Annotated in this window: 122 protein-coding genes and 2 tRNA genes (2 of these 124 running past the window's edge); 54 read left to right on the top strand and 70 right to left on the bottom strand. The window is 66.5% G+C overall.

Annotated elements, in window-relative coordinates; translation table 11 throughout:
- Both WFK61_RS07950 and WFK61_RS07945 read right to left on the bottom strand, forming a co-directional pair.
- On the bottom strand, nucleotides 1-72 hold the start of the coding sequence (locus WFK61_RS07950) for a class I SAM-dependent methyltransferase (protein ID WP_336810995.1). 816 nt of this gene lie to the left of the window's left edge; the window shows 72 of its 888 coding nt (coding positions 1-72); its start codon is at nucleotides 70-72; its stop codon lies off the left edge, out of view.
- 103 nt (nucleotides 73-175) lie between these two features.
- Nucleotides 176-1054, bottom strand: a complete 879-nt coding sequence (locus WFK61_RS07945) for a UTP--glucose-1-phosphate uridylyltransferase (RefSeq protein ID WP_336810994.1) — start codon at nucleotides 1052-1054, stop codon at nucleotides 176-178.
- 171 nt (nucleotides 1055-1225) lie between these two features.
- On the opposite strand from WFK61_RS07945, the gene galE reads away from it, so the two are divergent.
- Complete coding sequence (gene galE / locus WFK61_RS07940) at nucleotides 1226-2218, top strand: UDP-glucose 4-epimerase GalE (protein ID WP_336810993.1); 993 nt, start codon at nucleotides 1226-1228, stop codon at nucleotides 2216-2218.
- 15 nt (nucleotides 2219-2233) lie between these two features.
- Here galE and rnk read toward each other — a convergent pair whose 3' ends face one another.
- Nucleotides 2234-2644, bottom strand: coding sequence for a nucleoside diphosphate kinase regulator (rnk, locus tag WFK61_RS07935; RefSeq protein ID WP_336810992.1), 411 nt, complete (start codon nucleotides 2642-2644; stop codon nucleotides 2234-2236).
- 508 nt (nucleotides 2645-3152) lie between these two features.
- On the opposite strand from rnk, the gene WFK61_RS07930 reads away from it, so the two are divergent.
- A complete protein-coding gene (locus WFK61_RS07930) occupies nucleotides 3153-4388 on the top strand; it encodes a lytic murein transglycosylase (RefSeq protein ID WP_336810991.1) in 1236 nt (411 codons plus the stop codon).
- Between the two features lie 56 nt (nucleotides 4389-4444).
- Nucleotides 4445-5650, top strand: coding sequence for an SGNH/GDSL hydrolase family protein (locus tag WFK61_RS07925; RefSeq protein ID WP_336810990.1), 1206 nt, complete (start codon nucleotides 4445-4447; stop codon nucleotides 5648-5650).
- On the opposite strand, the gene WFK61_RS07920 is transcribed toward WFK61_RS07925, so the two are convergent.
- The 4 genes from WFK61_RS07920 to gltB form a co-directional block, all read right to left on the bottom strand.
- Nucleotides 5651-7165 carry an ABC-F family ATP-binding cassette domain-containing protein gene (locus tag WFK61_RS07920; RefSeq protein ID WP_336810989.1) on the bottom strand — a complete coding sequence of 505 codons (1515 nt, stop codon included), beginning with the start codon at nucleotides 7163-7165 and terminating at the stop codon, nucleotides 5651-5653. It abuts the gene before it with no gap.
- Nucleotides 7166-7395: 230 nt separating this feature from the next.
- On the bottom strand, nucleotides 7396-8418 hold the full coding sequence (locus WFK61_RS07915; RefSeq protein WP_336810988.1) for a helix-turn-helix domain-containing protein: 1023 nt from the start codon (nucleotides 8416-8418) through the stop codon (nucleotides 7396-7398).
- 158 nt (nucleotides 8419-8576) lie between these two features.
- On the bottom strand, nucleotides 8577-10001 hold the full coding sequence (locus WFK61_RS07910) for a glutamate synthase subunit beta (RefSeq protein ID WP_336810987.1): 1425 nt from the start codon (nucleotides 9999-10001) through the stop codon (nucleotides 8577-8579).
- Between the two features lie 99 nt (nucleotides 10002-10100).
- Nucleotides 10101-14789 (bottom strand): glutamate synthase large subunit, encoded by a 4689-nt coding sequence (gltB, locus tag WFK61_RS07905; RefSeq protein ID WP_336810986.1) that lies wholly within the window; start codon nucleotides 14787-14789, stop codon nucleotides 10101-10103.
- 715 nt (nucleotides 14790-15504) lie between these two features.
- On the opposite strand from gltB, the gene WFK61_RS07900 reads away from it, so the two are divergent.
- A complete protein-coding gene (locus WFK61_RS07900; protein ID WP_336810985.1) occupies nucleotides 15505-16608 on the top strand; it encodes a threonine aldolase family protein in 1104 nt (367 codons plus the stop codon).
- 93 nt (nucleotides 16609-16701) lie between these two features.
- Nucleotides 16702-17661, top strand: a complete 960-nt coding sequence (locus tag WFK61_RS07895) for a hypothetical protein (RefSeq protein ID WP_336810984.1) — start codon at nucleotides 16702-16704, stop codon at nucleotides 17659-17661.
- A gap of 63 nt (nucleotides 17662-17724) precedes the next feature.
- On the opposite strand, the gene WFK61_RS07890 is transcribed toward WFK61_RS07895, so the two are convergent.
- Nucleotides 17725-18195, bottom strand: coding sequence for an Hsp20 family protein (locus WFK61_RS07890; protein ID WP_336810983.1), 471 nt, complete (start codon nucleotides 18193-18195; stop codon nucleotides 17725-17727).
- Between the two features lie 266 nt (nucleotides 18196-18461).
- On the opposite strand from WFK61_RS07890, the gene WFK61_RS07885 reads away from it, so the two are divergent.
- The gene (locus WFK61_RS07885) at nucleotides 18462-19517 is read left to right on the top strand and encodes an alpha/beta hydrolase (RefSeq protein ID WP_336810982.1); all 1056 of its coding nucleotides are present in this window, start codon (nucleotides 18462-18464) and stop codon (nucleotides 19515-19517) included.
- On the opposite strand, the gene hisN is transcribed toward WFK61_RS07885, so the two are convergent.
- The gene (hisN, locus tag WFK61_RS07880) at nucleotides 19422-20204 is read right to left on the bottom strand and encodes a histidinol-phosphatase (RefSeq protein WP_336810981.1); all 783 of its coding nucleotides are present in this window, start codon (nucleotides 20202-20204) and stop codon (nucleotides 19422-19424) included. The genes WFK61_RS07885 and hisN overlap by 96 nt on opposite strands.
- A 315-nt stretch (nucleotides 20205-20519) precedes the next feature.
- Nucleotides 20520-21434 carry an N-formylglutamate amidohydrolase gene (locus WFK61_RS07875; protein ID WP_442896275.1) on the bottom strand — a complete coding sequence of 305 codons (915 nt, stop codon included), beginning with the start codon at nucleotides 21432-21434 and terminating at the stop codon, nucleotides 20520-20522.
- Between the two features lie 229 nt (nucleotides 21435-21663).
- Here WFK61_RS07875 and cpdR point away from each other — a divergent pair, with 229 nt between their 5' ends.
- The 5 genes from cpdR to WFK61_RS07850 all read left to right on the top strand — a co-directional run bounded on the left by cpdR (nucleotide 21664) and on the right by WFK61_RS07850 (nucleotide 26669).
- Nucleotides 21664-22023, top strand: coding sequence for a cell cycle two-component system response regulator CpdR (gene cpdR, locus WFK61_RS07870; protein WP_038363805.1), 360 nt, complete (start codon nucleotides 21664-21666; stop codon nucleotides 22021-22023).
- Between the two features lie 166 nt (nucleotides 22024-22189).
- Nucleotides 22190-22264 (top strand) — tRNA-Val (locus WFK61_RS07865).
- Nucleotides 22265-22772: 508 nt separating this feature from the next.
- Nucleotides 22773-24125, top strand: coding sequence for a hypothetical protein (locus tag WFK61_RS07860; protein ID WP_336810980.1), 1353 nt, complete (start codon nucleotides 22773-22775; stop codon nucleotides 24123-24125).
- Nucleotides 24126-24137: 12 nt separating this feature from the next.
- A complete protein-coding gene (locus WFK61_RS07855) occupies nucleotides 24138-24788 on the top strand; it encodes a hypothetical protein (RefSeq protein WP_336810979.1) in 651 nt (216 codons plus the stop codon).
- Nucleotides 24789-25034: 246 nt separating this feature from the next.
- Nucleotides 25035-26669 (top strand): c-type cytochrome, encoded by a 1635-nt coding sequence (locus WFK61_RS07850; protein ID WP_336810978.1) that lies wholly within the window; start codon nucleotides 25035-25037, stop codon nucleotides 26667-26669.
- On the opposite strand, the gene WFK61_RS07845 is transcribed toward WFK61_RS07850, so the two are convergent.
- Both WFK61_RS07845 and WFK61_RS07840 read right to left on the bottom strand, forming a co-directional pair.
- Entirely contained in the window at nucleotides 26656-27795 is a 1140-nt protein-coding gene (locus tag WFK61_RS07845) for a GNAT family N-acetyltransferase (protein ID WP_336810977.1), read from the bottom strand. The genes WFK61_RS07850 and WFK61_RS07845 overlap by 14 nt on opposite strands.
- A 217-nt stretch (nucleotides 27796-28012) precedes the next feature.
- Nucleotides 28013-28921, bottom strand: a complete 909-nt coding sequence (locus tag WFK61_RS07840; protein WP_336810976.1) for a LysR family transcriptional regulator — start codon at nucleotides 28919-28921, stop codon at nucleotides 28013-28015.
- A 219-nt stretch (nucleotides 28922-29140) separates the two neighbouring features.
- Between WFK61_RS07840 and WFK61_RS07835 the strand changes: the two genes are divergently transcribed.
- From WFK61_RS07835 to WFK61_RS07775, 13 genes are all read left to right on the top strand, one after another.
- The gene (locus WFK61_RS07835) at nucleotides 29141-30115 is read left to right on the top strand and encodes a dihydrodipicolinate synthase family protein (protein ID WP_336811196.1); all 975 of its coding nucleotides are present in this window, start codon (nucleotides 29141-29143) and stop codon (nucleotides 30113-30115) included.
- 33 nt (nucleotides 30116-30148) lie between these two features.
- Nucleotides 30149-30700 carry a 3-hydroxyanthranilate 3,4-dioxygenase gene (locus WFK61_RS07830; RefSeq protein WP_257735004.1) on the top strand — a complete coding sequence of 184 codons (552 nt, stop codon included), beginning with the start codon at nucleotides 30149-30151 and terminating at the stop codon, nucleotides 30698-30700.
- A gap of 182 nt (nucleotides 30701-30882) precedes the next feature.
- On the top strand, nucleotides 30883-32046 hold the full coding sequence (locus tag WFK61_RS07825; RefSeq protein ID WP_336811195.1) for an ABC transporter substrate-binding protein: 1164 nt from the start codon (nucleotides 30883-30885) through the stop codon (nucleotides 32044-32046).
- A gap of 214 nt (nucleotides 32047-32260) precedes the next feature.
- Complete coding sequence (locus tag WFK61_RS07820) at nucleotides 32261-33175, top strand: branched-chain amino acid ABC transporter permease (protein WP_336810975.1); 915 nt, start codon at nucleotides 32261-32263, stop codon at nucleotides 33173-33175.
- Nucleotides 33168-34190, top strand: coding sequence for a branched-chain amino acid ABC transporter permease (locus WFK61_RS07815; protein WP_336810974.1), 1023 nt, complete (start codon nucleotides 33168-33170; stop codon nucleotides 34188-34190). Before WFK61_RS07820 ends, WFK61_RS07815 begins: the two co-directional genes overlap by 8 nt.
- Entirely contained in the window at nucleotides 34187-34939 is a 753-nt protein-coding gene (locus WFK61_RS07810) for an ABC transporter ATP-binding protein (protein ID WP_336810973.1), read from the top strand. Before WFK61_RS07815 ends, WFK61_RS07810 begins: the two co-directional genes overlap by 4 nt.
- Entirely contained in the window at nucleotides 34939-35640 is a 702-nt protein-coding gene (locus WFK61_RS07805) for an ABC transporter ATP-binding protein (protein ID WP_336810972.1), read from the top strand. The genes WFK61_RS07810 and WFK61_RS07805 overlap by 1 nt, the downstream gene beginning before the upstream one ends.
- A complete protein-coding gene (locus WFK61_RS07800; protein WP_336810971.1) occupies nucleotides 35627-36751 on the top strand; it encodes an alpha/beta hydrolase in 1125 nt (374 codons plus the stop codon). The genes WFK61_RS07805 and WFK61_RS07800 overlap by 14 nt, the downstream gene beginning before the upstream one ends.
- A complete protein-coding gene (locus tag WFK61_RS07795; protein WP_336810970.1) occupies nucleotides 36748-37566 on the top strand; it encodes an aspartate dehydrogenase in 819 nt (272 codons plus the stop codon). The genes WFK61_RS07800 and WFK61_RS07795 overlap by 4 nt, the downstream gene beginning before the upstream one ends.
- Before the next feature lie 254 nt (nucleotides 37567-37820).
- Entirely contained in the window at nucleotides 37821-39254 is a 1434-nt protein-coding gene (locus WFK61_RS07790; protein WP_336810969.1) for an NAD-dependent succinate-semialdehyde dehydrogenase, read from the top strand.
- 122 nt (nucleotides 39255-39376) lie between these two features.
- The gene (locus WFK61_RS07785) at nucleotides 39377-40825 is read left to right on the top strand and encodes an efflux transporter outer membrane subunit (RefSeq protein WP_336810968.1); all 1449 of its coding nucleotides are present in this window, start codon (nucleotides 39377-39379) and stop codon (nucleotides 40823-40825) included.
- Nucleotides 40822-42027, top strand: coding sequence for an efflux RND transporter periplasmic adaptor subunit (locus WFK61_RS07780; protein WP_336810967.1), 1206 nt, complete (start codon nucleotides 40822-40824; stop codon nucleotides 42025-42027). Before WFK61_RS07785 ends, WFK61_RS07780 begins: the two co-directional genes overlap by 4 nt.
- A gap of 10 nt (nucleotides 42028-42037) precedes the next feature.
- On the top strand, nucleotides 42038-43990 hold the full coding sequence (locus WFK61_RS07775) for a MacB family efflux pump subunit (RefSeq protein ID WP_336810966.1): 1953 nt from the start codon (nucleotides 42038-42040) through the stop codon (nucleotides 43988-43990).
- On the opposite strand, the gene WFK61_RS07770 is transcribed toward WFK61_RS07775, so the two are convergent.
- Nucleotides 43987-44889 carry a LysR family transcriptional regulator gene (locus WFK61_RS07770; RefSeq protein WP_336810965.1) on the bottom strand — a complete coding sequence of 301 codons (903 nt, stop codon included), beginning with the start codon at nucleotides 44887-44889 and terminating at the stop codon, nucleotides 43987-43989. The genes WFK61_RS07775 and WFK61_RS07770 overlap by 4 nt on opposite strands.
- Nucleotides 44890-44977: 88 nt before the next feature.
- Here WFK61_RS07770 and WFK61_RS07765 point away from each other — a divergent pair, with 88 nt between their 5' ends.
- Both WFK61_RS07765 and WFK61_RS07760 read left to right on the top strand, forming a co-directional pair.
- Nucleotides 44978-45994 carry a bile acid:sodium symporter family protein gene (locus WFK61_RS07765; RefSeq protein ID WP_336810964.1) on the top strand — a complete coding sequence of 339 codons (1017 nt, stop codon included), beginning with the start codon at nucleotides 44978-44980 and terminating at the stop codon, nucleotides 45992-45994.
- Between the two features lie 124 nt (nucleotides 45995-46118).
- The gene (locus tag WFK61_RS07760; RefSeq protein WP_257735018.1) at nucleotides 46119-46331 is read left to right on the top strand and encodes a DUF2934 domain-containing protein; all 213 of its coding nucleotides are present in this window, start codon (nucleotides 46119-46121) and stop codon (nucleotides 46329-46331) included.
- Between the two features lie 27 nt (nucleotides 46332-46358).
- Here WFK61_RS07760 and WFK61_RS07755 read toward each other — a convergent pair whose 3' ends face one another.
- The 5 genes from WFK61_RS07755 to WFK61_RS07735 form a co-directional block, all read right to left on the bottom strand.
- Complete coding sequence (locus WFK61_RS07755; protein ID WP_336810963.1) at nucleotides 46359-46640, bottom strand: hypothetical protein; 282 nt, start codon at nucleotides 46638-46640, stop codon at nucleotides 46359-46361.
- A gap of 396 nt (nucleotides 46641-47036) precedes the next feature.
- Nucleotides 47037-47789, bottom strand: coding sequence for an SOS response-associated peptidase (locus tag WFK61_RS07750; RefSeq protein ID WP_336810962.1), 753 nt, complete (start codon nucleotides 47787-47789; stop codon nucleotides 47037-47039).
- Nucleotides 47790-47825: 36 nt separating this feature from the next.
- A complete protein-coding gene (locus tag WFK61_RS07745) occupies nucleotides 47826-48191 on the bottom strand; it encodes a hypothetical protein (RefSeq protein ID WP_336810961.1) in 366 nt (121 codons plus the stop codon).
- Nucleotides 48130-48504 (bottom strand): hypothetical protein, encoded by a 375-nt coding sequence (locus tag WFK61_RS07740; protein WP_336810960.1) that lies wholly within the window; start codon nucleotides 48502-48504, stop codon nucleotides 48130-48132. The genes WFK61_RS07745 and WFK61_RS07740 overlap by 62 nt, the downstream gene beginning before the upstream one ends.
- Before the next feature lie 3 nt (nucleotides 48505-48507).
- Nucleotides 48508-48735: a hypothetical protein gene (locus WFK61_RS07735; RefSeq protein WP_336810959.1), complete on the bottom strand. Its 228-nt coding sequence runs from the start codon at nucleotides 48733-48735 to the stop codon at nucleotides 48508-48510.
- Nucleotides 48736-48793: 58 nt separating this feature from the next.
- Here WFK61_RS07735 and WFK61_RS07730 point away from each other — a divergent pair, with 58 nt between their 5' ends.
- From WFK61_RS07730 to WFK61_RS07715, 4 genes are read left to right on the top strand one after another with little or no spacing between them, the layout of a single operon-like run.
- Nucleotides 48794-49048 carry a hypothetical protein gene (locus tag WFK61_RS07730; protein ID WP_336810958.1) on the top strand — a complete coding sequence of 85 codons (255 nt, stop codon included), beginning with the start codon at nucleotides 48794-48796 and terminating at the stop codon, nucleotides 49046-49048.
- Nucleotides 49045-49419: a hypothetical protein gene (locus WFK61_RS07725; RefSeq protein WP_336810957.1), complete on the top strand. Its 375-nt coding sequence runs from the start codon at nucleotides 49045-49047 to the stop codon at nucleotides 49417-49419. Before WFK61_RS07730 ends, WFK61_RS07725 begins: the two co-directional genes overlap by 4 nt.
- Nucleotides 49420-49454: 35 nt before the next feature.
- Nucleotides 49455-49670, top strand: a complete 216-nt coding sequence (locus WFK61_RS07720; protein WP_336810956.1) for a DUF7696 family protein — start codon at nucleotides 49455-49457, stop codon at nucleotides 49668-49670.
- Between the two features lie 11 nt (nucleotides 49671-49681).
- Nucleotides 49682-49879, top strand: coding sequence for a hypothetical protein (locus WFK61_RS07715; RefSeq protein ID WP_336810955.1), 198 nt, complete (start codon nucleotides 49682-49684; stop codon nucleotides 49877-49879).
- Nucleotides 49880-49926: 47 nt separating this feature from the next.
- Here WFK61_RS07715 and WFK61_RS07710 read toward each other — a convergent pair whose 3' ends face one another.
- The 10 genes from WFK61_RS07710 to WFK61_RS07665 form a co-directional block, all read right to left on the bottom strand.
- Nucleotides 49927-51078 (bottom strand): acyltransferase family protein, encoded by a 1152-nt coding sequence (locus tag WFK61_RS07710; protein WP_336810954.1) that lies wholly within the window; start codon nucleotides 51076-51078, stop codon nucleotides 49927-49929.
- 702 nt (nucleotides 51079-51780) lie between these two features.
- The gene (locus WFK61_RS07705) at nucleotides 51781-52503 is read right to left on the bottom strand and encodes a nucleoside/nucleotide kinase family protein (RefSeq protein WP_336810953.1); all 723 of its coding nucleotides are present in this window, start codon (nucleotides 52501-52503) and stop codon (nucleotides 51781-51783) included.
- Entirely contained in the window at nucleotides 52500-53861 is a 1362-nt protein-coding gene (locus tag WFK61_RS07700) for a hypothetical protein (protein WP_336810952.1), read from the bottom strand. Before WFK61_RS07700 ends, WFK61_RS07705 begins: the two co-directional genes overlap by 4 nt.
- A gap of 2 nt (nucleotides 53862-53863) precedes the next feature.
- Nucleotides 53864-54211 carry a hypothetical protein gene (locus tag WFK61_RS07695; protein WP_336810951.1) on the bottom strand — a complete coding sequence of 116 codons (348 nt, stop codon included), beginning with the start codon at nucleotides 54209-54211 and terminating at the stop codon, nucleotides 53864-53866.
- The gene (locus WFK61_RS07690; RefSeq protein WP_336810950.1) at nucleotides 54211-54405 is read right to left on the bottom strand and encodes a hypothetical protein; all 195 of its coding nucleotides are present in this window, start codon (nucleotides 54403-54405) and stop codon (nucleotides 54211-54213) included. The genes WFK61_RS07695 and WFK61_RS07690 overlap by 1 nt, the downstream gene beginning before the upstream one ends.
- Nucleotides 54406-54408: 3 nt before the next feature.
- The gene (locus tag WFK61_RS07685; protein WP_336810949.1) at nucleotides 54409-54777 is read right to left on the bottom strand and encodes a hypothetical protein; all 369 of its coding nucleotides are present in this window, start codon (nucleotides 54775-54777) and stop codon (nucleotides 54409-54411) included.
- A 45-nt stretch (nucleotides 54778-54822) separates the two neighbouring features.
- On the bottom strand, nucleotides 54823-55512 hold the full coding sequence (locus tag WFK61_RS07680) for a lysozyme family protein (RefSeq protein WP_336810948.1): 690 nt from the start codon (nucleotides 55510-55512) through the stop codon (nucleotides 54823-54825).
- A 66-nt stretch (nucleotides 55513-55578) separates the two neighbouring features.
- The gene (locus tag WFK61_RS07675; protein WP_336810947.1) at nucleotides 55579-56727 is read right to left on the bottom strand and encodes a phage late control D family protein; all 1149 of its coding nucleotides are present in this window, start codon (nucleotides 56725-56727) and stop codon (nucleotides 55579-55581) included.
- Between the two features lie 3 nt (nucleotides 56728-56730).
- Nucleotides 56731-56943 (bottom strand): tail protein X, encoded by a 213-nt coding sequence (locus tag WFK61_RS07670; protein ID WP_336810946.1) that lies wholly within the window; start codon nucleotides 56941-56943, stop codon nucleotides 56731-56733.
- 4 nt (nucleotides 56944-56947) lie between these two features.
- The gene (locus WFK61_RS07665) at nucleotides 56948-57394 is read right to left on the bottom strand and encodes a phage tail protein (protein WP_336810945.1); all 447 of its coding nucleotides are present in this window, start codon (nucleotides 57392-57394) and stop codon (nucleotides 56948-56950) included.
- On the opposite strand from WFK61_RS07665, the gene WFK61_RS07660 reads away from it, so the two are divergent.
- Nucleotides 57393-57833, top strand: a complete 441-nt coding sequence (locus tag WFK61_RS07660; protein ID WP_336810944.1) for a hypothetical protein — start codon at nucleotides 57393-57395, stop codon at nucleotides 57831-57833. The two genes, WFK61_RS07665 and WFK61_RS07660, sit on opposite strands and share 2 nt — an antisense overlap.
- Here the strand turns inward: WFK61_RS07660 and WFK61_RS07655 are convergent.
- From WFK61_RS07655 to WFK61_RS07480, 36 genes are all read right to left on the bottom strand, one after another.
- Nucleotides 57830-59929, bottom strand: coding sequence for a phage tail tape measure protein (locus WFK61_RS07655; protein ID WP_336811194.1), 2100 nt, complete (start codon nucleotides 59927-59929; stop codon nucleotides 57830-57832). The genes WFK61_RS07660 and WFK61_RS07655 overlap by 4 nt on opposite strands.
- Before the next feature lie 297 nt (nucleotides 59930-60226).
- Nucleotides 60227-60520 carry a phage tail assembly protein gene (locus tag WFK61_RS07650; RefSeq protein ID WP_336810943.1) on the bottom strand — a complete coding sequence of 98 codons (294 nt, stop codon included), beginning with the start codon at nucleotides 60518-60520 and terminating at the stop codon, nucleotides 60227-60229.
- A gap of 35 nt (nucleotides 60521-60555) precedes the next feature.
- Complete coding sequence (locus tag WFK61_RS07645) at nucleotides 60556-61062, bottom strand: phage major tail tube protein (RefSeq protein ID WP_336810942.1); 507 nt, start codon at nucleotides 61060-61062, stop codon at nucleotides 60556-60558.
- An 80-nt stretch (nucleotides 61063-61142) separates the two neighbouring features.
- Entirely contained in the window at nucleotides 61143-62612 is a 1470-nt protein-coding gene (locus tag WFK61_RS07640) for a phage tail sheath protein (RefSeq protein ID WP_336810941.1), read from the bottom strand.
- A 93-nt stretch (nucleotides 62613-62705) separates the two neighbouring features.
- Nucleotides 62706-63038: a hypothetical protein gene (locus tag WFK61_RS07635; protein ID WP_336810940.1), complete on the bottom strand. Its 333-nt coding sequence runs from the start codon at nucleotides 63036-63038 to the stop codon at nucleotides 62706-62708.
- Nucleotides 63035-64237, bottom strand: a complete 1203-nt coding sequence (locus WFK61_RS07630) for a hypothetical protein (RefSeq protein WP_336810939.1) — start codon at nucleotides 64235-64237, stop codon at nucleotides 63035-63037. Before WFK61_RS07630 ends, WFK61_RS07635 begins: the two co-directional genes overlap by 4 nt.
- Entirely contained in the window at nucleotides 64215-64415 is a 201-nt protein-coding gene (locus tag WFK61_RS07625) for a hypothetical protein (protein ID WP_336810938.1), read from the bottom strand. Before WFK61_RS07625 ends, WFK61_RS07630 begins: the two co-directional genes overlap by 23 nt.
- A 9-nt stretch (nucleotides 64416-64424) precedes the next feature.
- Nucleotides 64425-66701, bottom strand: coding sequence for a hypothetical protein (locus WFK61_RS07620; RefSeq protein WP_336810937.1), 2277 nt, complete (start codon nucleotides 66699-66701; stop codon nucleotides 64425-64427).
- An 8-nt stretch (nucleotides 66702-66709) separates the two neighbouring features.
- Nucleotides 66710-67339: a phage tail protein gene (locus tag WFK61_RS07615; protein ID WP_336810936.1), complete on the bottom strand. Its 630-nt coding sequence runs from the start codon at nucleotides 67337-67339 to the stop codon at nucleotides 66710-66712.
- Nucleotides 67339-68238, bottom strand: a complete 900-nt coding sequence (locus WFK61_RS07610; RefSeq protein WP_336810935.1) for a baseplate J/gp47 family protein — start codon at nucleotides 68236-68238, stop codon at nucleotides 67339-67341. Before WFK61_RS07610 ends, WFK61_RS07615 begins: the two co-directional genes overlap by 1 nt.
- Nucleotides 68235-68630, bottom strand: coding sequence for a GPW/gp25 family protein (locus WFK61_RS07605; RefSeq protein ID WP_336810934.1), 396 nt, complete (start codon nucleotides 68628-68630; stop codon nucleotides 68235-68237). Before WFK61_RS07605 ends, WFK61_RS07610 begins: the two co-directional genes overlap by 4 nt.
- Nucleotides 68630-68890, bottom strand: coding sequence for a PAAR domain-containing protein (locus WFK61_RS07600; RefSeq protein WP_336810933.1), 261 nt, complete (start codon nucleotides 68888-68890; stop codon nucleotides 68630-68632). The genes WFK61_RS07605 and WFK61_RS07600 overlap by 1 nt, the downstream gene beginning before the upstream one ends.
- Nucleotides 68887-69378 (bottom strand): phage baseplate assembly protein V, encoded by a 492-nt coding sequence (locus WFK61_RS07595; protein WP_336810932.1) that lies wholly within the window; start codon nucleotides 69376-69378, stop codon nucleotides 68887-68889. The genes WFK61_RS07600 and WFK61_RS07595 overlap by 4 nt, the downstream gene beginning before the upstream one ends.
- Nucleotides 69375-70142, bottom strand: coding sequence for a hypothetical protein (locus WFK61_RS07590; RefSeq protein ID WP_336810931.1), 768 nt, complete (start codon nucleotides 70140-70142; stop codon nucleotides 69375-69377). The genes WFK61_RS07595 and WFK61_RS07590 overlap by 4 nt, the downstream gene beginning before the upstream one ends.
- Nucleotides 70139-70528, bottom strand: coding sequence for a hypothetical protein (locus WFK61_RS07585; RefSeq protein ID WP_336810930.1), 390 nt, complete (start codon nucleotides 70526-70528; stop codon nucleotides 70139-70141). Before WFK61_RS07585 ends, WFK61_RS07590 begins: the two co-directional genes overlap by 4 nt.
- 2 nt (nucleotides 70529-70530) lie before the next feature.
- Entirely contained in the window at nucleotides 70531-71538 is a 1008-nt protein-coding gene (locus tag WFK61_RS07580; protein ID WP_336810929.1) for a major capsid protein, read from the bottom strand.
- 10 nt (nucleotides 71539-71548) lie between these two features.
- The gene (locus WFK61_RS07575) at nucleotides 71549-71932 is read right to left on the bottom strand and encodes a head decoration protein (RefSeq protein WP_336810928.1); all 384 of its coding nucleotides are present in this window, start codon (nucleotides 71930-71932) and stop codon (nucleotides 71549-71551) included.
- Between the two features lie 2 nt (nucleotides 71933-71934).
- Nucleotides 71935-72978, bottom strand: coding sequence for a head maturation protease, ClpP-related (locus WFK61_RS07570; protein WP_336810927.1), 1044 nt, complete (start codon nucleotides 72976-72978; stop codon nucleotides 71935-71937).
- 9 nt (nucleotides 72979-72987) lie between these two features.
- Nucleotides 72988-73230, bottom strand: coding sequence for a hypothetical protein (locus tag WFK61_RS07565; RefSeq protein WP_336810926.1), 243 nt, complete (start codon nucleotides 73228-73230; stop codon nucleotides 72988-72990).
- Nucleotides 73227-74825: a phage portal protein gene (locus WFK61_RS07560; RefSeq protein ID WP_336810925.1), complete on the bottom strand. Its 1599-nt coding sequence runs from the start codon at nucleotides 74823-74825 to the stop codon at nucleotides 73227-73229. Before WFK61_RS07560 ends, WFK61_RS07565 begins: the two co-directional genes overlap by 4 nt.
- On the bottom strand, nucleotides 74822-76921 hold the full coding sequence (locus WFK61_RS07555; RefSeq protein ID WP_336810924.1) for a terminase gpA endonuclease subunit: 2100 nt from the start codon (nucleotides 76919-76921) through the stop codon (nucleotides 74822-74824). Before WFK61_RS07555 ends, WFK61_RS07560 begins: the two co-directional genes overlap by 4 nt.
- Nucleotides 76918-77532, bottom strand: a complete 615-nt coding sequence (locus WFK61_RS07550; RefSeq protein ID WP_336810923.1) for a hypothetical protein — start codon at nucleotides 77530-77532, stop codon at nucleotides 76918-76920. Before WFK61_RS07550 ends, WFK61_RS07555 begins: the two co-directional genes overlap by 4 nt.
- A 171-nt stretch (nucleotides 77533-77703) precedes the next feature.
- Nucleotides 77704-78288, bottom strand: coding sequence for a hypothetical protein (locus WFK61_RS07545; RefSeq protein ID WP_336810922.1), 585 nt, complete (start codon nucleotides 78286-78288; stop codon nucleotides 77704-77706).
- 102 nt (nucleotides 78289-78390) lie between these two features.
- Nucleotides 78391-78870 (bottom strand): hypothetical protein, encoded by a 480-nt coding sequence (locus WFK61_RS07540; protein ID WP_336810921.1) that lies wholly within the window; start codon nucleotides 78868-78870, stop codon nucleotides 78391-78393.
- Nucleotides 78867-79679, bottom strand: coding sequence for a hypothetical protein (locus tag WFK61_RS07535; RefSeq protein ID WP_336810920.1), 813 nt, complete (start codon nucleotides 79677-79679; stop codon nucleotides 78867-78869). Before WFK61_RS07535 ends, WFK61_RS07540 begins: the two co-directional genes overlap by 4 nt.
- Nucleotides 79680-80060: 381 nt before the next feature.
- On the bottom strand, nucleotides 80061-81806 hold the full coding sequence (locus WFK61_RS07530; RefSeq protein WP_336810919.1) for a DNA primase family protein: 1746 nt from the start codon (nucleotides 81804-81806) through the stop codon (nucleotides 80061-80063).
- A 2-nt stretch (nucleotides 81807-81808) separates the two neighbouring features.
- A complete protein-coding gene (locus tag WFK61_RS07525; RefSeq protein WP_336810918.1) occupies nucleotides 81809-83857 on the bottom strand; it encodes a DNA cytosine methyltransferase in 2049 nt (682 codons plus the stop codon).
- Entirely contained in the window at nucleotides 83854-84912 is a 1059-nt protein-coding gene (locus WFK61_RS07520; RefSeq protein ID WP_336810917.1) for a bifunctional DNA primase/polymerase, read from the bottom strand. Before WFK61_RS07520 ends, WFK61_RS07525 begins: the two co-directional genes overlap by 4 nt.
- The gene (locus WFK61_RS07515) at nucleotides 84909-85112 is read right to left on the bottom strand and encodes a hypothetical protein (protein WP_336810916.1); all 204 of its coding nucleotides are present in this window, start codon (nucleotides 85110-85112) and stop codon (nucleotides 84909-84911) included. The genes WFK61_RS07520 and WFK61_RS07515 overlap by 4 nt, the downstream gene beginning before the upstream one ends.
- The gene (locus WFK61_RS07510; protein ID WP_336810915.1) at nucleotides 85109-87832 is read right to left on the bottom strand and encodes a DNA methyltransferase; all 2724 of its coding nucleotides are present in this window, start codon (nucleotides 87830-87832) and stop codon (nucleotides 85109-85111) included. The genes WFK61_RS07515 and WFK61_RS07510 overlap by 4 nt, the downstream gene beginning before the upstream one ends.
- Nucleotides 87829-88032: a hypothetical protein gene (locus WFK61_RS07505; protein WP_336810914.1), complete on the bottom strand. Its 204-nt coding sequence runs from the start codon at nucleotides 88030-88032 to the stop codon at nucleotides 87829-87831. Before WFK61_RS07505 ends, WFK61_RS07510 begins: the two co-directional genes overlap by 4 nt.
- Nucleotides 88029-88271, bottom strand: a complete 243-nt coding sequence (locus tag WFK61_RS07500) for a hypothetical protein (protein ID WP_336810913.1) — start codon at nucleotides 88269-88271, stop codon at nucleotides 88029-88031. Before WFK61_RS07500 ends, WFK61_RS07505 begins: the two co-directional genes overlap by 4 nt.
- Nucleotides 88271-88480 carry a hypothetical protein gene (locus WFK61_RS07495; RefSeq protein ID WP_336810912.1) on the bottom strand — a complete coding sequence of 70 codons (210 nt, stop codon included), beginning with the start codon at nucleotides 88478-88480 and terminating at the stop codon, nucleotides 88271-88273. The genes WFK61_RS07500 and WFK61_RS07495 overlap by 1 nt, the downstream gene beginning before the upstream one ends.
- The gene (locus WFK61_RS07490; RefSeq protein WP_336810911.1) at nucleotides 88477-88815 is read right to left on the bottom strand and encodes a hypothetical protein; all 339 of its coding nucleotides are present in this window, start codon (nucleotides 88813-88815) and stop codon (nucleotides 88477-88479) included. The genes WFK61_RS07495 and WFK61_RS07490 overlap by 4 nt, the downstream gene beginning before the upstream one ends.
- Nucleotides 88815-89066, bottom strand: a complete 252-nt coding sequence (locus WFK61_RS07485; RefSeq protein WP_336810910.1) for a hypothetical protein — start codon at nucleotides 89064-89066, stop codon at nucleotides 88815-88817. Before WFK61_RS07485 ends, WFK61_RS07490 begins: the two co-directional genes overlap by 1 nt.
- Nucleotides 89067-89069: 3 nt before the next feature.
- Entirely contained in the window at nucleotides 89070-89552 is a 483-nt protein-coding gene (locus WFK61_RS07480) for a hypothetical protein (RefSeq protein WP_336810909.1), read from the bottom strand.
- A 104-nt stretch (nucleotides 89553-89656) separates the two neighbouring features.
- On the opposite strand from WFK61_RS07480, the gene WFK61_RS07475 reads away from it, so the two are divergent.
- Nucleotides 89657-89842, top strand: coding sequence for a hypothetical protein (locus WFK61_RS07475; protein WP_336811203.1), 186 nt, complete (start codon nucleotides 89657-89659; stop codon nucleotides 89840-89842).
- Here the strand turns inward: WFK61_RS07475 and WFK61_RS07470 are convergent.
- Nucleotides 89758-89997 (bottom strand): Cro/CI family transcriptional regulator, encoded by a 240-nt coding sequence (locus WFK61_RS07470; RefSeq protein ID WP_336810908.1) that lies wholly within the window; start codon nucleotides 89995-89997, stop codon nucleotides 89758-89760. The genes WFK61_RS07475 and WFK61_RS07470 overlap by 85 nt on opposite strands.
- On the opposite strand from WFK61_RS07470, the gene WFK61_RS07465 reads away from it, so the two are divergent.
- The 18 genes from WFK61_RS07465 (at nucleotide 89932) to WFK61_RS07380 (ending at nucleotide 99349) form a co-directional block, all read left to right on the top strand.
- Entirely contained in the window at nucleotides 89932-90831 is a 900-nt protein-coding gene (locus WFK61_RS07465; protein WP_336810907.1) for an XRE family transcriptional regulator, read from the top strand. The two genes, WFK61_RS07470 and WFK61_RS07465, sit on opposite strands and share 66 nt — an antisense overlap.
- 418 nt (nucleotides 90832-91249) lie before the next feature.
- Entirely contained in the window at nucleotides 91250-91600 is a 351-nt protein-coding gene (locus WFK61_RS07460; RefSeq protein WP_336810906.1) for a hypothetical protein, read from the top strand.
- A gap of 73 nt (nucleotides 91601-91673) precedes the next feature.
- Entirely contained in the window at nucleotides 91674-92180 is a 507-nt protein-coding gene (locus WFK61_RS07455; RefSeq protein WP_336810905.1) for a hypothetical protein, read from the top strand.
- Entirely contained in the window at nucleotides 92177-92308 is a 132-nt protein-coding gene (locus WFK61_RS07450; protein ID WP_336810904.1) for a hypothetical protein, read from the top strand. The genes WFK61_RS07455 and WFK61_RS07450 overlap by 4 nt, the downstream gene beginning before the upstream one ends.
- On the top strand, nucleotides 92302-92562 hold the full coding sequence (locus tag WFK61_RS07445; RefSeq protein ID WP_336810903.1) for a hypothetical protein: 261 nt from the start codon (nucleotides 92302-92304) through the stop codon (nucleotides 92560-92562). The genes WFK61_RS07450 and WFK61_RS07445 overlap by 7 nt, the downstream gene beginning before the upstream one ends.
- Nucleotides 92559-93260, top strand: a complete 702-nt coding sequence (locus WFK61_RS07440; protein ID WP_336810902.1) for a hypothetical protein — start codon at nucleotides 92559-92561, stop codon at nucleotides 93258-93260. Before WFK61_RS07445 ends, WFK61_RS07440 begins: the two co-directional genes overlap by 4 nt.
- Nucleotides 93261-93263: 3 nt before the next feature.
- Nucleotides 93264-93506 carry a DUF2312 domain-containing protein gene (locus WFK61_RS07435; protein ID WP_336810901.1) on the top strand — a complete coding sequence of 81 codons (243 nt, stop codon included), beginning with the start codon at nucleotides 93264-93266 and terminating at the stop codon, nucleotides 93504-93506.
- A 119-nt stretch (nucleotides 93507-93625) separates the two neighbouring features.
- Nucleotides 93626-94051 carry a hypothetical protein gene (locus WFK61_RS07430; protein WP_336810900.1) on the top strand — a complete coding sequence of 142 codons (426 nt, stop codon included), beginning with the start codon at nucleotides 93626-93628 and terminating at the stop codon, nucleotides 94049-94051.
- Nucleotides 94048-95160, top strand: a complete 1113-nt coding sequence (dnaN, locus tag WFK61_RS07425; protein ID WP_336810899.1) for a DNA polymerase III subunit beta — start codon at nucleotides 94048-94050, stop codon at nucleotides 95158-95160. The genes WFK61_RS07430 and dnaN overlap by 4 nt, the downstream gene beginning before the upstream one ends.
- 40 nt (nucleotides 95161-95200) lie before the next feature.
- Complete coding sequence (locus WFK61_RS07420; RefSeq protein ID WP_336810898.1) at nucleotides 95201-95668, top strand: hypothetical protein; 468 nt, start codon at nucleotides 95201-95203, stop codon at nucleotides 95666-95668.
- The gene (locus tag WFK61_RS07415; RefSeq protein ID WP_336810897.1) at nucleotides 95665-96054 is read left to right on the top strand and encodes an ASCH domain-containing protein; all 390 of its coding nucleotides are present in this window, start codon (nucleotides 95665-95667) and stop codon (nucleotides 96052-96054) included. The genes WFK61_RS07420 and WFK61_RS07415 overlap by 4 nt, the downstream gene beginning before the upstream one ends.
- A 142-nt stretch (nucleotides 96055-96196) precedes the next feature.
- Nucleotides 96197-97090 carry a TAXI family TRAP transporter solute-binding subunit gene (locus WFK61_RS07410; protein WP_336810896.1) on the top strand — a complete coding sequence of 298 codons (894 nt, stop codon included), beginning with the start codon at nucleotides 96197-96199 and terminating at the stop codon, nucleotides 97088-97090.
- A 10-nt stretch (nucleotides 97091-97100) separates the two neighbouring features.
- The gene (locus tag WFK61_RS07405; protein WP_336810895.1) at nucleotides 97101-97454 is read left to right on the top strand and encodes a hypothetical protein; all 354 of its coding nucleotides are present in this window, start codon (nucleotides 97101-97103) and stop codon (nucleotides 97452-97454) included.
- Nucleotides 97451-97642, top strand: a complete 192-nt coding sequence (locus WFK61_RS07400; RefSeq protein WP_336810894.1) for a hypothetical protein — start codon at nucleotides 97451-97453, stop codon at nucleotides 97640-97642. Before WFK61_RS07405 ends, WFK61_RS07400 begins: the two co-directional genes overlap by 4 nt.
- Nucleotides 97639-98421 carry an exonuclease domain-containing protein gene (locus WFK61_RS07395; RefSeq protein ID WP_336810893.1) on the top strand — a complete coding sequence of 261 codons (783 nt, stop codon included), beginning with the start codon at nucleotides 97639-97641 and terminating at the stop codon, nucleotides 98419-98421. Before WFK61_RS07400 ends, WFK61_RS07395 begins: the two co-directional genes overlap by 4 nt.
- Before the next feature lie 2 nt (nucleotides 98422-98423).
- Nucleotides 98424-98924 carry a single-stranded DNA-binding protein gene (gene ssb, locus WFK61_RS07390; RefSeq protein WP_336810892.1) on the top strand — a complete coding sequence of 167 codons (501 nt, stop codon included), beginning with the start codon at nucleotides 98424-98426 and terminating at the stop codon, nucleotides 98922-98924.
- Between the two features lie 15 nt (nucleotides 98925-98939).
- Nucleotides 98940-99146 carry a hypothetical protein gene (locus WFK61_RS07385; RefSeq protein ID WP_336810891.1) on the top strand — a complete coding sequence of 69 codons (207 nt, stop codon included), beginning with the start codon at nucleotides 98940-98942 and terminating at the stop codon, nucleotides 99144-99146.
- Between the two features lie 2 nt (nucleotides 99147-99148).
- A complete protein-coding gene (locus tag WFK61_RS07380; RefSeq protein ID WP_336810890.1) occupies nucleotides 99149-99349 on the top strand; it encodes a hypothetical protein in 201 nt (66 codons plus the stop codon).
- Here the strand turns inward: WFK61_RS07380 and WFK61_RS07375 are convergent.
- On the bottom strand, nucleotides 99327-100658 hold the full coding sequence (locus tag WFK61_RS07375) for a tyrosine-type recombinase/integrase (RefSeq protein ID WP_336810889.1): 1332 nt from the start codon (nucleotides 100656-100658) through the stop codon (nucleotides 99327-99329). The two genes, WFK61_RS07380 and WFK61_RS07375, sit on opposite strands and share 23 nt — an antisense overlap.
- A 111-nt stretch (nucleotides 100659-100769) precedes the next feature.
- Nucleotides 100770-100859 (bottom strand) — tRNA-Ser (locus tag WFK61_RS07370).
- 293 nt (nucleotides 100860-101152) lie between these two features.
- Between WFK61_RS07370 and rplU the strand changes: the two genes are divergently transcribed.
- From rplU to WFK61_RS07350, 4 genes are all read left to right on the top strand, one after another.
- Nucleotides 101153-101641 carry a 50S ribosomal protein L21 gene (gene rplU, locus WFK61_RS07365; RefSeq protein WP_336810888.1) on the top strand — a complete coding sequence of 163 codons (489 nt, stop codon included), beginning with the start codon at nucleotides 101153-101155 and terminating at the stop codon, nucleotides 101639-101641.
- Between the two features lie 170 nt (nucleotides 101642-101811).
- Nucleotides 101812-102078: a 50S ribosomal protein L27 gene (rpmA, locus tag WFK61_RS07360; protein ID WP_199085184.1), complete on the top strand. Its 267-nt coding sequence runs from the start codon at nucleotides 101812-101814 to the stop codon at nucleotides 102076-102078.
- A gap of 155 nt (nucleotides 102079-102233) precedes the next feature.
- A complete protein-coding gene (locus WFK61_RS07355; RefSeq protein ID WP_336810887.1) occupies nucleotides 102234-102929 on the top strand; it encodes a GNAT family N-acetyltransferase in 696 nt (231 codons plus the stop codon).
- Nucleotides 102930-103098: 169 nt separating this feature from the next.
- Nucleotides 103099-104022, top strand: coding sequence for a GGDEF domain-containing protein (locus tag WFK61_RS07350; RefSeq protein ID WP_336810886.1), 924 nt, complete (start codon nucleotides 103099-103101; stop codon nucleotides 104020-104022).
- Nucleotides 104023-104080: 58 nt separating this feature from the next.
- Here WFK61_RS07350 and denD (WFK61_RS07345) read toward each other — a convergent pair whose 3' ends face one another.
- From denD (WFK61_RS07345) to WFK61_RS07335, 3 genes are all read right to left on the bottom strand, one after another.
- The gene (gene denD, locus WFK61_RS07345; protein ID WP_336810885.1) at nucleotides 104081-105061 is read right to left on the bottom strand and encodes a D-erythronate dehydrogenase; all 981 of its coding nucleotides are present in this window, start codon (nucleotides 105059-105061) and stop codon (nucleotides 104081-104083) included.
- A gap of 34 nt (nucleotides 105062-105095) precedes the next feature.
- Nucleotides 105096-106082 (bottom strand): D-erythronate dehydrogenase, encoded by a 987-nt coding sequence (gene denD, locus WFK61_RS07340; RefSeq protein WP_336810884.1) that lies wholly within the window; start codon nucleotides 106080-106082, stop codon nucleotides 105096-105098.
- A 98-nt stretch (nucleotides 106083-106180) separates the two neighbouring features.
- On the bottom strand, nucleotides 106181-106482 hold the end of the coding sequence (locus tag WFK61_RS07335) for an SDR family oxidoreductase (RefSeq protein ID WP_047573970.1). Its footprint extends 445 nt past the window's final position; 302 of the gene's 747 nt are visible here — the last part of the coding sequence; its start codon lies beyond the right edge, outside the window; it ends in the stop codon at nucleotides 106181-106183.

Genomic DNA, 106482 nt, shown 5'->3' with positions numbered 1-106482 from the left:
GTCGCCGGCAAGCGCGCGCTTCAGCCGGGAACGGCCGAGCGCCCGGTCGAAGACGAGGCTCTGGTCACTCAACTTTGCACCGTCAGCAAGACGCAAGCCCTCACCCGTGAAGGCGCCATTCCTAATCGGAATGACGCCGCAGGACGAGGGCTGAGTTGATCGGGCCGTGCGCGCCTCAGCGATCGAGCAGCTTTTCGATTTCCGCGCGCAATTGCGGGCCGAGATCGCTGCGGTCGAGCGCATAGGCGACGTTCGCCGCGAGGAAGCCGATCTTCGAGCCGGCGTCATAGATCTCGCCGTCGAAGCGCACCGCGAAGAACGGCTCCAGATGCGACAGGGCGATCATCGAATCGGTGAGCTGGATCTCGCCGCCCGCGCCCTTTTCCTGATTGGCGAGCAGGTTGAAGATCGTCGGCTGCAGAATGTAGCGACCGGAAATGTGCAGGTTCGACGGGGCCGTGCCTTTCGGCGGCTTCTCGACCATGCCGGTGATCTTCGAGACCTTGGCCTTGGCGTCCTCGACGCCGACGATACCGTATTGATGCGTCTGGTCGTCCGGCACGGGCGCGACGGCGATATGGTTGCCGCCGTGCTGGTCATAGGCATCGATCATCTCGGCAAGGCAGCCCTTGCCCGCGCTGTAGTGCAGCATGTCCGGCAGCAGCAGCGCGAAGGGCTCCTCGCCGACGAGCTCTCGCGCGCACCAGACGGCGTGGCCGAGGCCGAGCGGCGCCTGCTGGCGGGTGAAGCTCGTCGCGCCGGCGGCCGGTAGGTCATGCTTCAGCGCCTCCAGCTCCTTCACCTTGTTGCGCTTGGCCAGCGTGTCGTCGAGCTCGTAGGCCATGTCGAAATGGTCCTCGATCACCGCCTTGTTGCGGCCGGTGACGAAGATGAAATGCTCGATGCCGGCGGCACGCGCCTCGTCCACGACATGCTGCACGACCGGGCGGTCGACGATGGTGAGCATCTCCTTCGGCACCGCTTTCGTCGCGGGCAGGAAGCGGGTGCCGAGGCCGGCAACGGGAAGAACGGCCTTGCGGATGCGTTTCGTCATGAAAAATCCATTGGGCGCGATAGCCTTGCCGAAGCCAGGCGATGGTGGGAATGGCCGTACAACTGTCACGGTTGCCGGCCATCAGGCAGTATTAGCTGACAGGCCTTGAGAAGCCGTCAACGGTTTTTCGATAGGTCCGGTTCCTGACGAAGATGAGGCGAGAGAGAGACGATGGCGGTATTGGTTTCCGGCGGCGCCGGCTACATCGGCAGCCACATGGTGCTGGAATTGCTGGATCGCGGCGAGAAGGTCGTGGTTCTCGACAATCTTTCGACCGGTTTCTGGTGGGCGGTGCCGCCCGAGGTGACCTTCGTGCAGGGCGACATCGGCGACCAGCAGCTGGTCGAGGCGCTGATCGCCGAGCATGGCGTGACGGAGCTGGCGCATTTCGCGGCCCGGATCGTGGTGCCTGAATCGGTCAGCGATCCCCTGGGCTATTATCTCAACAATACCGTGAAGACGCGCGCGCTGATCGAGAGCGCCGTGCGCGCCGGCGTGAAGCACGTCATCTTCTCATCGACCGCGGCGGTCTATGGCGAGCCGCCGGTCTCGCCCGTGCCGGAGGAGATCGCCCTCAACCCGATCAACCCCTATGGCCGCTCCAAGCTGATGAGCGAATGGATGCTGCAGGACGCGGCCAAGGCCCATGGCTTCAGTTATATCGCGCTGCGCTACTTCAACGTTTCCGGCGCCGATCCGAAGGGCCGTTCCGGCCAGTCCTCGCCGAACGCCACCCATCTCATCAAGGTCGCGAGCCAGGCCGCGCTCGGCCAGCGCGACGGCCTGACCGTCTTCGGCACCGATTACGCGACGCCGGACGGCACCTGCGTGCGCGACTATATCCACGTCACCGATCTCGCCCGCGCGCATCTCGCCGCGCTCGACCACCTGCGTGGCGGCGGCGAGAGCCTGACGCTGAACTGCGGCTATGGCCGCGGCTATTCGGTGAAGGAGGTCGTCGAGGTCGTGAAGAAGGTCTCCGGCGTCGATTTCCCGGTGACGCTGGCGGAGCGCCGGGCCGGCGACCCGGCTTCGCTGATCGCCCGCGCCGACCGCATCCGCGCCGAGCTCGGCTGGCGGCCCGAGCATGACGATCTCGAGGAGATCGTTGGCCAGGCGCTTGCCTGGGAGGAGAAGCTCAGGACGAAGAACGCTTCGGCCTGAGCTTTCAGATCGTTGTCAGGGCGCAGCCGGCTCCTCGGCCGGCTCGCGCACTTCGAGCACCGTCAGGCGCTTCACGTCGCCCGAGCGCGTCGTCCAGTCGATCGAACGCTCGGCGGCCATGCCGATCAACGCGACGCCGATCGGCGTCATCACCGAGATGCGGTTCCGCTCGATATCGGCATGCTCAGGCCAGACCAGCGTGATGGTGCTTTCACGCTTGGTGGTTTCGTCGCGATAGACGATCTGGCTGCCGATCCGGACATGGTCGTGCGAGACCCGGCCTTCCGGCAGGATACGGGCCCGGTCGAGCTCATGGGTCAGCTCGGCGGCGAGCTCGGGCATGGTGTTGGCCGCGCCGGCCGCGATGCGGCTCAGCATGGCATGGTCCGCGGCCGTGACGGTGATGGCGGGACGCCTGGCAGTCATGGGAACAGTCTTTCGTGGAAAAGGCGAGCGCCCGCCGGCGGACAAAAACCGCGCGGCATCAAAAGGTCGAACTCGCAGGGAAATTGAGGAGATGAAGCGCCCCCGAACCGGTGGCGCGACGCGCGACAGGCCCGGGGCTAGAAGCCCGCGATGAGGTTGCCCGAGCGGTGCAGACCGCGGCGGAAAGGGGACGCGCTATTCATCGGCCGAGAATCTGACAATCCCCGAAGCTTGTCAAATCACGAACCTGTCTTGCGGAACGAGGGCGGCTCGGATTGCCACTACCGTCATTCCGGGCAAGCGAAGCGCAGACCCGGAATCCATCATAGGATGCCACGCTCTACGAAGGATCCCGGATCGGCGCCGCTTCACGGCTTGTCCGGGATGACGCGGCAAAAGAGCATCCGCCTCGCTCGAACGGACCTTCCCTCGCTTCCATTTTAACCCTTGGTTAATCTTGTTCGGGCGCTGTGAAGATGTTTCCATCCAGCATTCGCCGGGAGTGTCCATGCGCCTGTCCGTCATCGCAGCCTCAGTCCTGATCAGCCTGGCACCGGCGCTGGCCCAGACCACCGGCTCGATCAACGCGTCCGGCGCCCATGCCCGCAGTAATGCGCAGGCGACCCCGGCGAGCGCGTCCTTCGACGTCTTCGTGCAGCGGCTCTGGCCGCAGGCGCAGGCGCGTGGCATCTCCCGCGCAACCTTCGACCTCGCCTTCCGCGGCGTGACGCCGGATGCCTCGATCGTCGCCCTGACCAAGAAGCAGTCCGAGTTCAGCGCCCCGATCTGGAACTACCTGGAGAACGCCGTCGGCGGCTCCCGTATCCAGCGCGGGCGCGAGGCCGCGGCCGAGAACGCCTCCGTGCTCGCCCAGGTCGAGGCGCGCTACGGCGTGCCCAAGGAGGTCGTCCTCGGCGTCTGGGGCATGGAAACCAATTACGGCTCGTTCAAGGGCAGCAAGGACGTCATCCGCTCGCTGGCGACGCTGGCCTCGATCCGCTATCGCGGCGATTTCTTCCGCGACGAATTGCTGACCGCGCTGGAGCTGATCGAGAAGGGCCATGTCGAGCGCAGCGAGCTGAAGGGCTCCTGGGCCGGCGCCATGGGCCATACCCAGTTCATGCCGTCGAGCTACATGAAATACGCGGTCGACTGGACTGGCGACGGCCATGCCGACATCTGGACCTCGTCGAGCGACGCGATCGCCTCCACCGCCAATTACCTCAAGGGCTATGGCTGGGTGCCCGGCCTGCCCTGGGGCATGGAAGTGACGCTTCCGCAGGGCTTCGACCACCGCCTCGACAAGGCGAGCTTCTCCAGCTTCTCCTCCGCGGGCGTGCGCCGCGCCGACGGTGGCCGCCTGCCCTCCTCCGGCGAAGGCCGCCTGTTCTACCCGGCCGGCCATACCGGCCCGGTGATGCTGCTCACCGCCAATTTCGACGTTATCAAGAAATACAATTCGTCGGACGCCTATGCGATGGCCGTCGGCCATCTCGGCGACCGCATCGCCGGGCGCGCCGCCATCCAGGGCAACTGGCCGACCAAGGCGCCGCGCCTCGACATGGCCGCCACCCGCGACCTTCAGAACCGCCTGAAGGCGCTCGGCCTCTACAACCACGACGCCGATGGCCGCATCGGCACCGGCACGCGCGAGGCCGTCCGCCGCTACCAGATCAGCGCCGGCGAGATCGCCGACGGCTACCCGACCCCGGCGCTTCTGACCAAGCTGCGCGGCAAGCGCTGACTCCGGGCCCGCGAGGGCCTATACTGGAAGGCGAAGGGTAACCGCCGGATCGGCCGATGCGCCTGCGTTCGCTTGCCATGGTTCTGGGTGCCGCCTGCCTGCTCCTCCTGACGGGCGGGCCGGTATCCCTCGCCCAGCAGCAGCCGCAACAGCAGCGCAGCCTGTTCCAGATGTTCTGGCAGATACCGGCGCAGCCACGGACGGCGACGCCGCAGCCGCGCCAGCGCGTCGCGCCCGTTGCCCGCCGCCGCGATGCGCCCGTCGTCGTCCGCGACGATCCGGTCATTCCCAAGGTCGATGTCAGCAGCCATGTCCTCGTCATGGGGGATTCGCTCGCGAACCTCCTTGCGAACGGGCTGGACGACGCCCTCAACAACCGCCCGGATGTCGAGGTGATCCACCGGGCCAAGCCCGATTCCGGCCTGGTCCGCAGCGATTTCTACGATTGGCCGAAAGCCGCCTCCGAACTCCTCGCCAGCGATCAGAAGATCAGCATCGGCGTGATCCTGCTCGGCCTCAACGACCGCCAGCCACTGCGCGAGGGCGACACGGTCCATGAGCCCCTGAGCCCGCGCTGGCTCGAACTCTACCGCGACCGGGTCGACGCCATCGCCAATGCCTTTGCCGGCAAGCGCGTACCCTTGATCTGGGTCGGCGCGCCGCCGATGCAGAACGGGCGGCTCTCGGCCGACATGATCACCTTCAACGATCTCTATCGCCAGCGCGTCGAGAAGGCCGGCGGGCAATATGTCGATCTCTGGGGCGGCTTCGTCGATGCCGAGAACCGCTATGCCGCGACCGGCCCGGACGTCTCCGGCCAGCCGGTGCGCCTGCGCCTCGGCGACGGCATCCATTTTACTGCCGCCGGCGCCCGCAAGGCCGCGCATTTCGTCGATCTCGTCATCCGCCGCATGATCGAGGCGGCGCCGCAGAACAGCGTCATCGCGCTGCCCGTCTCGCCCGATACCGGAGCGCCGAGCGCCCTTGAGCTTCAGCCCGGCGGCGTCGAGCGCCTGATCGACCAGATGGTCGCCGGCGTGCCGACGATCGGGCTGCCGGCCGCCCTGCAGGCCCGCCCGCTCGCCGGGCCGATCCAACCCCTCACCGGACAGGCGGCGCTCTCCGAACAGCCCCTGCTCGCCTCGATCACCGAGGCGCGCGGGCGCGGCGACGCCGCCCTCCAGCTCGAACGCGTCTTCGGCCAGGGCATTGCGCCGGACCCGGTCTCGGGCCGGCTCGACGATTACCGCTGGCCGCGCTGATCACCCCGCCATCAGCCGGTCGAAGACCGGATCGGGATCGTCGACCTCGACCAGCTTCTTGGCCGTGATCACCCAGATTCGTGTCGCCACCGCCCGCACGAAGGCACGGTCATGGCTGACGAGCAGGCAGGCCGTTTCCTGCTTGATCAGCTCGGCCTCCAGCATGTCCTGCCCCTCGATATCGAGATGGTTGGTCGGCTCGTCCAGCAGGTAGAAATTCGGCTCGGCCAAACGCAGCAGCAGCATCGCGAGCCGGGCCCGCTGCCCGCCCGAGAGACGCGCTATCGGCGCGGTCTGCGCCTCGCTCGCAATCCCGGCGCCGGCCAGCACGGTGCGCGCGGTCTGGTCGCCGAGATCGCTGGAGCGCTTCACCGCGTCCCAGGGCGTGCGCCAGGCATCGAGCTGCGTGAGGCCCTGATCGGAATAGCCGGCCTTCAGGGTCGCCGCGCCGCGGATCTCCGGGTCGGAACCGTCCAGCGCCGCCCGCAGCCGCTTGACGAAGCGCGTCTTGCCGCTGCCATTGGCCCCGAGCAGCGCGATCCGGTCGCCCTTCTCGATCCAGAGAGGACCGGTCCGGAAGAGTTGGCGCCCGTCCGGCGTCGCTATCGTCGCTTCCTTGATCGAGACCAGCGCCTTGGCATGGGTGCCGCTGCTGACGAGCCGGATCGTCCCGGCCGAGCGCTCCTTGTGCCCGGGCTTGGCCCGCTCCTCCAGCTTGTCGGCGCGCTCGGAGAGCTGCTTGGTCTTGACCACCAGCAGGTCCGAGCCGGAATTGATGCCGATATTCTTCAGCTTCGCCGCCTGCTGCCGCAACGCCCGAACCTTGCGCATCTCGTTTTCGAACTGCCGGTCCCGCGCAGCGTCGCGCTCCTCCAGCGCCTGCAGCGCCCGCGAATAGGGCAAGGCGAAATCGGCGCTCTCCGCCGGGCGCAGGAACAGGGTGCGCGTGCTGACATCGTCGAGGAAGGCACGATCATGGCTCGCCGCAACCACGGCGCAGTCGCGCGGCAGACTGGCGAGGAAGCGCTCCAGCAGGCCGATCCGTTCGAGATCGAGATGGTTGGTCGGCTCGTCCAGCAGCAGCAGATCGGGCTCGATCACGACAGCCCGCGCCAACAGCATCGTGCGCTGCCAGCCGCCGGAGAGGCTGCCGACAGGCCGGCTGCGCAGACCCTCCTCGACCATGAGATCGTCGAGCAGCACATCGACGCGCCAGCTTTCGGTCTCGGCGGTCTCAGGATCGAGCGCATCGCGCACGGCGTCGTAGAGGCTCAGCGGCAGCAGGCGTTCGGGCGGGTCCTGCGGCGCGAAGGCGGTGATGAGGCCGCGCGACCGGGTCAACGCTCCCCCGCTCGCCTCCTCGCTGCCGGCCAGGATGCGAAGCAGCGAGGATTTGCCGCGCCCATTGGCGGCGACGAGGCCGAGGCGGTCGCCCTTGGCGATGGCGAGGTCGAGACCGGCGAAGAGCGGCGCGCTGCGCGCGAGCGAGAGGTCTTTCAGGGTGATCAGGGACATCGGAATCTCATGAAGTCAGGCATGCGCGCGGAAACGCGCCGAGTAAGGCTGACGATGAGACGACGATGCGTTCCCGGTCAGCCCCGCGAGATGAAGCGCGGGGCGCAGACAGGTCCGCGGGTGCGGCAATGGAAGCAGCGGCGCGGCGCCTGCTTCCCCTTCTGGTTCGATTCCATGGCGGCGATCATAGTCGAGCCGAAGCGATTGAACAGGGCTTTCGTCAGGAGGCTCTAGTCCCGCGCGATCTGCCGGAGAAGGTCATGCAGATTGGGCGTTTCGGAAACCAAGGCCTTTGCGAGGGCCGTCTCGACGGGCGCGCCCGACTGCCGGCTATACATCACGTCCCGGGGAGTCAGTCCGAACTCCCTTCGGAACGACCGGCTGAAGCTGGATGGATCCGGGAAACCGAGCTGCTCGGCAATCGCCGCGATGGAACGCCCGCCCGCATTCCGCGACAGTTCGGTAAAGCATCGCCTCAGGCGCCGCCGCTGAACGTAATGCGCCACGCCCCCTTCGTTCTCGAACAGACGATAGAGCTGCGAGCGCGACATGCCGGCCTCCCGGCACAGGAAATCCGGCCCCAGGGCAGGGTTGTTCAGATGGAGGTCGACCAACCGCCGAACAACCTCCCTGCGCGTCGCGGCAATGGGAGCGTCGGCCATGACGCTGTGATCGACCGATGGCGCGACACAGGCGAGCAGCATCCCGCGAACCGCGGTCTGCAGCTCTTCCGAGTCCATATTCGACAGGGCCGAGGCGGTGCGCGCCATCAGGGCGATGAACTCGCTCAGGAGCTGGCCCATCTGGCCGCCGAGAGGGCGCCCCTCTGCCGCCTCGAGAACAGCCGAGAGTTCGGGAAAGCCATCCCGTGGCAGATAGAGCTGCAAGCGCTCATCCGCCTCGCGCTCGCTGATCAGGGGGCGCCCGAAGGACGCCACGTAGGGCGTGTTGGCCGGCACATCGAGAGCGCCTCGCTTACCGGTTTCGCCTAAGGTCCGCTGATAGCCGAAGGCAACGCCCCAATGGTCGATGGGGTTGCGCCGGATGAGGCTCGCCGTCCGCAGCGCCCGCAGTTTCGGGGCACGGACACGGGTGAGCCCGAAGCCGCCGAAATCCCAGGTCTCGCTCGTTGCGGAAAAGCCCTGCCGGGGACCATCGACCTCAAGGTCAAAGATCGTATCGAACCAGCCGCGCCAGGCGTCGAGCTGCTGCGCTTTCGGTAGGCCCTCAGTGGAGAAGATAATCGGTGTCATGGAACCGAGCCGGACCAGGGACTGCAACCTGTCTTGCACCCCCATTCCACATGCCGGTCAAGTTAATTATTCGCACCCGCGAAGAACTGCCAAAAATCGAGGCAGCCCTGCCGCAGATGGAGGCCGGTTCAAGTTCAAACGTTCAGCCGGAAAGGTGCTCAGACCGGCAGGATCGTCGCGCCCATCAATTCCTTGTCGATAGCATGGGCCGCCTGTCGCCCCTCGCGGATCGCCCAGACGACCAGCGACTGGCCGCGGCGCATGTCGCCAGCGACGAAGACCTTGCCGACGCTGGTCTTGTAGTCGCGGTCGTTGGCGACGACGTTGGCGCGCTTGTCCACGGCAGCACCCGACTGCGCGATCATGCCCTCGATCACCGAGCCGGCGAAGCCGATGGCGAGGAAGCAGAGATCGGCCTGGAGCACGAACTCGGTGCCGGGGATGGGCTTGCGCTTCTCGTCGACGCGGGCGCATTTCACGCCGGTGAGCTTGCCGTTGCGGCCTTCGAGACCGAGCGTCGCCGCCTGGAACTCGCGCTCGGCGCCCTCGGCCTGCGAGGACGAGGTGCGGAACTTCGTCGGCCAGTACGGCCAGACGGTGAGCTTGTCCTCCAGCTCCGGCGCCATCGGCCGGATATCGAGCTGCGTTACGGACAGCGCACCCTGGCGGAAGGCCGTGCCGACGCAGTCCGAGGCCGTATCGCCGCCGCCGACCACGACGACATGCTTGCCGGCCGCGCTGATCGGCGCCTCGTTCGAGACATCCTCGCCGCCGACGCGCTTGTTTTGCTGGGTCAGGTACGGCATCGCGTAGTGGACGCCGGCGAGATTGGTATCCGGCAGGCCGGGGTCGCGCGGCGCTTCCGCCCCGCCGGTCATCAGCACCGCGTCATGCTCGGCCATCAGCGTGGCGAAGGGCAGGGTCACGCCGATATTGGCGTTGTAGTGGAAGGTCACGCCTTCCGCCTCCATCTGCTTCACCCGGCGGTCGATATGCTTCTTCTCCATCTTGAAGTCGGGGATGCCGTAGCGCAGCAGGCCACCGGCCTTGGCCTCGCGCTCATAGAGATGGACATCGTGCCCGACGCGGGCGAGCTGCTGCGCCGCGGCCATGCCGGCAGGACCGGAGCCCACGATGGCGATGCGCTTGCCGGTGCGCCTGGCCGGGATTTCCGGCGCGATCCAGCCCTCTTCCCAGCCCTTGTCGGCGATGGCCTGCTCGATCGTCTTGATCGTCACCGGCATGTTTTCGAGGTTGAGCGTGCAGGCTTCCTCGCAAGGCGCCGGGCAGATGCGGCCGGTGAATTCCGGGAAGTTGTTGGTGGAATGGAGGTTGCGCAGAGCATCCTCCCAGCCGCCGGAATAGACCAGCTCGTTCCAGTCCGGGATCTGGTTATGGACCGGGCAGCCGGTCGGCCCGTGGCAGAACGGGATGCCGCAATCCATGCAGCGCGCCGCCTGCTTCTTGACGTCGCGCTCCTCAAGCGGAAGCGTGAACTCGCGGAAATGCCGGATGCGGTCGCCGGCGAGCTGATATTTCTGCTCCTGCCGATCGAATTCGAGAAAGCCCGTGACCTTGCCCATGCCGTTTCTCTCGCCGTGTGCGCGGGGCGTCCCCGTGCGCGTGCCTTAACCTGATCGAGGTGCCGGGGCGCAAGCTGGCCCCGGCGGGGTGGCGTTCGCTTATTCCGCAGCCTGCAAGGTGCGGGCCTGTTCCATCTCGCGCAGCGCGCGGCGGTACTCGACCGGCATCACCTTGACGAATTTGGTGCGGTAATCCGCCCAGTTGTCGAGGATGGTGCGGGCGCGCTCCGAGCCGGTGTAGTCGACATGGTTCGTCAGCATCTGCATCAGGCGCTCTTCATCGTGGCCCGACATGTTGGTCATGTCGATCCGGCCCTTATGCTCGAGATCGCCACCGTGATGGTGCAGGCGCTCCATCAGGTCCTCTTCCTCCTCGACCGGTTCGAGATCGACCATCGAGAGGTTGCAGCGCGACTTGAAGGTGCCGTCCTCGTCCAGAACATAGGCGATGCCGCCCGACATGCCGGCCGCGAAATTGCGCCCGGTCTGGCCGATGACCGCGACGACGCCGCCGGTCATGTATTCGCAGCCATGGTCGCCCGTGCCTTCCACTACCGCGATGGCGCCGGAATTGCGCACCGCGAAGCGCTCGCCCGCCACGCCGCGGAAGTAAGCCTCGCCCGCGATCGCGCCGTAGAGCACGGTGTTGCCGACGATGATCGAGCGCTCGGCCACGGCCTTGGTCGCCGGGTCGGGCTTCACGATCACCTTGCCGCCGGACAGGCCCTTGGCGACATAGTCGTTGGCCTGGCCGGTGAGCTCGACCGTGACGCCGGCAGCGAGGAAGGCCGCGAAGCTCTGGCCGGAGGTGCCGGTGAGCTTCACCGTGATCGTGTCTTCCGGCAGGCCGGCATGGCCGTATTTCTTGGCGACGGCGCCGGACAGCATCGCGCCGGTGCTGCGGTCGACATTGCCGACCGGCTTCTCGATCACGACCGGCGTACCGGTCTCGATCGCGCCCGCCGCCTCGGCCAGGAGCTGGCGGTCGAGCACGGTGTCGATCGGGTGCTTCTGCAACTCGACATGGCGGATCGCCACGCCCGGCAGGTCGACCTTGTGGAAGAGCTTGGTGAAGTCGAGCCCGTTCGCCTTCCAGTGTTCGATCGCGTCGCGCTTGTCGAGCAGGTCCGAGCGGCCGACGATCTCCTCGATCTTCGTGAAGCCCATCTCCGCCATGATCCGACGGACATCCTCGGCGACGAAGAAGAAGTAGTTCACGACATGCTCGGGCAAGCCCTTGAAGCGCTTGCGCAGCACCGGGTCCTGCGTCGCGACGCCAACCGGGCAGGTGTTCAGATGGCACTTGCGCATCATGATGCAGCCGGCCGCGATCAGCGGCGCGGTCGAGAAGCCGAACTCGTCGGCGCCGAGCAGCGCGCCGATGATGACGTCCCGGCCCGTGCGCAGACCACCATCGACCTGGAGCGCGACGCGGCCGCGCAGATGGTTCAGCACCAGCGTCTGCTGCGTTTCGGCCAGCCCAATCTCCCAGGGCGAGCCCGCATGCTTCAGCGAGGTCAGGGGGCTTGCGCCCGTGCCGCCCTCGAAGCCGGAGATGGTGATGTGGTCGGCGCGCGACTTGGCGACGCCGGCCGCAACCGTGCCGACGCCGATCTCGGAGACGAGCTTCACCGAGACATCGGCCGAGGGATTGACGTTCTTCAGGTCGAAGATCAGCTGCGCCAGATCCTCGATCGAATAGATGTCATGGTGCGGCGGCGGCGAGATCAGGCCGACGCCCGGCGTCGAATGCCGGGTCCGGGCGATCTTGGCGTCGACCTTGTGGCCGGGCAGCTGGCCGCCCTCGCCGGGCTTGGCGCCCTGCGCGACCTTGATCTGCATCACGTCCGAATTGACGAGATATTCGGTGGTGACGCCGAAGCGGCCGGACGCGATCTGCTTGATCGCCGAACGCTTGGAGCGGCCATCCGGCATCGGCTTGAAGCGGATCGATTCCTCACCGCCCTCGCCGGTGTTCGACTTGCCGCCGATCTGGTTCATCGCGATGGCGAGCGTCTCGTGTGCCTCGCGCGAGATCGAGCCGAAGGACATCGCGCCGGTGGCGAAGCGCTTCACGATATCGGCGGCGGATTCGACGCTCTCCAGCGGCACCGGCGCGCGGCCGTTATCGGTGGCCATCTTGACCTTGAACAGGCCGCGGATGGTGCTGAGCCGCTGCGCGTCGTCGTTCACCTGCTGCGCGAATTCCTCGTAGCGATCCTGCGCGTTGAGGCGCACCGCATGTTGCAGCGAGGCGACGACGTCCGGCTTCCAGACATGATCCTCGCCGCGGACGCGGTACATGTACTCGCCGCCGATATCGAGGCTGTTGCGGTAGAGCGGCGAGTCGCCGAAGGCGTCGCGGTGGCGGCGCAGGCTCTCCTCGGCGATCTCCTCGAGGCCGACGCCCTCGATCGCCGTGCCGGTGCCGAAGAAGAACTTGTCGACGAAGGCGCTCTTCAGGCCGACGGCATCGAAGATCTGCGCGCCGCAATAGGACTGGTAGGTCGAGATGCCCATCTTGGACATCACCTTCAGCACGCCCTTGCCGACCGACTTGATGTAGCGCTTCACCACCTCGTCGGCATCGACCTCCTCGGGGAAGGCGCCCTGAGCGTGCTGGTCGAGCAGGGTGTCGAAGGCGAGATAGGGGTTGATAGCCTCGGCGCCATAGCCGGCGAGGCAGCAGAAATGATGGATCTCGCGCGGCTCGCCGGACTCGACGACGAGGCCGACCGAGGTGCGCAGGCCCTTGCGGATCAGGTGATGGTGCACAGCCGCCGTCGCCAAGAGCGCCGGGATCGGGATGCGGTCCGGCCCGACCTGCCGGTCGGACAGGATGATGATGTTGTAGCCGCCATGGACCGCAGCCTCGGCGCGTTCGCAGAGCCGCGCCACCGCGCCGTCCATGCCGCTCGCGCCCTCGCGCGCCGGATAGGTGAAGTCGATCGTCTTGGTGTCGAAGCGATCCTCGTAATGGCCGATGCAGCGGATCTTCTCGAGATCGTCATTGGTCAGGATCGGCGTGCGGACCTCCAGGCGTTTGCGGCGCGAGGTGCCCTCCAGATCGAGGATGTTGGGACGCGGCCCGATGAAGGAGAGCAGGCTCATCACCAGCTCCTCGCGGATCGGGTCGATCGGCGGGTTCGTCACCTGCGCGAAATTCTGCTTGAAATAGGTGTAGAGCAGCTTCGACTTGAGCGAGAGCGCCGAGATCGGCGTATCCGTGCCCATCGAGCCGACGGCTTCCTGCCCGGTCACCGCCATCGGCGCCATCAGCAGGCGGACATCTTCGGTGGTGTAGCCGAAGGATTGCTGGCGATCGAGCAGCGGCACGTCGGTGCGCGAAGCCCGCGCCTCCACCGGCGGCAGGTCCTCCAGCACGATCTGGGTACGCTTCAGCCAGTCCTTGTAGGGGTTGGCGAGGCAGAGCGAGGTCTTGATCTCGTCATCGCCGATGATGCGGCCCTGTTCGAGATCGATCAGCAGCATCTTGCCGGGCTGGAGACGCCACTTCTCGACGATCTTCTCCTCCGGGATCGGCAGCACGCCGAATTCCGAGGCGAGCACGACGAGCCCGTCGTCGGTCACGAGATAGCGCGCGGGGCGCAGGCCGTTGCGGTCCAGCGTCGCTCCGATCTGGCGCCCGTCGGTGAAGGCGATCGCAGCCGGCCCGTCCCAGGGCTCCATCAGCGCGGCATGATACTCGTAGAAGGCGCGCCGCTCGTCATCCATCAGCGGGTTGCCGGCCCAGGCCTCGGGCACCAGCATCATCATGGCATGGGCCAGCGAATAGCCGCCCTGCACCAGGAATTCGAGCGCGTTGTCGAAGCAGGCGGTGTCCGATTGCCCCTCGTAGGAGATCGGCCAGAGCTTCGAGATATCGGAGCCGAACAGGTCGGAATCGACGCTCGCCTGCCGCGCCGCCATCCAGTTGACGTTGCCGCGCAGCGTGTTGATCTCGCCGTTATGGGCGACCATCCGGTAGGGATGGGCGAGGCGCCAGGACGGGAAGGTGTTGGTGGCGAAACGCTGGTGGACCAGCGCCAGCGCGCTGACGAAGCGCTCGTCCTGCAGGTCCTTGAAGTAGGAACCGAGCTGGTTCACCAGCACCATGCCCTTGTAGACGATGGTGCGGCAGGACATCGAGACGGGGTAGTACTCCGCCGTCTTGCGCTCCTGATGCTTGTAGACCTTGTTCGAGACCGACTTGCGGAGGACATAGACCTGCCGCTCGAACTCGTCCTCGTCGGTGATGTCGTCGGGGCGGCCGACGAAGAGCTGGCGATGCACCGGCTCGGTCGCGAGCACGGCCTGACCGAGATCGCTGTTGTCGACCGGCACGTCGCGCCAGCCGAGGAAGACGAGCCCCTCCTCCGCCACGGTCTGCGAGATGATCTCCTCGCACATCGCCCGGGCAGCCGGATCGCGCGGCATGAAGAACTGGCCGATCGCGTAGTAGCCCAGCGCCGGCAGCGTGATGCCGAGCCGCGCGGTCTCCTCGCGGAAGAACTGGTCGGGGATCTGGACGAGGATGCCGCAGCCGTCGCCGAGCTTCGGATCGGCACCGACCGCGCCGCGATGGTCGATATTGTGCAGGATCTGCAGGCCTTGCTGCACGATCGCATGGCTCTTGCGGTTCTTCATGTCGGCGATGAAGCCGACGCCGCACGAGTCTTTCTCGTTATTGGGATCGTACAGGCCCTGATGCGTCGGCATCGCCGGATCGCGCACGGCCGGAAAACGCTCGAAAGCCTCTGCGCCGCTCGACTTGCTGGTCACGCTCATCGTCAAACCCCGCTTCCCAGAACCCCGCGGGCTTGCGCCGGCAGGGAGACCCGTCAGTCCATGATCCCGACCGCTGCGGCCCTCGGAGCCGACCTGAGGTCGGCAGCAAGGATGGGGCCAAGGCGGTCCGGCCGTCGTCGTTTTGGAGGCTTTGCTTGCGCTTTGTTTCCACCGCGCCCGCGTCCTCCGCAGGCGCCTCGGGCGTGCCTCGCCCGTTCGCGCCTGTCTTCAGGCCGTCGTTTTACGGACGGCGCGCGTGCGATTGGCTTTGGCGTTGGTAGCCCGGCCCTTCGTCATGCTCCGCTCCGTTGCAACGGCGCGACCTTGAGCTAGAGCAGCTTTTGGTCGGCGCGGTGAAAAATGGGACAGCAACACTGTCCTATTGAGATGAACTTGCCAGAATTCCAATCTACGCACAAGCGCCGATTTCGCGCTGCAGCGAAATTTTATTGCAAAATCGAATCCGCACCAGACATTTCCGGCATGAAAGCCTGACTCAGGCAGCCCGGTTCTTGTTTTTCGGCAGCTCAGTCACTTGAGTCGCTTTTTGTAGAACACGGGTCATCCCGGACGCAGCGCAGCGGAGATCCGGGATCCATTCCGGAACCCTGATCGGAGGCGTTCCGGAATGGATCCCGGGTCAAGCCCGGGATGACCTGCGGATTTGTCGGCAGATCTAGGAGCTCGCCCAGCACGGCGCGCAGGCCCCCTCTCCATGGCTGTCGCTTGGCAGGACAACGGTCTGCGCATAACCCTCAAGGCCATGGATTTCTTCAGCGACAATACCGCCGCCGCCAGCCCCCGCGTCATGGCCGCGCTCGCCGCCGCCAATGCCGGTGCCGCCTCCCCTTATGGCAAGGACGAGTGGACGCGCCGCGTCGAGGAGCGCTTCGCCGCGATCTTCGAGCGCGAGGTCGCGGTCTTCCTCGTGCTGACCGGGACCGCGGCGAACGCGCTGGCGCTTGCCAGCATCGTCAAGCCCTGGGGGGCGATCCTGACCCATGAGGAGGCGCATGTCGTCGAGGACGAGTGCGGCGCGCCCGAGTTCTTCACCAACGGCGCCAAGCTGGTCGACCTGCCCGGCACCGGCGCCAAATTGAAGCCGGAGACGGTGACGAAGGCGCTCTCCCATCTGCGCGCCGGCGATTTCCATCAGGTCCAGGCACAGGCACTGACGATCACGCAGGCGACCGAATGCGGCACGATCTATACGCCGGCGGAGGTGCGTGCCCTGAAGGAGGCCGTCACGCCGCGCGGCCTCAAGCTGCACATGGACGGCGCCCGCTTCGCCAATGCCCTGGTCACGCTCGGCTGCACGCCGGCCGAGATCACCTGGAAAGCCGGCGTCGACGTGCTCTCCTTCGGCGGCACCAAGAACGGCGCGCTCGCCGCCGAGGCCGTGATCTTCTTCGACCCGGCCGAGGCCCAGGAGATGAAATGGCGCCGCAAGCGCGCCGGCCAGACGCTCTCGAAGGGCCGCGTCCTCGGCGCCCAGTTCGAAGGACTGCTCGCCGACGATCACTGGCTCGACCTCGCCCGTCACGCCAACGCGCGCGCCAAGCGTCTCGCGGACTCGGTGGCGCAGAGCAGTGAAGCCCGCCTCGCCTGGCCCTGCCAGGCGAACGAGGTCTTCCTCGTCCTGCCGCCGGCCGTGCAGGAGCGCCTGAAGGCCGCGGGCATCGGCTATTACGACTGGTCGGCGCGCTCGCTGCCGCCGGAAGCGCCGCTCAAGGATGGCGAGGTCGTCGGCCGTTTCGTCATGTCCTTCGCGACCAAGCCTGAGGACGTTGAGAGCCTGATCGCTGCGATCGCGGATTAAATGGGCGCATTTGCGCCCCGCTTCCAGCCGCATACCTGCCGCAATCCCTAACAAGACTAAGTGCCGAGCAGTCAGTCGTTAAGGGAATGTGGCATGGCAGATCGTTCGACCGCACCGGGGCGCATCGCGCTGATGGGCCTGGTCGTGGCCGGCGCAATGGCCGGCATGGCGGGCGCCGCCAGCGCCCAATACTACTACTATGACGGGTACGATCCCTACCCAGCCTATGGCTACGGCTATGGCTATCGTTACGACTATGGCTATGCCCCGCGCCCGCCGGCCGTGGTGCCGCGCGCGCCGGCTGCCATCTCGCCTTATTCGGTTAGCGGCATCGCTGCCCGCCGCTACGGCCTCGTCCGGATCGAGCGTTCGATCCGCCGCGACGACACCTATATCGTCGATGGGGTCGCGCCGAATGGCCAGCGCCAGCGCCTCGTCCTCGACGCCTATGCCGGCGAATTGATCCGCCGCATTCCCCTGCGTGGACAGGCCGCTCCCAGTGTCGCCCGCGCCGATCCCCGCGAGGAGCATGCTGCGCCGCGCCAGCGTCTCGTGCCCCAGCCGCCGGAACGGCCAGCCGAGTTCAAGGGCCCGGCCGAGGCCAGCGCCCCGGCGACGAGCGTGCCGCCCTCTCCGGCTGCACCGCCCGCGCCCGAACCTGCCGCGCCGGTCGAGAAGCCGCCGGCCGAAGCAAACGCACCCGCGACGACGGTGCCGCCCTCGCCTGCCGCGCCGCCTGCGCCCGAACCGGTGAAGCCGGCGGAAACGGCACCGGCTCAGGCCAGTGCTCCGGCGACCACGGTCCCGCCGCAGCCCGCCCGGCCGGCGGAGCCATCGGCCGGCGCGACCAATCCGGAGACCGGTGCCGACAAGCCGAAGCTCGTCAACCCGAGCGACGTGCGCAACACCGAGGGCACCGAGCGCAAGCCGCCGCTCTCGACCGCCGCGCCGGCTGCCGAGGCCTCGTCGATCCCGCCGGTGCAGAACATCGACCCAACGCCGTCGGCGCCGAAGCCCGCGACGCCGATCGCGCCGGTCGCCCCGATGAACTGACGACCAACAAAAAAGGCTCCCGTTTCCGGGAGCCTTTCGCTTTCACGGAAAGCTTCGCCTGGGTTACGCGGCCTTGGCGACCTTGGCCTCGAGCACCTTGGCCGAACCGCCGTTGCCGATCGGAATCTGGCGCGGCTTCTTGGCCTCGGGGATCTCGCGCACGAGGTCGATATGGAGCAGGCCGTTCTCGAGGCTGGCGCCGGTCACCTGCACGTAATCGGCAAGCTGGAAGCGACGCTCGAAGGCGCGCGCAGCAATGCCCTGATGCAGGACCTCGCGCTTCTCGGCACCTTCGACGAGCTGCTTCTCGCCCTTGACGGTCAGCGCATTTTCCTTGGACTCGATGGAGAGGTCGCCCTCACCGAAACCCGCGACCGCGATGGTGATGCGGTAGGCGTTCTCGGCGGTCCGCTCGATATTGTAGGGCGGGTAGCTCGGGGCGGCTTCGTTGCTCGTCGCCTGATCGAGGAGATTGAACAGACGGTCGAAGCCGACAGTCGAGCGATAGAGCGGGGAAAGGTCGAAATGACGCATGATATGTCCTCCGAAGAAGCGACAATGATGTCGGTCCGCCTCGCCTGAGCGCGGACCTTGGTTGCTTTCGCGCAGCCGGTTCTGGCCTGCGCAAACCTGATCTGGGGAGGGCTTTCGGCTTTTCAAGAGCCGTTCTCGCAAGCCCGAAATCAGCGCCCGCGTTTTCTTTTTCGGCGCACAGACATGTTTTCGCAGGATATCCTGTGCAGAATATCGCTCTGATGGCAGCCACGGTCTGAAGGCGCGGTGGCGATGCGGAGCATTTGATGGCCGAGGCCGCCTTTTTCGCCGATCCGGCTTACCCCGTTCCGGGGCATGGCAAGACCTGGCTCGCCACGACGCGGGACGGCGCTGCCTTGCGCCTCGCCAGCTGGCGCCCGACGGTGAAGCCGGTGCGCGGCACCGTTGTCATCGTCCAGGGCCGGGCCGAGTTCATCGAGCGCTACAGCGAGACCGTCGCGGAACTGCGCCGCCGCGGCTTCCATGTGCTGGCTTTCGACTGGCGCGGGCAAGGCGGCTCGCAGCGCTTCGTCCGGCGCGTCCGCAAGGGCCATGTCGGGCGGCTCAGGCATTACGAGGCCGATCTCGCTCTCGCCATGGCCGAGATGCAGGCCAAGTTCCCGCCGCCCTATTTCGTCCTCGCCCATTCGATGGGTGCCGCGCTCTGTCTCGATGCCGCCCGCTCGAATGCGCTGCCGGTCGCGCGTATGGTCGCGCTGGCACCGATGCTGGGCATCGCGATGATCGCCAATCCCGGCCGGGCCAAGCTTCTGGCCAGCCTGCTCTACTGGCTCGGCTTCGGCCGCGCCTTCATTCCGGGCGGCGGCGACACCGCAATCGCGACCAAGCCTTTCGAGGGCAACCGGCTGACCAGCGATCCCGCCCGCTATGCCCGCAACGCCGCGCTCTCGGCGGCTGCGCGCGAGCTCAGCATCGGCGACCCCACCATAGCCTGGATCAGGACCGCCTTCCGGCTGATGGCGCGCCTCGGCACGCCTTCAGCCCCGCTGGAGGTGAAGGTGCCGACCCTGATCATCGCGGCAGGGCGCGACCCGGTCGTCTCAACGCCCGCGATCGAACGCTTCGCGGCGCGGCTCAAGACCGGCTCGGCGCTGGTCCTGCCAACCGCGCGCCACGAGATCCTGATGGAAAACGACGAGATCCGCGCCCAGTTCTGGGCCGCCTTCGACGCCTTCATCCCCGGCGAGGACCAGGCCCTGCCCGGTTCAGCCGGCGAGCCTGGCCATGGCGGCTTCATGCAGCGCCTTGCTGCCGGCCGCGAGGATGCGCCCGCCCCCGGCAGCGCTGCCACCGTCCCATGAAGTGACGATGCCGCCGGCGCCCTCGATGATCGGGATCAGCGCGACGATATCGTAGGGCTTGAGGCCGCTCTCGATGACGAGATCGACATGGCCGGCCGCGAGCATGCAATAGGCGTAGCAATCGCAGCCATAGCGCGAGAGCCGGACCTCGCTCTCGACGCGCGCGAAGGCCGCGGCCTCCTCGCCCTTGAACAGGGCCGGCGTCGTCGTCATCAGGGTCGCGGTGGCGAGATCGGTGGTCTGGCGCGTCCGCAGCTTCTTCGGGCCGCCCGGCCCCTCGTAACGCGCCTCGCGCCCATCGCCCGAGTAACGCTCGCCCGAGAACGGCTGGTGCATCATGCCGTAGACCGGCACGCCGTTGCGCGTCAGCCCGATCAGCGTGCCCCAGACCGGGATGCCGGAGATGAAGGCGCGCGTGCCGTCGATCGGATCGAGCACCCAGACATATTCCGCATCGGTGTTCTCGCTGCCGAATTCCTCGCCGAGCACGCCATGGGCCGGGAACTGCCGCTTGATCATGTGGCGCATCACCGACTCGCCGGCGCGGTCGCCCTCGGTCACGGGATCGAACACCCCGCCCCGCGACTTGTCCTCCGTCGCATGGAGCGCGCGGAAGAAGGGCAGGATCGCCCGGCCGGACTGCGTCGCCAGCTCCGCGACGAAAGCGCCGAAATCGACTGCGCTCATGAATAGGCACTCCATTTTGCTGCTATGCAGCATCAACTCCGCGGGTCGACCATTCGAACCGAGGCCCGGATGCGGAAATATCCGAAAAGCCTTGGCTTTCAGACACGTCATCATGCGCCCATTGCATGGCGCCATTGATTCCGCTGATTTTAGTTGCGTTTTGCAGCGCACTCTCATATTGTGCACTGCGAAGGGGAGATCACCTCAAACCTTCATTGCCCTCCTTGGGCGTTTCCTCCCTAGACTTGGGCCGCCACGCAAGTGTGCGGCCCTTTTTTTTTTTTGAGAATAGCCCCTGCTGCTTCGCCCCGGCCGCTATTCGGCCGCCTCGCGCCATTCGTCGAGCCAGCCGCTCCAGCGCGCGAAGCAATCCGCCATCACCGCGGCCATCGCCTGCTCGACCGCGCCGAAGCCCTCATGCGGCTCCAGCGTCGCCTCGTTCATGTAGAGCGCGCGGTTCACCTCGATCTGCAGCGCATGCACGCCGGCGGCCGGTGCGCCGTAATGCTCGGTGATGAAACCGCCGGCATAAGGCCGGTTACGGGTGACGCTGAAACCCAGCCGCGTGAAGGCCTGCTCGGCGATGTCGATGATGTAGCCGGCGGCGCTGGTGCCGAAGCGGTCGCCGAGGATGATGTCGGATTTCGCCAGCCCGTCGCGATCGAGCCCAGCCGAGGGCATCGAATGCGCATCGACGAGGATGCAGGTGCCGAACACGCCTTGCGTGCGCTGGATCAGGCTGCGCAGGCCCGCATGATAAGGCCGGTAGAGCGCATCGATGCGGGCGAGCCCCTCCTGAACCGGAATTCGCCCGAAATAGATCTCCTGCCCGTCGCCGACGATCCGCGGGATCGTGCCGAGCCCACCGGCGACCCGCATCGAGCGCGTATTGGCGAAGGGCGGCACCCGCCCTTCGAACATGCGCGGGTCGAGCTCGTAGGGCTCGCGGTTGACGTCGAGATAGGCGCGCGGGAACTCGGCCACGAGCAGCGGCGCGCCGAGCGAGACGCTCTGCGCGAAGAGCCTATCGACATAGGCATCCTCGGAGCGCCTGAGGCTGCGCAAGGGCAGGCGCGCTCCGTCGACGAAGCTGCGCGGATAACAGCGCCCGGCATGCGGCACGTCGACCACCACCGGCACGACCTGAAGCGCCGGCTGGTACAGGCTGAACGGCCGCTCGATCTCGGCGACGACGTCGTCCGGCGCGGGCGGGAAAGGGGTGGAGGACAAGCTCATCTCGCGCTGACTGAAGCACACAAACCGGGGCGGTTGAAGCGATGTCGCAAACCTCGGGAAATTCGGCGCTGGATTCACGCCTTGTTTACCATGATGTTGCCTTATGGAGAGACATGGTTCCAACTGTGCGGCCGGGTGAGTACCCAACCGTTCCAGGCCCGGCCTCGAGTCGGGGCGCCAGACGCTAGACAAACACAGGCCTCAGGGACGACAGATCAGGCCCATGACGAAGATACTGCTCGCCGAAGACGACAACGATATGCGTCGCTTCCTGGTCAAGGCCCTGCAGAATGCGGGCTATGACGTCGCCTCCTTCGACAACGGCCTCTCGGCCTATAACCGCCTGCGCGAGGAGCCGTTCGAGCTCCTGCTGACGGATATCGTCATGCCGGAGATGGATGGCATCGAGCTGGCGCGCCGCGCCACCGAGCTCGACCCCGACATCAAGGTGATGTTCATCACCGGCTTCGCCGCCGTGGCGCTGAACCCCGATTCGCAGACGCCGAAGGATGCCAAGGTGCTGTCCAAGCCCTTCCACCTGCGCGAGCTGGTCAACGAGGTCGAGAAGCTGCTGGCGGCCTGAGCGCCGTTCGGCAGCCCCCGAAAAGGGCTGCCAACAGCTCCATGAGAATTTATGCGGCAAACGCCTTGCCACCCGCGAAGCGAGCCGCTATAGCCCCCTCACCTCGCAGCGTGATCGCGGCCCACACGGCCCGGACACGCTTCCGGAAGTCGCTTCAAGCGGCAAAGGGCGCGTAGCTCAGCGGGAGAGCACTACGTTGACATCGTAGGGGTCACAGGTTCGATCCCTGTCGCGCCCACCATTTTCTCTCTGGATTTACAGAGACTTACGGCCACCCCACCGGGTGGCCGTTTTGCTTTGGGGCCGCGACAAGCGGACATGGCCCGGTGAATGGGATTCCAGGCGGTCGATAGAATCATCGGACCGCCGATCTTAAAGCGCGCCGAGGCGGACAAGGACTACCGATCGGCCAGCTTCTTGAGCCTGACGACGAGATCGGAGCCGGAGAGGTTCGGCTCGCGGTCACGACCGCCCATCGCGTGTCCGGGCCTTGGTTCGAGAGCATCGGCTGCAGCGGCGTCGCCAGCGGACCGGAAGTGCTTCGCAGCCTGCGACAAGTCGCGGCTCCAGTTCGGCAGGCTCGGCCTGAACCCACGACTGATGCTCCCCCTCGAATAGGCAAGAAGCGAACGGCGCGCGAGCCGTTGATGAGGCGTTACTCGGATCCTGCAAATGCATGATCCGAGGCGAGCGAATTCTCAGGTTCTATCTGCGATTGTGGGACAGGGGTTGATGATTATCGAGGGCCTATGCGTACCGCCTTATTGATCTGTACTAGTTTGATCATCGCGAATGCCGCTGCCGCCGAGAACAAAATCGCCGCCTTAGGGCTGAAAGACGGCTGGTACTGCAAGGTCGGCGGAACCGGCGCAGAAGGAGATAGCGTCCTCGTTCGCTCAGCCGGCTCTCGTCCCTTTGTCGGAATCGACGGTCGAGACTGCCACGATCCCGTCATCAGCGGCGGCCGCCTCGTGGCGCAGACATGCTACGCCAATGGCGGCATCAAGCTGCCGGTTTCGAAAAGCTATTCAGCGACCGGGGATCGGATAACCCTCGACGGCGCGGATTACGTCCTGACGCCGACCACGCCGAATGGAGACGTCTGCCCGCCGGCACCGAAGGCGGCGGCAGTGGGCTCTCCGAAGCCGACCGACGATTTCGCGGCCGATCCGACCTTTATCGTCACGACGGTCGAGAAGGGCACTCTGCCCGCGGACGTCGGGACGATGCCGATTCCTGCTGCCGCCGAACCCATCGTCGAGGCCTACAGGAAGTATCTCACCGATGAGTGCCGCGGTTCTGGTGGGAAGCCGGAATTCAAACCGGACTTCGGAACGGCGGTAGACGTGAACGGCGACGGGCGTGCCGACGTCTTCATGACGTCGAATCGCATGATGTGCGATGGCGCCTTCTCGGTGTTCTCCGGCACGGCCGGCGCCGATGCGCGCTGGGCTCTTTCGAAGGCGGATGGCACCTACTCGGTTGTCGAGCAACGTCATCATCGTGTCGAGATCCAGGAGACGCTCAAGAACGGCTACCAGCTTATCGTTCATCTTCACGGCAGCGCTTGCGGCAAGGTCGGGGCCGCCCAGTGCCGCAACGTCGTAAACGTCGATCGCAATGCCGAGATACGCTCGATCGCCTGGCCGGACGGGAAGGACCGCCTGATTCAGGAAAAGCCTGCCGCAACGGCAAGCAAGCCGGCCCCGCTAACCCATAATCTGCCGCCCGCCGACGCCCTTGCGAATTCGGGTTGGTCGACGTGGTTCCACAACGGCTCGACCATGGTGGTCAACGAACAGACCGGCCGCATCGTCTACGAGGAGCCCAAAGCCTCGATCGCAGGCACCGTCCCGAAGGGCGCCATTCTCTTCGAAGGGAAGTTCGACGGCAAGCGCATCTCGGGAACCGCCTACGTCTTCAAGAAGGGCTGCGACCCCGCGCCCTATCCGGTCTCCGGCCGTGTCGAGGACAGGAAGGGCGCCGGCTCGCGCATCGTCCTGACCGGCCCTGCCCCGAAGCGCGACAGGAATTCCTGCGCGATCATCGGCACCACCGCGACGCATTCGCGGCTCGTCTTCGAAGAATACATGGATATTTGAGGAGGAATGGGCATGAAAACGGTTTCCGAAATCGTGAAAGGCGTCGAACTCGAAGCCCTGCGCGTTCGCGTGATGGACGCGCAGGTCTGGAGCGAGACGCATGTCAGCGGCTCCGGCTCGGGCGTCATGGTCAAAGGATTTGGCGTCGGGTCCAGCAAGACCACCTCGACGGTCGTCAACAAGCGCGAGGTCTGCTTCGAGGCTGAGGACGGCTTGCAGATCGTCGAGGAATTCGATGCCGGGAAGGTCACCCTGATGCCGGGGCAGGACGTGACGCTGATCCGAGCCAAGCGAAACGGGATGGACGAGCCCGCAACGGTCGCGATTCGGAATCATTCCATGCGCAAATCGATGTGGACCGGCAAGGACGTTTTCTTCAACGTTTTGGTCCTGCTTGCCTTGTCTCCTATCGTAACGCTGATCGCCGGCTTCATTCTGATCGTCTACCTGTCGCATGCCTGGAGCCCTAACGGCCTCTTCGTCACGTTCCTGATCGGACTGTTGGCAGGCAACCTCTATTGGCTTCGGGGACCGGCCATCCGGCGCAGATTCAAGAAGCGGGTAGCCGATATGCTGGACGGCAAGGAGGCGGACAAACTCACCGCGCCCGCCAGGTCTCGAATTTCCGAGATTCGCGAGCCGGCGACCTCCAGCTCGTTCTGATTTCGAGCCGATCAAATATCGACGATCGACCTAGAGGGCCGTGGAAGGCCCTCTATCGTTATGGACGATAAGGTCGAGCGATGTCCCTGACGCGCGCGCTTGATCACGCCTTCGGGATGGGCGGAAAAGTATCGAGCATCGCCCGCGCTTCTGCCGGTGTGGTCGATGTAGGCGACGGCAGCGGAAATGGCCTTGAACGGCGGTGCCGGACGGCCTTGTCAGGACACGAGAGGGAGCTGGATTGCGATGCCCCGGTGGCTGATCCTGATCGCGGTCGTTGGCCTGTCGATGATCGGGCTCGCCTTTGTCGATCTGACGCGCACCGCCCCCGCCCCATCATCGCAGCTCGGATCGCTCCCGAACGATCCCGTGCTGCGCGGCGAGCGCCTCTTCCGCGCCGGCGACCTTTCGGTCCTCGATCTCGATACGCTGGAGACGAACGCCCTACCCTGGGTCGTGTTGAGCACCGCGCTGGCGCTGGAAAGCGCCAAGGGCGACCCGGGCCAGGTCACTGCGGCAGGCGTCGAGAAGGCCTTCGCCAGCGTCGGCTTCCTGTTCCCGGACGATGCAGCCGGAGGGGGATTGCGGGCGCCGCTGGGACTCAATCTCGGCGTGGTCGAACGTGTCCTGCCGCCCTTACGGGTGACGACGGCCAATCTCGGCTGCGCATCCTGCCATGCCGGCGTCAGCTACGACGCGTCCGGACGGCCGCAGCCCGGCCGCCCTGTGCCGGGCATGCCCAACAGCTCGCTCGACCTGGAGGCCTATGCGCAGCAGGTCTACCGCGCCCTGAAGCGGGCCTTCGCCGACGAACAGGCGTTCTGGCAGGCGGTCGCGCGGCTGCACCCGGCGCTGTCCTGGCGCGAGAAGCAGACCCTGCGCTGGATCGTGCTGCCCCGCGCCAAGGCGCGCATGACCGAGCGGCTGCAGGCCGGCGATTCGCCGCTCCCCTTCTCGAACGGCGCGCCCGGACTGACCAACGGGGTCGCGGCGCTGAAGCTCCGGCTCGGGCTGGTGCCGCCGCATGGACGGATCGCCGATGGCGGCTTCGTCTCGATCCCCGATCTCGCCGATCGCAATTTCCGCAGCGCCCTGCTGGCGGACGGAGCCTATACTTGGCCGGGCCGGGAGCGTTTCCAGCCGCGCGACGCGGCGCAGGCGCAGGCTGCCGACCCGCGCGACCTTGCCCGGATCGCTTCCTTCTTCACCGTGCCGAGCATGGGCATGACGCCCGAGCGGGCGCTCGCGATCATCCCGGACCTGACGGATATCGCGCGCTATCTCGCTCGCTATCGCCCGCAGGCCTTTCCGGGCCCGGTCAAGACCGCCTCGCTCCCGCTCGGGCAGGCGGCCTATGCGCGCGAATGCGCCCGCTGCCATGGCGACTATGACGGCAGCCTCGAAAAGCCCCGGCTGCTGCGCTTCCCGAACTGGGCCGGCAATGTCGGCACCGACATGAGCCGGGCCAGGGCCTTCGATCCGGAGCTGGCCGCACGGGTCAATGTCAGCGCCTATCGCGAGACCATCAGCGCCGCAGCGACGGGCCAGCTGGCCGCGCCCCTGCTGAGCGGCGTCTGGGCCAGCGCTCCCTATTTCGTCAACGGCTCGGTGCCGACGCTGCGCCATCTTCTGGAGCCTGCGACCCGGCCGAAGCGCTTCATGACAGGCGGGCACCGCCTCGACTTCGCGCGCGTCGGCCTGGCGCTTGAGCCGGATGCGTCCGGCCTCTGGCGCGACGGCTCGGGCTATCGCGGCTTTGCCGGGGCCGTGACGATCGATACGCGCAAGTCCGGCTTCTCGAATCGGGGCCACGAGCAGGAGGTCTCGGGCCTGACGCCCGACGAGCGCGACGCGCTGCTGGAATATCTCAAGCTACTGTGATGTCCGCGGGGGTGGTCCGCAGCGGCTTCGCAAAGAGATGCAGGCGGTGGAGCGGCCGGGCACCGAGCTTTTCCATCTGGCGCAGGCTGGCGGCATTGACGTCGGCGATCCAGGTGGTGCCGAGCCGGTCGTAGCCGGCCGCCTTCAGCGCCGACGTGACCTTGAACAGCATCGCCCCGTTGAGCCCCCGGCCATGCATGTCGCGGACGACGGACTGGTAGATCAGCACGGCGCGACGGGGCCGGATGCGCGCCTTCAGAAGCTCCCAAATGAAGCGCAGCCCCATCCGTCCACCGCTGGCCTTCACCAGCGGGTTGAGATCGGGGATCACGAGGATGACGCCGACGGGCCTGCCGCGATGATGCAGCACGCAGGAGATGCGCCTGTCGACGACCCACATCATGTCGCCGGCCTGGAACAGGTATTCGCCCTCGCTGACCGGAACGAACATCGGATTGTCGAGGAAGCCGTCATTCAGCACGGCCCGCGCATCGGCGAGGCGCGCCTTGAAGTCGGAGCGGTCGATCGGCTTCCAGTCGAAATCCGGATCGGCCAGCACCGCCTGCTGGGCCGCGCCGAGCAGAACCGTCGGATCCAGCTCGGTCAGATCGGTTTCGAAGGTCGTCATTGGGAAAAACGGCTGATAGCCATGCGCCTCCAGCAATGCGGGGACATGGGGCGGCCCGTAGACCATGTCTGTATAGGGCTGCTGCTCGAAACCGCCGGTCAGGACGCCGGCCTGCTGCATCGCAGTCAGGTTGAAATTGCCGGCGATCTCGTTCATCCCCGCCGCCCGGGCCCAGTCCTCGGCGGCAGCGAGCAGCGCTCCGGCAACGATTGGATCGTCGATGCAATCGAACAGACCGAACTGCGCGCGCGAGGTGCCATGGCGCACATTCGAGGCGTCGTGGATGCTGGCGACGATGCGCCCGAGCGGCCGGCCATCCCGCCAGGCGACGAACAGTTCCAGCCGGCCATGGCCTTCGGTGACGAAAGGATTGCGCGCCGGATCCAGCATCCGGTCGAAGTCGCGCCACATCGGCGGCACGTAGGGGGTGTCGGACCCGTAGGCGTGCTCCGTGACGGCATAGGCGGCCCGGCGATCCGCCTTGGTGACGGCGATCATGCCCGCACCCTCGCCGCGCGGAGCGGACCAACGACCAAAAGCAGGCCGCATTCGGAGGCTCCCTCGACGGAGACCGTTAGCCTCCGTGGCGTGGCGAAACATGATGCCGCGATCACCCCAGCCAATCTCCATGATCCTTGCGCGTGCAGTTCGCAGGAAAGCAGACACCACCCGGCCGGCAAAGCCGGTTGCATCGGGAGCATCACGGAAAGCCGCCTCAATCCGCCTCGCTCGGTGCGAGCTGGCGCACGAAGCGGCGCAGCAGCGCCTCGAAGGCGGAGAGCGCCGGCGAGGCCGAACGGCCGCCAGGGCGAATCATCACGATATCCCGCGCGATCGATGGCTCGGTCAGCGGCCGCACCAGCACTGAGGCCGGCGCCACCGCCCGCGCATAGGTCGGCAGCACGGCAATGCCGAGCCCGGCCTCGACCAGCGCCAGCGCGGTCGTGATCTGCGTCACCTCATAGGCCGGTTTCAGCGTGATCTCGGCGGTCTCGTAGCCGACCTCGGCGAGCAGGCGGATGCCGCTGTCGCGGGTGAGCGTCACCAGCGGTTCGTCGGCAAGGTCGCGCCACGCCACCGTATCCTGCGCGGCGAAGCGGCTGCCGCGCCCGCAGAACAGCATCAGGCTGTCGCGGGCGAGTGTCGTGCGCTCGATCGTGTCGTCGAGCGCCGGGAAGGTGCCGACGCCGCAATCGGCCTTGCCGAAGCGCACCGCCTCGACGACGAGGTCGTTGCGCGCGTCGATGATCGCGACCTGCAGACCGGGATATTTCTGCTGCAAAGCCACGATCGTCGGCGGCATGATCACGGCCGCGAGCAGGGGCGGCACCGCGACCACGATGCGCCCGCGCCGCCGTTCCGCCAGACCGTTGGCATTCAGCACGGCCGTATCGAGATCCTGCACGATCTTCAGCGCCGCGCCGTGGAATTCGCGCCCGCCCTCGGTCAGTTCGACCCGGCGCGTCGTGCGGTCGAGCACGCGGATGCCGAGCTCCCGTTCCAGATCGCGCACGAGCTGGGACAGGGCCGGCTGCGCCATGTTCAGGCGCTCGGCCGCCTTGGTGAAGGTGCCCTGCTCGGTGACGGCCAGGAAGGCCTGGATCTGGCGCAGCGTGATCGCCATGGGTTTCCTGATTTATAAGGATAGCTTCCGAATTCATACGAATGTTACGAGTTGCCGTATACCCCGGCTCTCATGCCATCATCCCTCATCGCCCGGCGTGTCGGCCGGGCTGCCTGGGAGAGGTTGTCGGGCAAGGGCATTTCGGATGAGAGCGCGGACCTGCCGCGCTTCACGATGCCCGCCTTGCCCGAGCCGCTCCGGAATGCGGGAGCCGGCCTGATGAAATACGCCAAGAAGGACGCCAAGGCCCATGCCCGCGCCCATATGAAGGGCATCTGGGCGGCCGCGCTCACGCCCTTCACCGATACCCTCGCGATCGACGAGGACGGCTTCAGGCAGAACATCCGCCACTGGCTCGACGACCTCAAGATCGACGGCCTGTTCATCGCCGGCAAGCAGGGCGAGTTCTTCTCGATGTCGATCGAGGAGCGGAAGCGCAATTTCGAGCTGGCGGTCGAGGCCTCGGCCGGCCGCGGCCAGACCATCATGTCCTGCTCGGACCAGAACATGGACGTGGTCATCGACCTGGCGAAGCACGCCCAGAAGGTCGGCGCCGACTACATCGTCGTGCATGCGCCGATCCTGCATTTCTTCAAGGCGCAGGACGAGACGCTCTACGAGTACTACCGGACCATCGCCGAGAAGGTCGATATCGGCATCGCGCTCTGGAGCCATCCGGATTCCGGCTATCTGATGAGCCCGCAGCTCTGCAACCGGCTCGCCGATATCGAGAACGTTGTCGCGATCAAGTACAGCGTGCCGCGCCCGATGTATGCCGAGCTCACCCGGCTGGCCGGCGACCGCATCCTGGTCAGCACGGCCTCCGAGGAGGAATGGCTCGACAACATCCTCGAGCTCGGCTGGCAGCTCTATCTCTGCTCCTCGCCGCCCTATCTGATCCAGACGGCGAACGACCTGCGCATGCGCGAATACACCGATCTCGCTTTCCGCGGCGAGGCCGACAAGGCTCGCGCCATCCGCGACAGCCTGAACCCGGTGCGCGAGGCCCTGCGCGGCACGCGCCCGGCCGAGAAGCCGCATGCGCACCAGAAATACTGGCAGGACCTGCTCGGGCAGGTCGGCGGGCGCGTGCGTGCGCCGATGCTGGAGCTGACCGAGGCCGAGAAGGCCGCGACGCGCGCCGCTTTCGAAGCCTGTGGCCTGGGCAAGGCGCCCCTCGCCAAGGCCGGCTGATCGATTTCACGAACGAGGACGGGAGTGGGAACCATGGCGACCGAAGGACGGCTCAAGGCCTTCAACTTCAAGAAATGGATCGCGGAGAACGAGCACCTGCTCAAGCCGCCGGTCGGCAACAAGAAGGTGTTCTCCGACGGCCAGATGACCGTGATGGTCGTCGGCGGCCCGAACCAGCGCGCCGACTATCATGACGACCCGGTGGAGGAGTTCTTCTACCAGCTCAAGGGCGACATGATGCTGAAGCTGGTCGACAACGGGAAGCATTACGACGTCACGATCCGCGAGGGCGACGTCTTCCTGCTGCCGCCGCATGTCCGCCATTCCCCGCAGCGCCCGCAGGAAGGCTCGATCGGGCTCGTGGTCGAGCCGGCGCGCCATGCCGGCCAGGTCGATGGCTTCGAATGGTACTGCTTCGAGTGCCAGGGCCTCGTGCACCGCATCGAGGTCACGGTCGGGGACCTCGTGAAGGACCTGCCGCCGCTCTACGAAGCCTTCTTCTCGGACGAGAAGGCCCGCACCTGCAAGCATTGCGGCGCGCTCCATCCCGGCCGCAAGCCGCCGGCCGGCTGGGTTGCGCTCTGACGCTGCCACACCGAAAGGCGGGCTCCCCGTTCGCCGGGAGTCCGTGCTTGGATAACGGGCAGCGGCGCCTTGCGTCCCGGCCGGGGCGCGGTGATGTTGCACGGGAACAGGCCTAAGCGCGGCGGCGCAGAAACGCCGCGTCGAACCATCTCAGAGGCAAAACGGAACGACTGGAGTCCATGATGAAACTGCGCGGATTGCTCTTCGGCATCGCGACCACGCTGGCGGCCTCCACGGCGCTGGCCCAGCAGCCGGTCAAGATCGGCATGATCACCACGCTCTCGGGGCCGGGCGGCTATCTCGGCCAGGACATCCGCGACGCGTTCAAGCTCGCCATCGATCTGGAGGGCGGCAAGCTCGGCGGCGTACCGGTCGAGCTGGTCGTCGAGGACGACGCGCTGAAGCCCGGCCAGGGCAAGCAGATCGCCGAGAAGATGCTGAAGACCGACGGCATCAAGATCCTGACCGGCATCGTCTTCTCGAATGTCGCCGGCGCGACCGTTCCGGATATCGTCGATTCCGGCGCGCTCTATGTCAGCCCCAATGCCGCGCCGTCGAACTTCGCCGGCAAGGAGTGCAACGCGAACTATTTCGTCGTCTCCTGGCAGAACGACAGCCTGCACGAGAGCGCCGGCCAATACGCCACCAATCTCGGCTACAAGAAGGCCTTCATCCTCGCCCCGAACTACCAGGCCGGCAAGGACGCGCTGACCGGTTTCAAGCGCATGTTCAAGGGCGAGATCGCCGGCGAGGTCTATACCCGCCTCGACCAGACCGACTTCGCTCCGGAAATGGCGCAGATCCGCGCCGCCAATCCCGACGTCGTCTTCCAGTTCCACCCCGGCGGCCTCGGCATCGCCTTCCTGCGCCAGTACCAGCAGGCCGGCCTGCTCGGTAAGACGCCGATGGTGCTGGCCGAGCCCTCGCTCGACGCCACCACGCTGAAGGCGGTCGGTGAATCCGCGCTCGGCCTCAGCGTCACCAGCCATTGGAACTCCGACTTCGACAACGCCTCCAACAAGAAGTTCATGGAGGCCTGGACCAAGGCCTATAACCGCGCCCCGACCTATTATGCCAGCCAGGGCTACGACGCCGCGCTCGCCATCGCCTCCGCCCTGAAGGCGACCGGTGGCAAGACCGACGTGCCGGCGCTCCGCACGGCACTGGCCAAGGCCGATTTCCAGTCGGTCCGCGGCGCCTTCAAGTTCGGCCCGAACCAGCACCCGGTGCAGGATTGGTACGCGCTCAAGGTCGAGAAGGGCGCCGATGGCACGCCGATGCTCAAGACCACCGGCAAGGTGCTGAGCAACCATGGCGACGTCTACGCCAAGGACTGCAAGCTCTGAACCGGTAGCCCCGGATCGCACTGGAAACACACCGTCATTCCGGACAAGCCGCGAAGCGGCGCCGATCCGGAATCCATCATAAGGCTCAGCGCCCGACGATGGATCCCGGGTCAAGCCCGGGATGACGGCGCGGTTCCGTCGCAAGGCAAACGCCGGACTTATAGAATCATGGCGTGCGGCTCCGTAGGAGCGTGTACCGCCGAATGTGGCAACGATGACGCTCGTTCTCGAACAATTGCTCAACGGCCTGCAGTTCGGCGTGATGCTGTTCCTGCTCGCGGCCGGGCTGACGCTGATCTTCGGCATCATGGGCGTGATCAATCTCGCCCATGGCTCGCTCTACATGGTCGGCGCCTATGCCGCCGCCTTCGCCGCAGCGCAGACCGGCTCCTTCCTCCTCGCCGTTCTGGCCGGCCTTGCTGCCGCTGCCTTCATCGGCATGGTGATGGAGCTCTTCGTGCTGCGAAGGCTCTATGCGCGCGACCATCTCGACCAGGTGCTGGCGACCTTCGCGCTGATCCTGATCTTCAACCAGAGCGTGACCCTGCTCTTCGGCCGCCAGCCACTCTTCGTCGCTATTCCCTCCGCGCTGAACGGCTCGGTTCAGCTCCTGCCCGGCCTGACCTACCCGGTCTATCGCCTCGCGATCATCGCGGTTGGCCTCCTCGTCGCACTCGGGCTCTATCTGCTGATCAACCGCACCCGTGTCGGCATGCTGGTGCGGGCCGGCGCCACGCATCGCGAGATGGTGCGCGCACTCGGCGTCGATATCCGCCTGCTCTACACAGCCGTCTTCGCGCTCGGCGCCCTGCTCGCCGGCCTCGCCGGCCTAATGGCCGGGCCGATCCTCGCCGTGCAGGTCGGCATGGGCGAGCAGATCCTGATCATGACCTTCGTCGTGGTGGTGATCGGCGGCGTCGGCTCGATCCGCGGCGCCTTCTTCGGCGCGCTGCTGGTCGGCCTCGTCGACACGTCCCTGCGTGCCTTCATGCCCGGCCTGCTGCGCCAGGTCATGACCGGCTCGGAGGCCGATGCGCTCGGCGCCGGCCTCGCCTCGATGGGGATCTATTTGCTGATGGCGATCGTGCTGCTGGTGCGGCCCAAGGGACTCTTCCCCGCCCATGTCTGAGAACGCCATCCCCCGCACGGACTCGACCGCGCCCGCACCGGGCCGCATCGTCGCGCTGCTGGCGCTGGCCGTCGCGCTCATCGCCCTGCCCTTCATCGTCAAGGCGCTCGGCCAGCCGGCGCTGGTGCCCCTGGCGACGCGCGTCCTGATCTACGCCATCGCCGCCGCCAGCCTGAACCTCGCGCTCGGCTTCGGGGGCATGGTCTCATTCGGCCACGCCGCCTTCTTCGGCATCGGCGGCTATGCCGTCGGCATCCTCTACCGAACCTTCGCCGACGACGCGCTCTTCCTCGGTTTCATCCCCGGCACGGACCAGTTGCTGGTCACGCTGCCTGCCGCGATCCTCGTCGCCGGCCTCTTTGCCTGCGTGATCGGCGCGCTCAGCCTGCGCACCAGCGGCGTGCAGTTCATCATGATCACGCTCGCCTTCGCGCAGATGCTGTTCTTCCTCTTCGTCTCGCTCAAGGCCTATGGCGGCGATGACGGCATGACGATCCGCCGCCGCAATGCGCTGTTCGACCTCAACACCCGCGACGACGTGACCTTCTATTTCATCTGCTTGGCCATCGCGGCGCTGGTCTTCCTGGCGCTCTGGCGCATCGTCGGCTCGCGCTTCGGCATGGTGCTGGCCGGCATCCGCCAGAACGAGCGGCGCATGGCGGCGATCGGCATCGCGCCCTATCGCTACAAGCTCGCCGCCTTCGTCATCTCCGGCATGGGCGCTGGGCTCGCGGGCGCGCTGATGGCGAACTACCTGCGCTTCGTCAGCCCGGACATGCTGCACTGGACCAAGTCCGGCGAGCTGATGATCATGGTCATTCTCGGCGGCGTCGGCACCCTGCTCGGCCCGCTGCTCGGCGCGGCAGCCCTCGTCATCCTCGAGACCGTGCTGACGAGTTGGACCGAGCATTGGCAGCTCGTGCTCGGGCCGATCCTGCTGCTCGTCGTGCTCTTCACCCAGGGCGGACTCAACGGCCTGCTCAATCGCCTCGGCCTCGGCAGGAGCGCGCCATGACCGCGACGCTCCTCTCCGTGCGCGGCCTGCGCAAGCGCTTCGGCGGGCTCGTTGCCACCGACGGCGTCGATCTCGATGTCCGCGACGGCGAGATCCATGCCCTGATCGGCCCCAACGGCGCCGGCAAGACCACGCTGCTGACCCAGCTTTTCGGCGAACTCTCGCATGACGAAGGCGCGATCACGCTGTCCGGCGAGGATATCGGCGCCCTGCCGACCGCCCAGCGCGTCCGGCGCGGCCTCGCCCGCACCTTCCAGATCACCCAGCTCCTGCCGGACTTCACGATGCTCGACAATGTCGCGCTCGCCGTGCAGGCCCATGACGGCCATAGCTTCCGCTTCCTCGGCAATGCGCGCCGCGACGAGAGCCTGCGGGCCCGCGCCCGCCAGCATCTCGCCACCGCGGGTCTGAGCCACCGCGCCGAGGTCAAGGTCGCCGACCTCTCCCATGGCGAGCAGAAGCAGCTCGAATTCGCGATCGCGCTCGCCTGCGAGCCGCGCCTCCTGCTGCTTGACGAGCCGATGGCGGGGCTCGGCCATGCCGAGAGCGAGCAGATGGTCGCGATGCTCTCCGCTCTGAAGGGCCGCGTTACCATGCTGCTGGTCGAGCACGACATGGAGGCCGTCTTCGCCTTGGCCGACCGCATCTCGGTGCTGGTCTATGGCCGCGTCATCGCGACCGGCACGGCCGAGCAGATCCGCGACAATCCGGAGGTGCGCACCGCCTATCTCGGCGAGGGAGACGCCTGATGCTGAGCGTGCGCAACCTGCAATCCGCCTATGGCCGGAGCCAGGTCCTGTTCGATGTCGCGCTCGACATCGCCGAGGGCGAGGTCGTGACCCTGCTCGGCCGCAACGGCATGGGCAAGACCACGACCGTGCGCTCGATCATGGGCCTGCTCGCGCCCAAGGGCGGCGATATCCGCTTCGAGAGCCAGGACGTCCGCGGCATCGCGCCCGAGAAGATCGCCCGCTGCGGCATCGGCCTCGTGCCGGAAGGCCGGCAGGTCTTCCCGACGCTCTCCGTGCGCGAGAACCTCATCGCCACCGCCTCGAACCGCCTGAAGCGCTCCTCGCCCTGGACGCTGGAGCGGGTCTACGCCCTGTTTCCGCGCCTGCAGGAACGCGCCGGGCAGTCGGCCCGTACACTCTCGGGCGGCGAGCAGCAGATGCTCGCTGTCGGCCGCGCCCTAATGACCAATCCCAAGCTCCTCATCCTCGACGAGGCGACCGAAGGCCTCGCGCCGGTGATCCGGGCCGAGATCTGGGGCTGCATCGAAGCGCTGAAGGCCCAGGGCCAGTCGATCCTGCTGATCGACAAGAACATTAACGTGCTGAAGCGCATCGCCGACCGGCACTACATCATCGAGAAGGGCCGCACGGTCTGGTCGGGATCGAGCACCGACCTCGCCGACAATGCGGAGCTGGTGCATCGCTATGTCGGCGTCTGAGGACCTCCACGAGATCGTCGCGCAGAGCGCTGAGACCGACCCGGTCGAGGCCCTGCGCGATGCGTTGGGCGATATCCTCGCTGGGCTCGTCGCCGCCGGCTGCGGCCCGCATCACCTGCGCGAGATGATCTGGGAAACGGACCGGCCCGAAGCCTTCCACTTGTCCCGCCATACCGTCGAACTGGCTTATCGCGAGACCTTCGCCGGCTTCCGCCCGTCGATCCGTCTCGTGCTAAGGAGCGCGGCCGGCCTGACCATCCGCGCCCGCCATGCCGCCGCGCAGCCGTTGCCCGACACGCTGGTCGATGGCTACGGTTTGCGCGAACTCGGCCGGCAATACAGCCCGCGCCTGCAGGCCGACATGAAGGCGCTGTTCCGGCACTGGAGCCGCGACGGCGAGGCCTTCCGCGCGCAGCAAGGCGCCGCCGACCTTGCCTATGGCCCGGACCGCTTCGAGAAGCTCGACCTCTACCGCCCAGCCGGCGCGACGCGCGCACCAATCTTCGTCTTCATCCATGGCGGCTACTGGCAGGCTTCGGACAAGGTCCAGCATGCCCAGTTCGCGCAGGGCCTGCTCGATGCCGGCTATGCCGTCGCCATGCCGAATTACGGGCTGGCGCCGGACACACCGCTGGAAGCGAGCCTCGCCCAAAGCGTCGCCGCCCTGAATTTCCTCGTGCGCGAAGCCGATGCGCTCGGGCTCGACGCCGGCAGCCTGCATGTTTCCGGTCATTCCGCCGGAGGGCACCTCGCCGCCATGGCGCTCTGCGCGCCGGATGCGCCGCCGATCGCCTCGGCCCTGCTGCTCTCCGGCCTCTATCATCTCAACCCGCTCGGCCATCTCCCGCTCGGCCGCCTGCTCGGGCTCGACGATGCCGCCCGCGCTACACGGCTCAGCCCCATCGCCCAGCCGCGGCCGCAGGCGACGCGGATCGCCTTCGCGGTCGGCGAAGGCGAGAGCGACGCCTTCAAGGCGCAATCGGCCGCACTCGCCGCGACATGGCAGGCGCCAGCGCCGCTGATCTGCCCTGGCCATCATTTCAGCATGCTGGAAGGCCTGAACGGTGGCGCGTTGCTCGATCTCGCCTTGCGCACGGCAGAAGGCCGATGACGACGCCATCGCGCAAGCCGCTGCGCCTTGCCCTGATCGGCTGGGGCGCCATCAACCGCCGCGTCGCGGAACTGCTGGCGGAGCGCAGCAAGGACGATATCGCCATCGCTACTGTCGCCGTCCGCAACACGGCCGCAGCTACCGATATCCCGGCCAGCGCCAAGCTCATCACGACGCCGGACGAATTGGCCGGCCTGAACCTCGACCTCATCGTCGAGGCCGCAGGCCGCGAAGCGGTCGGCATCTGGGGCGAGGCAGCGCTTGGAGCGGCGCCCGCTTTCGCCGTAGCCTCGACCAGCGCCTTCTGCGACGACGCCCTGCTCGCTCGCTTGACCGTCGCCGCCGAGAGCAGCGGCAGCCAGCTCCTGATCCCGCCCGGCGCCCTCGCAGGGATCGACGGCATTGCCGCCGCCTCGTTGCTGCCGCTCGACGAGGTCGTCCACCGCATCGTCAAGCCGCCTGCCGCCTGGCGCGGGACCTCGGCCGAAAGCCTGATCGCGCTCGACGGGATCACCGAGGCGACGGCCTTCTTCTCCGGCACCGCCCGCGAGGCCGCCTCGCGCTTCCCGCAGAACGCCAATGTCGCGGTGATCTCGGCGCTCGCCGGCATCGGGCTCGACCGCACCCGCGTCGAACTCGTCGCCGACCCCGCCGCCAGCGGCAACGGCCACCAGCTCAGTGCACGGGGCGCCTTCGGCAAGCTCGACATCGCCATCGAGAACCGGCCGCTCGCCACGAATCCGAAATCCTCGGAAATGACGGCGCTGGGGCTCGTCAGGCTGATCGAGAACCGCGTGCACAGGCTGGTGCGGTAGCAAGGCGTCATGCCCGGGCCTGACCCGGGCATCTCGGAAACCAGTGCCTTCTCGTCATGAGATTCTCGGGTCTGCGCTTCGCTTAGCCCGAGAAAGACGCACGCAACAAGCACAGCACCATTCATAACCATAACAATCTGAATTTATCTGATTTAGCCGACTGGATCACAGAATGACCCGCCACCTATGGTCCCTCTGAGACCGGCGGACACGCCGCGCAAAGACTGCTGAACGCATCGCCAGCCGAGGCTTCCATGACGACCTATCCCGATCTCAAACTCTATATCGGCGGCGCCTGGCGGAAGACGGCGGAGGAGCAGCCGGTGCTCAACCCGGCCGATGAAAGCGTCATCGGCGCGGTGCCGCTCGCCTCGCAGGCCGATCTCGACGATGCACTGACGGCGGCAGCCGAGGGCTTCAAGGTCTGGAGCCGCATGGCCCCGCGCATCCGCGCCGAGATCATGCTGAAGGCCGCCGCGCTGATGCGCGAGCGTGTCGAGGAGATCGCCCATTCGATCACGCTGGAGCATGGCAAGCCGCTCGCGCAGGCCCGGCTCGAAGTGGTCAGGGGCTGCGAATTCTTCGAATGGGATGCGGCCGAGGGCCAGCGCGCCTATGGCCGCGTCATCCCCAGCGAGCCCGGCATCCGCTATGTCGTGATGCACCAGCCGGTCGGCACGGTCGCGGCCTTCTCGCCGTGGAATTTCCCGATGAGCCAGCCTTGCCGCAAGATCGCGGGCGCTCTCGCGGCCGGCTGCTCGATCATCATCAAGGCGGCCGAGGAGACCCCGGCCGGCGCGCTCCACATCGCGCGCGCCCTGCATGATGCCGGCGTGCCGCCCGGCGTCTTCAACCTCGTCTTCGGCGTCCCCGCAAAAATCTCCAGCTATCTGATCCCGCAGGCGCAGACCCGGCTCGTCGCCTTCACCGGCTCGACCGCGGTCGGCAAGCATCTCTCGGAGCTCGCCGCGCGCCATATGACGCCGGTGCTGATGGAGCTCGGCGGCCATGCCCCGGTCATCGTCTGCGACGATGTCGATCCCGTCGCCGCTGCCCATCTCTCGGCCACGCGCAAGGTCCGCAATGCCGGCCAGGTCTGCACCTCGCCGACGCGCTTCTTCGTGCAGCAGGATATCTACGAGCGCTTCACCAAGGCCTTCGTCGCGAAGGCGCAGGCCGTGACCGTCGGCAACGGCCTCGACGCCGGGACCGAGATGGGCCCGGTCGCCAATCACCGCCGCATCGAGGCGCTGGAAGCGCTCACCGCCGATGCCCGCGCCCGTGGCGGGCGCGTGCTGACCGGCGGCGAACGTCTGGGCAATCGCGGCTATTTTTTCCCGCCGACCGTGCTCACCGAACTGCCGGACGATGCCCGTGCGCTTCGCGAGGAGCCCTTCGGCCCGATGGCGATCATCAACCCCGTCCGTACAGTCGAGGAAGCCATCGAGAAGGCGAATTCCCTGCCTTTCGGCCTCGCGGCCTATGGCTTCACGCATTCAGCAGCGCGGGCCGACCAGCTCGCGGACGGTATCGAGGCCGGCAATGTCTCGATCAACACGCTGGAAGCTTCCGTCGCCGAGGTACCCTTCGGCGGCGTCAAGGATAGCGGCTATGGCCGAGAGGGTGGCGCCGAGGGGCTGGCGCATTACATGACCGTCAAGACCCTGTCTCACAGGATGGTCATCTAGCCGCAATGCGCTGGACAGGCTGACCGGTTATCCTGCTGGCAGGAATGCCATAGGGACGAAATATTGCGCATGGACGGGGTGGAAAGCTGGCGGCTCCGGGTTTTCCCGGCATTCTGGCCGCGATGATTCGCATTCCCCTCCTGTCTCTGCTGGCGGTGAGCCTCGGTGCCTGCGCCGTGGGGCCGGACTATGCGCCGCCCGCGCTCGACCTGCCGCAGCGCTGGAACGCAGCGGCCGCCAGCAAGGCCTCGCCCAGACCGAGCGAATGGTGGCGCGGCTTCCGCGATCCCGTGCTCAACGCGCTGATCGATCAGGCCATCGCCGGCAATCTCGACGTCGCGCAGGCCAAGGCCCGCATCCGCGAGGCCCGTGCCGCGCGCGAGCAGGCGGTCGGCGCGCTCTTCCCGCAGGTCGATGGCGGCGCCTCGGCGACGCGCTCGCGCTCGTCGACGGTCACCCGCAACAGCTTCCGCGCCGGCTTCGACGCCTCCTGGGAGATCGACCTGTTCGGCGCGCGCGACCGCGCCGTCGAGGCTGCGACCTATGGCACGGACGCCGCCTTCGACGATCTCGACACGGTGATGCTGACGCTGATCGGCGATGTCGCCGCGACCTATGTCGAGGCGCGCGGCCTGCAGGCGCGGATCGGGCTTGCCCGCAGCACCGCCAAGACCCAACGCGAGACCGAGGCGCTGACCCGCACCCGCTTCCAGGCCGGCGACATCTCCGCGATCGACACCGCCCGCGCCACGGCGCAAGCGGCCAGCACCGAAGCGCAGATCCCCGCGCTCGAAGCCTCGCTCGCCCAAAGCCAGCACCGGCTCGCCGTGCTGACCGGCCGCCCGCCGGCCGCGATGGCCGGCTATTTCGGCCGCGCGGCAGCAGTGCCCGGCACGCCAGCCCCGCCGCGCGCCGGCATCCCGGCCGACGTGCTGCGCCGCCGCCCCGATGTCCGCTCGGCCGAGCGCCAGCTCGCGCAGGCGACGGCCCGGATCGGCCAGGCGGAGGCCAATCGCTATCCGTCGATCTCGCTGACCGGCAATATCTCGACCTCGGCGCTGAAGCTCGGCGACCTCGCCAAGAACAGCGCCATCGGCTGGTCGATCGGCCCAAGCCTCAGCGTCCCCATCTTCAACGGCGGCGAGCTCGCGGCAGCAGTGGATGCGGCCCGCGCCCGGCGCGACCAGCAGGATGCAGCGCTCAAGCTCGCCGTGCTGACCGCGTTGCAGGATGTCGAGGACAATCTCGTCGGCTTGCGGCAGCAACGGCTCAGGCTCGGCAGCCTGACCGAAGCCGCCCGCGCATCCGGCGAAGCCGCGCGGCTTTCCCGCGCGCTCTACACGGCCGGCACGGCGAGCTTCCTCGACGTGCTCGAAGCCCAGCGCACGCTCTACGCATCAGAGGAATCGCTGATCCAGAGCCGGGTCGCGCTCGCGACGAGCTTCATCGCACTCAACAAGGCGCTGGGCGGCGGCTGGCTCCGGCCCGTCAACGTCTCGGCTCCCGCCGTCATCGATGGCGAGACCGGTCCGCGCCCGCGCCTCATCCCGATCGAGGAACCGCAACCATGAGGCTGCGCCGCCTCCTTATCCCCGCCCTGATCCTCGCGGCTGCCGGCGGCTACTATTGGTGGCAGGCCCGCCAGCCCTCGCCGGCCGAGACCGTCAGCCTGCCGAGCGCCGAAGCCGTGATGGGCAATGTCGAGGAGGCCGTGCTCGCCTCCGGCGCGCTGGAGCCAGTCCGGCAGGTCAGTGTCGGCGCGCAGGCGACCGGCCGCATCACTGCGCTCAAGGTCAAGCTCGGCGACAATGTCGCGACCGGCGACCTGATCGCCGAGATCGACGGCATCACCCAGCAGAACGCCTTGCGCTCGGCCGAGGCCGATCTCGCCGCGCTCAAGGCCCAGCGCGCCGAGCGCAGCGCCAGCCTCGCCTATGCCCAGGCCGTGCTCGCCCGCCAGAAGCAGATGGTCGGCCAGAACGCCGTCTCGCGCGACGCCTTCGAAAACGCCGAGATGACGGTGAGCGTGACCCGCGCCCAGATCGAGTCGCTCGATGCGCAGATCGTCTCGAGCCAGGTCAAGGTCGAGGATGCCCGCGCCAAGCTCGGCTATACCCGCATCACCGCGCCGAGCCCCGGCACCGTGCTCGCCATCGTCGCGCAGGAAGGCCAGACCGTGAATGCGGTGCAATCCGCGCCGACGGTCGTGGTGCTTGGCGACGTCTCGACCATGACGGTGAAGGCCAAGATCTCGGAGGCCGACGTGCTCCGGGTCAAGGCCGGGCAGGAGGTCTATTTCAGCGTGCTCGGCGCGCCCGAACGGCGCTTCCCCGGCAAGATTTCCTATGTCGAGCCGGCACCGGACACCCTGAAGACGCAGAACACGACATCCTCGTCGAGCGCGAGCAGCTCGTCCTCCGCCGCCAGCACGAGCGCCGTCTACTACAATGCGCTGTTCGAGGTGCCGAACCCGGAAGGCCGGCTTCTGACCTCGATGACGGCGCAGGTCACCGTCATCGTCGGCCGGGCGCAGGACGTCCTCACCGTGCCCTCGACAGCCGTCCGCCGCCGCGGCCCCAACGCTTTCGTCGATGTGCTCGGCCCCGACGGCAAGCCGGAGCAGCGCAAGGTCACGACCGGGCTCGACAACAAGATCGTCGTCGAGATCACCTCCGGCCTGAAGGCGGGCGAGCGCGTCGTCACCACCCGCAGCAGCGGCGGCCCGGATGCGACGCGTCCGACGCGTGCCCGGCGCTCGCCCTTTGGCTTCTGAGGCGCCCGCGATGGGCAAGCCGCTCATCCGCCTCGCCGGTGTCCGGCGCGATTTCGGCGAGGGCGAGGCCGCGGTCGCGGCGCTCGACGGCGCCGATCTCGTCATCGAGGCCGGCGAGATGGTCGCGATCGTCGGCCAGTCCGGTTCGGGCAAGTCGACGCTGATGAACATCATCGGCTGCCTCGACCGCCCGACCGGCGGCAGCTACGAGATCGACGGCCGGCCGACGCGGGACCTCGACCCGGATGAGCTGGCCCGGCTCCGGCGCGAATATTTCGGTTTCGTCTTCCAGCGCTATCACCTGCTCTCGGAGCTGACGGCTCTCGCCAATGTCGAGGTGCCCGCGATCTATGCCGGCGTGCCGCCCGGCCCGCGCCAGAGCCGCGCCGCCAAGCTGCTGGAACGGCTGGGCTTAGCATCGCGCGCGACGCACCGCCCCTCGGAACTCTCCGGCGGCCAGCAGCAGCGCGTCTCGGTGGCACGCGCCCTGATGAACGGCGCCCGCGTCCTCCTCGCCGACGAGCCGACCGGCGCGCTCGACCGCAAGAGCGGCGAGGAGATGCTCGCGCTGATCGAGGAGCTGAACCGCGAGGGCCACACGGTCATCCTCGTCACCCACGACATGAATGTCGCGGCGCGCGCCCATCGCATCATCGAGCTCAGCGACGGCCGGATCATCGACGATCGCCGCACCGCGCCGCGCTCGGAAGCCGTGCCGCCGCCCTCGCCCGTGCCGGCGCCCGCCGGGCTGCTGCGCGCCGGTTTCGGCCGCCTCAAGGAAGCCTTCGGCATGGCGGTACGCGCCATGGCCGCTCACAAGCTGCGCACGACCCTGACCATGCTCGGCATCGTCATCGGCATCGCCGCCGTGGTCAGCGTCGTCGCGCTCGGCGAAGGCGCCAAGCAGAACGTGCTCCAGAACATCTCCGGCCTCGGCACCAACACGCTGGAGATATTCCCCGGCGCCGGCTTCGGCGATACGCGCTCCGGCCGGGTCAAGACGCTGACCGTGCTCGATGCGCAGGTCCTCGCCGCCCAGCCCTATGCCGCGAGCGTGACGCCGACGGTCTCGACCAGCGCGACGATCCGGCTCGGCAATGTCGAGGCGACAGCGCTCGTCAACGGCGTCAGCGAGCGCTATTTCGACGTACGCGGCAGCGTGCTGACGCGCGGCTCTTTCTTCACCGCCGAGGACGTCCGCACGCTGTCGCAGGATGTCGTGATCGACGAGAACACGCTGGGCGCGCTCTTTCCGAACGGCACCGCCAACCCGATCGGCACGGTCTTCCTGATCGGCACGGTGCCCAGCCGCATCGTCGGCGTGATGCGCCAGCAGCAGGGCGGCTTCGGCGGCAGCCAGAATCCGCAGATCTTCATGCCCTATACCTCGGTGCAGGGCCGCTTCCTCGGCGATCTCTCGTTGCGTTCGATCACGCTGCGCGTCGACGACGACACGCCGATGGCGGCAGCGCAGGAGGCGGTGACCGAACTCCTGACCCACCGCCACCGCGCCAAGGACTTCTTCATCTTCAACCAGGACGAGATCCGCAACACCATCACCGCCACGACCCAGACGCTGACGCTGATGATCTCCTCGATCGCCGTCATCTCGCTGCTCGTCGGCGGCATCGGCGTGATGAACATCATGCTGGTCTCGGTGATCGAGCGCACCAGCGAGATCGGCTTGCGCATGGCGGTCGGCGCGCGCCGCAGCGACATCATGCAGCAGTTCCTGATCGAGGCCTCGCTGGTCTGCCTCATCGGCGGCGCGCTCGGGATCGGGCTGGCGCTTGCCATCGGCTATGGCTTCGAGGCGTCGGGTTCGCAGATGCGGTTCATCTATTCGGGCGAGGCCTTCGCCGTCGCCATCGCCTGCTCGACCCTGATCGGCCTGACCTTCGGCTTCCTGCCGGCGCGCAACGCCGCGAAGCTCGATCCCGTCGCGGCGCTGGCCCGGGACTAGCCGCGCCCGCGCCTAGGCGCCTCGGGCATCAGCCGCCCCGCGCTCGCGAGGATAGCGTCGGCGAGCGCCCGCGCCGCCGCCTGATGCGACTGGCCGCCGATGACGACGAACTCGATCGTGCCCAGCGGCGGCAGCGCTTCGCGCGGCTCGACCTCGGCGAGGCCCTGCGGGATCAGGCGGGCGGAATGCGCGGTGATGCCGAGCCCCGCCACCGTCGCCGCGCGCAGGCCCGCGAGGCTGCCGCTGGTGCAGGCGACGCGCCAGGCGCGGCCCGCCCGCTCCAGCGTCTCGATCGCATGGACGCGCGTGATGCTCGGCGGCGGATAAAGCACGAGCGGGACGATCCGTTGCTCCGCCAGCCGCGCGCCCGGCCGGCCCGCCCAGACGAGGCGCTCCTGCCAGGCGACCTCGCCGCGCGCGTCGCCCTTGCGCCGCTTGGCGAAGATCAGATCGAGTTCGCCCGCGTCATATTGCTCGTAGAGCAGGCCGCTGAGCCCCACCGTCAGCTCCAGATCGACCGCATGATGCTGCATGGCGAAGGCGGCCAGGATCTCCGGCAGCGCCGTATAGGCGAAATCCTCGGAGACCCCGAGCCGAAGCCGCCCGCGCAAGGTCGAGCCGGCAAGATAGCGCTCGATCCGCTGTCCCGCCTCCAGCGCCTGCCGCGCGAAGGGCAGGATCGCATCCGCATCCGGCGTCGGGCGCACGCCGTGGGTGTCGCGTTCCAGCAGGCGCCGGCCCAGCCGCTTCTCCAGGCGCGCGACATGCTGGCTGACCGAGGATTGGCGCAGTCCAAGCTGCCGCGCCGCTTCGGTGAAGCTCAGCGTCTCGCAGACCTTGAGGAAGCTCTGCAGCAGGACGGGATCGAGCGGCTTCGGATCGGAATCGAAAAACATCATGATTCATGATATCCGATATCGCAGCCAACATGGATCAAAATGAAGCGGAGGAGGATTACAACGCGGCATTCCATCGGAAGGACCGCAGATGCTCCGCCGCACCCTCGCCCGCTTCGGCATCGACCCGTACCTGATCGCGCTGATGGCGACGGTCGCGATCGCGGCCGTTTTCCCTGCCCATGGCAGCGGCGCGGTGGTCGCCAATGACGCGGTCTCGATCGCCGTCGCGCTGCTGTTCTTCCTCTACGGCGCGCGGCTGTCGCCGGCAGCGGTCTGGGAAGGCCTGCTGCACTGGCGCCTGCAATCGCTGGTCTTCGCCAGCACCTATGTCCTGTTCCCGCTGCTCGGCGTGCTGCTCGCCCGCATCTTCGCCGGCGTCCTGCCATCGGAGCTGATCGCCGGGCTGATCTTCGTCTGCATCCTGCCCTCGACCGTGCAGTCCTCGATCGCCTTCACCTCGATCGCGCGCGGCAATGTCGCGGCGGCCCTGTGCAGCGCTTCGGTCTCCAACCTCTTCGGCATGGTGCTGACGCCGCTGCTCGTCGTGCTGCTGCTCGATTCCAAGGGCGGCGGCTTCAGTACGCGTGCCGTCGAGAGCATCGCCCTGCAATTGCTGATGCCGTTCCTGGTCGGGCAATTGCTGCGCCGCTGGATCGGGCCCTTCCTGCAACGCCACAAGGCGCCGATCTCGCTGGTCGATCGCGGCTCGATCCTGCTCGTCGTCTATGCCGCCTTCAGCGAGGGCATGGTCGCCGGCATCTGGTCGCAGGTCACGCTCGCCGATCTCGGCCTGATCATGGCGCTCGACATCGTCCTGCTCGCCGCCGTGCTGGCGATCACGACCTTGCTCAGCCGCCGTCTCGGCTTCTCGCGGGAGGACGAGATCGCCATCGTCTTCTGCGGCTCGAAGAAGAGCATGGCGAGCGGCATCCCGATGGCGAATATCCTGTTTCCCGGCCAGGCGCTCGGCCTGATCGTGCTGCCGCTGATGCTGTTCCATCAGGCGCAGCTCTTCGCCTGCGCCGTCCTCGCCCAGCGCTACGCGCGCCGTTCGGCAGAATCGAATGCGGAAGCGCCCGGCTTGCCCGCTTCGGCCAAAGCTTGAACGTCCAGCTTTGGCGGGAACAGCCCCGGCCTAGCCGGAGTTGTTGTCCTGCACGGCTCAGCCGTCACCCTCTCCGAAACCAGGATTCTCCGGCATGGCCGGAGAGCGATCATGGAGGCGAGACATGAAGCAGGACGACAAGACCCAGCACGAAATCCGGAAGATCGCCTATGATCTCTGGATCAAGGACGGGCAGCCAGAGGGCCGCGACCGCGAGCACTGGGAAGCCGCCAAGGAAATCTGGGCCTTCCGCAGCCACAACCACGTGCTTGAGGAATCCGGCGATTCCGATGCCGGCGCGTCGAAGAAGCCCCGCTCGGCTTCGAAGGCGGCGTGACGACAGGGTCGCGCCGCCCGAGAGCCGTCAGGGGCAGGCGTAGCCGTTCGCGATCGGCTGGCAGCGCGCGCCGGTGGGCAGCACCAGCGCGCCGCGCTCGCGCTTGACATAGTCGCCATTCGGCAGCGTGAAGCCGCCGGTATAGTCCGGCGTGACTCGCGTGCCGTCCGGCAGGACGAGCTGAGCGCCCTCGCGGACGATATGCTTGGCGGGCGCCGCCTCGGGCTGGGGAACAGGCCGGGGGCGGGATGAAACGCAGCCGGCGGCCAGAACGGCAACCAGGCTGGCGGCAATCGTTATCCTGATCATGCCCTATCTTTGCCGCGCCTGACGGCAGCGTGCAACCCTGCGCCCCGCGGAGTCGTTGCAGGTCTACGGTCCTGCGGAACTTTTCGGGGAAATCGACCCAGCGGCGTTAGGGAGTGGCGGACAGGGAGGGATTTGAAATCTATAGAGAAGTTATATTTTTCAAATACTTATGATCTATATGTGGTACGAATTGTTACACGTTATGTTGCACGAAATCGCCTTACTAAGGCAGCCTTATACCCATTGTCCGAAGCAGCACCAGAATGGAAATTATCCACGCCGCTGCCAGCAGAGCAGCCCGGCCTTGTCTGGCCAGCATGCGCCGCCACCATGGCAAAGATGCCCTCCGCGCGCGCTCCTCGGCGTTATCGCGGCCGATCTGCTCCCAATGGCCCATCAGAGCAACGAAGCCTGCGCGGGCCGATCGTCTTCGCCGCTCTCGCCATCTTTCTTCCCGCCGCGCGCGACGATAGCAAGCGAGCCGTCCGGTAGCGGTCGTTGTAACGTCTGGGCCTCTTCCCAGGGCGCGGTCATCCAGGTTTCGCACTCCTCCGGCGTCGTCAGAATCACCGGCATGGCCTTCGGGTGGATGGCCCCGACCTCGGCGTTCGGTTTCGTCGTGAGGAAGGCGTAGAGATCGGCCGTCACCTCGCCTTCCTTGACCTTTCGAACGCTTCGCCATTGTGATGCCCACACCCCGGCGAAGAACGCGGTTGGCCGCTCCTCTCCGAATGCGAACCAGATGTCGCCGCCTGCGTCCTTGTTGAACTCGCTGAAGGAGTTGAAAGGCACCAGGCAGCGATGCTCGACGCCGAGCCAGCGCGTCCAGTATTGCGTTTGGCGTATGTTGGTGTTGCCGGCGTTCGGCTCCATCCGGAGCAGATGCTCCATGTCCACCGGCCTTCCTTTGGCCGCAAGCTTCGCAGCTCGCTCCTTCGCAGCCTTTTCGAGAATGAAGGGCAGCGCCGGCATCCCCCAGCGCGCCAGCGCGAGCTCGGGCTCGCCACCGCCGAGCGGATTACGGATCACCGGCGCGGTGTAATCAGGGAAGATCCCGGGCTGCGGCACGACCTGCGCCGCGACGTCGAATCTGGCGAACAGTTTGCGCATCGCCTCGACGTTACGGGTGTGGCTGTAGAGATTGCACATGGGGCCTCCGGTATCGGCCTATCCTGCATGGCTGGCCTATTCGAACAATTCCCCTTGTGGAATCTGCGGCTTCGGGCGGTGGTGAAACAGGTAGTAGTCGCCGCCACACTCCGGGTCGCCGAGATAAGGCCCGCTCACCTCGCAATCGTAATGCTCGGCCATGGCATGGAGCCAGTTCATACCCGTCGTCGCGCTGAAGTCATCGGCGGAGCATCCGCCGGTATGGCCATGGTCGCGGGTCTCGATCAGCGATGCCTTCACGCCATCGATCGCTGCCGGGTTGACGAATTCAGAGCTGATATAGCCAGTGGGGTCAAAAGCCTCCTCGCGATCGAGAGGTCTACTCGCCGCCGACGCGCCGCCGACGGGGCTGACGGCTTGGCTCTGCTGGTAGCTGCTCATCCTTGCCTCCCTCGATCAGGTTGAGCCCGATCATCGATGGCGGCAGATCGGGCGGGTCGGGCCTGCGCAGGTCCGGGCAGTAGCCGCCGCATTTCATCCCGTATTTCTGCGGCTTGCGGGCGGGGTTCCAAGGCCGCCAGTCGCACTCGCCCATGAAGGCGATCACGATCCGGCCGATGGTCGTCCGGCTCCCGTGCTTGGAAGCCACGTCCGCGAGCTTGTAATCGCCGCCGCGTCGGCACCAGGGACAGCGCAGACGCACGATCACCCACGGGAAATCCCGAAGCTGCGTCTCTTCGTCCGGCGGTTCCATGGCTCATTCGGCCTCGCGGATCGGCCGCGCTCCCTGCGAGAACAGGCCGCGCAGATAGCCGCGCGAGACCGAACGATCAGCATCCGCCAGCAGCACGACGAAATCGTGCGCCAGCGCACGAAGCGCGGCCATTTCGGAGCCGTGCTCCTCCAACAGCGTGGACACGATGCCCGAGATTTCCGCGTCCAGCGTGGTGTCTTCGACATGCTGATCGGCTGGCTGGGCTGACATGGCTTGCGTCCTCTGAATGAGAACATTATGAGAACAAACAAGCACAAGGAGTCAAGCCATGGCCACCGTCGAAACGTTCTTTCTCCAGCCCTTCAAGACCCATCGGAAGCGTCTGGTGCCGGCCCAGCGCGTGCCGGCGAAGACGAAGCATCACGCCCTGAACGAGGGGGAGCGGCTGGGGAAAACTGCTGAAGGTGTCGCGGTCATTCATGTCACAGCCGACGATGAAACCGGCGAGGTCAGCTCGCTCGATGTGCTGGCGCGCCATGGCGCGATCCCCGAAGAATTCGAAGAGCAGATCCGGGCGCTATGACGATCTCCCTTACGCTTCGGCGCACCTATAACGACCACCCGCGGCCGGAAGACGACGACAAGTTCTGGTCGATCGACTGCGACGGGTGCTACGTCGGCTCACTCGTCCTGCATCAGGGGCCTTCGGACACCCCGCCGGATTGGCGTTGGAATTTCCACATGCATCCGGGCCGGCACGGCAATGGCGCGCGTGAGGGCATGTCCGACTGCGGGATCGCCCCGACCCGCGACGCCGCACTGCCGGATATCCGCAGGGCGATGGAGCGCTATCTGGAATTCATCGGCCCGGAGGGCTGGGCTGCCCACGTCGCCCACATGGAATGGCTGAAGGCGCGCAAGGAGGCTACGCGCAAGCGGGAGAATCGGGCATAGCGCCCCACATGCCATACCCGCCCGACAACCCGCCCATGAAGCATTCCATCCTCGCCGGCCGCGAGGTTTCGACCTGGTCGGAAGAGTGGAAGCACGAATGCGAAGTGCAGATGCTTGCTGAGCTCCCGCTGGCCCGGCGGAATGAGGTTTTCGACGAGCCCGGCAAGGGCATGAAGTTCAAGCGCGGCGAGGTCGCGGTCGCATACTTGCGGGCTGAGGTCGATCGATATGCAATGCTCCGTCGGGGATGAGGGAGGATGCATTGCCGAAGGAAGAATTCGACATCTTCGAAATAGGCGCTTGGGAAGCCGGCCACCACGAGCCGACCGGCAAGATTGTAGTGGTGTTCCGATACAGCGACCGGGAACCGATCGCGTTCGGGTGCGATCCTGAAATCGCCGAAGAACTGGGGAGAGGCCTGCTAGCCTTGGCGGCCGAAGTCCGAAAGCAGAAGCACTGACCGGAACGAAAAGAGCCCCGCCAGCCGCTTCCGACGTGGCGGCAATCTCAAGAGTGCCCCGTCGCGGGATGGTCGGGATGACCGGCCTGCTTGTTATGGCGATGCTTCTTAGCCACCCTTTCGGCCAAGATGCCTCCAATCTTAATCATCGGGCGCTCGATGAATTGATAAGATAGAAAAGCCACGCCTGATGTGGCTGATAGAACCACAACCAGCAGGATAGAGAAGCGTACATAGCTTGGCTCGAAACCCAGCCCAAAAATGTTGATGCCAAAATCCCTATCAAGGGACACAAAATTCAGTACCAGCCAATGCCAGATGTATGCGCTAAAACTTATCTTCCCCAGAGAAACTATTGCACTATTTATAAGAATACCTCCAACTCCTCTCCCAAAGCAAAAAATCAATATCCCGAGTGGAACGCCCCAAAATCCATATGTGATAGGGCGAAAGAAAGAGAAAGTAATCATCAGACAGAAAGAAAGGACCAGTATTAGCTTAAGAATTCTACGATGTTCTTTTTTATCTAAGATTTGCTCCTTCATAAGATAGAAAACTACAAATCCAGACATAAAAATGGGCAGTTGAACTGGAAGGCTCAGCGCGCCCCATACAGCAAGCATTTCTGGCGGAATATTCTCGAAACGGCTGATCAAAAATATCTCAAAACGGGGCGCAAACTTCGCAGCAAAAATCAGGGAAATAAAATAAGCTACGATCGCCGCGCGCCAAGTTTTGATTAAAACTACAAATATCGGCAAAATTAAATAGAAAAGCATCTCCGTATTTACGGTCCATCCACCAGGCACTATGGAATAACTGTTTGGCGCGAATGAATCGACATAGAACATTTGCCGGAAAACATCCGACTTGGTCCAATCGGCCGGAGGAGCAACATACCCAGACCCAAGGCCAGAAAATAACAAATATACTGGGATCGCCAGCCATATGAGGGGAGTAATCCTAAATACTCGCCTCACCAAGAACGGGAGGTATCCATCGTTCCTCGCGCGCCAAGACATAAGCAATGTGAATGCGCTCGCTACATAAAATAACTGAACGCCTCTGGCGCCTTGCTCAAACAGTCGCAAAGCAATTCCATTTGTTGGAGGCGCCCAGCTTGCAACATGAACAACAATGACACCCAAAATCGCATATCCGCGAACGGCATCAATAAAGTCGAAATGACCAGGCTTCATTAGGCTATTGCCTGTCCGCTTCCGTGATGGCTTATGATCGCAATCAGAGTTTAGGGCATCTATTAAGGTAAGGTAGCTTACCTGGTCAATCGCCCGAATGCGCCCTGCTGTAGCGCACCCGCAGGTTCGGACGCTACGGTCATCTCCGCCGGCCGCGAGGCAAAGGCGTAGCGTAAGCATGTAGCCCATATAGAAATGCCCCGCCGATGTGGCGCGATGGTGAAGTGCGGCGGAAATGCGTTAGAGGGTCGGCAATCTCGAAGACGAGGAGCCGCTATGACGTCGCTCCTACGCCCCGCGAAGGAAGCGATCGCCTACCGCAAGAGGCGCGCAATCGCTGCAAAAAACCCGCCCATTCTGGCTTCAGTCGGGCGGGAGAGCGCCGACTTCAGTCATGGCGCGGCACAGGCCTACGAAATGCAGAGCGCACAGAAGACGATTGAGGAGGCCTTCCCCCCGGATCATTAAAGCTGTCGACGAGAACCTTGCCAGCGGTGGCATGTGGCAGGCCACCACGAACCGACCGGCAAGATTGAGGTGGTGTTCCGATACAGCGACCGCGAGCCCATCGCTTTCGGGTGTGACCCTGAAATCGCCGAAGAACTGGGAAAAGGCCTGCTCGCCCTGGCGGCAGAAGCCCGAAAGCAGAAGCACTAGCCGGAACGAAAAAAGCCCCGCCAGCCGGAGCTGACGGGGCCAATCCTACTCTCTCAGTTCCATCGCCAGCGCGTCGATCTGGGCCTGCAACTCGGCCAGGCTGCCGCGATTCCTGATGATCCGGTCGGGCACGAAATCCGCCCGCTCGCTCGCATGGCCGGCGCCTGTCGTCGTTCCGGCACCCGGCCGCTCGATCCTGACGACGAGGCCGCCGCGGTCGCGGATCGCCTTCGCCTCGTTGGCGAAGCGGACGTCGTCGGCGACGATCAGGCGCAGCGGGGCGAAGCCCCCGTGACAGGTGAAACGCGGCTGCACCCGCTCGACAGCCGCCCGCCAGGCCGCGATCCAGAAATCGTCGGCGATCAGGTTGCGGCCCCACTCGGTCCCGAGCCATTGCATCGCCTGCCGCGGCGTCCGCCCGCAGAGCAGTGCGGCCGGCTCCTCCTTCGAGGCTCCGTCGAGCTGCGCCTCGGTCAGGCCGAGCGCCGCCAGCATGGCCTTGAGCGGTTCGGCGAAGCGGACACGACTGAAGCGCCAGCGCGAGACCAGCCGCTTCGCCGCCTCCGACTTGCCGGCTCCGATCGGGCCGCAGAACCCGATCGTCCTGACCCGGAAGCCGGCCATGCAACCGCCGGTGCAATGATATTCGTGGTTCTCATGGCCGTGCTGGCAGTGCGGGCAGTCGCGCCAGGCGATGAGGCCGCGGCGCGGCGGCTTCATCGGCCAGACCTCCGCCTCGAGCACGGTCTCGGCATCGCGCATCGTCATGCCGCCCTCCTGAAGCTGACCCAGTCCTCGCCCGCCGCCGCCTCCGGCTCGTCGAGCTTGATTTCCCATTTCGAGGTGATGCCGCGGCGCGGATGCACGAACCACAACGGCTGCGACGGCGCCTGCGGCGGGGCGCGCAGGGCAGAGCGGGCATATTCGTCCCAGCCCTTCAGCGTGCCGGCGACGATGACGCGCGGCAGCCAGATCATCTGGTGCCAGTGGCCGATCACCAGCATGTCGTAATCGAGGCCGAGCGCCGCCGCCTGCTTCCCCACCTTGGTCTCGCCGCGCGCGATCGGGCCGAGCGAGCCGATGATGCCGTCGCCACCTTTCACGCCGAGCATGTCGCCATGCATGGCGAGATAGCGCTGGCCGAAGACGCGATAGTGCACCTCGTTGGTGTCGGGGATGTCGAAATGCAGGCGCCGGTCGCCTTCGAAGGCCCGCGCGACGAGCTGATAGATCAGCCAGTCGAAGTTCTTGAAGACATAGCGCTTGAACTCCGGCTTTTGCGTCGCCCGGCCATGATTGCCGCTGGCGCAGGGGACATAGACCTGGCCGAAGGCATCCGCGATCTGGCGCAGGCCCCAGATCAGCAGGTCGACGCAGCGCAGGACGGTGGGCAGCACCTCCTCGGCATCGGTCTTCGCGAGCTCGGGATGCAGTCCGCCCGAGACGAAATCGCCAAGCAGGTTGACGACGATGCCGGGATAGTCGCCCGGTCCGTGCTCCTTCGCCAGCGAGATCGTCGCGGCGACCAGGCGGCGCACGCGGGCCTCGGCGATGGCGGGATCGTAGACGTTCTTGCCGCCGGTCTCGGCCAGGGAGACGACCTCGCCCATATGCCAGTCGGACCAGACAGTCACGGGCACCTCGGGCGTGCCGCGCCCGCGCTTGGCGCCGGGATCGATCGTCCAGCGTGGCGGGGTCGACGACGCGGCCGCGAGCCGGCCCAGCAAGGCGCGCACGGCCTCGGTATCGAGATCCGCGCGCTGCTCGGCCTTGAGCTGCTTGCGCAGCGCCACGACCTCGTCCTGCAGCCCCGTCAGCTTGCGCTGCAGGGCGTTGTCCGGCTCGCTGGGCTTAGGTCCGCCTCCCCTGTTGCGACGGGCCACGCTCACCGGAGGATGGATGCCGTTCGGCAGGAGGCCATAGAGCGCTAGCGCCTGTCGCAGGCGGTTCGCGACCGTGCTGGCCGCGAGCCCGAGCGTGGCAGCCGCTTCCGCCAGGGCGGAGCGGCCGGGCTTCCCGCGCGCCAGCGGATAGATCGCGCCGGCCACGATGGCCGCCTCGACCGCGCGCACGGCCGCTTCCGCCTCGGCGCGGCCGAGCGGGCTGTTGAGATGCTGGACGCCCATGGTCAGCCTTTCGGAAAGGGAGGCGGCGCCCCGTCGCGCCAGCGGCGCGCCCAGCGGATCAGCGCGTCGCACACGGTCATGCCGACGAGACCGAGCGCGAAGCCCAGCGAGCCTTCGATATCGCCTGGCGGGTACTGCCAGAGGTCCAGCCATTTCCGCAGGATCGGCGCCGAAAACGGCGTGCCGTAACCCGCGACGGCCGCGCCGACCACCGCGGAACCGAGGCGCTGTGGCCAGGTGAAGCCCTTCGAGACGAAGCCGCGCACGACGCCGCCGGCGATGCCGGCGACGACATGCGGCGTCTTCACCCCGACGAGCTGGTGAAGCCAGTCAGGAGGCAGGTCGGCCATCAGGCGGGCTTCCTCTCTCGCCAGGACGCCCAGGCGCCATAGGCGACCGTCAGCACGAGCGGGATGCCGCCCATGAGCCAGTCGGTCAGCGGCGCGGCATGCTCGGCCGGGAGACCGGCCTTGCCGAGCGCCCAGACGATCTGGCCGAACAGCCAGACCCGGATCAGCGGCAGGAACGGAGTGATCGCCCCCATGGCTCAATCCTCCGCGCGCGCCGCCGCGATCGCGGCATAGGCGGTGACCACGCCGGCGATGGCCTCGGCGACGTTCTTCGGCGGGCTCGCGCAGAAGGTCGAGATGGCGATGCGGCCGTCGCGCGCCGCGGCTTGGAGATTGTCCGGCGCGAAGGCGTCGACCGCGAGCGCGGCCGTCTGCAGCTCCGTGCAGTATTTGGCGAGCTTGGCGCTCACCTTCGCGATCTGCGGATCGACCTTCGTCTCGCCGATGATGGCGCCGACGCCGGCGGCGATCTGGCCCCAGGCGGTCGGATTGTCGAGGCGGGTCTGGCAGCCGGCGAGCACAAGCGCGCAAGCGACGGCGAGCGCCGCGGTGAAGCGTCGGATCATGGGGAACTCCATTGTCGAGGGAGCGGCGGGACCGGCCGCGGCGGTTCAGGCGAACAGAGATTTCAGCCAGGCGAGGAAGCCCTGCGGCTTCGGATCGGCGGGCTTGACGATGGTGACGCCGCCGACGGTGAGCGCCGCCGCATCGTTCCAGGCGATCGGCTCGCGCGGCAGCGGGATGTCCGGCGGGGGCGGCGCGGAAGCCGCAGCCCGGGCATTGAACAGCACGACCTCGACGGTCTCGGGCTTCACCAGCGCCTTGTTGACCCCGTCGCCGGCATAATAGCTCTGCCCGCGCTCGACCTTGCGCTTGTTGCCCTGGGTCGCGGAGAGGACCGGGAAGGAGGCCCATTCCTGCGCCAGGCTCTTGCCGAACGCCGTCAGGCCGATCTGCCCGGCCATGAAGGCCGCATAGCCGCGGCGCTTCAGCAGGTGAAAGCCGAGCCGGTCCTGTAAATTCGCGTCGAACCGCATGGACCGCGTCAGCCCGAGCTTCGGATCGGCCAGAAGGCCCTCGAGGGTCGCCTTCATGATCTGGTAGCGCCCGGCCGCGCTCGATCCGAAGGACTTCGTCCAGCCCGGCTGGGCCGTCAGCACCTCGCCGATCGTCATGCCGGTCAGCGGCTTCGGCAGCTTGCCCTGGTTGTTGCCGTAAATGGTGTCATAGCCGCGCGGCGCCTCGGTCTGCCCGATGAAGTCGAGCAGAAGCGCCGCGCCGGCGGGCACGGTCTTGTCCATGGTCATCTCCAGACATGAAAAAGCCCGCGCGCGGCGGGCCGGTTGAGAAACGATGCGGGTGAAGGATCAGCGCTGATCGAGCCTGAGGCCACCGGCGCCCCAGCCGTCCGGGGCGCCCGCCTTCACATTGTCGGGCGCATTCGGCGGGGGCGGCTTAGCAGGCGTGTCGCCCGACGCGGAGCCGGCACCCGCGCCGGTGCCAGCGCCCTTGCCGGATTGGCCGTCCCAGAGCTTGGCCGAGATCTTCGAGCGGAAGCCCTGCGCCTTGCTGAAGCTATGGGTGACGCCGTCGATCAGCCAGGGCACGCCGTCGAGGCCGGGGCGGATGTCGCGGCAGATCAGCGGCGCGCCGGCGACGAGGCCGGTATCGCCCGGCATCTCGACCGAGAAGGAGCCCTCCCCCCGCTTCAGCTGCTTGGCCTTGGCCTGCGCCGCCTTGTCCGCCTCGGCTGCATCGGCATAGGGCTCGGGCAGGCGGTAGACGCTGTCGCTCGCCCCGCCGGCCGAAACCTCCATCTCGATCCGCTTGGCCTTGTTCCGGTCCTGATAATAGGCCGTGACCTTCCCATAGGCCTGGCGGTCGTTGAACTCGTATTCGAGCGTGCCCTCGATCACCCGGTCAGGCGTCACGATGACCTGGCCCATGCTCGCGCCCGAGAGCGACAAACCCGCCCCCCTCTCGGCGAAGATCACGATACCGTCTTTGACGGCAAACAAGGCATTATGGCGCCTCGCCAACCTCTCGAGAAAATGGCCGGGCGTCTCGTCTTGCTGTCCGAACCACTTATATCGATGCTGCCCTATCGCTTCCGAGACTTTCGCCGACCATCCCGCATCTCCGGCGACATCCTCGACGATTTTTTGCACCGTCTCGTTGTCCCAATGCCTCTCGCTGCGGGTCTTCAGCTTGCCCTTGCGCAGATCCGCAGCCTTCCCGCCGATCGACACCGAATAGGGCAGGCATGCGCCCTTGATCGTGTCGACGACATAGCGGCCGACCTGCCGAAGGCCGGTCTCTCGATAGCCCAGCTTGGCGACGACGACGGCGCCCTTGCGCGGCATCTCGAGGAACGCCGGCGGGCCGTCGAGCAACCTGGCATCGAAGCGATCACTTTCGATGCCTTCCTTGTCCTCGCAGCTGAACTCCATCAGGCGCTCATAGAATGCCCCGGCGACGGGCTTGCCGTCGACCGTCAGTTCGATCATCGGATGCATGGATCAGTCCCAGAGGCTGGTGAGCTTGCGAGCTTCGCGCTGGGGGACCGGCAGGTCCGGCAACAGGATGCGGGTGCCCATAGGCAGGACTGGGCCGAGATCGGCGAGACCGGGATTGGCGTCGAACACGATCTCGGTGATGTCCGCCGTGCGGCGGTAGTGCTCCCAGCAGACCATGTCGACGGTCTGGCCCTGCCTCGTCACAAATGGCGTCATGGCGTTACCCCAGGAGCGAAAGCAGGCTTCCGACGACATCCGAGGAATCCACCTCGCCGTCGTAGCGCTTGAGCTTGATCAGATAGGCGTTGCGGCGCGGGATCCCGGCGCGATCGATGAAGCCGCGATCCTCTTCGACACCCTGGATGGTGTGATAGCCATAGATCCGGCCATCTGCCGCATCGCCGGCGACGAACATCATCGGCTCGCCCGATTCCGCGGCCGCGATCACGCCGTCGAGGCTGTCCTGTCCGCCGAACTCGAAGGGGAACAGCACGCCCTTGATCGTCACCTCGTCGCTGGTCGGGCCGAGCCATTGCTGGGCATTGAGCCGCTGTGCGACCTCGATATCGCTCCAGCTGGTGTTCACGGACCGCGCCAGCCCGTCATAATGGAAGCCGATCGCCTCGAAGGCGAACGGGCCCAGCGCCATGGAAACAGGATTGGTCATGAAATATGCTCTCTCAATCGGCTACGTGGTGATGATCGCCACGGCCACGGCGGCGAGCGCGGACGAGAGGCGTTCCGCGAGGGCGCTCTATGATCTGACGGCCAGCACGGCCCGAGCCCTGGAGACAAGCCCATTTGACCGCGTCGCCAATCAAAAGCTGAAAGCAACGCTGGACGCCCGCGCCGAAGCATTCGAGTTCGATACCGCCAGTAAGGACAGCGAAAGGCTGTTCAACTGCGAATACGCGGCAAAGCAGCTTTCAGTGATCCTCTCCGACGCAATCCTCGCCGAGCGCCCCGCACCTGCGGCACGAGCGAAGATCATGCGGGATCGCGCCCGCGACTGGGAAACGGAGATGGAAGGCTGCCGGCGCCTGGTGAAAGCGCCAGCAGCAAAGATCCACATGCCGTCTCTGGTTCGCCGGATCGCCGGAAACTAGTTGGCGGCGTCAGAGAATGCACCCTCGAGCGCGCGCTTCGTCTGCGCGCCAACCTGCCTGCCGACAGCCGCGCCGATATCAGCCGCGCTCGCATTCGTAGTCGCATTAACGACCACGCTGACCGAAACCGGCACGCTCGGCACGGGCGGAGGGTTGGTGATCCGGACGTCCTGCGTCCCTTTCGGCTGGAGGAGACCCTGAAGATCGCTCGTCTTCAACGGTCCCGCTGATTGGTCGGATCCCTTCTTGCTGCCCGAGCCGAACCAGCTCTCGAAATGCCCGATCAGGCGCTGGACCGTCGGGACGAGGCCGGGATCGGGCCGGTTCGACGTGTCGAGGCCCAGGCGCTTGTCGACCTGGTCGAGGCCGGCATCCATCGAAGTGCGGCCGACATACTCGACCGCCCCCGCGAACAGACCGTTCTTCAGCACGCTGCCGAGACGCGTCATCAGGCTTGCCTGCGGCGCCTCCGACAGCATCGCGGAAACCCGCTTCTGCAGATCCTGAATGCTCCAGGCGCCCATCGGCCGCGGCGTCTTCACGCTCTCGACGCCGCCGAGACGCGAGCCGCCGACAGCCGGCACGGAGCCATTGCCGCCGCCCGGGCGCGCGGCCGGCGACCCGGCCGGCGGCGCGGCCGCGCCCGCCGGCCGCAGCGCGCTGATCAGGGAGCCTGTTTTCTTGCCGAGCGACCAGAGCATCTTCATGCCGGTCAATGCCAGGATGGCCGAGGTGAGGCCACGGATGGCCTTGGCGAAAATGCCGATGCCGACCGCCGCCGCTCCCAGTTTCAGCGCCCAGACCGACAGCGATGAGAGGTCGAGCCCGGTCAGCTGCTGGAAGCCGGAGACGAAGCCGCCGATCGCCGCCGCGAATTCGCGCAGCGCGGACCCCATCTGGCGGAATTTCTCGAAGCTCTGCCCCATGGCGTCGACATCGGCCGAGAACGTCTCGGTCTTGCCGAAGATCAGGTCGCCGAGCTTGCCGAAGGCTTGCGCCATCCCGCCTTCGCTGCCCGGGCCCATGATACCCGTCACCAGCCCACGGATGGAATTGCCCAGGCGGTCCAGGATGGATACACGCCCGTCCATCGAGTTCAGGATGCCGGAGAGCTGCTCCATGCCGGCTGTCAGCGGGCCGAGGAATCGCCGGCCGGACGCAATCCGCAGGTCCTCGAAAGCTCCCGAGAGGCGGCGAACCTGCCCCTCATAGGTCTTCATTCGGCGTCCGAAATCCTGATCGACAACACCGCGTGCGCTAAGGGCCCCGTCCCGAATTCGCTTGTACTCTTCCAAATTCTGGATGAGCGGCCGCAGGAATTTCTGCACCTGCTCGTCCTGATAGAGATCTCCAAGCTTGGCGAGATCGCCCTTGAGCACCTTATTGGCATTCTCGGCAAGCATCACGAAGATGTCGCCGCCAGCCTTCTGGGTCTTCTTGACCTCCCCGCGAATATCGACGTTGAAGGCCTTCCACTTTTTCACTGCATCCTGAGACTGGATCTTTTGCATCAGGTTGGCGGTGTTGGTTGCAGCTTCCGAACCTGTGGCTGCGCCCTTGCGAGCGATCTGCAGCGCCGCGGTCAACTTCGAGACAGCATCGACGCCAGTCATACCGAGCGCCTGGGCCGACGCCGTGAGCGCGGGGAACTCAGCGGCCATGTCCTTGATCTCGAAGGCGCCCGCCTTGCCGGAATAGGCCATAGAATCGAGGATCTTTGGCACATCCTTCGCCGCAACCTTCAGGTTGTCGATCGAGGAAAACACTGCCTTTGCAAGGTCGGTCACCTCGGCATTGTAAGCCGTCGCCGTCCGACCGATGCCGGGAAGAGCCTCCATGGTCTTATCGACATCGAGGCCGAAGCCCAGGAGCGTGTCGACGCCCTTCGCCATATCGTTGGCGCCACGACCAACGTCCTTCGCGAGCTTCCGCACGCGCTCGCCGAGCTGGTGCATGCTGGCGTCGGACAGATCAGCCTTCTGCGCGATGTCGAGCAGGCCGGTCTCGAAGCTGGCCGCCGGCGTCACCATGCCGGCGACGCTGCGCTGGAGCGCATAGGCGGCGGCCGTGGCCGCGAGCAGCTTGACGTGCAGCATCGAGAAGCTGCGCGTAGCGCGATCGCCGACGGCCGCCAGGCCGCCGCCAGCCCCGGCGCCGACCGAGCGCAGCCGGTTCATCAGGCCGAGGATGCCCCGGGCCGGGCCGGAGGCGCGATCCGTGAGACGGATCAGCAGATCGGAGCGGAGCTGCGCCATCGGATCAGGCCACCATGACTACGGGACGGGGCAGGCGCAGCAATTCGACATAGCGGCCGAACCAGTGCAGCGCCTCGCGAGGCTTCATCCGCAAAACCTGCGGCAGGGGCGTGCTGCCGACATGCGAGATGACGGCGGCTATGTTGCTCCAGTCGTCGGCTTCTTCTCGTTTCCCATGAGATGCCCGACCTTGTCGGTCACCACCGAAAGATCGCGCGCCTTGAGCTTGCGGATCGCCTGGATCGGCACGCCGGCCATACCGGCGAGAATGGCGGCGGTCTTCTGCATCTCGCCGGACACCGCATCGGCGGCGCAGAGATCGCCGAGCTCGGCCTCGCGGAAGGTGAGTTCGGGATAGGAAGTACCACCGTGCTCAATCGGGACGATCAGCGACACAATGACAGGGTCGAAATTCTCGGTCGTGTTCGGCATGGAAATCTCCGGAGGAAGGAGGAAGGCGTCGAGCGTCAGAGCAGCATCGAGGCGCGCTGGCCGGCATATTGCGAAACGCCGCCGACCTTGATGTCGAAATCGTCGACCTCAAGCAGGTTCTCGCCGTCGATCTCGAGCTTGTAGTAGTGGACGGCGACGGCGTAGTCGTTCTCGGCCCGCTCGCCGGGCTGCCAGGTGCCGCCGTTGGCCGTCTTGATGAAGCCGCGGATGGTCATGACGGCGGAGTGGTCAACGCCGTCTTCGTCGACCAGCGCACCCGTCACCATGAAGGGCGTGTCGACGCCGGGGCGCAGCCCGAACAGCTTGATCACCTGCGGGTCGAGGCCGGGCATCTTGAAGGAGAACTCGGTCTTCTCCAGGCCCATCTTGACTTCGCGCGGCTTGATCATGCCGCTGTTGCGCATCTCCTCCAGCTTGTCGGTCGGGACCGGCACGGTGATATCGCCGATCTGGCCGAGCTTGCTCTGGCGATCGGCCCAGAGCGTGCAGTTGCGCAGGATGAACTTCGGAAGATTGGACATTCAGAGCTCCGAATGAGGGCAGGCCCGCCGGCGCGGGGGCGGCGGGAGCGCGTCTGGGCGCCGATTTGGAACAGGAGAGGTCAGGCGGCGAGGCTGAGCGGGCCGGTTTCGATGGCCCCGCGCACGCTATCGAGCAGCAGCTGGTAGTAGAGGATGTTGCGATGGGTCGTGACGTGGATCTGCTCCATCAGCCCGACCGGCTCGAACTCGACGTTCAGGAAGACCTTGCCCTGCGCATTGAGCGACGGGACGTTGAGATCCGAAAGCCAGACCCGCCCGCCCAGGATGTCCTCGCTCAGCGTGAAGACCCGCAGGGCGGCGTTGCCGTCCTCGACCATCATCTTCAGGTTGCCGCGCGTGAACTTGCGGTCGACATAGAGGAAGTAGAGGTCTTCCAGCGCCTCATTGACCATGTCTGCGGTGGCGCGGACACTGTCGAACTGCCAGAGGATGTTCTCGGCCGCGAGCCGCGAGCCCCAGGTGCGAAGGCCGCCGCGCTCGTTGATGATCGTGTTGACCTGATGCTCGTTCAGGTAGTTCGAATCGAGCGGGTAATTGATCGTCCGCGCAGCGCCGTCGAGCGTGCGGATCATCTTGTTGGACACGGAACCCGAGACGCCCTCGGCCGAGGCGACGACGCGCGAGCGGACGCCGGCGAAGACCGGCGCCGACGGCACGATCACCGGCACGTCGTCGACATTCTTGATGCCGAGCGGGTCGATCACCAGGATGCGGTCCGAATTGATGGTGTTGCGGAAGCGGACCGCGTCAGAATTCGTGGTGTTCGGGCCGTGGATATAGGCCCGCGCCCGGGCGCCATCGGCATGGCAGATGGTGCGCAGGGCCGAGACGAAGGCGTTGCCGACATCTCCGAGATTGGTCACGCCGGCCGGCAGAACCTTGCCGGCGTCGGAGCCGCCGCCGGAGAAGGCGATGGTCGGGGCCACGGTCATGCCCTTGCCGGGCGTCAGCACGCGCACGCTGGCGACGGTGCCCGCGGCCGAGCCCGTCCCCATCACCGCCTCCAGCGTGGGCAGCACCTTGCCGGCGGCCGAGCCGCCGCCCGTGGCGGTGACGACGGGCGCCTCGGTCAGGTTCAGGCCGTTGCCGGAGAGCGCGACCGAAACCACGCCGTCGGCGATCCAGCTGCCGGTGTCGCCCTCGGTCACGATCACGCGCGGCTGGTAGCCGGTGAGGGCCTTAACGCGGTGGAACGCATAGAGACCGGTGCGCTCGACGGGATCGCCGATCAGGTTCGCCGCGAGCGTCGCCGGCGTGGCCGAATATTCGACCCGGTTGACGACGACATAGGATCCGCCCTCCTCGAGGATCGTGCGCAGGTCGCGCAGCAGCGAGCCGGCGGCACCGAGCGCCACGCCCTGCTTCAGCGAGGTGACCAGCGTCGGGCGATTGATCGGGAAAGCAGCCGGGTCGGCATCGTCGGCATGACCGTTCAGGAAGGTGACGCCGTGGTTCTTGAGCCGCAGGACGCTCGGCGTATCCGGGCTCTCATCGAGATTGACGCCATGGAAATAGGACAGGTCGGCCATTCAGGCGCTCCTTCGGGCAAAGAAAAAGGCGCCCGGATGGGGCGCCTGGTGGCGGGGTGAGCGATGGCGCGCCGCGTGCGCGGCGGTGGGAATTCAGTAGGTCGCGGCATCTCGAAAGCCGTCGTCGATCTGCTCCGGCGAAAGTCCGATCGCGGCACCAATGCTGCCGATTAGAGGATTGCTCCTCTCATAGGCCGATGCATCGGCCCATTCGATCTGCGCTTCAGCTCGGACCGGTGCCGGCAGTGAGCCGATCGCCGCCTCGACATCTGCGAGCGCGATCCCCTGCCGCACAAGCCAGAGCCGAAGCTGCCGGCGGGTGATGTTGGGGATCGGTACGACGGAAGGCGTCGCCCACAGTTCGGTAAACGCCGCGACCTGCTCGGCCGGGATAATGACCATCTCGCCGTCGATCATGCTTTTCATGGGGGAGTCCTTTGACCGTACAGAAAGATGTAACTTCCGGCTGCGAGCTGACCCACGTTCGAAAAGAATTGAATGCCATTATGGACTGCATTCGCGCCGGCACTGTTGGTCTGTCCGCCATGGAAGTCGAGGATTACCGCCCCTCCGTTGTTATTCCAGGTGCTCCGGCCATCGTGATGTGTAGGTCCATTTTCGTTGACGCCAGTAAGCTCAAGACTAATTTTAGTTGGAAATCCCGCTGAGATGGCGGCCCCGCTCATAATGCTATAACTCTGAGACACAGTACCCGCAGCGTATCCGCCACCTGCGAAGTATCCAACCTGCCCAAAATAATCAGTTGCACCGGAAAGCCAGCTAGCGCCTGCATCTTTACTCAGTCGGAAACAAGGGGCGCCTCCGCCAGTAACAGAGATAATTTTTCCGACCGCACGAAGATTAACGTAGTTACCTACGTTAGTAACGAAATTGATCGACGCGGCGGCAGCCGGCAGCTTTTGATAGCCGATGAATTCGTAGCCGAGACCGAGCGCGGCGCGCGCAGCATCAGCGTTCGCCAACTTGGCCCAGGTCGCTCCGAAAGCGCTGGCATTCTTGAAGATGTCACGACCGTCCGCGTTGCTGCCAAGGTTGGCGAGCACCTGAGCAAGCTGAGGCCCGGTCAGCGCCTGCGCAGCATCGAAGCGCAGGCGGTTGCCGAGAGCCGTCAGAATGCCCGAAATCGCGTTCGGATCGTTCAAGAGTGCTGCGGCGAGCTCGCCGATCGTGTCGAGAGCGCCCGGCGCCGAATTGACCAGCCCTGCAACGCCAGCCGCAACCGCCGCCGCAATGGCCGCGTCTATTCCGACAACCTTGTTGTAAGGAAGCGTCCCGGTCGCGTTGGCCAGCGCCAGATAGAATTCCGGCAGCTCGCCGCCGAGCTTCAGGGCGTTCGGCGCGTTGCCGTCGCCGATCACCTCTTCAACCTGTTGACGCAGGTCAGCCACAGACTCGAGCAGGTTTTCGAGCTGCGGGGCGACATTCTGACTGATGACGTCAAGCGCGGCTTGCGTCCCTTCCGTGATCAAAGCTTGGAAGGTCGCCTCCAGTGCCTCGCGCGCTGCCAGCCGTGCCGCGATCGAGGCGAAGACCGCATTCCACAGTGCCGGCGTCAGTTCGTCGGTCGCCTCGACCGCATAATCATTCGCGGGGAGCGGCGGCATCGACGATCTCCTGGCCATGCTCGGCGACGAGCGCGTTGAGCACCGCGCCGCTCAGGCTGTGTTGATTGCGCGGCAACAGCCTGAGCGCGCCGACCCGCACGATCTGGTTGAGCCGGACGTCGTAGATGAGGCTCGGGTCATAGGGCGGCGCGGCCGCCGGAGGCGTGGCTTTCGGCATGAGCAGACCTCAGGTCGCGATGATCATCGCGTTGTTCACAAAGGGAACGTCGACGACGTTGTCGGTCTCGATTTTCGGCGCCATGCGAGCGCTGGTCGTCGGCGGCACGGTGAAGGTGCTTTCGACGAAGCGTCGTTTCGGATCGTCCACGTCGATCGAGACCGTGGTGGCCGTCGCCGGATAGGTGGTCGCGCCGACGATGACCTGCGGCGTGAAGTCGTGGATCGTGTCGTCGAAGGCGTCGAGCAGGTATTGTGTGACGATCTGCGTCGCCGAGAGCCCGAAATTGACGACCTTGCTGACAAGGACGGCCTCGTCGGAGTTACGTCCGACGCGACACTTGAGCTTGTTGTCCACCACCACCATCGGTGCGAGGTCGGCGGTGCCGAGCATGACGAGCTTGAGCTCGATCAGGGCCGGCAGGCTCGCCAGCGGATGGCCGCCGCCGGGATAGTCGTCCTCGATCGGATACCAGTTCGGCTGACCGCTCGGCCGGAACTGCCACTCCAGCGCCGTCCCGCCCGGCGCCCAGGACTTCATGACCATCTCGACATCCGTCATGCCGCCGGCGAGAGCGACCGGATCGAACGCGATCTCGGTTCGCGGCTGGCGCATCCGGGCACCACGCACCCGGAAGGCGAAGTCGGCCGAGAGATCACCCTGCTGGAACACCCCGTCGGTACAGGCGAACCGGGTGCCGCCCGTGAACTTGTTGGCGCCGGTGCACCAGATCGAGTGGTTGCCGGTCGTGACCGTGACGATGGCGTAGCGCTTGCCGGCTTCGAGCAGCGTGTAATCGATGACGAACTCGTTCCAGCCGACGACCAGAGCGTCGCGGGCCTTCGTGACATGGGCGATCACCTGGCCGAAATCCGGCGCGCCTATGGCGCTGCAGGTGCAGAGCATCACCGTCACGTCGCCGGTTGCGCCAACCTTCTCGAAATCGAGCTCGATCGCGGTGGCGATGAAGGGCTGCGCGTTGAGGAAGCTCTGCGCATAGACCGACCCGTTGAGCCCGACCTCGGTGTTCTCATAGGTCCACCAGACCTCGCTCCACTCCTCCACGATCGCGCGGCGGATATGGCGATACATATCCTGGCCGGAGTAGTGCACGAGCCCGTTCGAACCTTCGAGGAGGAAGGTCTCGCCGTCGAGCGTGAACATCTGGCCGATCTGCACGCCTGCCAGCTGGTTCGCCCAGTACTGGGTGTTGGTGCAGACCAGCTGCGCGGTGCCCCACGCGACCCGCGAGCGCGCGACCTCGTGACGGGTCGCCGTGACGACGGTGTGGGTGAGCTGGCTGATGTTGAGGGCGGCGTCGTGCCCCTCGTTGGCGATCCTGACGATCTCGTCGAAGGCCGGGATCATGCGACCGTTGCGGATCATCACCGCCGGATCGTCCGCCGTCGCCAGCGTCAATTGCGAGATGCTCTCGCTGGTATAGGGAACCCGGCCACCCTCACGCACGCGGCCGCGCCAGGCGGCATGTGTGGGGTCCCAGATGTCCCAGGTCAGGAAGGAATCGAAGACATGGGCCCGCGCTTCCTCGGGCAACACGATCTCGCGGTTGAGCTGGCCGAGGTTACGCTGGATCTGCCTCATGATGGCGGGGCGCGGAATATCGCGCAGCCGAGCGGCGATGTTGACGATGTCGGTTTCGATGGCCGTCGTGCGGGTCGAGATGCCCGTCACGTCGTCCTCGAGGTCTGAGACGCGTCCCTCGACCTCGTAGAGCGACTTTACCCGCGACGGCTCGCCCGGCTCGATGGCGAGAATGCCCGCCGAACCCAGCAGCACCCAGGCGACGACGGCATCGCTCTCGGCGATGACCGGGCGCGCGGCCGGCGCCGGCGAGGCCTCGCCGAGCTGGCGCGTGAAGCCGACCTTGCGAGCTGCGACCTTCGGCACGGTGAACTGGACCGGCTCGGAGGTCTCGACATCGGTCGAGGTTTCCAGATAGCGCAGGGCCATCTCTTCCTCGACAGAGCCGCGCAGGATGATCGCGACCCAGCGCTGATCCGACGAGGCGAGCGGGATCGAGACGAGCAGGTTGATATCGGTCTCGTCGAGTGCCTCGTACACCATCTCGCCGGTGTAGTAGCGGCCTGGCGTGAGCCGCACGATCTGTGAGGACTGCTGGCTCGCGGTGAAGCCGCTCCAGTGCGCGGGATAGCCGATGGCGTCGGCCACGAGGTTGTCCATTGCGGCCTGCGCGAAGCGGCCGATATCGGTCAGATCCTCGCTTTTGCCGAATTCGGCCTCGTTAAAGAGGACGCGTCGGGTCATGGTCTCTCCTAGAGGCTCGCTCGGTCGAGAAAGTCGCCGAAATGGTGGCCGGAGGCGAAGCCGATCGCGTCGCCGAAGGTGGGGCGCCGGCGCCACTGGAAGGTGGCGAGGTATTGGGTGGCCGGTCCCTTCGCGACGGTGGCCGCGATCCGGGCCCGGCGAATCGGCTCGCCGTCGACGCCGGTGAAGGCGCCGCGGTCGAGCGCGCTGCGGCCGATGACGAAAGCGCGCTTGTGCCGCTTCAGCTTGACCTTGATCAGGTAGCGCGCCCGGAAAGCCGGGAAATTGAGCGGCTCGCGGTCGAGCGTCGAGCGACCGATGACGAAACGCCGGGGGTGCGCCATCGTCGAGACGAGCGTCGCATCGACATAGGCCAGCAGTGCGACCAGGCCCGGCCGGGTACCGATCAGGTCCGCGAGCTCCGACCATTCGGCCGTGATGGCGCGCTTGCGGGCCACGCTCCAGTCCCCGAACCACAGCCGGACCCCGTTATGGACCGCCAGGAATGGCAGGAACGCGACCGGCGTGTCCGGCGGGCTGACAGCCTGCCGGATGGGGACGGGCAAGGCATCCGTCATCGCATGCAGCAAAGCCCGCTCGCCGGGGCTCGCTGCCCCTTCGAGCGGCGGGACAGGCATCAGGAGGCGACCTCAACGGCTGTGTCGATGTTGCTGCAGATCGGGATCTCGTATGCGCTGCACACGACATCCGCGGTCGGGGCGAGATGCGCCGCCGAGACGATGGAAGGACCGAACGCCGCCCCCGCGAGATGGTCCCGCTGCACCGTCGCACCGATCGAGGCCCGGGCGTCGGCGACGGAGCGGACCCGCGCGACGGCTTCCAGCCGGACAAGCTCCGCATCCGGACCGACCGGCACGCGCAGCGTCTGCTCGACGGAATAGGGCCGGACGGTCGCGGCCAGAACGAAGACGCCGATCGCCTCCGGCTTGGCGCTCGCCGCCGTCACCGCGGCGCGGACCAGCGCGATCTTGTCAGGTGGCGTCGGACCACCGGGGCCGGCGATCACGAGATCGATTTCGCCGCGGCGCCCATGGACGGCCCAGCCGTTCACCCGTGCGTCGAGCATCGCCGGCCAGGCGGTATAGGCATCGAAAAGGAGCCTGTCCGCGCTCCCGGCCGATGCCCGCCCAAACGAGAGCAGGTAGCGGTTCAGCAGCTGCGCATCGCTTTCGAAGACGCCCGCGGAAATCTCGAGGCGCTGGACGTTCTGGCGCGCCGCGACGACGTCGAGGTCGTTTCCGCGCGCCAACGGAGCGAACACCGCCCGGACGCCGTCATTGACGCGTTGCCGGTCGAGCAGCCTAAGATAGGACCACGCCTGGCCGACGATGATGACGGGATCGGTTTCGAGATCCGGGACATCGTAGGCCGGCAGCGTCGGATCGCGCTCGCGCTCGATCTCCCACCAGGCGAGGAAGCGCGCCTTGAACTGGGCAAGCAGCGTCTCGAAGTCCAGCGCCTCGATGGCGTCGGGCGCCGGGACGCGCGACAGGTCGATCACGGAATGCGTCGTCATGACGGCCTCACGACGCGCACGGTGGCATCCTCGACGATGCTGAAATCGCCGAGATGGCCGCGCGGATAATAGTTTCCATGGAGCTCGATCGAGATCTTGCCCGTCGGGCCGAGCCTGACCAGGCGACCGTCACCCGTGAACATCGAGCAGCGGGTGAGCCGGAATCTGGGCTCCCATCGCGCGATGGCGATAGCTGCGGCGGCATAGAGCGCCAGCACGCGGCGCTGCGTCATCTTGGCGTCGATCAGGTCGAACAAGGCCGACCCGAAATCGCGACGCATCACGCGCGATCCCAGCGGCGTGGTCAGGATGACCTCGATCGACTGCTGGACATGAGCCCAGCCCGAGATGCGCTTCAAGGTGCGGCGGTCGAGGCCGTTTCCATCGGGCATCAGGCACAGGTCCATTTCGACTGGCTGGAGACGAGCGAAGCGCCGCAGGTGATGGTGTCGCCCTGGCGTGCGATCGGCGCGCCCTCGCACTGGTATTTGCCGGAGCCCGACGCGATCGTTTGCGATCCGTGGATCGGGCAGACGAACGCATCGCCGCGGCGTGCGATCGCGATGCCGACACAGTTCCAGCGCGAGGCGGCCGAGGTGACCGCGCCGCCATGGCTCGACGTGTCGCCGAGCCGTACGATCGGCTTGCTCATGCGAGTTCGCCGCTCGACGCCTCATAGCTGATCGACTGGGCGCGGCAGCTGATCGATTGCCCGCTGAGGGCGATGGTTGGTGCATCGATCGTCAGCGTGTCGCCGGAGATGAACAACCGCACCTGGCCGCGCGTGATGACCATCTCCGGCCCGTCATGCGGCCGGGGATTGGCGTTGGAGGGGACGGACATGGAAATCTCCCCATCCGCGAGATCGCCAGACTCTGAAATCACCGTCACCTGCTGGTTGAGCGAAGGCGCGATATGCGTCTTTGTCTCGCCAGCCGCGATCTCGCCCCACGGCATCGGCGGGCCGATGAATTTCCGCCCGTCGCGGTCCGAGAACTCGACGCGCGCCAGCCCCTTCGCGTTGTCGACCTCGACGATGGTGCCGGTGCGCTTGCGGTTGCGGTCGCGGCGCTTCTGGTCGGCGAGCTGATCCGCGATCCAGCGGATCTGCCCGGGCAGGTCGTCGGGGATATCGCTCATCCGCCAGATCCTTCGGTCAGAACCACTTCGCCGAGGTCGACATCAGCATCTCCGAGGCCTTCGGCCGGCGTTATCTGCAAGGCGACGGCCTCGCCGCCCGTCAGCGCCAGCTGCGCCTGCTCGATGCGCCAGGAGGGCGGCTGCGGATCGCCGACGATGGACGACCGGATCACGGCCGCCAGTTTGCGGAATTCGGGATCGGTATCCTGCTCGATCGCGTCCAGCAGGTCCGACCAGACGCCGGCCGGCGGCTTGCCAAAGGGCGGATCGCCAAGCGGGTGGACCTCGATTTCCATCTGCCGACCGGCAAAGCGCAGCAGCTTGTCGGCCGAGGCACCCCGCCGTGTCCGGACCCGCCCGACCTTCGGTACGAGACGACGCCAGAGATTCGCCCAGTCATTGGTCGGGTCGGCAAGCGCAATGACGATCTGGCGCGCGATCAGGTCGAGCGTCATCTCCATCAGCGCGTCGGTCGGAACCAGCGCGTCGACGACCTCGTCCTCGCCGCTGTCAAGGCGATAGCGCATCTTGCTGGTCACGCCGATTTCGACCGCCAGCGAGAACGCGCCGTTCCCGCTGATGTCGCGGCCGACACCCGAGGCTTCGCCGTCATCGGAATAGACGGCGATGAACGGGTGCTTGTGCTCGGCCGCGGCGACGTCGATTGCGGACACCTGGCTGTCGCTGACGGCGCCGCCGGCCATGGTGCGGCCGGCAAGCGCCTTCACCGTCGCGAGACGGATGGCAAGGCGGGACAAGCTCATTGGGCCGCGAGCCTCAACACGATGCGATTGCGACGGGGCGGATCGACGCGGGCGATCTCGTAGACCGCGCCGCCGCGCTGGACGGCGACGATCAGGTCGCCCTTGCGCAGGTTCTGCGCCTTGGGGTGCACAAGAGGATCGACCTGCAGTTCGGCCTCGCCAACCGGAATGCGAGCAAGCCAGGTGCCAGTGTTGCCGCCGGCGAGGTCGGACTGGCCGCCCTCCCCGACGAGAAGCACGCCGGCCAGATCGAAAGCCGCCCGATCGGGATCGGGCGACGCGCCGCCATATTGCGACACGCGCCGCGGGCGCGCGCTGATCAGGTCCGCCAGCTCCCGATCGACGCTGGCGCGGACCCGCGCCAGGCGATCGGGCCAGAGCGCCATGGTCAGGTCAGCGTCAGCTTGCGCAGCACGCCCGGCCGCGTGCAGAGCGAGATCGCGTTCATCTGCACCTGGAGGTGACGACCCTTGCCATCCCCCCGCGGCCACTGCTTGGCGTAGAACGGCAAGCCGACCGTGTTGACCGTCTCTTCGTAGTCCGCCGGCGCGAAACGGGTGATGAAGAGCTCGGGGACACCCTTGACCACCACGCGCGCCTCGTTGTGCGCGATATAGGGCGATCCGAGGTCGGCCGTCGCCTTCGCGCCGGTCTTGTAGCGCTCCCAGGTCGCGCCGCCGAACTCGAAGACGTCCGGCACATCCTGGCGCAGCACCTGAGCGTCCTGGAACACGAAGGTCTCGCGGACACTCTTGTGCTGCCACATCATCTTGTGCAGCGAGCGGCCGGTATAGACGTGGATACCGCTATAGGGCTCGTCGAGGGCGTCCTCGATCCCGTAGACCACATCCTGCCAGACCGAGCCGACCAGAGTGGCGTCACTGTCGAGCTCGAGCGAGACCGCCGCCGGCTCGGCGATGCCGAAGCGGGTGTAGAGGTTGTGAAGCACCGTACCGGATTTCGCCGTGACGATGCCCTTGATCGCGCCGACACGCTGATGCTCGAGCGTCATGGTGAGGTCAGCAGCGTGGCGCTGGGCCTTGCCCTCGACACGCTCCTGCACCGTCTCCAGCCGGTCCTCGCTGCCGAAGGCGCGCACATTCTGCACCTCGTCGGCCTTCACGCTGTCGTCGCGCTGGTAGTGGTCGACTTCGAAGGGCCGGCGCGAGCGGTTGTCATCGCCGGTCGTCTCGCCAGAACCACCGCGCGGAGACGGCTCGACCAGAGCCAGCTTGCCCTCGCGCTCCTCGATCGACACGACGGTCGTGGTAACGCCGTCCTCCTCGAAGATGCCGCTGGCGGAGACCTGCCCCGGGCGGTACGGCTCCCGATTGACGGCGGCAGTCAGGCTTTCGAGGGAGAAGCCCTCATTGTCCCAGATATTGATCGCGGGCATGAGGCTCTCCTTAGCGAGCGATGATGTTGGCGGCGGCGAGTTCGGCGATCGCAGCCTTCTTCTTGGCGTCGTTGTCGAAATCATTGCCCCAGACCAACATCGAGGTCTTCACCTCGGCGAGGCGGGCCACGACGACGGCCTTGACATCGGCTGCAGTCGCATCGACGCCGTAGGCCAGCACCGCGACAGCCAGATCGGCACCGGTGGCAGGGTCTTCCGCCGCGGCCGTGACCGGCTTGAACTTGCCGGAGGCCGTCACCTTGCCGAGCACGGCGCCCGGCTTCAGCACGCCGGAGCCGGACAGGATCGTCACGGCGTCGCGCGAGATCGGGCCGGCCTCCGAAAGAATGAAGGAAAGGTCACGCGGACCCATCGTCTTGGTATCGAACGCCATCGTCAGGCCCCTTTGTGAGCGGTGCGGCGCGCCGCGTAGATCGAATGAGCGGAGACGCCAGCCCGGCGGGACTTGTCATGAGCAGCGCCGGGCTGGGCGAGCCCCGAGGCCCGTGCACGCTCGGCGTCATAGTCATGATCCGGCGCGGCCGCGGCGGCCTTCGGAGCAACCGCGAGAGCGGCCTTGGCTGCATCAACCGTCGCGCCGGTCAGGTAGAGATGATCGGCGAGGGCCTCGCGGCCTTTCGCTTCATCCAGGGCCATGATGGCGCTGCGGCGGTCGCGGTCCGCCTTCACCGCATCAGCAGCGGCATCGGCACGGATCTTGTCGAGATCGGCGGGCTTGTCGTCCGCCTTCGGGGTGGCGCTCATGGGTTTCTCCCTGGTCTGAGCGATGGGGGCGGCGGACGCCGCGAGGAGCTTGTTGACGGTCCAGCCCCGCGCATCGGCCAGGGCGAGAACCGGGGCCGGCGCATGGGCATAGCTGCGATAGGCGAAGGCGGAGGGCTCGGAGCGCTCAGCCGCGGCCGCGCCGCCGACCGCGTCGGCGAAGCCGGCTTCGACGGCATCTTCAGCCGTGAACCAGGTCTCCGCCTTCATCAGGTCGCGCATCTCGGCAGCGGGCTTTCCGGTCCGATCTGCGTAGATCGACGCCATCGAGCCGCTGATTGCGTCGAGTTCGCCGAGGCGCTTCTGCAGCTCGCCGGCATCGCCGAATGCGATGGTCGAGGCGTCGTGGATCATCATCACGGCGCCGAGCGCCATGGTGATGCTGTCGCCGGCCATGGCGATGATGGAGGCCGCGGAGGCAGCGATGCCCTCGACGACGATATCGACCTTGCCCTTATGGGCCGCGAAAGCAGCGTGGATCGCCGTGCCTTCCGTGGCGATGCCGCCGCCGGAGTTCAAGCGAGCGACGATATCGGTCTCGCGGCCGAGCCGAGCCAGCGCGCCCGACACCTCCGCGGCGGTGAAGCCGTCTTCGAACCAATAGGCACCGACCGTGCCCGTCAGAACGAGCTCGTTGCCATCGACCAGGACTGCCATGGATGGACCTCAGTAGGCGCGGAAGCCCGCGCGTTTCGCGTAGCGGCGCCGCGCCGGAGCGCGGCCCTCCTTGATGTCGCAAGCAGTCTCGAGCCGCGCGATCTCGCGATCGAGCGCCCCGAGGTCTGCCCGGTGGTAACGGACCTCCTCGACGTCGAAGCGGATCTGGCTTTCGCTGCGGCCGGTGATGATGAGCGTGCGCAGCTCGCGCAGCCTCGCGGCCTCGACGCAGGGATCGACGGGCTCGATCATGCGGTGGTCACCTCGCCAGGCCGGGAAGCTGCAGACTGGCCGCCGCCCCGGACACGATCGAAAATGTCGGGCAGACCGGCAGACACCAGCGCCTGGCGCTCTTCCGAGCGCTTGGCGATGACGTCGTTCGAATCTAGACCGAGCTCGCCGCACTCGAATTCGAGCGTCGTCGTGCCGTTCTGCAGCCGCTCGCTCGCCGCGCGGGCCGATTTCTCGTCATCCGCCGTCGGCTTCGCCGGCCCCTGCCACTCAGCCCAGCAGATCGCGTCGCGATGCCGCTGGAAGGCGGTATAGCCCCCACGCAGCGGAATGCGCTCGGTCGCGATCTCCTCGTCGAGCCAGCTTTCGTACCCTGCTTGCGCCAGCGGCGCGGCGATCCGCTCGCGCCGACGCAGATTGAGCGGCCAGATCGAGGCCGTTCCCATCCGGGTGCTCGAATAGGTGGCGCCGGAATAATCGAGCGAGTAGCTCTCGGCCGTGATGCCGAGACTACGGGCCATCTCGCGGCGGAGATCGGCCGAGAAGGGCAGATAGACTCCTCCCGGGGTCGAGGCCGTGTGAAGCTCCAGCTTCTCGCCGGGCGCCAGATGGCTGACCTGCCCGGTGCCGTCGAGCGCGATCCGGCTCTTGCTGGCCTGATCGAGCGCGTTCTCGAAATAGCCGATGAAATCCCTCTTCAAGCCGCTCTCGGTGTCGTCGAGCGCCTCGATCGCGTTGAAGGCCTCGCTGCTCGGCTCCGGGGACGTGAGCGTCGCGGCGAAGACGGTCTGGAGGATCGCCGTCGCAAGCGTCACGTCCTGCAGCTGCTCGCTATGGGCATGGGTGCGCATGGCAGCCGCGATCGGCGAGACGCCGCGGACATCGCCGCCATCCCACGGATCGAAGCAATGGACGATCAATTGGCGGCCCTGGGCATCGCGAACGCGATGATCCCGCTTCACGTTCAGCCCTGCCTCGCGATGCTGCAGCCGATAGGCCAGCGGCCGCCCGTTCTCATCATGCCGGACGCCCTGGAAGAGGCCTTCGATCTCGTTGGTATCGGACACGAGTCGCGTCGGAGTGACCAGGAGCAGCTTGGTTCCGGTGCCGATGCCATAGCGGCGTCGCTCGGAGCGGCCCATGAACTCAACCAGACCGAGCGCTTCGCCATAGGCGACGTGATGGCGCAGGGCGATGTCGAGCAGCTGCGGCAAGCTGAACTTGCCGCGGAAGTCGACCTCGGCCGGGTTCCAGGCATAGCGGCGCCAGCGCTGCTCGACCATCCGGGCAAAGGCATTGGTTTCCTCGGCGCTATAGCCCAGCGCCGAGAGATCCGGCTTCGCGCGCAGCTTCAGCTCGTTGCCGACCGTGTCGGCGATGATCTGATCGACCGCGCCTTTCAACCGGCCCGAGTTCTGGATGAAGTCGACGGCCAATGCCGCGATCCGATGCCAGGCGCGCCGCGTCTCGTCGCGGCTCTCGACGAGCGAGGCCTGACGCATCGACAGCACGCCGGAGGCGCCATCGCGCAGCCAGCGGGCGGTTGCACGCTCGCGCGCAGGGGCGAAGGACGCAGGGGCGCTCCCCGCTTTGACCCTGACGCGCGGCTTGCTCATGTGCGATTGGCCCATTTCTGCTTGCGCGCCTCCCGCTCATCGGCGGAAATGCGCGTTCGTTGCGGTGCGAGCGGGCCGGTATCGGCCGCGCCGAAGAGATCGACGTCGTCCGGGTCGCCGCCATGCAGCTCGAGGATGAGATCGTTCCAGCGGTCGGCGTTCAGCCGGCGCTTGTGTTCGAGGTGCCAGGCCAGCGCGAAGGCGTAGACCGTCGCGTCGAACCAGTCGTTCTTGCGGTTGACCAGCTTGCGCCACTGCCGGCCCGCACGGGGCGAGACCAGGCGCTTCTTCTTGGCGTTGCCACCGACCGGCTCGTCCGGATCGACGAGGCGCTCCGCCGTCAGCTCCTGCGCGAACTCCGCATCGCAGAGATCGGCCGTGAGATGCAGCGTGTTCCGGGGCCAGACGCCGGAAGCATCCGGCCCTTGCAACAGATTGGCGATGCCGGCGGCGACTTCCGTCTTCACGTCGTAGAGGCCGACGGGATAGAGCATCACCTTCGCGACGACGCGCTTCTTGTCGTCCCGAATGTCACGTTTGACCGGGGTTCCCAGCCAGGGGCGGCCCTGATCGTGACGACCGTCGAGCGCGAAGCAGTTCGGGCGCCCCGAGCAGAATCGATAGACGCGATCGGTCGCGAAGCCCGAATCGACCCCTGAAAGGTCGATGCCCTTCATCCGGCCCGACGGCGTCGGATACTGCCGGCCGAGCGCGTCGGCGAGCGCGATCCACGGCGCATCGGTCTGATCCGGCGCGCCCTCGAATATCTGCCGGTCGACCAGCCAGCGCTGGCCGCGCGGACCGACTGCGTAGACCGTCCACTTGATGCCGTAGCCCTGAACGTCCGCCGCCGAGACCAGCAGGGCCGTTCCCAGCGGCACGATCCCGCGCGGATAGGTCGAGAGCTGAACGGCTTCCGACAGCTTCTCCCAATCGACTGCGACACCACCGGGATCGTAGGGTACCGCGAGATCCTGCTGGCAGTAGACGCGCATCTTCGTCGCGTCGCCTTCAGCCTCCTCGCCGCGCTTCCAGATCGCGCCGAACTTCTCGCGCGGCGCATAGGCCGCCCAGAGATGATAGCTCGGCTGCCAGTCCCGGCAGCGCCCCTCGCAGGGCGCGCAGCGCCAGCGCGGCATATCCTCCGGCCGGATCGCGGTCGGGACCGGATCCTCGCCTTCGCGAACCCGGGTCGCGATCCACTCGCCGCCGGCGAGCATCTCGGCCTTGTGGCCATCGACGATCGGGACGTCGCAGGACTGGCAGCGCAGATGCGCCGGCAGCCGCTGCTCTTCGTCCGGCCCCCGCATCATCTCGGGCGTGAGCACCTGGCGCACGCCGCAATGCGGACAAGGCACATAGAAATAGCGCTGGTCGCCATCCTCGAAATCATCCGAGATGGCGCAGTCGCCAGCGATGCCGGGGGTGGAGCCCTGCCATTCCTTGGCAAGGTCGCCATACATCTTCTGACGGGCGCGGGCCTGGTCGCGCGGCGAGCCGCGGCCATCGACATCGGCCAGGTACCCGGTCACCTCGTCCATCGCGAGGAACTTGATCGAGACCATCTGCAGGCCCTTCGAGGAACCTGCGTTGACGATCTGGCAGAAGCCGCCGGGAAAGCGCTTGAAGGCCGTGGTCGACCCCTGCTCGTCGCGGCTCGAAACCGGCGCCACCCGATGCTTGATGCGCTTGGTGGCGTCGATCGTCGGCTGCAGCTTCACCCGGTTGAACTTCGTCGCCTCCTCGAGGGTCGGCAGAACGATCATCATCGAGCCGGGCGACTGGTCGACGATGTAGCAGAACCAGTTCTCGATCGCCGTAGACTTGCCGAGCTGCGCCGCCCAGCGCGCCGTGACGCGCCGCGCGGGATGATCCGGATGCAGGCAATCCTGCGGCTCGCGCAGATACGGGACGCGCTCCGTCTTGAACTCGCCGGGCCAGGGCGACCCGGATTCTGGCGACACGATGCGATGACGATCCGCCCACTCCGAAATGGTCAGATTGTCGACGGGCTTGCTCGCTGCCGCGAGGCCGGCGAACAGCGCAGCCTCGCCGTCCGGCAAGGACGGGAAAGCCGACCGGAGATCCTCGGTCACGGATCGTCGGTATCGTCCGGCTCGACGGTCACGGCCTCGCCGGTCGGGCCCTTCATCGCGTCGATCCGTTTCATGATCTCGCGGTTGAAGATGTCCGTGCCGACACGGGCGAACGCCTTGAGCGCCACGCGAACCATGCGTTCATCCCAGCCATATTTGAGCGAGAGGCTGGCCGCCTCGCCCTCATAGGCGCGGTCGAAAGCAGCCTGCATGAGGGCGATGGCATCCCGGCCGGCCCGATCGACTTCGGACACGAGCGTCGTTTTATTCAGGCGCTCCGCGAGATCCATCTCGCGGAGGGCGGCATCGGCCTGGGCCTTGCGCGCCGAGCCATCGGATTGCGACCCGGCGAAGCGGGTCGCGGCCGGAGCAGCAAGGCGCCCCGGGGCGGCGGGGCGAACCTCCGCCGGCATGGCCCGGATGCGAATGTTCTCGGAGCGATGCGCCGCCAGCGCTTCGAACTCGACGAGATTGGCCTTGCCGTCCGGCCGCTTGGGAAGAACCTCCGCGTGCTGTTTCAGGTACCGCGACAGGGTGGACCGGTCGACCCGATCACCGGAGGCGGTCAGCCGAGCCGCTGCCTCCGTGATCGAGACCCAGTCGCCTTCCATCGTGCATGTCCCGTGCTGCACGCGTGCATGAACGTGCATCGCGTGTACCGCTTGCGAACCCGCTCACTGCGCAAAGCCCGGGGGCATTCTCCCCGTCTGCGGGGGCAGCGCTGGAAACGGTCCCTTGACCAGGGGGGGGTGTCGGCCCGGCCGCGCCGGGGCCCGGCCGGGTCAGGTCACCACCCCCCGGGTGATGACGCGGATCTCGTGCTCGACGCGCGGGGCGAGGCCCTGCGTCGCCTGCTCGAAGGCCGCCTTCGACCGGCCCTGCACCAATTGCTCGGGCAGGATGACGCCCGACTGCGCGATGGTGAAGGGCCGGCCCCACACCGATGTCGCGGTGTCCGGCTCGAAGACGTTGCCGTTCATGCCGAGCGCGACGCGGTTCGGGAACAGTCCGCCTTTGATGAAATGATGGGCGAAGATGCGCCGCCGGTTCATCGGGGCGGCCGAGACACCGCGGCGGGTTTCTCTGGCCTTGAAATACTTCAACGCGATGTCGCCACCGCGAACACGCTTGAAGAACTCCAGCGATGCCGGCGTCGCCTTGATCGGGTTCGCCAGGGCTTTGCGCGGGACGCGGACCGGCAGGCCGGTCTGCTGTGCCAGCGCGCGGCCGGTCTGGACGATGGCGGTGGCGCCGGTGCGGTTGATGGCGCGGGAATACGCCTTGCGCGCCTTGCCCTCCCCGATCGCCGCCATGGCATCCGCCAGCGAGCGAACCCCGGAGCCTTGGAGAGAAACGACGATACTCATCGCGCTCTCCCCCCGGAAATGCGAAACGCCGCCCGGATGAACCAAGCGGCGTTTTCAAACCTGATAATGCATGGCCAAGCTACGTCAACACTCTGCCGCAAGTCAAGCGGTCGGGCGCAGCAATTTTCCCGGCTGGGGCGGAAAGCGCCCGAAGCCGAATTCATCGCTGACAAACTCCCAGAACTCTCCCTCCCCGCAAGCCCTGCGATCAAACTCCACCGCGGCGAGATCAGCCTGGATCGTCACGGCCAAGCGCTCCGATGAGGCCATGTAGAGATACTTGCTGAGCATCACTTTGACGCCGCCACTCCGCCGGAGCGAAGACCAATCCACCCACCGGCCGAGCGCACGGTCGAGCGCCGCATCGACCAAAGGTCGAAGCTCCTCAGGAACCAAAGCCAGATACTCGGTAACTCGACGCGGAGGCATCAGCGCGGCGGAGGATCCATCCAGATAGATTTCCGGGGCCGAGCCCCGCGCCGCCTCGATCATGTCGCCGAGAATGGCCGGCCCCATAAGCCAGCGGCCCTCGGCCTCGAAGATTTCCGAGAAGCTCAAATTTGTTTGACGAAACTCGATCACGCCGGCACCTCCTCACCCACAATAGCACATTCCCATGGCCTGGCATGTGCGGCGGGCGGCAGAACCCGGTGCGCCGAGAGCAGCCCCGGCTCTGCCAGAACCTCAGCCAGATACGCCAGCGAAGCGTGCCAGACCTCGTATTCCGCCCGGTCGATGGCGGCCTGCGCGGGATCGGGCTCCAGCACCGTCTTGCGGTATGCCCCCGCAAAGGGCCGGCCAGACCGCTTGTTGTAGCCGTCGACCTCGATCCAGTGGACCTTGCCCCGGATCGCCTGCGAGACCTTGCGGAACCATGCAGGCTTGCCCTGCACCGTGACGAAACGGGCCGTCGGCGCCTCCGCCTGCCAGTGCGGCGCGCCGCCGAGGATCGCATGGCGCCGCAGAAGCTCCGCAGGCTTGCCGCGCAGGCGCCAGATGCCGGCGCCGTTCTGGGACGCGAGCCGCGGCATGGCGCGGCGCAGCGCCTCGTCCTGCTCCTCCTCGGACAGGCCGAGGCCGGCCAGAGGCGCCCAGCCCTCGGGTACGTCCAGATCGAGCGTGGCAAGCTCGCTCACGGCGCGATGCACCGCGAACGCGTCCTCATGCGGCTCCTGCCCGTACCAGGCATGGACCGGCACGACGCCATAGCCGTTCACCCGCCCGTCGCTGACGGTCTCGCAAAGCAGCACGCCCTGCTGCGCGACGGCGTCCCAGCTGCTTCCCATCACGGCCGTGCCGATCTCGACGGTGGCCGTCTCCGCCTTAGGCAGCTCCTCGCGATAGGCCCACCGCAACAGGGCTTCGATCGTGATCGTCTTCAGGCTCGCCATCGTCAAACTCCCCATGCTCCGCGAGGGTCGCGAGGGTTCCGCGAGCATCGATGACAACCCTCGCAAGCCGAATTGTTCAATCCATTCATAATCTTACCTATCATGCTGCGAGGGTTGCGAGGGTTGAGGACGGGTATAGGCAATAGAGCAATGAAAATCGGGGCTTCCCCGAAGCCCCTCATGTCTATGAGGAGCGCGACAACCCTCGCGACCCTCGCGCGCCACCACCCATCATGTTGAGAAGCCTGACGAATTCGCCTCGCGAGGGTTGATCTGCACCCTCGCGAAACCCTCGCGACCCACGACGCGCCAAACGCATGGCGCAGCGGTCACAAGTCGTGCGATCACCCGAAAACACATGACGACTGCGAGCATCGCGGTTCACCGGTCATCTCCGTGCCGGGGGCTGCGGGGCTCAGGCCGGTCGGGAATGTCGTGCAGCACGATGCCTTCGAAGGTGCGGATGCGGCCGTTGTGCTTGACGAAGCCCTTCTTCTCGAGGGTTTGGCTGAAGGCCTTCTCGCTCCACGGCTTCATGGCATTGGCCAGGCACCAGCTCTCATAGGCCTCATAGATCAGGCGTGACGGCACCTGCCTGGGCTCGTCAGGAGGCTCCGGCGGCGGCAGGCGGCGCACGCAGGCGTCGATAAAGCCCTGCACCTGGTCCATGTCGGCGCGATAGGCCTTGGTGGCGTCGCGCACCTCCGGCGGCTCGTGCAGCCCCTCGTGGAGATAGATCAGCGCGCCGGCGATCAGCCAGTTGAGGATACCGGAGCGCTCGGCGGCGAATTCGCCGAGCACGGTCTCCATCTCGCGCCGCTGATCCTCGGGAATGGTCTGCGCCCAGACGACGAGCGAGAGCCGCCGCCAGATGCCGAGATCGACGCCGTCGATGCGGGGCTTGTCGTTGCCGGACATCGTCGCCTTGAAGACGGGCCGCAGCTCGAAGAAATTGCCGTAGTTATGCCGCGCCATCATCGGCTCGCCGCCGGTGAGCTGCTTCACCAACGCCTCTCGCAGCATCTCGCCGCGCGGCAGCTCGGAGACGCGGACCAGCCGCTTGCCCGGCAGCTGCGCGATGTCGGGCGTCGCCTGCCCCGCCCCGCGCGATTGCGTGCCGGTCACCGATTCGGCGTTGAGCGTGCCGGCATAGGGGCCGAACAATCGCGCCAGCGCCTCGATCAGCGTGGATTTGCCGTTGGCGCCCTCGCCATAGTGGAAGACGAGCTTCTGCGCCCCGATGATGCCGAGCAGCGAATAGCCGTAGAACACCTGCAGAAAGCGCTGCACCGCCGCATTGGGTTGGCAGAGATCGAGGAATTCCTGCCATTTCGGGCATTCGGCATCAGGCTCGTAGATCGCGGGCGCCAGCTTCGCCAGCCGGTCGGCGCGATCATGTGGCCGCATCCGGACGCGCCAGAACAGCACGGGCTTCTTGTCTTCCGGCGCATCCGGATCCTCGACCCGTTCGAAGACGAGCGTTCCGTTCTCGACATTGACGAGCATCGGGTCGGCATCCATCGCCTCGACGCCGACGGTGAGATGCGGCTGCGCCTGCGTCAGCATCTGGGCGACGCGCGCGCCATTGCCGCAGGAAACCGAGAACTCGCGCCTCCGGCCGCGCCGCTTCGACCAGGCGCCGATGGCCTTCTTCCCTTCCTCGATCGCGCGCTCCTGGTCCTTGTCGCGCTCCTTCTCCGGCACCCGCCGCGCCTCGCGACCAGCATCGATCGCGGCCTGCTCGGCCTCGCTCGGATGCATGACGAGGCTCTCGGCCGCGATCCAGCGCGCCGCCGCCTGGGCTGTCCGATGAGCGGCCTCGGCTCCACCCAGCGGCTCCCAGAAGGATCCGGTCCAGACATGCCAGCCGATATCGCGGACGAAGAGGAGGTCGAAGCCGCGCCAGTGGATCAGGCGCCTGCCATTATCGGTATCGTTCGGCAGCAGCCGCATGGCGAGTTCGAGCCGGTCGACATGGTCGCGGCCGAGATCGGGTGCGCGCGCATCGTCATCCTTCAGCCCCACCGGATCGCGGGGCTGCGGGGCTGCGGCAGCCTCGGCTTCCGCGTCGAGAATGAGCGCGCGAAGACCATCGGCCGTGAGATCGTCGGCGGGAAAATCGGTCACGATCACTCCGCCGCGATCAGAAATTCCGGCTGGGCAGAAGGCAGACCCGGCCAGGTCGGAACAGGCGCCCGGCGGCGCTTCGTCACGTCAGGCAACAGCAGGGCCTCTACGCAATTCGCGAAGGCGAGCGCCTCGGCCGGAGGCGGCGAGACGCTGTTGCCGATCTTGTGGCGCTGCGCCGTCTCCGTCAGGCGGCCGCGCGCAGTGATGTCATAGGAATCAGGCATGCCCTGGGCCCGCGCCAGCTCGCGCGGCACCAGCATCCGCATGCCGATATCCCAGACGATGAAGTCGCCTATGGTGACGAATTCGCCCGGACCGTCCCAGACACCATGATCCCGGAGGAAGCGAGCAACCATGCGGGCGCGCTCGGCCATTTCGGGCGTGAGCGGCGGCAGGGCGAGAGCGGCCTCGACATGGGCAAAGCGGTCGCGGGTCGTGACGGTGCGGCTCGGCTCATCATGGCAGGCACCCTCACCCGTCCCGTAATAGGCGGTCAGGTGAGGAGCAATCAGCGCATGATGGGCTCCAGAGGTCGAAATCGTGCCGAGCGGCTCCTCCTGCCCAATGGATCGGGTGTTCCGGCGCAGCGTCGCCAGATATCCCATGACCGGCGCTTGCGTGCAGGCCTTGCCAACGATTGTCGACATCGGCTTGTCCGCATCGTGCCCGATCATGTCGGTGTTGTGCTGCGCCAGATAGCAGGCCGCGAGGTTGCCGCCGTTACCCGTCGGCACGACGACAGGCGCCGGCTCTTCGACGCTCCGGGAGCGCGGTTCCTGCCCTGGCCGCTCGCCATAGCGCGGCACGAGGAAGCCGGTGACGACCTGGTTCTGATCCTTCGCGTTCGCGCAGATCGTGTGATGCGGCTCATCGGCTGGTCGGTTGCCACCACCCTGTTGGGCATAGGACAGGAACGGCGTGACCACCGACAGCGGGCCACCTGCACCCGGCCGCTTGATGAAGCTATTCGCGGTCACGGTCGGCATGGGGGCGTCCGCCACCTGACCCACAGAATCGAAACGGTTCACCGCGAGGAAGGGCGCGACGACGACCGTGTCCGCCTTCGTCGTGTTGGTGTGATAGGGCTTGTCGACCGGACGCTCGCCGGACTGCCCCATGCGCCCGCCGACACCGGCGAGATAGGGAACCGTCAGGCCGTGCGCATCGCGCGATGAGGTGACGGTCTTGAAGGGATCGTCGAGCCCCTGCCCGCGAAAGCCCTCGCCTGAGTGATTGACGGTGACGACGAACGGCTCCGCACGATCGAGCACATGCCGTTTGAAGCCTCGCGCGATCCGCGCCATCGTCTTCTCGGCGAGCGGCCGCACGACCTGAAGCTTCTGCGCCTTGGCTTCCGCCCGGGTCAGGAAGATCGAGGGGCACGGCAACGACCAGTCGATGATCTCGGCCGCGGTGCGATAGGGCTTCAGCTCACCGGCGATGACGCGCGGATCGCTCGGCTTCGCATGCGTCGGCTTCGGCCACAGGATCGGCTTGCGGTCCCGTCGCGCGACAAGGAACAGGCGCTTGCGGATCGTCGGCGCACCGTAGTCGCAGGCGCGCAGCTCGCGCCATTCGACGGCATAGCCGAGCCGCTCCAGATGGCGCACCCAGCGCGCGAACTCCGCGCCCTTGTGATAGGGGCAGGGCTTGCCGTCCTCGCCCAGCGGACCCCACTGCGCGAACTCCTCGACATTCTCCAGCATGATGATCTGCGGAGACACGGTCTCGGCCCAGACGAGCACGACATCCGCGAGCCCGCGCACCGATTTCGAGACCGGCGCGCCGCCTTTGGCCTTGGAGTGATGCCGGCAGTCCGGCGAAGCCCAGAGCACGAAGACCGGGCGCCCCTTCGTCACCGCATAGGGATCGACCTTCCAGATATTCTCCTTCAGGTGCACGGTCTGCGGATGGTTCGCCGCGTGCATCAGCAGCGCGTCGTCATCATGATTGATGGCGAAGTCGGGCGAACGGCCGAGAGCCCACTCGAGACCGAGCGAGGCGCCGCCGCCGCCGGCGAAACTGTCGATGATAAGGCCGTCCGTCATGCCGCCCTCCCCCGCCCGAGCTCGTCGGGTGAAAATGTTCCGCGCTCGGTCGCTTCGAGGCCGTTGCGGATGGTCTGGTTGATCTTGTGCTCGGTCGGCGCGACGCCGGCGGGCAGGTTCGCGAGCAGAAGCGCTTCCGCGCGGCCGCGATCGAGATGGCCGGAGCGCACGAAGCGGCCGAGATGTGAGGCCGCCAGGAAGACGTTGTGGTTGCGCTCGCCGGCCGGGGCCGTGCGCGCGAACTCCAAGGCCCAGTTCACGGCGCCGTCGACATAGCGGGCGATGCGGCTGTCGCTGCATCCTTCGGTACGATGGCGCTCGCCGACGCGCTGCGCCGAACGGCGCACCTGCCGCTCCCGATCCGTCAGGAATTCGCCGGTGATGACGCCACGCAGACGCCGCGGCAGGGCCGGCAGGCGCGAGACCTGCGGCATCAGCCATTCATAGCGCTTTCCGTCCGCCATGACGGAGGGCGGCGCGATGACATAGCCGCCCTCGCCCCTCACATCGATATGGGCGAGCTCCTCCGGGCATTCCTGGTCCCGCAGGAAGCGCGTGAACAGGTTGGCCTTGTTGCCGATCGCGCCGGAGAACGGCCGGCCGAGCCGCGCCAGGTTCTCCGACACCTCGGCGAAGACAGCCTCGTCCGGCCAGGCGAAATAGAGATGCAGGCCGCCCGATTGCGTCCGCGCGATCACCGGCTCGACGATTTCGCCGGTCTCCGGATCGGTCTCGCGCAGATGGCCGCAGAACCGGGTCAGCGCCGCCAGCATCGCCTTGGTCGGGTGATCCTTCGGGTCGAGATCGACGACGATGCAGCGCGTGCGCAGGCCGGTCGGGAAGCCGATCAGGGCCGAAGGCCAGCGCTTCCACCAGCCGCGGATCACGCTCTCGTCCAGGCTGGCGAGCCAGTGGCCGCCATCCTTCCGGCCGGGCTCGCTCTCCCCCGGGAGGTGCGGTGCCTTCGATCCGTTGGCCTTATCCGTCGTGGCCTTGCACGGAAACACGGGGCAACCGCGCGCGGCATAGGCAAGGGCATGGTCGAGCATCGTCATGACCGTGACGATGCCTCGTCTGCAGGCTGGTCAATCCCGGCGGCCCGCTCTTTTTCGCGCTGCGTTTCCTTCTCGATCTGCAGCGCGAGCGTATCCATCGCGATCAGCGGGTAGAGGCTGGTCAGCCCGCCATGCGTCTCGTCGATCAGGAAGAAGCGCCGCGCCCGCCGCGCGGCCGAGAGCAGGGATTCCTCGCTCATTCCGCAGCCTCGAGATGAGCCCCCGGCTGCGCTGCATCGAGCAAATCGAACAGGGAGGGGATGGCGACCCGGTCCTCGGCCGCGGCGCAATGCAGCGCGCCATCCATGAAATAGCCGGGGTTGAGCTCGACCCCGATGCCGAAGCGGCCTTGCAGGATGGCGCGATAGGGCACCGTCATCAGCCCGCCGAAGGGATCGAACACGGTCTCGCCCGGCATCGACATCTGCGCGATGACACGGTCGACGATGTCGAACTGGAGCGGGCAGAGATGCATCTCCTTGCCCTTCGCCTGCTGCACGCCGTTCAGCGTCCGCATGCGCGTCACGTCGCTCCAGACGGCCTCGTCCGGCGAATGCGGCGGCAGCAGCATGAAGGTGGGAGGCAGGCGCCCGCGCGTTTCCAGCGCCTCGGCGATGGCGACGTGATACTCGAAGTCGTAGACCGCCTCGAGGTTGAAGCGCTTCCACATCTTGTAGACGACATCGGCCGGCTGGCCGTGCAGGTCCTCGGCCTTCAGGGCGCGGTCGCCGCTGGAGCGCAGATAGCCATGGGCATCGACCTGCCAGCGGGCGCGGCTATAGCCGTCCGGATTGATCCACTGCCCGGTCTCCCAGGCCTCGGGCGGCGTGACCTCCTCCGGCAAAGGATACTCGGCATCCGGCGGCGGCTCGGCCGAGGGAACATCGGCATTCGGCTGGAACCGCTTCTTCGCCTTCACGACCTTGGTGTCGGCATAGGAGACCGAGCGGTCGGTCTGGGGCTTGCGGAAGATCAGCAGGTATTCCGGCAGGCCGGCGCCCATCTTCGAGCCGTCCTTGCATTGCTCGGTCCAGCCCAGGCGATAGGTCTGGTTGTTCTCGCGCACGACGTCGGTCGTGATCGTCTTCATGCCGAGGAAGGCGAAGCCGTGTTTCCGGAAATGCTGGATCGCGTCGCAATGGAAGGTCGAGACGGTCTGGAAGCCGAGCCCGTTGATCCCGCCGGGGATGATCCGGTCCTTGACATGGATGACGCAGTTGCGGCCGGGCTGGAGCGCGCGCAGCAGCGAGGGCGTCAGGAAGTCCATCTGCGCCCAGAAATGCGGGTCGCTGTCGGTATGGCCGAAATCGTTGTAGCTCGGCGTGTACTCGTACTGCGTCGAGAACGGAATCGACGTGACCATCAGCCCGACGGAGTTCTCCGCCAGCGCGGCGCTCTCCAGCACCGTGTCGTTGTTGACGATGCGATGATGCGGCCCGCGCATCTCGATCCGCTCGACGCCGATCGAGCGTGACAGCGAGGCGGCGAGCGCCTGCTCGTTCAAGCCGTATTCGCGAATGATCTTGCCCATCTCGGCCACCATGTGCTCGTGCTGGCGCCACTTCTGGAGGAGCGTGCGCAGGATCGCCTGCTCGCCCTCGCTGGCGATGATGTGGATTTCGACCGGCCGCTCCTGCAGGAAGCGCTGGATGCGGTGCACGGCCTGGATGAAGTCGTTGAACTTGAAGCCGATCCCGAGGAACACGGCCTTGTGGCAGTGCTTCTGGAAGTTGCAGCCGGACCCGGCGGTGACGGGCTTGGCGGCCAGGTGCTGGAAAGCCCCTTCCGAGAAGCCGATGATCGTCTCCTCGCGGGTGTCGAGATCCTGCGTGCCGTAGACGCTGCGCACGCCCGGCACGGCCGCCTCGATGGCGCGCCGCTCGTCCTCCAGATCGTGCCAGATCAGGAAGTGATCCGCCGGCGCGGCCGCGAGGATCTCCCGCATCTTCGCGATCCGCGCCGGCAGGCTGTCGCGCTTCTCGCGCGAGGCTCCGACGACACCGAGCGCGGCATTCTTCAGGAGGATGCCCTGCCCGTCGCGCTCGGTCTCGCGCGTGGCGAGGTCGCTGGCGACGGTGTGGTGGATCACCTGCAGCGGCGGCAGCGCATAGCCGGCATCGTCACAACCGAGATCGGACGGCCGCTGCACGAACAGCGCCCAGCTCGACACCCACAGCCAGAACTCGCGCTCCTTGTGCGGGTGGATGGTGAGGCTGTCCGCCTTCTCGCTGTTGCGCTTGAAGAACCGGGTCTTCGCCTCGCCGACATCCATAACCTCGAGGAAGGCCGAATAGGCCAGCAGCTCGATATAGTCGTTCGGCGAGGGCGTGGCGGTGGCGACCAGCTTGAAGGTCACCCCGTCGAACAGGCGCATGAACGCGCGGAAGGTCTTCGACCCGCCGAAGCCGCGCAGGCAGGACGCCTCGTCGAGGCTGGTCACGGCGAACAGGCGCGGGTCGAGCTTGCCGTCTCGCACCGTCTCGTAGTTGGTCAGGTAGAGCCCGCTCTCGCCGGCCTCCTCGATCGAGCGGATGAAGCGGATACTCGGAATGCGCTCCGGCCGGCCCTCCTGCCAGCGCCGCAGCTCCTCGCGCTGTTCGGCGCTGATCTTCTCGTGCTCGCCGGTCGCCAGCACATGGACGTCGCGGCGGAATTCCTGGCGCACGCCGAGCGGCGCGGTGATCAGCCCGCGCCCGCCGCGGGCGGCGCAGACGATCCGGTTGAACTCGATCTGCATGAAGGTCTTGCCGAGGCCGAAGGCGGCGAACAGCCCGGCCCGGCCGCGCCGCAGCGCCCATTGCACCATCAGCTTCTGATGCGGCTTCAGCAGCGGGTTGATGTCGTCGAGCCCGACGACGATCCCCTGGTCGGGCGCGATGCAGGCCTTGGCCTGGAGAAAGGCGAGATAGGCGTCGCTCATCGCGGCCCCCTGTCATAGGCGTCGATTCCGGGAAGCCGCGAGAGCATCCGGCCCGCGCCGCAGCCTTCAGGCCGGCAGCGGTGATCGGTCGGCCGCTGGATGGGCATCGGCAGGCCGCGCAGACCTTCGGGGATCACGCGCAGGCGACCATCGGCCAGGGCTGCCGCGATCAGGCAGGCTTGTTCGGCGGAGAGTTTCATGCCGACACCGTGGGAGATGCTCGGCCGACATCGCCCGGCGCGAGATCGCCTTGCAGGAGCACGCGCAGGCGGCGCGCCGCTTGCGCCAGGGCGTCGGCCCGTTCCCGTGCCGAAGCGATGCATCGCTCCGCAACGAGGCCGAGTTCGGGCTCGAAGCGCGTCGTTTCCAGCACATGGATGCCGGCGGCTTCCTGCTGGGCCGCGCCCTCCAGTTCGGCGATGATCGCGGCGAGATGCATCAGCCTCCCCCCTCGCGAAACAGCGCCTGCTCGGCGGCGGACCAGAGCGCGGCCGGGGCGGTTCGCCCCTCGACGATCGCCTGCGCGGTCGAGCGCTTGAGGCGCAGGACAGTGGCGATGATCGAGGCGGGAAAGCCGAGCCTGGCCATGCCGCGCGCCGCGGCCTTTCGCCGGCGGCCGATGCGCTCGATGCGAACGGGGCGCTTCATCGCCGCACCGCCGGAATGCCGAGATCGTCGAGCATCGTGACCACGTCGCCGGACCGGCCGACGCGCCACGACAGGTCGTCCCCGATCCAGATCGCCCGGCAGGCGAGCCCGGCAACGCGGAGCGCGGAACAGCATTTGGACAGGGCAATCTCTTGCTGCGCCCGCGCGATGATCTGCCCGATGCGGGTATCGAGCGGAGCCTCGATATCGATCCTGAACACCCCGGACCGGATATCCTCGGCGGAATGCTCCGGGACGGTAAACACGACCTCCCCGTCGAGAGCCGAGAAGGGTCGGCCGTCCAGACTGATCCGGGCCCCGGCGAACATGGCCATCAGAAGGCCTCCCGCGGCAGGAGGGCGATGGCGGGCAGGGCTTCCGGATGAGCCCGGAACAGATCGGCCAGCGCATGCAGGCCAGCCCGCACATGCTGCGGCAGCGCGCGCTTCTCGGCCGCGCGGCGCAACAGGGTTTCGGCGCGGTCATGCAGCCCGCACCGGCGCAGGCGATGAGCCTGTTCGGTGATGGCGGCGAGCAGGCCGCGCAATTCCGGCGATACCGGCTGCAGGTCTCCGATCGGCAGCATCGCTCAGACCACGGACCGGAGCGTGGCCGCGCGCTTGGCCGCAAGCCCCTGGCGCAACGGCGACAGGGTCCGCTCCACCACTGCGGCGGCGCGGTCCATCAGCTCGGCTTCGGCGGGCGACAATTTGCCATCGGCCGAAGCCGCCGCCCCCAGCGCCATCAGCTCGGCGGCGGCGCGCACCACTTCGGAGTGCTGCGCGAACACGGCGGCGCAGCTCAGCCCGGCCTCGTCGGGGGTGGACAGCCGGCGGCCCTGCAGATCGGCGAGCACCGTGGTGACGAGCGGCATTTCGCAATGCGCTTCGAGAGCGAGCGCGACGGGGATCGGAATGATCGATTCATCCGTCGCCACCTGATAGCGGCTGATCTCGGTCTTCGAGCAGTGGCCGATCTCGCCGGCCCTGACGACGCCGCCGCAGAGGCTGACGAGATCGCGCGTGGCGGCCTTGATGCGGAAGAACCAGGCGTCGGAAATCGGTCGCGACATGGCAAAGCTCTGCTGTCAACGGGAAAGCGATGCGCGCTTTCCCGTTCCGGGAAGGGTTTCGATGAGGGACAGTCCGTCGTGTCAGGTCACGGCGGAGGAACACCATGGACAAGCAGGAAGAACAGGCGCGGCGAGACCGGCGCGAAGCGGCGAAGAGCCGCCTGCGGCACGCGCTGCTGAACCTGTCGAACGCGACGAAGCCCCGTCATGGCAACGCCTCGGGAGGCGAAGGCGAGACAGCGCCGGAAAGGGCTGGAGCGGGGCCATACAAGTCAGGCCTGAGGTCGTGACGGGAAACACCGCTGAGTTGCTCGACAGCGAGCGCGCGGCCGGGGGGAACCCGCTTCCACTGCGAAACAGCCTGAGAGGAAATCCCAAGATGTCGCGCGAGGGAGACAGGACCGCCAACGGCTTCGACGGCCTTGAGGAGGGCTGCATGGCTCATAGCCACGAACAAAAGCACGTACTTGAAATGAAAGCAAGTGACACTTTCATTGCAGCGGCGAAGGCCGAGTCTAAAGTCCAGCTTATGACGAACGATCTGGCTGAAATGCTACGCCTCACCCGCAGGCGGCTGAAAATACCTATGACCGCGGTCGCCAAGGCCGTGGGCGTAAGCACGGCAGCCGTCCAGCAGTGGGAAACCGGCGTCACCAGGCCGAGCGTGGAAAATCTGCTTCTGGCGTCACAGTTCCTCCACCTGGACGCGGACTACATGATGGGGCTGTACACCCGGCAATTCGGCCGAGAGGCAATTAGCAGCCCTCCCCAAAGCCCCGCAGCGGAAGAGATTCCCGTCAAGGAAACGGCTCCACCCAATGCCATTTTTGAGCCGGAAGCACCCGAACTGCCGAACCTCGGCGGCGCGAGGGACATCGAGGAACTTGGCATCGCGGTCGGCGGCGACGGCGAGGACGATGGCGCATTCGAATTCAATGGCCAGGTCATCGATCGGGTGACCCGACCGCCCGGCATCAAGAATCGCACGAACGTTTTTGCCCTTCGCGTCGCCAACTCGAGCATGTTTCCGAAATTCGAGGACGGCGAGAGGATCTATGCCGAGCGGCGCAGACCTGCGATTGGCGACTATGTCGTGGTCGAGCTCCTCCCTCAGGAGGAAGGCCGAGCAGGCAAGGGATACATCAAGAAACTCGTCAGCATGAACTCAGGCCGGGTTGTGGTCGAGCAGTTCAACCCACCCAAGACGATTGAGTTTAGTCGCGATGCCGTGAAGGATGTTCATCGCGTCATACCCTGGCCAGAGCTACTGGGTATCTAGCGCGCTCGACGCCGGAAGGTCGGAAACACGCTGATATTTTTTCCAGTCCCGCCTCTCTCCCGGCAAACCGCGCAACACATGCGCCGGTGAAGCCCAACTACACTATCAACTCCAAGAGCCATGACCTCGCGAATGGCGCCCGGCCAGAGCCTGCGCGCGTGACCGCAATCATCACACTGCACGCGGATAGACGCCGTCGAGCTCAGCTCCGACACACTCTCAGTCTGGTCCACCCAGGCCATTCGCCCGCCCCGATGTTCTCATTTCGTTCACCTATTTCAAGCAGAGGCTCGACAGAGAGTCCAGAGTGATTCGAGAAGTGCCCGCCACTTTCTTTTTAAGTACCACTTACATTTCTGCTTGCGCTTGAATTAAAGTCATGCTTTCAATTCCTCCGTCCTTACCGATGGAGGCATTCATGCAGACGCCGACGGTCGACCACCGCACCCCGACCCATGACGGGTTCATCTGGAAAGAGCCGCGCCATCGCATGGTCGATGCCGGCGCAGTGCGCCAGCGCATGGCCGAGGATATCGGCCATCTGGTCGAGGACCGCGGCGACGAAGCCGTCATCGATACCGACGATCTGATCCGCCTCGGCTGGCGCCCCGAACACGTCCGCGCCTATGCGGCGGCGGCCCTTTCCAGCTTGCCGGCGAAGCGAAGCAGCCGGAGACGTCGCGCGGTCAGTCCCGGCGAGATGGCCGCGACCTTCGCCTGCCTCGCCCTCCCGGCCGCGCTGATCGCGCGCCAGATCCTGGGCGTCTGATCATGGCCGGCATCTGGCTCCTCGCCCTCTATGTGGCGACCTCCGCCCTGAGCCGCACCGTTCGGAGGCACGCATGACCCCCGCTCAGCGCTCGGCCGCGCGCGGCGCCCTCGGCCTGCCCAACGACGCCAACCGCAGCCACATGAACAGCTTCCGCGCGGTTGCCGGCGGGCGGACCGACAAGGACTGGCTGGAAATGGTCGGCGCCGGGTTGGCCGTCGTCGGCCAGTCCCCGAACCTTGGCTTTCGCCTCTACCACCTCACCGAGGCCGGCGCCCGTCAGGCCCTCGACGAAGGCGAGACGCTCGATCCGAAAAGCCTTCCCGTCGCGGAGGCACGCGTCATCGACCCGCCGGTTGGATACCTTCGCAGCGACGCCGAAGCGGTCGTCAAGGCCGCCGCCTGGCTTGCCCGGCGCGCAGAACTGCTGCTCGCCAACATTCGCGATGGCCGCCACGCGACGGTGGGGGCCGATGCTCTCGCGGGCGCCGTCGAGGCCGAGCATCTCTCCCACGCCTTCGAGAAGCTGGCCTCGGAGGCCGGCATCGGTGCCACCGCCATCGCGGAGGCGCTGTCATGACGGCCGAACCAGCGCCGAGCCACGGCACGCTCATCCTCGCCTGGATCGCCGTTCTCGTCCTCATCGGCCTCTCCTGTGCGCAGGTCGTCTTCGCCTTGGCTGTCGTCTGGGGCGCCACGTCATGGTGAGCCTCTCCCCCGTCATCCTCGCGAACGACCCGCTTCCGGCCGAGACGATCCAGGAGGCCGATACCCTCTGCCACCGCGCCGGTGACATGCTGATGCGGGCGAGCGGCCTCTCCGGTGCGATGCGCCGCAACATGCCGCTCGAAGGGCTGGAGGCGACGATCGCGCAGATCGCCGACGAGGCGCGCTGCACGCTCGAAGCGACGGTCAGGCTGGGCGAGACCCTCGCCCGGCTCAAGGCGAGGAGCGCCCCATGAGCTGGTCCCAGACGGCCTCCGGCCGCGCGCTGGAGCTGCTCGCTCCGATCCCGCCCGACGGCCTCGACCTGCGGCGCGACATCGCGACGCCCCTGGGCATGACCGGCCGCTTCGCCAATCAGATGCCGAGCGGCGTCATCTACCCCGTCGCGCAGCATTGCTGCATCGGCGCCGACTGGATCTATTCCTCGACGCACGATCCAGTGCCCGCGCTCGCCTTCCTCCTGCACGAAGGGCACGAGGGCCCACTCGGCGACTGGGCGACGCCTGTCATCGAGGCGATGCAGGAGGCCGCGGACCGGCTCCATCCGGGTAGCGGCATCTCGATCAAGGCCATCAAGCGCGAGCTCGCCGCACCCATCGACGCCTGGCTGCATCGCCTTGCCGGCCTGACCTGGCCGCTGCCGCCTGAGGTCGCGCGGATCGTCGCAATCACCGATGTCAAGCTGATGCTGGCCGAGCGCGACCATCTTCTCGCCCGGCCGCCGAAGCCTTGGACGGCAGACCGTTACGGGCCGCTCAAGCTCAAGCACCGCATCGTGCCGCTCTCCCCGGCACGCGCCACCGAGCAATGGCTCACCCGCTTCGACCGCTGGAGCGAGGCCGTCCTCGCCCGCCCGACGCCGCCGAAGCCCGACCTGCCCCCGAGCACGCGCCGGGCCGGCGCGCGCCTCTCCCGCCAGCCCATGGAGGCCTGACCAATGGATGACCCTGTCCAGGGCGATCAGCTCAAGAGCATCGTCGAGCGCATCGAGCGCCTCGAAGAAGAGAAGAAAACGATCTCCGACGATATCGGCGAGGTTTACGCCGAGGCGAAGGGCCAAGGCTACGACGTCAAGGTCTTGCGCAAAGTCATCGCCATGCGCAAGCGCGACCTCGATGAGCGGAAGGAAGAGGAAGCGATCCTCGACCTCTACCTGCAGGCCGTCGGCGAGACGGCGTGATCAAGCTCGCCCGCGCCTAGGTAGCGCGCGGGCTCAGGTGAACGCCGGCCGAGGGTAACCCGGGACCTGATACGGCGTGTCAGCTCGGAGAGACGGCACCATTCCTTCAGGAGACGGCCATGTCGGACACTGCCGACGCTGCGATGATCGCGATCGCCAAGGCGCTGCGAAAGCCACTTCTGGCGCGCGCGCTGACTTGGCTAGGACTGCGCCCGCCTCGGCGCATTCCCATGGAAAACCGGAAGGCACTGCGCGTCATTCGCCGGCACATGACTGGCCAACCGGTCGAGCCTGAACAGCTTGAAGACGCGCTGCAGCGCGTCGTGCTCAGCGTTCAGCCGGTGCTTGCCCCTTCGGCCTGGTCGATCTTGCTCGATGACTACGAAAGCCCGTCGACTTGCGACGATGGCGAGCTTGCCCACAGCCGCAGCCTGATCCTGCGCGGCGAGGTCGACGATTGCCTGCATCACCTCGAGCGCGCTCTCCCGGCGGAATACGCCGTGATTGCCGAGCGGCTCGCCCAACACTTCCGGAGCCGCCCATGAAACTGACCATCCCGCGCGCGGTACTCGCGCCCGCCCTGGCTTCGCTCTCTCGCGTCGTCGAGCGGCGCCAGACCATCCCGGTCCTGTCGAACATCCTGCTCAAGGCCGAGGGCGACAGGCTCGCGCTCAGCGCCACCGATCTCGACATCCGCGCCGAGACCAGCCTGCCCTGCGAGGTTGCGGAGCCCGGCGCTATCACGCTGCCCGCGCATACGCTCAGCGATATCGTCCGCAAGCTCCCGGCCGAGGCGGCGATCACGCTCGACGGTGACGAGAAGGGCATGGCCCTGCGCGCGGGCCGCTCGCGCTTCTCGCTGCAGACCCTGCCGGAATCGGACTTCCCCGACATCACCGCCGGCGAGTTCAACTGCCGCTTCGCCCTTCCGGCGAAATCGCTGGCCGAGATCGTCGAGGTGACCAGCTTCGCCATCTCGACCGAGGAGACGCGCTACTATCTGAACGGCATCCACATGCACGCCACCACGGTCGACGGCGCCGCGGTCCTGCGCGCCGTCGCTACGGATGGCCATAAGCTCTCCCGCCTGCAGCTCCCGGCACCGGCAGGTGCCGAGGAGATGCCCGCCGTCATCATCCCCCGCAAGACCGTGGCCGAGCTGGCCCGCATGGCGAAGGATGTCGATGGCGATCTGACCGTCGAGCTTTCGGCCACGAAGATCCGCGTCACAGCCGGCGCCACCACCCTTGTCTCGAAGCTGATCGACGGGACCTTCCCCGATTATCAGCGCGTCATTCCCGCCGGAAACGAGAAGGTCGCGACGCTGGAGGCCGAGGCCTTCAAGCAGGCCGTCGACCGTGTCGCCACGATTTCCAGCGAGCGCGGCCGCGCCGTGAAGCTCGCCCTGGCGGAAGGCGCCCTCACCCTCACCGTGTCGAACCCCGATAGCGGCTCGGCCACCGAGGAGGTCGCGCCCGACTATACCGGCGCCCCGATCGAGATCGGGTTCAACCACCGCTATCTGCTCGACATCCTCGGCATCCTCGGCGGCGACACGATCCAGCTGAAGCTCGCCGAGCCCGGCGCGCCCGCCATCCTCCAGCGGCGGGAAGGCGACAGCCTCCTCGTCGTGCTCATGCCGATGCGCGTCTAGCGCGCTGCTCGCTCACGCTCACAACGGAAAGGACTCTCCCATGAAGGCACTGAGCCTCATCGACTGCAGGCCCGAAGTTCTGTCCTTCGCGATCCTGATGGAGCGCGAACTCCGCGCCAATGATCACAAGGGCGGATGGAAAGGAGACGATCCGGACGTTCTCGCCGTGCGGGTCGAGGAGGAGGCCGGAGAACTTCGCCGCGCCGCGATCGACTGGATGGGTCATGTCGCGCATAGCGAGAAGACCCTCCGAGCTGCCGTTGCCGAGGAATCGGCAGACGTGGCCAACATGGCAATGATGGTGGCGGATACCGCCGGCGCGCTGCCACCTGCTCCGACGCTCGGCCCCGACCATGCCGGCGCTTTGTCCAGGCTGATCGATGCGTGGGAGAGCCTGCCAGGCGGCAAGTCCTACTCGATGAAAGTCGTGGAGGCGTGGCTCATCGACAAAATGGCGCCGGCCATTAACGAGGCTCGCTCCATTTTGGGCCGGCGTGCTTCGTCATGAAGGCGCTCTCCATCATGCAGCCCTGGGCCTGGCTGATCGTCAACGGCCACAAGTCGATCGAGAACCGTTCGTGGCGCTGCCACTATCGCGGCCCGGTCCTGATCCATGCCGGCAAGAAGCTCGATAGGGACGCCGCGGCGGACCTGAACGAGTTTCGCCACCCGGTCACGGGCAGCGAGCTCCCGCCGCCGATCGACCCGCCCTTCTCCTACGACCTCGGGGGCATAATCGGCCAGGCCGAGATCGTCGACTGCGTAGAGCGAAGCGACGACCCCTGGTTCGTCGGCCGCTTCGGCATCGTCCTGCGCAACGCCCGGCCGCTGCCGTTTCGCCCCTGCAAGGGCATGCTCGGCTTCTTCACCCCGACATTCGAGGAGCCCGCCTGATGCTCTGGGCCCTCGTCACCCGCCTCTCCGACGTCCTCGCGGTCATCGGCCTCGCCACGGTCATCGTCGGCGTCGTGCTGCTCACCCGTCGTCTCACTCGCCTCCTCGGCCGCTGATCGGCCAAACCTGAAAGGTCCATCCCATGCGTCGCCTTGCCTACACCGCCGCCACCGCCCTCGCCTTCGGCACCCTGTTCGGCGTCACCGCCTTCGCCCAGCATCCGACCTTCCGGCTCTGCACGGGATCGGATGCCGGCAACTATTTCAAGGCCGGCCACCTCCTCAAGAAGACGGCGAATTCCCTGAAGCTCGACGTCATCCCGACGCAGGGCTCGCTCGACAATCTCGACAAGGTCGTGAAGGGCGAATGCGACGGCGCCTTCGTCCAGTCCGATGCGCTACTGGTCTATTCCAGCCGCAATGCGCAGGCGCTCTCCGCCATCGAGCGCGCCGGCGTGCTCTACCAGGAGCATGCGCATCTCGTCTGCAATCGCGGCTCCGGCGTCGATCGCGTCACCGACCTCGGCAAGAAGCACACCGTCGCCGTCGGGCCGGACGGCAGCGGCGCCCGAACCACTTGGGATGCCTTCGTGCTGGCCGACAAGAAGCGCTATGCGCCGGTCCAGGTCGACACGCGCAGCGGCGTGCGGGCGCTCTCAGCCGTGGCCGATGGCAGCCAGGTGCAGTGCCTGCTCTGGGTTGGCGCGCTCGGCTCGAGCTATCTGAAGAACGACGCCCAGCAGAACGGCGACCGGATCGTGCTCGCCGGTACCGACGACTGGGACATGGGCAAGGTCGCCAAGGACGCCCGCGGCAAGGAGGTCTACGGCTATTCCGAGATCCCGGCCGGCACCTATCCGCGCATCCAGCCCGGCGGCACCATCTACGGTACCAAGGCGGTGAAGACCATCACGGTCGACGCGCTCTTCGTGGCCAACGTCGCCTGGATCGACGCGAACGGTGGCGCCTATGACCGGATCCTGCGCGGCTTCGCCGCCGCCAAGCCGGCCATCGCCGAACTCGTCACGCCGAAGTGAGGAGCGGGTGGTGACTGACCCCGTGAAATACCCGGCGCGCGCAGAGGCGGCCTACCGCGATTGGATCGGCCTTCACAGTGTGATCCACACCAAATCTCGGCAGCACCTGTTCTGCGCTGGCTTTCTCGCCGCCGAGCGAAAAGCCCCCGCCTCCCCGGCGGAAGCCTTGCCTTCCCAGACGAGCGGGGCTGGCATCTGCGGCATCAGCGCGGACACCGAGAACAAGCGTGTGCTCAAGCTGCACTTCAGGCACGAGGTCACGGACGCTGACCGCAAGGCCATTGTCGATGCCTTCAACGCCCTGAACCGTGAACGCTCCGCCCTCGCCAAGCCCGCCTCGGAGCCTGCGGAGGGGGGGGCATGAAGGATGCTCTTCGTCTCCCGATCGCTGCTGCCGCCGCTCTGGCCGCGAGCGATATCGGCTTCCACAGCTACTACACACCGGCCCTATTCACCCGCAGGCTGGAACAGCGCCTGAAGAAGCTGAACCCCAACGCCGCCAAGCAGGCCGCCGCCAAGCGCGCCCGCAAGATCACGCGGAGGAAGCCGTGACGACTGACATCCTGATCCGCGTGGTCGACCTCGAAACCACCGGGTTCGCGCCGCCGACTGCTGAGCCGATCGAGATCGGCTGGATCAACCTGCGCTCGACGAAGCGGGGGCTCTGCGGCGCCCCGACTGGTTGGGATATCAATCTGCCGAGCAGCGCATTGATCCGCCACAACGGGCCGATCCCACCGGAGACTTCCGCGATCCATCATCTGACGATCGCGGATTTCGGACCGGATGCGAACCCGCAGGACTGGGACATCATGATGAGCAGGGTTTGCCGGCCCGCGCACCCTCCAGTCGATTATTTCGCTGCACATAATGCCGCCTTCGAGCGCCAGTTCTTGACGGATGGGGAGACCCGCGGGCGATCGTGGATCTGCACTTGGAAGTGTGCTCTTCGGCTCTGGCCGGAGGCTCCGGCCCACAGCAATCAAGCCCTGCGCTACTGGCGCTGGCTGAGCGTCGATCGAGGGATCGCCAACCAGGCGCACCGCGCTGGACCAGATGCCTATGTCACCGCTCACCTGCTCCGCGACATGCTGGAGCAGCCCGGCGTCACGCTCGCACAACTCGTGCAGTGGTCCGACGAGCCCGCCCTTCTCGCCCGTTGCCAGATCGGCCGCTGGCGCGGGACGCCCTGGCGCGACATCGACGACACGTCTTTCCTGCGATGGATACTCGACCGCGACTTCAGCCAGGAGGTTCGCTTCACCGCCCAGTTTCACCTTGATCGGCTGAGCAGCACGGCACCCACCGAACCCGTTAGAGAGGAAGCCTGACCATGGCCGGCAGCGTCAACAAGGTCATCCTCGTCGGCAATCTCGGCCGCGATCCCGAAATCCGCCGCACCGCGCAAGGCGAACCCGTCGCCTCGCTCCGCATCGCGACGCCCGAGACCTGGCGCGACAAGCAGTCCGGCGAGCGCAAGGAGCGGACCGAATGGCACAGCGTCGTCATCTTCAACGAGGCGCTGTCCAAGGTCGCGGAGCAGTATCTGAAGAAGGGCTCCAAGGTGTATGTCGAGGGCCAGCTCCAGACACGAAAATGGACCGACCAGAGCGGCGTCGAGAAATACACCACCGAGGTTGTGCTCCAGCGTTTCCGGGGCGAAATCACGCTGCTCGACAAGGCCGAGCGCGAGCCGCCGTCGCAGGATAGCTACGGCTCCACCCGCACGCGCGAGACCGGCCAGAGCTACGGCCCGGCGAGCGAGGGGGCTTCCTATGGCGGCGGATCATCGGGCGGCGGCAGCGCTCACCTCGATGATGATATCCCGTTCTAGGCGGAGGCCATCGCCATGAAGAAGCCGCCGAAAGCCGCCCTCGATCCCCAGACGCAGATTGCCAATCTGACGGCCGACCTGCGCGCCGAATATCATCTGCGCCACGCGGCCGAGCACCGTCAGCGCGAGGTCGAGAAGGAACTGGCACGGGCCGTCGTGACGATCGAGGCCCTCTCGCGCCTGCTCGTGAAAGAGCGCGACGACAGAGACATCCCGTTCTGACGATGCAGACCGGGCCCCTCACATTGCAGGACTATGACGCGGCGATCCTCTATCTCGCCGAATGCGTCGTCGTGCATGGCGAGCGCTTCGCGCCCTTCCTCGACAAGGTGCTCGCCGGCCGTGACAAGCTGGCGAACCGCCAGGACCCGGTGGCGCGGGCGCGGGCCATCCTCGACGAGGCTAAACGTCGTCAGGCGCCTTGAAGGCAATGCGCTGCATCCAGCGCTGCTTCTGCTCGAGGCTCGGCCCGGCCCCGTATTTCGGCCGCGTGTACTTATGCCCCATCAGGATAGCCATGACCTTTTCCGGCGCCTCGACGGCCGTCAGGCGGTCCTCGAAGCAGTGCCGCAGCGAATAGAGCGTGTGCTTCGGCGTCGGGCGAAGCTTCTTCTCGGTCAGCATCCGGTTGACCAGCGCCGAATGCGTCCCGGCGTTATGCCGATAGCGCGGAAAGCCGTGGGGCTGTTTCTTCATCGCCGCCAGCGCGACACCGACCAGCGGGATCGTCCGCCGAGAATCCCGCGTCTTGGTCTGGCGGCCCTCGGGCAACACCTCGACATGCGGGATATTGTGGTCGAGATGGATCGTCGCTTCCGTCAGGTTGCAGATTTCAGACGGACGCAGGCCGGAATCGGCCATCACATAGATGATGCGCCGCGCCTCGTCGTTTAGGTCGCCGAAGGTGCCGGGCGCAAGCAGCGTCTTCTGCACGAACTCAGCCTCGAAGGCGGCGCGCTGGTCTGAACCGCCGCCCTCGAGCCGCAGCTCCGCGAAAATCGGATTGAGCCCCAGCCGGTCGATCCGGTTCAGCTCGCGCCACATCTTGTTGAGATGGCCGATCGACTTGTTGGCGGTATCGATCTCGACCTCGTCCGCCGTCACGCGCTCCTGCCAGTATTCGCGGAAATCCAGGGCGTGTGACCGCGTCAGGCGAGCGAGGGCAGGATCCTCGCCGAGAGACGGGTCGGCGCCGGCGACCTCGGTCAGGACGGTGATGGCTCGACCCTTGGCGTTCCGCCACACCCGCATCTGGTCATCGGACTTGCCTGCAAGGGTCGCCTTCTGCGTCCCCTCATACTTGTCGAGCAATTCGGAGAGCTTCAGCTCCGGCGGCGCGACCAGGCCGAGCACGGCATCAGGCGCCTCGGATGTCGGCAGGAACCCGCGCTGCTGGATCGACCTCACCCGCCGCACGATCTCGTCGTCTGGCATCTCGACGAGTTCGGCCGAGGGGACAGGCTCGAAGCCTAGTGCCCGGGTGAACTGACGGGCCGCTTCATAGCGTTGCTTCGCCTGGTCGCCTCGGCCGAGGAACAGCCCGCGCCAATAGGCCTCGGTATCGGCGTTGATCTTCGCAGCCGCCTTGGCGGCCACAATCCCGCGCGGATCGTCCGCGACACGGATCTTGGTCGACTGCCTGACGATGCCTCGTGAATCGTGATCGGCGTAGACGGCCGGCACCCGGCGCACATAGTGCCACCACCCGTCCCGCTTGCCGAGAAAACCCTTCATCGCGCCCGCCGTTACACGAATTGTAGCGCGATTTGTTACACGAAATGACAGATAAACGTCAATTCGATCAGATATTTAGTAGAGATATCAATGGTTTAAAGGCATAGAGAGTGGCGGACAGGGAGGGATTTGAACCCCCGATACCCTTGCAGGTATGCCGCATTTCGAGTGCGGTGCATTCAACCACTCTGCCACCTGTCCGCGGTCGCCTTCGGTCGAAGCGAGGCGCTTGTTACACAAGCAGCGCCCGGGGGGCAAGCCTCTCGGGCATGAGAATTCCACTCTTCACAGCCGCTTTCGCTTGACCTCTCCCAGCCTTGCGACTATCGAGCACCGTCCGGCGTGGGGAAACCCGCGCCCGATCTCTTTTGGCATGTGCGCTGCGTCGCATGCCGGCAAGAGCAAGCCAGACCACGCAACCGACTGCCAAAAAGCCGTCCCACGGGCTCCCATCCGGAAGCCGCGACAGGACGGGGCCGAACATGGAGGACAAAATGTTCGCAGTCATCAAGACCGGCGGGAAGCAGTTCCGCGTCACCGCCAACGACAAGATCACCGCTGCCAAGATCGAGGGCAACGCCGGCGACACCGTCGCGTTCGATTCGGTGCTGATGCTCACCGAGGGCGAGAAGACCACGCTCGATGCCAAGGCCCTTTCCGAGATCACCGTCGTCGGTGAGATCGTCGAGCAGGCCCGTGGCGAGAAGGTCATCGCCTTCAAGAAGCGCCGCCGCCAGAACTCCAAGCGCAAGCGCGGCTTCCGCGCCGAGCTGACCGTCATCCGCATCACCGACATCCTCACCGGCGGCAAGAAGCCGGAGATGAAGAAGGCCGATGCCGCCGCTGCTCCGGTCGCCGCCAAGGCGAAGGCTGCGCCGAAGGCCGCCAAGGCCGAGGCTGGCGAAGAGGCTGAGAAGCCGAAGAAGGCCGCGGCCAAGAAGGCCCCTGCCAAGAAGGCCAAGGACGAGGCGTCCGAGGCCTGAGACCGGGTTTCCCGGCGCAGATAATCCGCGCCGGATCACCATCGCCGAGGCTCATCGTCCCGGTCTGTCGCTCCTGACAGAATGGTGTTCCGGCATTTCGTATCCGAGACGGGTGGCTTTCGCCGCCGATTCGGGTTAGAGAGACACGACAAGTTTTGAGGTAGGGCGTTATGGCTCACAAAAAGGCAGGCGGCTCGTCGCGTAACGGCCGTGATTCTGAAAGCAAGCGCCTCGGCGTGAAGAAGTTCGGCGACCAGGCGGTCGTTTCCGGCAACATCATTATTCGTCAGCGCGGCACCAAGTGGCATGCCGGCGCCAATGTCGGCATGGGCAAAGACCATACCCTCTTTGCGACGACGAATGGCCGAGTCCGATTCACGACGAAACTCGGCCGAGCTTTCGTGAACGTAGTCCCGGCCCAAGAGGCCGCAGAGTAAAAGGCGGATAGGGAATTCCCTCGATCCGCCGGTTCCATCGAACCGAACGGATCAAGGGTTAAAAGGCCCGAATAGGGTCTCCCGAAGGTCAGCGAAGGGGAGATGGGACCAAAGTCCCAGCTCCCTTTTTTCGTTTGCGCCGACGGAGAGACGACATGTTCCCCGAACTGACCCGCGACGATGTCTTCCGGCTCGAGACCCGCCGTCTCTGGCTGCGTTGGCCCCGCATGGCCGATGCCAATGCCATCCTGCGCCTTGCCGGTGAAAAGGCGGTGGCGGAGATGACGGCATCGATTCCCCATCCCTACCCGTCCCAGGCGGTCGAGCCCTTCATCTTCGGGGCCCGCAAGGGCAATGCCCTGGGCGAGCACCTCGTTCTGGCGATCACGCCCCGTTCGAAGCCGAACGAGCTGATCGGCATGATCGGCGCGCACAAGCAGGCCTCGGGCGTGCCCTTCATCGGCTACTGGCTCGGCACCCCGCACTGGGGCAAGGGCTACGCGACCGAGGCGGTGCAGGGCCTGATCGACAGCCTGTTCTCGCTGATCGACCTGCCCGCGATCGAGGCGGATACCCGCGTCATCAACCCAGCTTCGCGGCGGGTGCTGGAGAAGTCCGGTTTCCGGGCCGAGGGCTCCTTCCTCAAGTCGCTGCCGGCGCGTGGCGGGCTGTTCCCCTGCGAGCAGTTCCGGCTCGACCGCTCGACCTGGGCGGCGCTCAAGAGCTGGAGCGCCAGCGGCTGGGCGCATGCGCCCGAGCTGGAGCCCGAGGAGGAACCGGTGCGCGGCCAGCCGGCGCTGGGCATGCCCTCGCGCCGCCAGCAGGAACAGGCCGAGCCCTGCCCGGCCTGAGCGTTTCCGCGCCGGAAGCGAAGCGATCTCGAGGGGCGGCGGTCATCGACCGCCGCCCTTTCGCTGTGGGAAGGCCCGCGCTCGTTAAAATGCGAGCGAAACCGGTCATCTTTGCTGAAAACCCCGGCTGCTAGCCGTGGCGCACTCTGGGGGAAACGGAGTGTGCCTTGTGAAAGCCAAGACGACGCAGATTCGCGAATTTTTCAGTTCTTCCTTGCTGGCCCAGGCCTTTGCCGGCTGCTTTGTCGCAACCCACGTCCCGATCATTGCCATCGCGGCCTATGTCGCATCCGGCGCGGCGATCAGCGCCCAGGCGATCCTGGTCATCATCCTGCTGGCCACGGTCGCCGGTACCGCCTTTGCCTTCATCGTGATGCGGCATCTGCTGCTGCCGGTCGGCGAGCTCGCGCGCGGGCTCAAGAGCTACCGTGTCGAGGGCCGCATCCCGCGCCTCATCAAGCTGCGCAACGATGATGTCGGGCGTCTGACCGACGAGGTCCGCGCCCTCATCAACACGCTGGAGGAGAAGCTGAACCGCCTGAAGCGGCAGGCCTTCTCGGACACGCTCACCGGGCTCGGCAATCGCCGCTGGCTGGCCGAAGTGGTCGGCTCCGAGATCGCGCGCTCGCGCCGCGAGCAGAAGCCGCTCTCGGTCATCGTGCTCGATATCGACCACTTCAAGAGCATCAACGACACGTTCGGCCATGATGCCGGCGACGAGGTCCTCGTCGCCATCGCCGAGACCATGAGGCGCGTGCTGCGCCCCTATGATCTCGTGGCGCGCCTCGGCGGCGAGGAGTTCTGCGCCTTCCTGCCAGGGACGGGCCTCAAGGAAGCGATGCAGATCGCGGAGCGCCTGCGGGAGGCCATCGCGGCCCTTCGGATCGAGACGCTCAGGGAACGGCACATCACCGCGAGCTTCGGCGTGCACGAGGCCCATCTCGTGCGCGAGCAATTCAAGGACATGCTGCGCATCGCCGACGAGTATCTCTATCAGGCCAAGGGCGACGGCCGGAACCGGGTGCAGACCATCGAGGCGCGCCCGGCGGTGATCCAGACCGCGCCGGCCGGCGCCAACCCTCCCGAAGCCTGACGATCGCCGAACGTCCCAAACGAAAAGGGCGGCCTCACCGGCCGCCCTTCTTGCTGGGTCACTTCACGAAGGTGCCGTGCAATTCGTCCTCGATATGCACGCGGATGATCTCCTCGAAATTCGCCTCCGCCTTGAAGCCGAGCGCCAGCGCCCGCTGCGGATTGAAGTTCCGCGGCCAGCCCGCGACGATCTTGTCGATCACGGGATCGGTCTCGCGGCGGATGCGCTTCACCACGTTCTCGCCTGCGACCTTGCGCAGCGTCTCGATCTGCTCGGCGACGGTGCAGGAATAGCCCGGCATGGTCAGAGCCCGGCGCGGGCCGATCGCGGCCGTGTCCATCGTCGCGGCGTGGGCGAGGAAGCCCACCGCCGAGCGCGGGCTCGCATGCCAGTGGCGGACCTGATCGGAGACCGGCAGCACCGCCTCCTCGCCGTTCAGCGGCTCGCGGATGATGTTGGAGAAGAAGCCCGAGGCCGCCTTGTTCGGCTTGCCCGGCCGCACGCAGATCGTCGGCAGGCGGATGCCGACGCCGTCGAAGAAGCCGCGCCGCGAATAGTCGCAGAGCAGGAGCTCGCCGATCGCCTTCTGCGTGCCGTAGCTGGTCAGTGGCGTGGTGAAGAACTCGTCCTCGATCTTGTCGTGGAAGGGCGCGCCGAACACCGCGACCGAGGAGGTGAAGACCACGCGCGGCTTGTAGCCTTCCGCATGGCGGATCGCCTCGAAGAGATAGCGCGTGCCGTCGAGATTGATCCGGTAGCCCTTGTCGAAATCGGCCTCGGCCTCGCCCGAGACCACCGCCGCGAGATGGATGATCACCTCCGGCCGCGTCGCGATCAGCTTCTCGGATTCACCGTGGATCGAGAGATCGGAGACCACGGCCTCGAAATCGAAGGGCGCGGCCGGCGGCGGCGAAGCGACAACGACGTCCTGCGCCGTCACCCGGGTCACCGGCTTGCTGCCGAGCTGGCCGTCGCGCGCCAGCCGCTCGATGAACTTGCGCCCGACCATGCCGGCGCCGCCGAGAACGAGAATATGCATCGGATCTGTCCTGAAGGTTTGCTCTGAGGTTTCGTCAGTTCGGAAGATAGCCGCCGAGATCGTCCGCGATATGGACGCGGATGATCTCGTCGAAATCGCGCTCGGCCGTGAAACCGAGCGCCAGCGCGCGCTTCGCATCGAAGCGGGTCGGCCAGCCCGCGACGATCGCCGCGGAAGCCGGATCGGGTGCGCGTCGGATCAGCTTCACCGCCCTGTCGCCGGCGATGCGACGGAGCGCCTCGATCTGCTCGCCGACGGTGACGCAGACGCCGGGCATGGTCAGGTTGACGCGCGGGCCGAGCTCACCGCGCGAGAGCCCGGCGGCATGGATCAGGAAACCGACGGCCGAGCGCGGGCTGGCATGGGTGAAAAGCACCCCGTCGCTAACCGGCAGGAGCGCTTCCACGCCCTGCAGCGGCTCGCGGATGATGCCGGAGAAGAAGCCGCCGGCCGAGGCATTCGGCTTGCCCGGCCTGACCACGATCGAGGGAAAGCGGATGCCGACGCCCTCGACGAAGCCGCGCCTGTTGTAGTCGGCCAGCAGCAATTCGCCGATCGCCTTCTGCGTGCCGTAGCTGGTCAGGGGCGTGACGTGGAACTCGTCGGAGATCGACGGCGGGAACGGCGCGCCGAAAATGCCGCTGGAGCTGGTGAAGACGAGCTTCGGAACGTAGCCCCCGCCGCCCTCGTGCCGGATCGCCTCCAGCAGGTTCAGCATGCCGTCGAGATTGACGCGGTAGCCCTTGTCGAAATCCCGCTCGGCCTCACCCGAAATGATCGCGGCCAGGTGGAAGATCAGGTCCGGCCGCAGCGCCGCGAGCTGCTTCGCGACGGCTGCATCGCCGGCATCCTCGACGCGGATCGTCGCCCGTCCCGCGAGCTCCGCCGGCAGCGAAGGAGCCACCACGTCGGTCAGCGTCAGCCTGTCGATCGCCCGGCCGGCGCATTGGCCTTCGCGGGCCAGACGCTCCGCCAGCCTGCGGCCGACCATGCCGGCCGCTCCCGTGATCAGGACATGCATGACCTCTCCCTGTCCGGTTCGCGTCTCGGGTCGCTCTTGATGGCAACCACGTCAGGAGAATGGAGGGCGATGGGCGCCCTCCATCCGGAAGTCAGGCTTCAAAGGGCGAAGCCGCCATCCGCCAGATGGATCTGGCCAGTGGTGTAGCTCGACTCGTCGGCCGCGAGATAAACCGCGAGCCAGGCGATCTCCTCGGCCGTGCCGAGACGCGCCATGGGCTGACGATCGATGAAGGCCTGCCTCGCGGCGGCCTCGGTCGTCTTCGTCGCCTGGGCGAGGTCCTTGATGCGCTGGTCGAGCGACGGCGACTGGATCGTGCCGGGGCAGATCGCATTCGCGCGCACGCCCTTCTTGATGTAGTCGGCCGCGACTGCCTTGGTCAGGCCGATCACCGCCGCCT

This window comes from Allobosea sp. MMO-172 (genome assembly GCF_037147855.1).
Taxonomy (GTDB): Bacteria; Pseudomonadota; Alphaproteobacteria; order Rhizobiales; family Beijerinckiaceae; genus Allobosea.
Note: the sequence above shows the minus strand (reverse complement) of the source record. Positions and strands in the feature narration are given on the sequence as shown.

What these genes read in the sequence shown, in the direction of transcription:
- WFK61_RS07945 (WP_336810994.1), bottom strand. Translation starts at nt 1,054, where the DNA reads ATGACGAAACGCATCCGCAAGGCCGTTCTTCCCGTTGCCGGCCTCGGC.
- galE (WP_336810993.1), top strand. Translation starts at nt 1,226, where the DNA reads ATGGCGGTATTGGTTTCCGGCGGCGCCGGCTACATCGGCAGCCACATG.
- rnk (WP_336810992.1), bottom strand. Translation starts at nt 2,644, where the DNA reads ATGACTGCCAGGCGTCCCGCCATCACCGTCACGGCCGCGGACCATGCC.
- WFK61_RS07930 (WP_336810991.1), top strand. Translation starts at nt 3,153, where the DNA reads ATGCGCCTGTCCGTCATCGCAGCCTCAGTCCTGATCAGCCTGGCACCG.
- WFK61_RS07925 (WP_336810990.1), top strand. Translation starts at nt 4,445, where the DNA reads ATGCGCCTGCGTTCGCTTGCCATGGTTCTGGGTGCCGCCTGCCTGCTC.
- WFK61_RS07920 (WP_336810989.1), bottom strand. Translation starts at nt 7,165, where the DNA reads ATGTCCCTGATCACCCTGAAAGACCTCTCGCTCGCGCGCAGCGCGCCG.
- WFK61_RS07915 (WP_336810988.1), bottom strand. Translation starts at nt 8,418, where the DNA reads ATGACACCGATTATCTTCTCCACTGAGGGCCTACCGAAAGCGCAGCAG.
- WFK61_RS07910 (WP_336810987.1), bottom strand. Translation starts at nt 10,001, where the DNA reads ATGGGCAAGGTCACGGGCTTTCTCGAATTCGATCGGCAGGAGCAGAAA.
- gltB (WP_336810986.1), bottom strand. Translation starts at nt 14,789, where the DNA reads ATGAGCGTGACCAGCAAGTCGAGCGGCGCAGAGGCTTTCGAGCGTTTT.
- WFK61_RS07900 (WP_336810985.1), top strand. Translation starts at nt 15,505, where the DNA reads ATGGCTGTCGCTTGGCAGGACAACGGTCTGCGCATAACCCTCAAGGCC.
- WFK61_RS07895 (WP_336810984.1), top strand. Translation starts at nt 16,702, where the DNA reads ATGGCAGATCGTTCGACCGCACCGGGGCGCATCGCGCTGATGGGCCTG.
- WFK61_RS07890 (WP_336810983.1), bottom strand. Translation starts at nt 18,195, where the DNA reads ATGCGTCATTTCGACCTTTCCCCGCTCTATCGCTCGACTGTCGGCTTC.
- WFK61_RS07885 (WP_336810982.1), top strand. Translation starts at nt 18,462, where the DNA reads ATGGCCGAGGCCGCCTTTTTCGCCGATCCGGCTTACCCCGTTCCGGGG.
- hisN (WP_336810981.1), bottom strand. Translation starts at nt 20,204, where the DNA reads ATGAGCGCAGTCGATTTCGGCGCTTTCGTCGCGGAGCTGGCGACGCAG.
- cpdR (WP_038363805.1), top strand. Translation starts at nt 21,664, where the DNA reads ATGACGAAGATACTGCTCGCCGAAGACGACAACGATATGCGTCGCTTC.
- WFK61_RS07860 (WP_336810980.1), top strand. Translation starts at nt 22,773, where the DNA reads ATGCGTACCGCCTTATTGATCTGTACTAGTTTGATCATCGCGAATGCC.
- WFK61_RS07855 (WP_336810979.1), top strand. Translation starts at nt 24,138, where the DNA reads ATGAAAACGGTTTCCGAAATCGTGAAAGGCGTCGAACTCGAAGCCCTG.
- WFK61_RS07850 (WP_336810978.1), top strand. Translation starts at nt 25,035, where the DNA reads ATGCCCCGGTGGCTGATCCTGATCGCGGTCGTTGGCCTGTCGATGATC.
- WFK61_RS07845 (WP_336810977.1), bottom strand. Translation starts at nt 27,795, where the DNA reads ATGATCGCCGTCACCAAGGCGGATCGCCGGGCCGCCTATGCCGTCACG.
- WFK61_RS07840 (WP_336810976.1), bottom strand. Translation starts at nt 28,921, where the DNA reads ATGGCGATCACGCTGCGCCAGATCCAGGCCTTCCTGGCCGTCACCGAG.
- WFK61_RS07835 (WP_336811196.1), top strand. Translation starts at nt 29,141, where the DNA reads ATGAAATACGCCAAGAAGGACGCCAAGGCCCATGCCCGCGCCCATATG.
- WFK61_RS07830 (WP_257735004.1), top strand. Translation starts at nt 30,149, where the DNA reads ATGGCGACCGAAGGACGGCTCAAGGCCTTCAACTTCAAGAAATGGATC.
- WFK61_RS07825 (WP_336811195.1), top strand. Translation starts at nt 30,883, where the DNA reads ATGAAACTGCGCGGATTGCTCTTCGGCATCGCGACCACGCTGGCGGCC.
- WFK61_RS07820 (WP_336810975.1), top strand. Translation starts at nt 32,261, where the DNA reads ATGACGCTCGTTCTCGAACAATTGCTCAACGGCCTGCAGTTCGGCGTG.
- WFK61_RS07815 (WP_336810974.1), top strand. Translation starts at nt 33,168, where the DNA reads ATGTCTGAGAACGCCATCCCCCGCACGGACTCGACCGCGCCCGCACCG.
- WFK61_RS07810 (WP_336810973.1), top strand. Translation starts at nt 34,187, where the DNA reads ATGACCGCGACGCTCCTCTCCGTGCGCGGCCTGCGCAAGCGCTTCGGC.
- WFK61_RS07805 (WP_336810972.1), top strand. Translation starts at nt 34,939, where the DNA reads ATGCTGAGCGTGCGCAACCTGCAATCCGCCTATGGCCGGAGCCAGGTC.
- WFK61_RS07800 (WP_336810971.1), top strand. Translation starts at nt 35,627, where the DNA reads ATGTCGGCGTCTGAGGACCTCCACGAGATCGTCGCGCAGAGCGCTGAG.
- WFK61_RS07795 (WP_336810970.1), top strand. Translation starts at nt 36,748, where the DNA reads ATGACGACGCCATCGCGCAAGCCGCTGCGCCTTGCCCTGATCGGCTGG.
- WFK61_RS07790 (WP_336810969.1), top strand. Translation starts at nt 37,821, where the DNA reads ATGACGACCTATCCCGATCTCAAACTCTATATCGGCGGCGCCTGGCGG.
- WFK61_RS07785 (WP_336810968.1), top strand. Translation starts at nt 39,377, where the DNA reads ATGATTCGCATTCCCCTCCTGTCTCTGCTGGCGGTGAGCCTCGGTGCC.
- WFK61_RS07780 (WP_336810967.1), top strand. Translation starts at nt 40,822, where the DNA reads ATGAGGCTGCGCCGCCTCCTTATCCCCGCCCTGATCCTCGCGGCTGCC.
- WFK61_RS07775 (WP_336810966.1), top strand. Translation starts at nt 42,038, where the DNA reads ATGGGCAAGCCGCTCATCCGCCTCGCCGGTGTCCGGCGCGATTTCGGC.
- WFK61_RS07770 (WP_336810965.1), bottom strand. Translation starts at nt 44,889, where the DNA reads ATGATGTTTTTCGATTCCGATCCGAAGCCGCTCGATCCCGTCCTGCTG.
- WFK61_RS07765 (WP_336810964.1), top strand. Translation starts at nt 44,978, where the DNA reads ATGCTCCGCCGCACCCTCGCCCGCTTCGGCATCGACCCGTACCTGATC.
- WFK61_RS07760 (WP_257735018.1), top strand. Translation starts at nt 46,119, where the DNA reads ATGAAGCAGGACGACAAGACCCAGCACGAAATCCGGAAGATCGCCTAT.
- WFK61_RS07755 (WP_336810963.1), bottom strand. Translation starts at nt 46,640, where the DNA reads ATGATCAGGATAACGATTGCCGCCAGCCTGGTTGCCGTTCTGGCCGCC.
- WFK61_RS07750 (WP_336810962.1), bottom strand. Translation starts at nt 47,789, where the DNA reads ATGTGCAATCTCTACAGCCACACCCGTAACGTCGAGGCGATGCGCAAA.
- WFK61_RS07745 (WP_336810961.1), bottom strand. Translation starts at nt 48,191, where the DNA reads ATGAGCAGCTACCAGCAGAGCCAAGCCGTCAGCCCCGTCGGCGGCGCG.
- WFK61_RS07740 (WP_336810960.1), bottom strand. Translation starts at nt 48,504, where the DNA reads ATGGAACCGCCGGACGAAGAGACGCAGCTTCGGGATTTCCCGTGGGTG.
- WFK61_RS07735 (WP_336810959.1), bottom strand. Translation starts at nt 48,735, where the DNA reads ATGTCAGCCCAGCCAGCCGATCAGCATGTCGAAGACACCACGCTGGAC.
- WFK61_RS07730 (WP_336810958.1), top strand. Translation starts at nt 48,794, where the DNA reads ATGGCCACCGTCGAAACGTTCTTTCTCCAGCCCTTCAAGACCCATCGG.
- WFK61_RS07725 (WP_336810957.1), top strand. Translation starts at nt 49,045, where the DNA reads ATGACGATCTCCCTTACGCTTCGGCGCACCTATAACGACCACCCGCGG.
- WFK61_RS07720 (WP_336810956.1), top strand. Translation starts at nt 49,455, where the DNA reads ATGAAGCATTCCATCCTCGCCGGCCGCGAGGTTTCGACCTGGTCGGAA.
- WFK61_RS07710 (WP_336810954.1), bottom strand. Translation starts at nt 51,078, where the DNA reads ATGAAGCCTGGTCATTTCGACTTTATTGATGCCGTTCGCGGATATGCG.
- WFK61_RS07705 (WP_336810953.1), bottom strand. Translation starts at nt 52,503, where the DNA reads ATGACGATGCGCGATGCCGAGACCGTGCTCGAGGCGGAGGTCTGGCCG.
- WFK61_RS07700 (WP_336810952.1), bottom strand. Translation starts at nt 53,861, where the DNA reads ATGGGCGTCCAGCATCTCAACAGCCCGCTCGGCCGCGCCGAGGCGGAA.
- WFK61_RS07695 (WP_336810951.1), bottom strand. Translation starts at nt 54,211, where the DNA reads ATGGCCGACCTGCCTCCTGACTGGCTTCACCAGCTCGTCGGGGTGAAG.
- WFK61_RS07690 (WP_336810950.1), bottom strand. Translation starts at nt 54,405, where the DNA reads ATGGGGGCGATCACTCCGTTCCTGCCGCTGATCCGGGTCTGGCTGTTC.
- WFK61_RS07685 (WP_336810949.1), bottom strand. Translation starts at nt 54,777, where the DNA reads ATGATCCGACGCTTCACCGCGGCGCTCGCCGTCGCTTGCGCGCTTGTG.
- WFK61_RS07680 (WP_336810948.1), bottom strand. Translation starts at nt 55,512, where the DNA reads ATGGACAAGACCGTGCCCGCCGGCGCGGCGCTTCTGCTCGACTTCATC.
- WFK61_RS07675 (WP_336810947.1), bottom strand. Translation starts at nt 56,727, where the DNA reads ATGCATCCGATGATCGAACTGACGGTCGACGGCAAGCCCGTCGCCGGG.
- WFK61_RS07670 (WP_336810946.1), bottom strand. Translation starts at nt 56,943, where the DNA reads ATGACGCCATTTGTGACGAGGCAGGGCCAGACCGTCGACATGGTCTGC.
- WFK61_RS07660 (WP_336810944.1), top strand. Translation starts at nt 57,393, where the DNA reads ATGAAATATGCTCTCTCAATCGGCTACGTGGTGATGATCGCCACGGCC.
- WFK61_RS07665 (WP_336810945.1), bottom strand. Translation starts at nt 57,394, where the DNA reads ATGACCAATCCTGTTTCCATGGCGCTGGGCCCGTTCGCCTTCGAGGCG.
- WFK61_RS07655 (WP_336811194.1), bottom strand. Translation starts at nt 59,929, where the DNA reads ATGCTGCACGTCAAGCTGCTCGCGGCCACGGCCGCCGCCTATGCGCTC.
- WFK61_RS07650 (WP_336810943.1), bottom strand. Translation starts at nt 60,520, where the DNA reads ATGCCGAACACGACCGAGAATTTCGACCCTGTCATTGTGTCGCTGATC.
- WFK61_RS07645 (WP_336810942.1), bottom strand. Translation starts at nt 61,062, where the DNA reads ATGTCCAATCTTCCGAAGTTCATCCTGCGCAACTGCACGCTCTGGGCC.
- WFK61_RS07640 (WP_336810941.1), bottom strand. Translation starts at nt 62,612, where the DNA reads ATGGCCGACCTGTCCTATTTCCATGGCGTCAATCTCGATGAGAGCCCG.
- WFK61_RS07635 (WP_336810940.1), bottom strand. Translation starts at nt 63,038, where the DNA reads ATGAAAAGCATGATCGACGGCGAGATGGTCATTATCCCGGCCGAGCAG.
- WFK61_RS07630 (WP_336810939.1), bottom strand. Translation starts at nt 64,237, where the DNA reads ATGCCGCCGCTCCCCGCGAATGATTATGCGGTCGAGGCGACCGACGAA.
- WFK61_RS07625 (WP_336810938.1), bottom strand. Translation starts at nt 64,415, where the DNA reads ATGCCGAAAGCCACGCCTCCGGCGGCCGCGCCGCCCTATGACCCGAGC.
- WFK61_RS07620 (WP_336810937.1), bottom strand. Translation starts at nt 66,701, where the DNA reads ATGACCCGACGCGTCCTCTTTAACGAGGCCGAATTCGGCAAAAGCGAG.
- WFK61_RS07615 (WP_336810936.1), bottom strand. Translation starts at nt 67,339, where the DNA reads ATGCCTGTCCCGCCGCTCGAAGGGGCAGCGAGCCCCGGCGAGCGGGCT.
- WFK61_RS07610 (WP_336810935.1), bottom strand. Translation starts at nt 68,238, where the DNA reads ATGACGACGCATTCCGTGATCGACCTGTCGCGCGTCCCGGCGCCCGAC.
- WFK61_RS07605 (WP_336810934.1), bottom strand. Translation starts at nt 68,630, where the DNA reads ATGCCCGATGGAAACGGCCTCGACCGCCGCACCTTGAAGCGCATCTCG.
- WFK61_RS07600 (WP_336810933.1), bottom strand. Translation starts at nt 68,890, where the DNA reads ATGAGCAAGCCGATCGTACGGCTCGGCGACACGTCGAGCCATGGCGGC.
- WFK61_RS07595 (WP_336810932.1), bottom strand. Translation starts at nt 69,378, where the DNA reads ATGAGCGATATCCCCGACGACCTGCCCGGGCAGATCCGCTGGATCGCG.
- WFK61_RS07590 (WP_336810931.1), bottom strand. Translation starts at nt 70,142, where the DNA reads ATGAGCTTGTCCCGCCTTGCCATCCGTCTCGCGACGGTGAAGGCGCTT.
- WFK61_RS07585 (WP_336810930.1), bottom strand. Translation starts at nt 70,528, where the DNA reads ATGGCGCTCTGGCCCGATCGCCTGGCGCGGGTCCGCGCCAGCGTCGAT.
- WFK61_RS07580 (WP_336810929.1), bottom strand. Translation starts at nt 71,538, where the DNA reads ATGCCCGCGATCAATATCTGGGACAATGAGGGCTTCTCCCTCGAAAGC.
- WFK61_RS07575 (WP_336810928.1), bottom strand. Translation starts at nt 71,932, where the DNA reads ATGGCGTTCGATACCAAGACGATGGGTCCGCGTGACCTTTCCTTCATT.
- WFK61_RS07570 (WP_336810927.1), bottom strand. Translation starts at nt 72,978, where the DNA reads ATGGCAGTCCTGGTCGATGGCAACGAGCTCGTTCTGACGGGCACGGTC.
- WFK61_RS07565 (WP_336810926.1), bottom strand. Translation starts at nt 73,230, where the DNA reads ATGATCGAGCCCGTCGATCCCTGCGTCGAGGCCGCGAGGCTGCGCGAG.
- WFK61_RS07560 (WP_336810925.1), bottom strand. Translation starts at nt 74,825, where the DNA reads ATGAGCAAGCCGCGCGTCAGGGTCAAAGCGGGGAGCGCCCCTGCGTCC.
- WFK61_RS07550 (WP_336810923.1), bottom strand. Translation starts at nt 77,532, where the DNA reads ATGGAAGGCGACTGGGTCTCGATCACGGAGGCAGCGGCTCGGCTGACC.
- WFK61_RS07545 (WP_336810922.1), bottom strand. Translation starts at nt 78,288, where the DNA reads ATGAGTATCGTCGTTTCTCTCCAAGGCTCCGGGGTTCGCTCGCTGGCG.
- WFK61_RS07535 (WP_336810920.1), bottom strand. Translation starts at nt 79,679, where the DNA reads ATGGCGAGCCTGAAGACGATCACGATCGAAGCCCTGTTGCGGTGGGCC.
- WFK61_RS07525 (WP_336810918.1), bottom strand. Translation starts at nt 83,857, where the DNA reads ATGACGGACGGCCTTATCATCGACAGTTTCGCCGGCGGCGGCGGCGCC.
- WFK61_RS07520 (WP_336810917.1), bottom strand. Translation starts at nt 84,912, where the DNA reads ATGACGATGCTCGACCATGCCCTTGCCTATGCCGCGCGCGGTTGCCCC.
- WFK61_RS07515 (WP_336810916.1), bottom strand. Translation starts at nt 85,112, where the DNA reads ATGAGCGAGGAATCCCTGCTCTCGGCCGCGCGGCGGGCGCGGCGCTTC.
- WFK61_RS07510 (WP_336810915.1), bottom strand. Translation starts at nt 87,832, where the DNA reads ATGAGCGACGCCTATCTCGCCTTTCTCCAGGCCAAGGCCTGCATCGCG.
- WFK61_RS07505 (WP_336810914.1), bottom strand. Translation starts at nt 88,032, where the DNA reads ATGAAACTCTCCGCCGAACAAGCCTGCCTGATCGCGGCAGCCCTGGCC.
- WFK61_RS07500 (WP_336810913.1), bottom strand. Translation starts at nt 88,271, where the DNA reads ATGCATCTCGCCGCGATCATCGCCGAACTGGAGGGCGCGGCCCAGCAG.
- WFK61_RS07495 (WP_336810912.1), bottom strand. Translation starts at nt 88,480, where the DNA reads ATGAAGCGCCCCGTTCGCATCGAGCGCATCGGCCGCCGGCGAAAGGCC.
- WFK61_RS07490 (WP_336810911.1), bottom strand. Translation starts at nt 88,815, where the DNA reads ATGGCCATGTTCGCCGGGGCCCGGATCAGTCTGGACGGCCGACCCTTC.
- WFK61_RS07485 (WP_336810910.1), bottom strand. Translation starts at nt 89,066, where the DNA reads ATGCTGCCGATCGGAGACCTGCAGCCGGTATCGCCGGAATTGCGCGGC.
- WFK61_RS07480 (WP_336810909.1), bottom strand. Translation starts at nt 89,552, where the DNA reads ATGTCGCGACCGATTTCCGACGCCTGGTTCTTCCGCATCAAGGCCGCC.
- WFK61_RS07475 (WP_336811203.1), top strand. Translation starts at nt 89,657, where the DNA reads ATGGACAAGCAGGAAGAACAGGCGCGGCGAGACCGGCGCGAAGCGGCG.
- WFK61_RS07465 (WP_336810907.1), top strand. Translation starts at nt 89,932, where the DNA reads ATGTCGCGCGAGGGAGACAGGACCGCCAACGGCTTCGACGGCCTTGAG.
- WFK61_RS07470 (WP_336810908.1), bottom strand. Translation starts at nt 89,997, where the DNA reads ATGAGCCATGCAGCCCTCCTCAAGGCCGTCGAAGCCGTTGGCGGTCCT.
- WFK61_RS07460 (WP_336810906.1), top strand. Translation starts at nt 91,250, where the DNA reads ATGCAGACGCCGACGGTCGACCACCGCACCCCGACCCATGACGGGTTC.
- WFK61_RS07455 (WP_336810905.1), top strand. Translation starts at nt 91,674, where the DNA reads ATGACCCCCGCTCAGCGCTCGGCCGCGCGCGGCGCCCTCGGCCTGCCC.
- WFK61_RS07450 (WP_336810904.1), top strand. Translation starts at nt 92,177, where the DNA reads ATGACGGCCGAACCAGCGCCGAGCCACGGCACGCTCATCCTCGCCTGG.
- WFK61_RS07445 (WP_336810903.1), top strand. Translation starts at nt 92,302, where the DNA reads ATGGTGAGCCTCTCCCCCGTCATCCTCGCGAACGACCCGCTTCCGGCC.
- WFK61_RS07440 (WP_336810902.1), top strand. Translation starts at nt 92,559, where the DNA reads ATGAGCTGGTCCCAGACGGCCTCCGGCCGCGCGCTGGAGCTGCTCGCT.
- WFK61_RS07435 (WP_336810901.1), top strand. Translation starts at nt 93,264, where the DNA reads ATGGATGACCCTGTCCAGGGCGATCAGCTCAAGAGCATCGTCGAGCGC.
- WFK61_RS07430 (WP_336810900.1), top strand. Translation starts at nt 93,626, where the DNA reads ATGTCGGACACTGCCGACGCTGCGATGATCGCGATCGCCAAGGCGCTG.
- dnaN (WP_336810899.1), top strand. Translation starts at nt 94,048, where the DNA reads ATGAAACTGACCATCCCGCGCGCGGTACTCGCGCCCGCCCTGGCTTCG.
- WFK61_RS07420 (WP_336810898.1), top strand. Translation starts at nt 95,201, where the DNA reads ATGAAGGCACTGAGCCTCATCGACTGCAGGCCCGAAGTTCTGTCCTTC.
- WFK61_RS07415 (WP_336810897.1), top strand. Translation starts at nt 95,665, where the DNA reads ATGAAGGCGCTCTCCATCATGCAGCCCTGGGCCTGGCTGATCGTCAAC.
- WFK61_RS07410 (WP_336810896.1), top strand. Translation starts at nt 96,197, where the DNA reads ATGCGTCGCCTTGCCTACACCGCCGCCACCGCCCTCGCCTTCGGCACC.
- WFK61_RS07400 (WP_336810894.1), top strand. Translation starts at nt 97,451, where the DNA reads ATGAAGGATGCTCTTCGTCTCCCGATCGCTGCTGCCGCCGCTCTGGCC.
- ssb (WP_336810892.1), top strand. Translation starts at nt 98,424, where the DNA reads ATGGCCGGCAGCGTCAACAAGGTCATCCTCGTCGGCAATCTCGGCCGC.
- WFK61_RS07385 (WP_336810891.1), top strand. Translation starts at nt 98,940, where the DNA reads ATGAAGAAGCCGCCGAAAGCCGCCCTCGATCCCCAGACGCAGATTGCC.
- WFK61_RS07380 (WP_336810890.1), top strand. Translation starts at nt 99,149, where the DNA reads ATGCAGACCGGGCCCCTCACATTGCAGGACTATGACGCGGCGATCCTC.
- WFK61_RS07375 (WP_336810889.1), bottom strand. Translation starts at nt 100,658, where the DNA reads ATGAAGGGTTTTCTCGGCAAGCGGGACGGGTGGTGGCACTATGTGCGC.
- rplU (WP_336810888.1), top strand. Translation starts at nt 101,153, where the DNA reads ATGTTCGCAGTCATCAAGACCGGCGGGAAGCAGTTCCGCGTCACCGCC.
- rpmA (WP_199085184.1), top strand. Translation starts at nt 101,812, where the DNA reads ATGGCTCACAAAAAGGCAGGCGGCTCGTCGCGTAACGGCCGTGATTCT.
- WFK61_RS07355 (WP_336810887.1), top strand. Translation starts at nt 102,234, where the DNA reads ATGTTCCCCGAACTGACCCGCGACGATGTCTTCCGGCTCGAGACCCGC.
- denD (WP_336810885.1), bottom strand. Translation starts at nt 105,061, where the DNA reads ATGCATATTCTCGTTCTCGGCGGCGCCGGCATGGTCGGGCGCAAGTTC.
- denD (WP_336810884.1), bottom strand. Translation starts at nt 106,082, where the DNA reads ATGCATGTCCTGATCACGGGAGCGGCCGGCATGGTCGGCCGCAGGCTG.